Here is a 115,343-nt window from a genome sequence, read left to right as displayed (position 1 = left end):
TGCAGCATGCCGTAGATGGTGTAGCGGTTGCTGTCGTACACGCAGCCTTCGTCCAGCGGCTGCCCGATCGAGCGCAGCTCGTCGCCGGTGGAGAAGAAGGCCACGCGCAGGCGGCGCTGTACGGGCACTTCCGCCACGGCGAGCGATGCGAGCAGGCCAAGGTCCGCGGGGCGCACGATCTTGCCCTTTGCGAGCGCGGCGCTGCCGGCCTTCAGGTCTTCGCCGGCCAGGCGCCGGTTGTCGCCCACGCGTACCGTGCCCGGCGGGATGGTCACGCTGTCGTCGGTGGCAGTGGTGAACTCCTGCGGCACCACCGTATCGCAACCGGCCGGCATGACACCGCCGGTCATGATGCGTACGCATTCGCCCGGGCCCGGCGCCACGTCGGACGGGCGGCCGGCGTACGCGGTTGCGATGACGCGCAGCGTAGTCGGGACGTCGGCCGCGAGATCGCCACCGCGCAGCGCAAACCCGTCCATCGCCGAGTTGTCGTGGGCGGGCACGTTGAAGGGCGAAACGATGTCCTGCGCGAGCACGCGGCCCAGCGCCGAGCGCAGCGCGACCTGTTCGACGGCGCGCACCGGCGTGACGAACTCACGGATGATGCGCTGCGCGTCGCGCACCGGCAGGGCATTGGGATCGTAGCCGGACACGCAGCTGGCGACGTCTTGTAGGGTGGGCAGCTTTGCTGCCCACGCGTTCAAATCCGGCATGCTCTGTTCGGACGCGTGGGCAGCACAGCTGCCCACCCTACGCGCTGCCGCATCGAGCTCGTCCAGGGTATTGATGTTGCGGAACGCGTCGGCGTCGTCGAACAGCACCTCGACTGCCTTCAGGTCCTTGTACCAGCCGTCCATCTTGCGGCCGCCGGCGGCCAGGTAGCCCGACAGCACCGGCAGCAGGCTGGTTTTGACGAGGCAGAACACCGGGTGCGGCTGGCGCAGCATGCCCGGCTCCTGGGTCGCCGCGAACGCGAGGTCCGCACCTTTAGCCTGCAGCGCGGCGAACAGGCGCTCGGCCAGGTCGGGCGGCAGGAAGGGCGAGTCGCACGGCGCGGTCAGCACGTAGTCGGTGGTGGCGCGCCGCATGCCGGCCTCCAGGCCTGCCAGCGGGCCGGCAAAGCCAGGCGTGTCGTCGGGCCAGACGGGCACGCCGAAACCGGCCCAGGTGTCCAGGTTCTGGTTGGCGTTGATGGCGACCGAGGCCACCTGCGGCGCCAGGCGCTCGAGCACGTGCGCCGCCATTGGCTTGCCGCGAAACGCTTGCAGCCCCTTGTCCACGTGGCCCATGCGCGTGCCGCGTCCGCCAGCGAGGATCAGCCCACTGATCAATGCTTGTTCTTTCATTTGTTATCCGCCGATGTAGGACATTTCGACTTTTTGCGCGCCGCCGCGCAGGGTAGCAGTATGGATGGTGCGGGTCTCGGAATAGCGGTCCGCGCGCGCGCGCCACAGCTGGGCGATCGCGTTGGACATCTCGAGGTCGCTGCGGCCGTCGCGCAGGAGCGCGCGCAGGTCGTGGCCGCGGGTGGCGAACAGGCAGGTGTACAGCTGTCCTTCGGTGGACAGCCGGATGCGGGTGCAGTCGCGGCAGAAGGCCTGGGTGACGCTTGAAATGAGGCCAATCTCGCCGCTGCCGTCCAGGTAACGCCAGCGCGTGGCGGTCTCGCCGTGGTAGTTGGGTTCGACCGGTTCGAGCGGCATCTCGGCGCCGATGCGGCTGGCGATCTCGCGCGATGGCACCACGTCATCCATGTTCCAGCCGTTCGATGCGCCCACGTCCATGAACTCGATGAAGCGCAGGATGAACGGCGTGGCCTTGAAGTGGCGCGCCATCGGCAGGATCTGGGCGTCGTTCATGCCGCGCTTGACCACCATGTTGACCTTGATCGGTCCCAGCCCGGCGGCGTGCGCGGCCTCGATGCCGTCGAGGACGTCGGTCACGGCAAAGTCAACGTCGTTCATGCGGCGGAAGGTGGCGTCGTCGAGCGCGTCGAGTGACACGGTGACGCGGTCCAGGCCTGCGTCCTTGAGCGCGCGCGCCTTGCGGGCCAGCAGCGAGCCGTTGGTGGTCAGGGTCAGGTCGAGCGGGCGGCCGGATGGCGTGCGCAGGTCGCGCAGCATGCCGACCAGGCGTTCGATGTCCTTGCGCAGCAGCGGTTCGCCACCGGTCAGGCGCAGCTTTTCCACGCCGTGCTCGACGAACAGCCGCGCCACGCGCGTGATCTCTTCGAACGAGAGCAGCGATGCGTGCGGCAGGTAAGGGTAGTCCTTGTCGAACACTTCCTTGGGCATGCAGTACACGCAGCGGAAGTTGCAGCGGTCGGTGACGCTGATGCGCAGGTCGTGCAGCGGGCGCGCGAGGGCATCGTCCACGCGGCCGGTGGGCGCCTGGAGAACGGCAGGGACAGGCAGGGAACCGGTCCGCGTATCGTTCAGCATGATGATTTTTTCAGCCATGCCAATACGATAGCACGAGGCCCGCCACGGCACAGGCGGCGATCAGCGGGATGGTACCGATTTTGTAGCGGAAAAGGGCGATGCAGGCGGCCAGGCCGATGACGATGGCGGCCGGCTGGAGCTGACCGCCGGCGAAGAACACTTGCCCGCCGAAGAACACGGCCAAGCTGGCGATCACGCCGACCACCGCCGCCGAGATCGCGGTCAGCGGGGCGGTCAGGTGCAGGTTGCCACGGGTGGACTCGACCACCGGGCCGCCGGCGAGGATGAACACGAACGACGGTATGAACGTGAACAGCGTGGCCACCGCCGCGCCTGCCGCGCCAGCGGCGGGCAGGGCGGCCGGCCCGAACAGCGCATGGGTCCAGCCGCCGACGAAGCCGACGAAGGCCACAATCATGATCAACGGCCCGGGTGTGGTTTCGCCGAGCGCCAGGCCGTCGATCATCTGGGGCGCGGAGAGCCAGCCGTAATGGTCCACCGCGCCTTGCACCACGTAGGGCAGCACCGCGTAGGCACCGCCGAACGTCATGAGCGCGGCCTTGGTGAAGAACCAGCCCATCTGCGCCAGCGGACTGTGGACGCCGAACAGCCAGGCCAGCAGCAGCCACGCGGACATTGCCAGCGCGGCGCCGGCCAGCACGACGGTGGCCAGGCGGCGCCAGCTGAAGAGGGCATGTGCGGGCGTGGGCGTGTCGTCGTCGATCAGGGCAGGGCCATATGACGTGGCGTTGCCGGGATGGGCGCCACCGAGGTCGAACCGCTGTGGCGACAGGCGCGCCCCGGCAAAACCGGCCAGCGCCGCGCCCAGCACGATCAGCGGGAAGGGCATGCGCAGCACGGCGATCGAGACGAAGGCGGCCAGGGCGATCGCCGCGAGTACGGCGTTCTTGATGGTGCGGCTGCCGATGCGCCAGGCCGCGGCCAGCACGATGGCGACCACGGCCGGCTTGATGCCGTACATGACGCCGGCGACGGCAGGGACGTGGCCGAACGCCATGTAGATCCACGACAGCGCGATCAGGATCGCAAGCGAGGGCAGCACGAACAGGGCGCCGGCGATGATGCCGCCAGCCGTGCGGTGCAGCAGCCAGCCGATGTAGATGGCCAGCTGGGTGGCCTCGGGGCCCGGCAGCAGCATGCAGTAGTTGAGGGCGTGCAGGAAGCGGCGCTCGGAGATCCAGCGGCGGCGTTCCACTAGCTCGGTGTGCATCAGCGCGATCTGGCCGGCCGGGCCGCCAAAGCTGATGAAGCCGAGCTTGAGCCAGTACCAGAAGGCTTGGCGGAGCGTAACGGGCTGGGGCGCCGGCGGGTTGGGTTGCCCGCTTCTACGGATACTCGCGTGCGTGTTCATGTTCGTGCACTTTGACTCGTAGGGTGGGCACTTGTGCCCACGCGTTTCTCACACGACATCAATCAACGGTACGACGGGCCACGGCCGCGTATCGCCGCGTGGGCTCGAGAGCCCACCCTACAAAAAATTAACAGCCGCGTGGCAAGAAAAAGGGAAGCACGCGGCTTCCCTTTTTTACTTACCGCTTACTGGCGGGTGTCCACCTGGATCAGCGGCTCGTCGACCGGGGGCGGGGCCTGGCGGCGGGTGCGGCGCACCGGAGCCGGCGGTGGTACCTGGGCGGCAGCCTCCTGCGCGGCTTTCAGCTTCTCCGGATCGGTCGCGGCCAGCTGCAGGCCGGCAGCGCTCAACAGTTGATTGAGATCTGCCACAGGCGCGGGCGCAACCGCTACGGCCGGCGCGCTCACAACGACGGGCTCGGCGGGCTTGGGCTGCGCCACGGCTTGCACAACCGGTGCGGCGGGTTGCTCAACCGGTGCGCTCGGCTGCACGGCGGGTGCCTGTTCAGCCGGGGCAGCTGGTGCGACAGCAGCCGGTGCGGGGGCAGCCGGAGCCGCCGGTTTCACACCCATCAGCGCGGCGGTCGGGAAGAACCAGGTCGTCGCGCTCGGCTGCGGCACGCCAGCCGCCTTGGCCGGGGCTGCCGGGGCGGCCGCGGCAGGAGCGGCCTTGGCTGCCATCGATGCTGCCGTCGGGAATGGCCACGGTTCGCTGGCTGCGGCGCGGGCCTGTGCTGCCGGCTTTGCGCGCTTTGCCTCGGCCTGCACCTTGGCGGCTTCCTCGTCGGCAACCGGGGCGAATGCCGGCGTTGCTTCCTCCTCGGCGCCTTCGACGCCTTCGGCCTGCTCGCGCTCGCGGCGGTTGCGGTTGCGGCCACCACGACGGCGGCGGCGGCGCGGCTCGTCACCACCCGCTTCACCCTCGCCGGCCGGGCCGGCAGCGGCCACATTCACTGCATGCTCGAGCTCGTCACCATGCGGGGCGCTTGCGGTTTCAATCTCCTCGACCGGGATGGCGTTCTGGACTTCGTTCGGCTCCTCGGCCTTGGCCTCGACTGCCGGGAAGCGTTCGCCGCGTGCGCGTTGCGGGCGCTGGCCGCGCTCGCCGCGTTCGGCGCGCTCACCACGTTCCGGACGCTCGCCACGCTCGGCGCGCGGCGCTGCTGCGGCTGCCTGCAGCTCGGCGGTCTCGCGCGGTTCACGCGACTGGCGTTGCTGGCGCTGGCGGCCGCCCTTGGCTTCCGCTGCTTCAGTTGCCTTGGCCGATTCGTCCTGCGGTGCCTTGGCGACCGGTTCGCGCTCCTCGCGCTCGCGCCCACCCTTGCCGTTACGGCTGCGGCCGCGCTGGCCACGGCCGCCGCGTTCGCCACGCTCGCCGGCAGCTGCCGCGGCCGGCTTGGCCGGGGCCGCGGGCGCGGGAGCAGGTGCCACCGGTGCCGGGCCGCCAAAGAAGAAGTTGCGCAGGCGCGCAAAGAAGCCGGCTTCGGCCGGCGCGGCGGCGACCGGTGCGGGCGCGCTTGCCGGGGCGGCGGCCGGCTTGGCCGCTTCGGTGCGGTCCACCATCGGGGCCGGCTGGGCCGGGGTGATGGTCTTGACCACGGCTTCCTGGCGCGGACGCGCTTCTTCCTTCTGGCGCTTGGAGAAGCCCATGTCGGTTTCGGCGGTTTCGGCCAGGGTGTAGCTGGCTGCCGCTTCTTCCAGGCGCGGGTCATCGTGCTTGATGCGCTCGAGCTTGTAGTGCGGCGTTTCCAGGTGCTTGTTCGGGATCAGGATGACGGCGATGCGGTGGCGGTTCTCGATCTTGAGCACTTCGCCGCGTTTTTCGTTGAGCAGGAACGCGGCCACGTCGACCGGCACCTGCACGTGGATGGTCGCCGAGTTCTCCTTCATCGCCTCTTCCTGGATGATGCGCAGGACCTGCAGGGCGGACGACTCGGTGTCGCGGATGTGGCCGGTGCCGGAGCAGCGCGGGCAGGTCACGTGCGAGCCTTCGGACAGCGACGGGCGCAGGCGCTGGCGCGACAGTTCCATCAGGCCGAAGCGCGAGATTTTGCCCATCTGCACGCGTGCACGGTCGTGGTGCAGCGCGTCCTTCAGGCGCTGTTCCACTTCGCGCTGGTTCTTGGCCACTTCCATGTCGATGAAGTCGATCACGATCAGGCCGCCCAGGTCGCGCAGGCGCAGCTGGCGCGCCACTTCATCGGCCGCTTCGCAATTGGTGTTGAAGGCGGTGGTCTCGATGTCCGAGCCGCGCGTGGCGCGCGCCGAGTTGACGTCGATGGACACCAGCGCTTCGGTGTGGTCGATGACGATCGCGCCGCCCGAAGGCAGGGGCACCGTGCGCGAGTACGCGGTTTCGATCTGGTGTTCGATCTGGAAACGCGAGAACAGCGGCACGTCGTCGCTGTAACGCTTCACGCGGTGCACCATGTCGGGCATCACGTGGCTCATGAACTGGTGCGCCTGGTCGTAGATCTCGTCGGTGTCGATCAGGATCTCGCCGATGTCCGGCTGGAAGTAGTCGCGGATCGCGCGGATCACCAGCGAGCTTTCCTGGTAGATCAGGAACGCGCCCGGGGCCGACTTGCCGGCGCCTTCGATTGCGCGCCACAGCTGCATCAGGTAGTTCAGGTCCCACTGCAGCTCTTCGACATTGCGGCCGATGCCGGCGGTGCGGGCGATCACCGACATGCCCTGCGGCAGGTCGAGCTTGTCCATGGTTTCGCGCAGTTCCTGGCGCTCTTCGCCTTCCACGCGGCGCGACACGCCGCCGCCGCGCGGGTTGTTGGGCATGAGCACCAGGTAGCGGCCGGCCAGCGAGATGAACGAGGTCAGGGCCGCGCCCTTGTTGCCGCGCTCTTCTTTTTCGACCTGCACCATGATTTCCTGGCCTTCGCGCAGGGCTTCCTTGATGGTGGCGTTGCGCACGTCCACGCCTTCGCGGAAGTACGAGCGGGCCACTTCCTTGAACGGCAGGAAGCCGTGGCGCTCTTCGCCATAGCTGACGAAGCAGGCCTCGAGCGAGGGCTCGATGCGGGTGATGACACCCTTGTAGATGTTGGACTTGCGCTGTTCGCGGCCAGCCGTTTCGATATCGATGTCGATCAGCTTCTGGCCATCGACGATTGCTACGCGCAGCTCCTCCTGCTGGGTAGCATTAAACAACATGCGTTTCATTTTTATAAACTCCGCGACCCGTAGGCCGTTCCAGGCCGCCTTGCCAAAGGGCGGCAAAAGTACAAGGAAGCACGCGGGGAGGGGAGTGTCGGAGGGTGAGTATGCCCTACTCCTGCGGCGAGGCGACGCAACGCGTCGCCGCCCGCAACAGGGCGCGGATGGACATCAATCGTTATTGCCGAGCGCACTGTGCGCAACCTGCAGCTCCTGCATGCGGCCCTGTGGGCGGCACGGCCAGAAGCCGGGGCGATGTGCTAAAACCAGCCAAACCGTAGCCAGCGAACACCAAGACTTCGAAACAGGCGATAGAATCAGCCTTTATTCACGAGCCTTCTGGATGAGGCCTACATCGGGTCGGGCGAAAACGGCAAGCGTTATCGACGCCATCAACCAGCGAGCCACCGGGGGGCGGCTTGCCGGTACTTATCCTTAATTTCCAAACAATCCAATCCGGCATCCCTGGCGCGCTGCCCGGCTGCAACTGCGGTGCAACCCAAGTTCGCGCAGGAATGTGCGTACAGTTATTTCCCCATCGAGTGCATTTTTTGCGGGGCCGACGGGGACGCCCCTGTGTAAAATATCGTTTTAATTCTTACACCAGCAGAGGTTTGACCGCCGCCTGTCGATTATATATTCAAAATGAAGGACTTAAAGAGAATTTCTGGGAAGACAGAGGAAACGAAGGCGCAAAATGCTGTTGTTCCCCCTTCATCGCAGGCAGCGCAACAAGTGCGGCTGGTGACAATTACCGAGGAAGAGGCGGGGCAGCGTATTGACAACTACCTGCTGCGCGTCTGCAAAGGCGTCCCCAAGAGCCATGTTTACCGCATCCTGCGCTCCGGCGAAGTGCGCGTGAACAAAGGTCGTATCGATCAGCTGTACCGGCTGGTCGAAGGCGACGTGGTGCGCATCCCGCCGGTGCGGCTGGCCGAGCGCAGCGCGGCGGCGCCGGTACCGGGGGCCGAATTCGCGATCCTGTTCGAGGACAGCCACCTGCTCGTGATCGACAAGCCGGCCGGCGTGGCCGTGCACGGCGGCTCGGGCGTGTCGTACGGCGTCATCGAGCAGCTGCGCGCGGCGCGGCCGGAGGCGAAGTTTTTGGAGCTGGTACACCGGCTCGACCGCGAAACGTCGGGATTATTGCTGCTGGCGAAGAAGCGTTCGGCCCTGACCAATTTGCACGAGCAGATGCGCGAAGGCCTTACAGACAAGCGTTATCTTGCTGCCGTGTATGGTGACTGGCGCAACAAGCGGCAGCACGTCAAGCTTCCGCTGCACAAGTTCACGACCCCGGACGGCGAGCGCCGCGTGGTGGTGCAGGCGGGCGGGATGGAGTCGCACACCGTGTTTACGCTGCTGCGCAAGTGGGAGCGGTTCGCGTTGCTGGAGGCGGAGCTGAAGACCGGCCGGACGCACCAGATCCGTGTTCACCTGGCGTCCAGCGGCTTTCCGATCCTGGGTGACGACAAGTACGGCGATTTTGCGCTCAACCGCGCGCTGCAAAAGGCGGGGGAAGACCACGGGCCGCTGCGCAGGATGTTCCTGCACGCGCACCAGATCACGTTCACGCACCCCGATTCGGGCAAGGAAATCACCCTGAAAGCGCCCTTGCCGCCAGAGTGCGAGCGTTTCTTGGTAAGCTTGGGGCAAGCGAAGACGTAGGGTGGACATGGTCCCGTAGGGTGGGCGCTCGGCTGGGCACTGCCCAGCCTCTCCCTGCCCACGCGTCCAAACGGTGCTTGCTGTGATTGAACGCGTGGGCAGACAAGCTGCCCACCCTACAAGAGCTGCCAGGGTCCGCACCCACGCGTTTGTCGCATGGTCACAAAACCCACCTACCATTACATAATATAAAGAGGAGCTGGCTGCGATCAGCCAGGAGACATGCCAAGACAAAAATTCGACCTGATCGTTTTCGACTGGGACGGCACGCTGATGGACAGCACGGCCACCATCGTCAAGTGCATCCAGTCGGCCGCCAAGGATATCGGCGTCAGGCCACCCAGCGACCAGGCTGCGTCGCAGGTGATCGGCCTGCGGCTGGCCGAGGCGATGCAATCGGTGGTGCCGGACATCGATCCCGCCCTGTACCCGAAACTGGTGGAGCGTTATCGCTACCATTACCTGACGAAGGATCACGAACTCGTCCTGTTCGACGGCGTTCGCGACATGCTGACGGAGTTGTCGCAGGCCGGCTACTTCCTCGCGGTGGCCACCGGCAAGAGCCGGGTCGGCCTGAACCGGGCATTGAATGCGGTTGGCCTGTTGTCGATGTTCGACGCTACCCGTTGCGCGGACGAGACATTTTCGAAGCCCCATCCGGCAATGTTGCAGGAGCTCACCAGGGAATTGGGGCAGGACCTGCGCCGGACCGTTATGATCGGCGACACCACGCATGATTTGCTTATGGCAAGCAATGCCGGCGCGGTCGGCGTGGCGGTCGAGTACGGCGCCCATCCGGTGCATCAATTAGAGGCATGCAAGCCGGCGTTCTCGGCCAAGACCGTGGCCGAGCTGCACCAGTGGCTGCACGAGAACGCGTGATGGAAGAAGTGCTGATCTGCGATTCCGCGGCGGTGGAGGAGGGCGGCAAGGGCGTGCGCTTTCCGGTGGTGGCGTTTGGCGACGCGGCGACCGGCTTCGTGGTGCGCTACGGCGGCCAGCCGTACGCCTACCTGAACCGCTGCGCGCACGTGCCGATCGAGCTTGACTGGTTTCAAGGCGAGTTCTTCGAGTCGAGCGGGCTGTACCTGATGTGCTCGACGCACGGGGCAATCTACCAGCCGGACAGCGGGCGCTGCATGGGCGGGCCGTGTACCGGAGGGCGCTTGCGGCCGATCCCGGTGCGCGAAGTGGACAACAAGATTTACTGGCAGCCGGACGAGCACATCCGGCCGCCAGGACCGTAACGTAGGGTGGGCACTTGTGCCCACGCGGGGACAGGCGACTGCGGAAACCCGCGTAGGGTGGGCGGGTCCCCCTCCCACGCGTCCAACCAGCGCGTACCTGCCCCGGGGCATCGGCAGCTGAACGCCCCCTACGAGTGCAGCTGCCAGGCAAGCAGTGCCACCTGAATAGAACGAACAAGTTATGAGCGACGACATCAGCAAGGACAATCCCAACGACAGCCGGCTGGCCAAGGAGCCAAGCATTGCCAACTGGGAGCGCGACACGCTCGAAAAGCTGGTCTTCGCCACGATCAAGGAGCAGCGCGCGGCGCGCCGCTGGAGCATCTTTTTCCGCCTGAGCGTCCTGGCGCTGGCGGTGTTTGCCATCTGGACCTATTTCGACCTGGGTGGGGCAGACGTCGAGTCGCTCGGCCGCCACACCGCGCTGATCGAAATCGACGGTACCATCGACACCGACGGCAGCGGCTCGGCCGACAACGTGGTGCCCTCGCTGGACAAGGCGTTTGCCGACGCCGGCTCGGCAGCCGTTGTCCTGCGTGTCAACAGCCCCGGCGGCAGCCCGGTGCAGGCCGGCATCATCGTGGACGAGATCAATCGCCTCAAGAAGGGCTACCCGAACAAGCCGCTGTACGTGGTGGTGGACGAGATCTGTGCCTCGGGCGGGTATTACATCGCGGCGGCGGCCGACAAGATCTATGTTAACAAGGCCAGCATCGTCGGCTCGGTGGGCGTGCTGATGGACGGCTTCGGCTTCACCGGCGCCATGGAAAAGCTGGGCGTGGAGCGCCGCCTGCTGACGGCCGGGGCGAACAAGGGCTTCCTCGACCCGTTCAGCCCGCAGTCGGACAAGCAGAAAGCACACGCCCAGGAAATGCTCGACGAGATTCACCAGCAATTCATCGACGTGGTGCGCGCCGGCCGTGGCAAGCGCCTGAAGGAGACCCCCGAGATCTTCTCCGGCCTGTACTGGACCGGCGCCAAGGCCGTCGAGATGGGCCTGGCCGATGGCTTCGGCACGGTGGACACGGTGGCGCGCGACATCGTCAAGGCCGAGGACATCGTGGACTACACCTCGCGCGAAGGCCTGCCCGAGCGGGTGCTGAAGAAGTTCGGCGCGTCGGTCGGCAGCGGGGCGGTCCAGTCCATTTACCACGGCGCCGTTCCGAAAGTTCGCTGAGGTTTATCAATATCCCCTTGAAAGTTTGTGCACCCGTTCTATATTTAGAGGTGTAGGCCTTTCAAGGAGACGAAACAGAACCTCAGCCTCTTCTCATCCGTTTCGGAAACGGACTACAGGACGCACCCCGTGCGGTGCGGATCGAGAGAATTCAATTCCTCAGCAAAATTCCCTCGGGGAATAGAAAACGACGGCGCAAGCCGTCGTTTTCGTTTCAGGGGAAAGGTGGATTGCTGGGGGGGCGCCATGGTCACTCGCGCATGGCCTCGCAGGAACTTGCCTGATACCCAAGCACCGTCGTCCCCGCGAAGGCGGGGACCCATGCCGCGCTTGCAACAACGCTGCCTGACCGCCAGTCGTTTGCCCCAAAACCGTCATCCCGGCGAACGCCGGGATCCATGCTGAACCTGCACGAAGATAGAACGAAACAGCCGAGATAGCACCAGGATATACTCAAATGGCCCAGGTTTCGGCCGAATGCCCATCCGGGGAAGCCTTGGGTTCATTCGCCGCACCATCGTGCTGAACAAAGCCGCCCCCGTCCAGCCACGCCTGGAAGTCGCGCTGGGCCTGGGCCAGCCATGCCGCCCGCAGCGGTGGGTGGGCATGGTGAAGGTGGGGGAGATCCGCGCCGCTCATCCAGCGGGCCAGCGCGAGCCGGGTGGGAAACAAGGCAGACTGTTCACGAGCAATAGTCTTGCGTTCTTCGACGTTTGATTGCTGATCCTTCACAGTTTGCATCTTGGTCCTCTTATTGTTGGGGTTGACTGAAATCCTAACGATGAGTAGTCAAAGGCACACACCGTTAGTCCGATTCCTACTTGAATTTCAGTGTATCAATAGGAAGATTCTGATGCTTGAGATAAATCAAACGAGTGCAAGACACGAACTCAGCCTATTCTTGCCATTTTTATCACTTTCGGGAGTGCGGCCGTTCTGTTACAGTCTCGCCCCATGAGCAAATTATCCCTTGACCGGATCCTGCAATCGCAGGGCTTCGGCAGCAGAAAGTATTGCCGCGCGCTGATCGAAGACGGCGACGTCGCGATCAATGGCGAGGTGGAAGACAACTACAAGGCGGTGGTCGAGACCGACGGCCTGGTGCTGACCGTGTTCGACGAGGATTGGCCGTACCGCGAGCGGCTCTATATCGCCCTCAACAAACCCGCAGGCTACGAATGCTCGCGCAAGCCGAGCCACCACCCGGCCGTGCTGACCCTGCTGCCGGAGCAGTTCACCTGGCGCGAGGTCCAGCCGGTCGGGCGACTCGACCACGACACCACCGGTTTGCTGCTGATGTCCGACGACGGCGCCTTCATTCATGCCCAATCGTCGCCGAAGCGGCACGTGCCCAAGGTGTACCAGGCCACCACGGCCGAGCCGGTAACGCCGGCGCTGGTTGAACAGCTGCTGGCCGGGGTGCAGCTGCACGATGAGCCGGCGCCGCTGGCGGCCGTTACCTGCGTGCAGCGGGGCGAGCACCAGCTCGAGATCGTGCTGGAGCAGGGCAAGTATCACCAGGTCAAGCGCATGCTGGCGGCGGCCGGCAACCACTGCACGGCGCTGCACCGCTCGCAGATCGGCGGGCTGACACTGGACTCGCTCGGCATCAAGGAAGGCCAGTGGTGCTACCTGGACCAGTCGCAGCTGGACCTGCTGGTCCCTTGACTGCCGCGAATGCCGCTGGCGTAGCTGATGTAGGGTGGGCAGATTCTGCCCACGCGTTCAACCTGCAGAAGAATAGCCCGGCCTTGAGCCATCGATGTCACAACGGAAGGTGGCCAAGTTCATGTTGCGTGACCTGGTTCCTTTGACGCCGGCGCGCGATTTCCATTTCCGCTAGTGGATCCGGCAGCCGAGTTCCCACCGCTCTGGCGACGCTCGATACCACCGCGATCCCTGCAACCCACGCGCTCAAGAGGGGTGTCTTGCCGCCGCAGCAGCGCGTAACCTCAGCATCACAAGGGTTGCTAAAACCTGTGGCTGACTGCCTGCTTGCTAACTTTTGCCCGGCTCGCATGCAAATAGACGAGCGCATCCGGCATATTCTCACCAAATGTAACTCATGCGATTAAAAGATAAGAATGGCGGAAGAACAATTGACTTCCAATAAATGAACATTTGTTAGAAACTACTCGCGTCCCGTTTCTTGAAGTTTCGTTAAAAATCAGTCGCTTAGGAGATCGTGGCAACACTGGCAAGGAATAAGTTTTTTATGCAAGCCATTCATGCCAGCCTGTGGTAAATGTGCCGAAACTTACCCCATGTGAGGGGCTTTCGAAACTAAAGCTCCCCCAAAATTTCCCCTTCGCAAGCCTATCGGGTAACATAGCGGGCTGAACTATGCACGCTTGATCCTCCTCCCATTATTCAATGCCTAAGATCAAAATCAGTTTCGCGGCTTTAGCTCTGGCCGCCTGTGCCGTTGCATCGGCCCAAGAAAAGACCGACTTCAAGTCCGACCTGTTCGGCCAGGAGGCCACATCGTCGGTCGGTGAGGTGGCTCCGGGACAGGCCACGCATAAGATAACAATCACCAATGGAAGCACCGCTGACTCGGCCGCGAGCACAGCTGCGGCAGTGGCACAAACGGTTGCCAACCGCGCTCCCGAATCCGGTACCAGCGAATTCCAGAAGTTCATTGCCGAGAACACCGGGCAATCCCTTCCGATCTTCGGTGCAGAATTCTTTGCCAACGCGCCATCGACCTTCGCGCCTATTGCGAACGCACCGCTGCCTTCCGACTATCCGTTGGGGCCGGGGGACCAACTGCTGATTCGTGGCTGGGGAACGATCGATATCGATTACCGGGCGACGATTGACCGAAACGGGACCATCTCGCTGCCGACCATCGGCACCATTGTGCTCGCCGGTGTGAAAGCGGGAGATGTCGAAACCGTGGTGCGAAATGCGGTCGCCAAGCTGTACAAGGGGGTGACCGTGAACGTGACGTTTGGCCAGCTGCGTGCCATTACGGTCTACGTCGTTGGCCAGGCGCTCCGTCCGGGTACTTACACCGTGTCCAGCCTGTCGACGCTGGTGACGGCCTTGTTTGCAAGCGGCGGCCCGGGCGCGAACGGCTCGATGCGCCACGTCCAGGTCAAGCGCGCGGGCAAAGTGGCTGCCGAGCTTGACCTGTACTCGTTTATTGCAAAGGGCGACAAGTCGGCTGATATCAAGCTGCTGGACGGCGACACCATCTATATCCCGCCCGCTGGCGGATACGTGGCGTTGGTTGGGAAAGTCAATGCGCCAGCCGTGTATGAGCTCAAGACCGGCAGCGACACCATCGAGTCATTGCTGGACGTTGCGGGCGGACTGCCCGTTGTGGCGGATCCGCGCCGTGCTTTCCTCGAGCGCATCGATGCAGGAAAGAGCCATCCGCGAACGGTCGAGGAGTTCGCCCTGGATGGCCAAGGCCTCAAGCGCTCGTTGAAGAACGGCGATGTCCTCAACGTCACCTCCATCACTCCTGATTTCGCCAATGCAGTCGTCTTGCGCGGGAACGTGGACCAGCCCGTGCGCGCACCTTTCAAAATGGGTATGCGTGTGGGCGATCTCATTCCGAACCGCGAATACCTGATTACACGTTCCTCGGTCAAGCGCCAGAACAATGTGATCGCAACCGGAAACAATGAGAAGGCGACCAACGAGAGCGAGAGTTCGATCGCCGGCCGGATCGGCGGGCTGCTCGATCCGATCAACTGGGATTACGCTGTCATCGAGCGCGTCAACCGCAGCGACCTGAGTGTCACCCTGATTCCATTCAACCTCGGTAACGTGTTCAGTAATCCGAGTGGTCCGGATAACGTGCAGCTTCAGCCTGGCGACACGGTCACTATTTTCTCGCAGTACGACGTTGCGGTGCCGATGGATAAGCGCCGAGTGTTCGTGCGCGTCGAAGGCGAAGTCAAGGTTCCGGGTGTGTATCAGCTGACGGCAGGGGACACGGTGCAGACCTTGCTGGCCAAAGCCGGCGGTCCCACGTCGAACGCCTACCTGTTTGGTACGGAGTTCTATCGGGAAGCGGCGCGCCGTGAACAGCAGGCCAACCTCGAACGCGCGGCGGACAAGCTCGAGGCCCAAATGCGCAGGGAGCAGGCGTCAGGCCTGGCTAACGCGCGCGCGCTTTCAGGAGCCGACATGGCTGCGCTTCAAACGCAACGTCAGGGTGAGATGGACGTGGCCAGAGAAACGCTCTCGCGCTTCCGGCGAATGAAAGCGACCGGTCGCATTGCGTTCGGGTTGGAGCCGTCGGAGCGCTCGTTTGCCCGCCTGCCGCAATTGAAGCTTGAGAATGGCGACCGTCTGGTGGTGCCGGCAAGGCCCGCATTCGTCCACGTCTTCGGCGCGGTGAACGTCGAGGCTTCGCCCTTGTGGCGTCCGAATGCTCGCGTGAGCGATTACCTCAAAGTGGCCGGCATGACGCCCGATGCGGATACCGATAACGTCTTCGTCATGCGTGTCGACGGGACCGTCGTATCTGCCGAATCGAAAGGGTGGTTCTTCGGTGGTATCGGTGGCCTGGAGGTGATGCCGGGCGACAGCATTGTGATCCCGCAAAAGATCGACAAAGAAACCCGGTGGACCAAGTTCATGCAGGGTACCCGGGAGTGGGCGCAGATTTTTGCGAACTTCGGTTTGGGCGCGGCAGCGATCAAGACGTTGCGCAACTGACCAGGCGCGAATAAGCACGCATCATCGACAAACACACGTTGGCCAAAACAGATCCGAACAGAGCAATGAGTCAAAGCGAGAATTTGGAGCGCGAACAAGCTCCAGCACCCGGCACCGACGAGATCGGGATGATCGATCTGTTGATCGCCCTTGCAAAGCACAAGAAAGCGATTGCCGCGCTAACCGTCGCCGCAGCCGTTATTTCCCTCGGCATCAGTTTCGTCCTGCCGAATGTTTACCTTGCATCGACCCGGTTGCTGCCGCCGCAGCAGACCCAGTCCAGTGCCGCCGCATTGCTGTCGCAGTTGGGCGGCCTGGCGGGCGGCGGCGCCGCGGTGGCGGCCGGCCTGAAAAACCCCAACGACCTCTATGTCGGCATGTTGAGGAGCCGCACGATCGCCGACAGGCTGATCGCCCAGTTTGACCTGAAGAAGGTTTACGCGACCGACTCCCAGGAGATCGCGCGCAAGCGTCTGGAAACCAATACCACGATCAGCTCTGGCAAGGACGGGTTAATCCTGATCGAAGTGGAGGATGAGAACAAGAAACTCGTCGCGCCGATGGCTAACGCATATGTGGGCGAGTTGTTCCGGCTGATGAAGACGCTGGCGGTGACCGATGCGGCGCAGCGGCGCCTGTTTTACGAGCATCAGCTCGAAGCGACCAAGGACAATCTGGCGAAAGCCGAGGCCGCATTGAAGCGGACGATGGAAAGCCATGGCGTCATCAGCGTCGACAGCGAGAGCCGCGCGATTCTTGAGACGGTGGCGCGGCTGAAGGCGCAGGTCTCGGCGAAAGAGATCCAGTTGACGTCCATGCGCGCCTTTGTGACCAACACCAACCCCGATTATCGAAGGGTGGAAGAGGAACTCAATGGCTTGCGCACCGAGCTGGCGAAGCTGGAGAACGGTCGTGGTGCCGATCGCGGGGATACCGACAAGGACGGCGGGCTGGCCAACATCAAGCTTCTGCGCGACCTGAAGTACCAGCAGATGCTCTATGAAGTGCTCGCCAAGCAGTACGAGGTCGCGCGAATGGACGAAGCGAAGGACCCGTCCGTGATCCAGGTCCTCGATCCCGCAATCGAGCCGGAGCGAAAGTTCAAGCCCAAGCGTGCAGCGCTCGTGTTCGTCGCGACCGTTCTGGCCATGTGCGCCGCCATTGCGTGGGCCTTCGTGGTCGAGTTCCGCGACCTGGCCCTGAAGTATCCGGGTCGTGCGGAAAAGCTGAAGAAGCTCAAGAGCGCGTTGCGCGGCGCTTGATCGTTCCGGTGCGGCCTATTTTAAATTTAAGAGCTCTTTCGACAAGATGGATAAAGCAATTCTGATTACTGGCGCGGACGGTTTCATCGGTTCGCACCTGGTCGAGCTGATGGCGAAGGAGGGCTACAAGGTTCGTGCGCTCTCCCAATATAATTCGTTCAACAACTGGGGGTGGCTTGAGGATGTCAGCTGCCGCAACGAGATCGAGGTGGTCAGCGGCGACGTGCGCGACCCTCACTTCTGCAAGAACATTACCAAGGGCGTCGACACCGTCTTCCACCTCGCCGCCTTGATCGCCATCCCGTATTCGTACGTGGCCCCCGACAGCTACGTCGACACGAACGTGAAGGGCACGTTGAACATATGCCAGGCTGCACTCGAGAACGGCGTGCGGCGCGTCATACACACATCGACCAGCGAAGTGTACGGCACCGCGCAGTATGTGCCCATCGACGAAAAGCACCCGTTGCAGCCGCAGTCGCCCTACAGCGCCTCAAAGATCGGTGCCGACGCGATGGCGATGAGTTTCTATAACAGCTTCAAGCTGGCGGTGACGATCGCCCGCCCGTTCAACACCTATGGCCCGCGCCAGTCCGCGCGTGCCGTGATCCCGACCATCATCGGCCAGATCGCAAGCGGCAAGCGCGAAATCAAGCTGGGCGACGTGACGCCGACCCGCGACTTCAACTACGTGACCGACACCTGCCGTGGCTTCCTCGAGCTTGCCAAGTGCGACCAAGCCGTCGGGGAGACGGTGAACATCGGGTCGAACTACGAGATCTCGGTGGGTGACACGCTGAACCTGATCCGCGAGCTGATGAACTCCGATGTCCAGTTCGTCACCGATGAGCAGCGTTTGCGACCGGGCAAATCCGAAGTGTTCCGTCTCTGGTGCGACAACAGCAAGATCCGCCAGCTTACCGGCTTCGAACCGCAGTACAGCATCCGCGATGGGTTGCAGTCGACCATCGAGTGGTTCCTCAAGCCGGAGAACCTGGCCAAGTACAAAACCGATATCTACAACGTCTGAGCGCCCATGTTTGACGCACTCATCCAGTTCGTCCGCGACGAATACCAATCCGACGAGTTCATTCCACTGCACGCGCCCGTCTTTCGCGGCCGCGAGCGCGAGTATGTGCTGGAGACGATCGACTCGACGTTCGTGTCGAGCGTGGGCGCATTCGTGGACCGTTTCGAGAACCAGGTGGCGCAATACACGGGCAGCGCGCGGGCAGTGGCGACGGTGAACGGCACCGCCGCGCTGCACGTCGCCTTGCGCCTGGTGGGCGTGCAGCCCGGCGACCTGGTGATCAGCCAGCCGCTGACCTTCGTGGCCACCTGCAATGCCATTTCCTACCTGGGTGCCGAGCCGGTCTTCATCGATGTCGACCGCGCGACCCTGGGGTTGTCGCCGCGCGCACTGGACAACTGGCTCGAGGAACATGCATTCGTCGATGACGACGGGCTGTGCCGCAGCCGCGCCGACAACAAGATCGTGCGCGCGTGCGTCCCCATGCATACGTTCGGACATCCGGTCGAGATCGAGCGGCTGGTGGAGGTGTGCCGTCGCTGGGGCGTGGCACTGGTGGAGGACGCAGCCGAATCGCTCGGAAGCCTGTACCGGCAACGCCATACCGGCACCTTCGGCGCAGTCGGCACCCTGAGTTTTAACGGCAACAAGATCATCACCACGGGCGGCGGTGGCATGATTCTGGCGGACGGCGCGCTGGGCGCGCGTGCCAAGCACCTTACCACCACCGCAAAGCAGCCGCATCCATACGAATACGTTCATGATGAGGTGGGCTACAACTATCGCCTGCCTAATCTGAACGCGGCGCTGGGCTGCGCCCAGATGGAGCAGCTGGAACAATTCGTCCAGGACAAGCGCGCCCTCGCCAGCCGCTATGAAGCGATGCTCAAAGGCGGCAGCCTGCAGTTTGTGCGCGAACCGGAAGGGGCACGTTCGAATTACTGGCTCAACGCGGTGATTTGCCAGGACCGCGCCGAGCGCGACGCGCTGCTGAAGGCAACCAACGACCGCGGCGTGATGACCCGCCCGATCTGGCGCCTGATGAATCAGTTGCCCGCGTTTGCGCACTGCCGGCACGGTGACTTGAGCATCGCCCAGTGGCTTGATGATCGCGTGGTCAATCTGCCGAGTTCTCCGACCGGGATGCAAGCATGAAGATTCTGACGATCGACGACAAAGCGCAGCTGTTGCAACACAAGCTCGACATCGAGACGCTGTTCCTGGAGTGTTTCGGCGCCCGCTTGTCACTGGCGCTTTGGCACTGGGCCTACATCGACAATCCGAACGGCCAGCCGTTCGTATCGCTGTGCTACGACGGCGACAGGCTGGTGGGGCATTACGCCATGGTGCCGATGCCGCTGTCCGGGTCTGGCCGGATCCTCAATGCTTACCTGTCGATGACGACGATGGTGGCGGCCAGCCATCGCCAGCACGGCTTGTTCGTCAAGCTCGCCGGCGTGACCTATGAGGCGGCCATCGCGCAGGGCGTCGATTTCGTCATGGGCTTCCCGAACGCGATGTCGACCCCCGGCTTTCGCAAGAAGCTGGGCTGGGTCTTGCCGGAACCCGACTACGTCGCCAGGGTCACCAAGGCCGAACTGCTCGACCCGGCCGTGCTGAACCGGTTCGAGAGCCACGGGGGCTATCGCCTGGACCTGGAAGATGAGCGCACGCGGCAATGGCGAACGGCCAAGCCGGGGTGCGATTACATTTGTGAAAACGGACTGGTGTACAAGCGATTCGACGGCGGCATTGACCTGATGTATTTCGCGTCGGTCGATGCCCTGCGCCAGCTGCCGGACGATGCTGGCATCAACCTGCTACTGCCGCACGATTTCGGCCGCTTCCAGGAAAACAAGGTGTTTGACTATCAGTTTGGCGGTCTGTCGCTGGCCGGGCAGTTCGACCCCGCCGGGATCAAACGGCAGATGTGCCTATCCGATGTGTTCTGACGTATGCGGCGCATACTTGCACTAACCTCCATCCGCTCCGAGTACGACCTGATGAGCCGGGTCTACGAATTGCTTCACCGCGATTCGGAGGTCGACCTGCGCTTGCTGGTGTCCGGCGCGCACCTGTCGCCGAGCCACGGCATGACGGTTCGCCACATCCGCGCGGACGGCTTTCATGTCCTTGCCGAGGTCGAAACCCTGATCAGCGCCGACAGCCCGTCGTCGCGGCTGAAGACCGCCTCCGGCCTGTTGTCCGGCAGCGTCGACCTGGTTCGCCAGTTTGCCCCGGACGTGATCGTCTACGCCGGCGACCGTGAGGACGTGCTGATCGGCGCCATGATTGGCGGTTTCCTCGGCATTCCGACTGCCCATTTCTTCGCTGGCGACCACGCTGCCGATGGCCACATCGACAACCCCGTACGGCACGCTACGTCCAAGCTGTCGTCCGCGCATTTCGTGAGCATTCCGGAACACAAGCAAAGGCTGCTGGCACTGGGGGAGGCGGAACAGCGCGTGTTCGTGATCGGCAGCGTGGCGCTCGACAAATTCCGGCTCGAGCCCGCGCTCGACGTCACCCGGATCCTCGACAAGATCGGTGCGAAGCAGCATGCGCTCGAATCGCCGCTGGCTATCCTGATCTTCCACCCGATCGGTGCCGAGGCCGACTGTGCGGCCAGTTACCTGACCAATGCGGCGCAAGCGCTGATCGAGGCCGGCTATCACGTCTGCCTGGGCGCACCGAACACGGACCCAGGGAATTTTGCGCTGCTCACCGCGCTCGAGCAGCTCGCGCGGCAAGAGCAGGTCACCCTGTACAAGAACCTGTCGCGTGCGGAATTCGTCAACCTGTTCCGCGCCGCGAAAATTATTGTTGGCAATTCGTCAGCAGGCTTGCTCGAAGCCGCGAGCTTGAAAATCCCGGCGATTAACGTCGGCGCGCGCCAGCGTGGTCGCTTGTGCGGCGCCAACGTGCTGTTTACGGACGGCGACAAGGCCAGCGTTGCCACTGCAATTCAGACGGCCCGCAGCAGCCAGTTCCAGTCGATGCTGGCGGGCCTCGCCAATCCATACGGCGACGGCTACAGCTCTGAGGCGGCTGCGCATTTGCTCAAGACCGTGGATTTTTCAAGCCTGCTGCACAAGACAGAGGATCCGTTGCATGTCATCCAACGCCCCTAAGACCGTCCTTTGCATCGCCCCGCATCCTGACGACGAGACGCTCGGATGCGGCGCGACCTTGCTGCGCCACGTCCAGGGTGGCGATACCGTGCACTGGCTGATCATGACCGGGATTTCGCAAGCGCAGGGCTTTTCCGCCCAGCGGGTGGAAAGCCGTCGCCGCGAAATAGAACAGGTCGCCGCTGCGTATGGCTTCGCGCAAGTGCACCTGGCCGGTTTTCCGACCACCCGTCTGGACGAAGTCGCCAAGGGCGACCTGGTCGGGGCCGTGGCCAGGGTGGTTGGATCGGTGCAGCCGCATACGCTGTACATCCCGTACCGCAATGACGTGCACAGCGACCACGGCGCTGTCTTCGACGCGGCGGTCTCCTGCACGAAGAGCTTCCGTTACCCCAGCGTCAAGCAAGTCTATTGCTACGAGACGCTGTCCGAAACGGAGTTCGGCTTGCGTCCGGACGACCCCGGCTTTCGTCCGAACCTGTTCTGCGACGTTACGGCGACCCTGGACAAGAAGTTGGAGATCATGCGCATGTTTGACGGCGAAATGGGGCAGTTCCCGTTCCCGCGCAGCGCGGAGTGCATCCGGGCCCAGGCGATGCTGCGCGGCAGCCAGGCCGGTGTCATGGCCGCTGAAGCATTCATGATTTTGAAAGAAATACGATGAGCCGAGACGCTGTTTATATCATCGCCGAAGCGGGCGTCAATCATAACGGCCAGCGCGACCTCGCGTTCGCGCTGGTCGATGCGGCCGCCGATGCGGGCGCGGACGCGGTCAAGTTCCAGACCTTCGACGCCGCCAAACTGGCCTCGAAGACCGTTGGCAAGGCCGAGTACCAGAAAAAGACCACGGATGCGATCGAAAGCCAGCGCGAAATGCTCAAGAAGCTGGAACTGCCGCGCGCATGGCATTTCGAACTGCAGGCCCATTGCAGGCAGCGCGGCGTCGAGTTCATCTCGACCGCCTTCGACAGCGACAGCCTGCATTTCCTGGCCTCGGAGTTGGACATGCCGTTCTTCAAGGTGCCGTCGGGCGAACTGACCAACGCGCCGTTGCTGTGGCAGTTCGCGCGCACCGGCAAACCCCTGGTGATCTCAACCGGCATGGCCACCCTGTCCGAGGTCGAGCAGGGCTTGGCCGTGGTCGCCCATGCGCTTGCCAACGAAAGCGAGCCGCGCGACATGGACGAGGTGTGGCGCGGCTGGAGCGATCCGCGGCAGCGCCAGCGCTTGGAAGGGCATGTGACGCTGCTGCACTGCACCTCGCAATACCCGACGCCCTTGGGCGAAGTGAACCTGCGCGCGATGGACAGGCTGGCTGCGGCGTTCGGCCTGGCGGTCGGCTATTCCGACCACACCCAGGGGATCCTGATCCCGGTGGCCGCGGTGGCACGCGGCGCCAGGCTCATCGAAAAGCATTTCACGCTCGACCGCAACCTGCCGGGCCCTGACCATGCTGCGTCGCTCGAACCGGGTGAACTCAAGCAGATGGTTGCCGACGTGCGCAGCCTGGAGATCGCGTTCGGCGACGGATGCAAGGCGCCGCATGCGAGCGAGTGGAATACGCGCAAGGCGGCGCGTCAGCAGGTGGTGGCCGCGCGCGACATCGCCGCCGGCGCCGTCCTCACCCGCGATGACCTGACGACGGCGCGCAGCGGCCAAGGCCTGCCGGCGTCGGAGCTGTGGTCGCTGGTGGGATCGCGTAGTGCGCGCGCCTACTGCCGCGGCGACCTGATCGGCACATGAACGGGGTCAGGCCATTGGTCCTGCTGGGCGGCGGTGGACATGGAAAAGTCCTGCTGGCGTTGGCGCAGGCTGCCGCACTGCCGGTTGCCGGCGTGTGCGACCCGGCGTTGGCCGCGGGCGGCATCCGCGAGTGGTTCGGCGTTCCCGTGCTGGGGGCCGACGACGCCCTGGACCGGCTCGACCCTGGCGCGGTAAGCCTCGTCAACGGCGTCGGCCAGTTGCCGCGCAGCTCGCTGCGCGAGCAGGTTTTCGCCGCCGCGCGGGCCAAGGGATTCGGTTTCCCGCCGCTGGTCCACCCGATGGCATGGGTGGCGCCTGGGGTTGTGCTGGAAGAAGGCGCGCAGGTGATGGCAGGCGCGATCGTCCAGCCAGGAGCGCGGTTGGGCGCCAACACGGTGGTGAACACACGCGCCAGTGTCGATCACGACTGCGCGGTCGGCGCCCACGTGCATATCGCGCCGGGCGCCGTGCTGTGCGGCGGCGTGCATGTGGGCGACCACGCATTTGTCGGCGCTGGCGCGACGCTCATCCAGGGCGTGCGCATCGGCGTGCGCGCGGTGATCGGCGCCGGGGCACTCGTGGTGAGCGATGTTGACGAGGGCGCGCTGGTGCTGGGCGCGAAAGGGAGCGCGCGGCCCGGACGCTGATGCGGCCTCCTGCGGCGGCGCCTTTGGCGATGACGCCTGCGGACCGGCTTGTCGCGGCTCCACTTGACCGCTGTCTGTAACCGCGGCGTCGCGGAGATTTCGAAGTTGTGCGGTCCACAGCCGCCGCCCGCGAGGGCTGGCGCAACAGATCGGCTTGAGTTCGCAGCCGCGCGTGAAGGCGCGGCTGAATTTGTACGGAGTTGAATAAAAATGAAGAATTGGGAAAAAGCCCTGGTCGGGCCGGACGCCACCCTGCACGACGCGCTGCGAGTGATCGAGCAGGTCGGTTGCCAGATGGCGCTCGTCGTCGATCGGGACCGCTTCTTGCTGGGTACGCTGAGCGATGGCGACGTGCGACGTGGCCTGCTCAAGGGATTGAAGCTGGAGGACAAGGTGGTCGCGGCAATGCACGTGAACCCGACCACGGTCCGTGACAGCGAGGATCGCCTGGAAGCCTTGTCGCGGATGCGCCAACTGGGCGTGCACCAGATCCCGCTGGTTGATGCCGACGGCCGCGTGGCCGGGCTGACCACCGTCGCTGACTACCTGACCGCGCCGAAGCGCGAGAACTGGGTCGTCATCATGGCCGGCGGCCTGGGAAGCCGTCTTGCCGAGCTCACGCGAGACACGCCCAAGCCCATGCTCAAGGTCGGCTCGCGCCCGCTGCTCGAGACGATCGTGCGCCACTACGCAGACCAGGGCTTCCACAAGTTCTACTTCGCCGTCAACTTCAAGGCTGAGCAAATCATTGCTCACTTCGGCGATGGCAGCGAATTCGGGGTCGAGATCGACTACCTCCACGAAAAGCAGCGCCTCGGAACTGCGGGCGCGCTGAGCCTGCTGCCCGAGCGCCCGAGCGCGCCGATCCTCGTCACCAACGCCGACCTGCTGACAAAGGAAAATTATGGCCACATGCTCGACCGTCACGTCGAACGCGGCGCCGATGCGACCATGGCGGTGCGCAACTTCGAGATGCGCGTGCCGTTCGGGGTAGTGCGCTCGAACGACGGCCTGGTCGACGCGATCGAGGAAAAGCCCGTGCAGCACTTCCTGGTCAGCGCCGGCACCTACGTGCTGTCGCCGCGCGTGCTCGAGATGGTTCCGTCCGATCAGTTCTTCGACATGCCCACGCTGTTCGACTTGCTGATCCGGGAGCGCTTCGCGATTCATTCGCACCCGGTCAACGGCTACTGGCTCGACATCGGCCACCTGCCTGACTATGAACGCGCGAACGTCGACTTTTTCGAGGTGTTCCAATGAACGGCGCGGGATCGGCGCGCAGGCCGGGTAGCCGCTGATGCGCACACTGGTGATTGGTTACGGCTCGATCGGGACGCGGCATGCCGCTCTTCTCGAGGAGCTCGGTACGGAGGTCGCGTTGGTCAGCCGGCGTGCGGCAGCCGAACGGCCCGTGTTCGCCGACCTTGAGACGGCGTTGCGCGCGCACGCGCCCGACTACGTGGTGGTGGCCAACGAGACGTCCGGGCACGCACCAACGCTGGCACAACTGGCCGATCTGGATTACCGGGGCGTGGTGCTGGTCGAGAAGCCCTTGTTTTCAGCCGCCAGCGGCCTGCCCGCGCATTCTTTCAGCTTTGCAGGCGTCGCGTATAACCTGAGGTTTCATCCAGTGCTCAAGCGGCTCAAGAGCATGCTGGAGGGTGAACGTGTGGTGTCGGTCCATGCCCAGGTCGGCCAGTATCTGCCCGACTGGCGTCCCGGCACCGACTACCGGCACTGCTATTCGGCCAGCGCGCAGCGCGGCGGGGGGGTGCTGCGGGACCTGAGCCATGAGCTCGACTACATCACCTGGATGCTGGGCGGCTGGTGCAGCGTGACCGCCATGGGAGGGCACTTCAGCGCGCTCGAAATCGACAGCGACGACGTGTTTTCGCTGTTGATCACTACCCCGCGCTGCCGCTCGGTGTCGGTGCACCTGAATTACCTGGAAAGGGTGCCGCAGCGGGTCATCACGATCAATACGGATCGGCATACGCTGCGCGCGGACCTGGTCAATGGAACCATCGCGGTGGATGGCAAAGTGGAAGCGATCGCGGTCGAGCGCAATGAGACGTACCGCGCCATGCATGCCGCGGTGATGGGCCGGCAGCCCGACGTGGTGTGTTCCCTCGAGCAGGGCCTGGACACAGTGATATTGATCGATGCCGCCTGCGCGGCGGCTCAACACCGAAAGTGGATAGACAAGTGAACCGGATTTGTACGATTTGCGCCCGCGGGGGCTCCAAGGGCGTCCTCGGCAAGAACCTGCGCCTGATGCATGGAAAGCCGCTGATCGCCTATAGCATCGAACAGGCCAAGGCTAGCGGCTTGTTCAACGCGGTCGTGGTAAGCAGTGACTCGGCCGGCATCCTCGAGGCAGCCAGGCAGCACGGCGCCGATTTGTTGATCGATCGCCCGGCCGAACTGGCGACAGACACGGCGGCAAAGCTGCCGGCGATCCGCCACGCGGCCGAAGCCGCGGAGCGCGCGCTCGGCATGCGTTTTGATACCTACGTCGACCTTGACGCGACGTCGCCGCTGCGCAGCGCCGAGGACATTCGCAATGCGGTGGAACTGCTCGAGGCCAGTGGCGCCGGCAATGTGATTACCGCCATGCCGGCACGGCGTTCGCCCTACTTCAACCTGGTGGAGGTGGCGCAGGACGGCAGCGTGGCGCTTTCCAAGCGCCCGGCGGTCGCGTTCGCGCGCCGCCAGGATGCGCCGCCGTGCTACGACATGAATGCGTCGATCTACGTGTGGCGCCGTCCGGTGCTGTTCGGTACCGACACGATTTTCAACCCTGATACCAGGCTGTATGTGATGCCGGAGGAGCGCTCGATCGATATCGACTCGGAGCTCGATTTCGAGTTCGTCCAGTTCCTGATGAAGCGCCAGCTTGGAGAATGAAGATGAATGAGGCATTGAAAAAGAAAGTGGTGGTGGTGACCGGTGGTGCAGGGCTGCTCGGCCGCGAGTTCTGCGCGGCGATTGCACAAAGCGGCGGTATCGCCATCGTCGCGGATCGCCGGCTGGAAGACGCGCAGCGCACCGCCAGCGAGATTGCGGCGGCATACGAAGGCCGCGCCTGGGCGGTCGAGCTGGACATCACGAGCAAAACTTCGGTGCTCTCCTGCATCGCAAGCGTGTGCGACAAGTTCGGGCGGATCGATGCGGTCGTCAACAACGCTTACCCGCGCAATGCCCATTACGGGCGCAAGCTGGAGGATGTGACCTACGAGGATTTCTGCGACAACGTCGGCATGCATGTGGGCGGCTATTTCCTGGTCTCGCAGCAGTTCGCAGGCTTCTTCCGCCAGCAGGGGGGCGGGAACATCATCAATATGTCCTCGATTTACGGAGTCGTTGCGCCACGCTTCGAAGTCTACGAGGGTACGCCGATGACCATGCCGGTGGAGTACGCCGTGATCAAGTCGGGCGTGCTGCACCTTACCCGCTACCTGGCGAAATACCTGAAAGGAACCGGGATCCGGGTCAACGCGATCAGCCCGGGGGGAATCCTCGACGGGCAACCGGCCGCGTTCCTCGAGAAGTACAAGGGCCATTGCATGAGCAAGGGGATGCTCGACAAGCGCGACCTGATGGGCGTGTTGGTCTTCCTGCTGTCCGATGCTTCCGCCTACATGAACGGGCAGAACCTCACTGTGGACGACGGCTTCTCGCTCTAACACCTGACATTTTTAAGCACACCCATGAAGCATTTAGCGATTATTGGCGCCGGCCAATTAGGAAGCCGGCACTTGCAGGCCCTGGCGACGCTGCCTGTAGCGTGCGACATCACCGTGATCGACCCGGTGCAGGCTTCGCTCGAGGTTGCACGGCAGCGGTTCGAGGAACTGGAGCGCAGCCCGACGATCGCGGCTGTGCACTACGCGCAGGAGATGAATGCGCTGCCGGCGCACCTCGACTACGCGATCATCGCCACCACGGCGGACGTGCGGCTGCAGGTGTTGCGCTCGCTGCTGAACGGCCGCAGCGTCGCCGCGCTGCTGCTGGAAAAAGTGCTGTTCCAGCATGCCGGCGAATACGCCCAGGCCCGGGACTTGCTCTCAGCGTCGAACACACGCGCCTGGGTCAATTGCCCACGTCGCCTGTTCCCGGTCTATCGCGACTTAAGCGATTTCTTCGCACAAGAGCGACTGCTGTCCTTCTCCACCACCGGCGGCGGTTGGGGGCTGGGCTGCAACAGCATCCATTTTATCGACCTGTTCGCACAGTTTGCCCGCGCCGTTCCCGAACAACTGGACGGCAGGGACCTCGACCAAGGCCTGATTCCCAGCAAGCGGGCCAACTTCAAGGAGTTCACCGGTACGCTTCGGGGAATGCTCGGAAGGGCCAGGTTCGACATCACCTCGTTCGCCGACTCCAGCGCCAGGTTGCTCACCACCATCCGTGCCGAAAAGCGTGCCTGCGTGGTCGACGAAGGTGCCGGCAAGGCGTTTCTGTTCGACGGCGAGTCGTGGCATGAAAAGCTGTTCAGGACCCCGTTCCTTAGCCAGCTCGGTGGGGCAATCGCGACCGATATCCTGACCACCGGCGAATGCGGGCTCACCAGCTTCGCCGACTCGGTCGCCTACCACTTGCCGCTGCTGCAATGCCTTGGCGCGCACGCAAGCGCCGCCGATGGCACCGATCCCTCTTTTTTCCCAGTGACCTGAGTTTATTTGTTAGTCATGTCCAATTCCAATCAAGTCCTGCTGGTCGGCGCCGGTCCCATGGCGGTCGACTATGCCAAGGTGCTCACGGCCTTGGGCCGCGATATCGTCGTCGTCGGCCGCAGCGACGCATCGGCTGCGGCATTCGAGGAAAAAACCGGGATCCCGGCGATCCCCGGCGGCCTGGATGCTTATCTCGAGCGCGGCGGCACCTGCCCCGAACTGGCGATCGTCGCGGTCGGGGTCGAAGCGCTTGCCCAGACCACTTGCCGCCTGCTGGCCAGTGGCGTACGCCGGGTGTTGCTGGAAAAGCCCGGCGCCTTGACCCGGGCTGAAATCCTCGCAGTCGATGCGGCATCGAGGGAAACGGGCGCACAGGTTTTGATCGCCTATAACCGCCGTTTTTACGCGTCCACGCTGCGCGCTCTTGAATTGATAGAAGAGCAGGGCGGCGTGCAGTCGATGCATTTCGAATTCACCGAGTGGGGTCATGTGATTGCGCCGCTGGTCAAGGCACCCGGCGTGAAGCCGGCTTGGCTGCTTGGCAATTCCACCCATGTGATCGATCTCGCGTTTTACCTGGCCGGGCAGCCGCAAGTGTGGCATGGCTATACCTCCGGCTCGCTCGACTGGCACCCGGCGTCCGCAGTGTTTGCAGGCGCCGGCCGGACCGAACGCGGCGCGCTGTTCTCGTACCAAGCGAACTGGGCAGCTCCAGGGCGTTGGGGCGTGGAGGTCCTGACCGGCGAGTCACGCCTGATTTTCCGTCCGATGGAGACCCTGCAGCTCATGCGTAAAGGCTCGGTGGCGATCGAACCGGTTGCCATCGATGATCGGCTGGACAAGCAGTTCAAGCCGGGCCTGTATGTGCAGGTAAGCCGCTTCCTGGAGGGCGCGACCGAAGGATTCTGCTCGGTCCAGGAGCAGGCCGCCGTATGGGACGTGTATTGCGGTATTGCCGGCTACCAGCAGGCGTGACAGGTAACGGCGCAACGACGGCTGCGGGCACGCGATGACACCACGCTTGAAGATCCTGTTCATTACCGACTCCCTGGGTTTTCCCAGGGCGGAACCCGAGTTCGTGGGATACGACGACACTTATCTGGCGCGCCTGAAGACCCGGTTCCCGGACTGCGACTTTATCCACCAGGGCCGCGGCGGGGCGACGATCGTGGACTTGTTCAAGCACAGCGCGTATTTCCACAAAACGATCGCGCCGGATCTGGTGTTCGTCCAGGCGGGCGTGGTCGATTGCGCCCCCCGCGCCTTGTCCGTCGTCGAGCAGCAAGTCATCTCGCGCCTGCCTGTCATCGGCGGTTTGCTGGCCCGTGCTGTCAAGCGACACGCGCCCATGATGCGACGTGTACGACAGATGACCTACACGCCGTTGCCCGTGTTCGCCGACTACATGCATCGATTCGAAGAGCTGTTCTCGCCGGTGTACTGGATCGGCATCCTGCCCGTGTCGGCGGAGTACGAGTCGAAGCTGGAGGGAATGCAGCGCAGCAGCGACGCCTACAACGCAGTGCTGCGGACGGGCCGCTTTGTCGATACTGCTGGACTGGACCCGGCGACCATGATCATGACCGACCACCACCACCTGAACGCTGCCGGGCACGCGCGCATGGCAGACATCCTGGCGGACACGATTTGCGCGTACCTGTCCGCCCGAAGAGCGCCAGGCGCGTCTCCTGGCGAGCCGGCACGGCTGCGCCACAATGCCCATGCAAACTGAACAAAACAGCGCCCTGCCGAGCCAAGAGCCGAGCCCTTGCGCGCCAACGCCGGCGCGCAAGGGCATGCTGATGCTCCAGCACCTGGTCAACCACATCGGGGTAGCCGTCGCGAGCAAACTGGTTCCGGTAGCGTCGATCTTCCTGTACAGCCACATGATGTCTGTGTACGACTACGGCATCCTGAACCTGTCGGCGTCGTACCTGTGGATTCTTGGCATCGTCATGACCCTCAACCTGCACACGGGGATTGGCCGTTACGTCTACACGGCCTCCGCCGATTTCGCTGGCTTCCTGGGCACGACCTACATCGCCATCGGCGCGATCTATGCCACGCTGTGCGCGATCGTCTTGCTGAACCTCGACAGATTCGCGGCCTGGATGGCATTGCCGCGCGGCGTCGTGGCATTGATGCTGGTCGTCGTCATGGGGGCGATCGCCGAGTCGATCCTGACCCAGGTCGCCATCCATCGCCTGGACAGCAAGCGGCTCGTCCTGTGCATCGTCGCGAAGGCGGTCTCGACATTGTCCTTGAGCATGCTGCTGTTGGTGCTGATCGACACGGACAAGTACCGCGCCGTGCTGTGGGCCGATGCGCTGGTCAGCGCAGGGTTCATGCTGTTCGTCCTGTACCACCTGCGCCATGACACCCGCCTTGTCTTCCATTTTTCGCACCTGAAGTACATGGCCAATTATGCGATCCCCCTGATTCCGTACATGCTGTGCCTCACACTGCTGTCGCAATTCGACCGGGTCATGATCGATCGTTACTTTGGCAAGGAAGCAACCGGCTTGTACAGTCTGTCGTACAACGTCGGCGTCCTGACGCTCATGCTGGTAACGGCACTGCTGAACGTCTTTACGCCATCGTTTTTCTCCGCCATTGATGAGCGTAACTACCCGCGGCTGTTACGGGAATCCGACGGCATTTTTGCGCTCGGTGCGTTTGCCACGGTGTTCCTGGTGCTGTTCGGAGAAACGCTGTTCGGCTGGCTGGTTCCGGCCAAGTATGCCAGTGCGCTTGACCTCATCCCCGTTGTCGCGTTGGGCGGTCTGTGCCTGGTCGTGTTCCAGCTCTGGGCGCGGCTGATCGCGTATGCCAACAAGACATATCTCCTGTCGATCATTGCCTCAGTGGTAACGGTGACCAAGCTCGGCTTGAACCTGCTGTTGTTGCCCCGCTTTGGCTACAAGTCCGCTGCCCTGACGACGGTGCTGGCCTATCTCTTGATGAGCTTGCTTTGCGTCTGGATGGCGAATGCCAAGGTCGGGCTGTTCCGCGTGCCCATCGCAAAACACCTGGCGTATCTGGCCGGATGCACCGTCCTGTTGCTGATTTTTGCTTACGTGCCGCTGCCTGCGGCGGGCGCATTGGCCGCCAAAGCCGTGCTATTTGTTGCGGCCGCCTGGCATTTCAGGGCGCCGATCCTCGGCCTGCTGCTGGTGCGCAGCAAGCCGGTTCAGTGAAGGTGGCGCATCGATGAAACATGCACTGTATCTGCTGGCGCTGTGCGCTTTGAGCGCCCTGATGGCGGTCATGCCTTGGGGCAGCTTCTACCTGTCGCTGATCCTGGCGATGACTTACCTCTGCTACCGTCCGAACCGCGTGCTGCACCCGAACAACATGGTGTTCGCGTTCTATGGACTGTATGTCATCCTGTCGAGCTCCCTCAACCTGATACTCGAGCTCATCGATTGGGAATACGTGCTGCCCTGGGGCCAGCTTATCTTTTGGGACCGCCTTTCCAAGTACACGCTGTTCCAGGCTGAATTCACGTTCCTCGTGCTTTATTTTGCGTTCCACTTTTTTACGATGGAGCGCCAGGCCAAACCCGGCAACGACACACCGGTGCTGCACATGGAGGTGGATCAGCGGATCCTGGCAATCTTGTATGGCTGCACGGTGGCGCTGGCATTCACGTTCATCGAGGTGACCGCAGGTCTGTCCGCTTGGGTCGAGGAATACAGCTCGACCTATCTGACGATGCGCGAAGGTCATGGCCTGCTGAACGAAATCACGATCACGTTCGGCAATCTCACGGTCTTCCTTCTCGGGGTACAGACCTTCAACGCAAAGCGCAAAACCCCGTCGGTGATTGCCGCGCTGTTGTTGATGGTGCCGCTGTCGTTTATCGGCGGGGTCAAGAGCCGGTTCATCTTCCTGCTGATCATGTTTCTGTCGCCATACTTCATGCGCATGCGCTTCAACCTGAAGTACCTGGTGATCTTCACCGTTTCATTTTTCACCTTGCTCTACCTGGGAACACTCGTGCGCACTGAAGGCTTCTACGCCACCGCGCCATTTTTCCTCGAAATGATGATCGGTTATTTCAACGCGTTCCAGTTGCACGATGGCGTGGTGACGACGCGTGATCCGGCGTTGTTTACGACCTTGCTTCAAGTATTTACGAAGCCCCTGCAAATCCTCGGCTTCATCCATGACCCGGATGCCAATTTCGATATCAGCGTGATGCTGACAAAGGAGTTTTTCCCGGACCAGTGGTACCGCGAACACGCGACCCAGCAGTGGCCGCTCGATACCGAGCTTTACCTGAATTATTACGGTTTCTACCTGTCGTGGATCCCGCTCATCGCCTATGGGTACATGGTGTCGACCTTATATCGGGCCGCGGTCGTGCGTCGCAACCTGCGCCTGATGCCGATTTTCATCATGGAGTTCATCCGCATCTTCAGCACGATGCGTGGCGCGCTCATTCCGTGGGATACCTTCTTTTATGTCGCGCAATATATCGTGATCTATCTAAATTGCCGGTTGGCCCTCAAACGGGTCGATTTGTCGGCCGGCTCTTCCGGCATCCATCCATGAACACGCAACCGTCGCGACCACCGAACGTGCCGCTGTCACAGCGGCTTCTGCAGGCTCTGGAAAACGAGCGCTGCCTGGACTTGCGCTATTGCGAATTGCATCCGGAAGTGCGGGAAGAGGGCGGGCTGCCCAATTACAAGGTAATGAAGCAGGTCGCGCTCAAGCGCAAACTCGGTGGATTGTACGGCTTGGTGATCTGGGCGGCCCGCTTCGGCGTGCCCTTGAACTCGGCCCGGGAATGGATCTGCGCGCTCGTGGCGTCGCTATTCCGGTGGCGGCGCGCGAGCGCCGACGGCCACATCATATCGATGGCGCGCAATAACATCCAGCTCATCAAGAACGCATTGGCCAGCGATAAGACCAACACCGACTTCCATTTCGACGACGATTTGCTGAATCTGGGGCGGCTGGCGGCGGAGATCGGGCCGGCCGGCGTCATGCGTTGCATCGGCCAACATCTGGCGCTATTGGGAAGTATTCTCGGGCGTGACAAAGGCGAGCGTGTGGATTTGCTGCTGCATTCACGTGATGCATTCAGCCTGATCATGCTCGGCCAATACATCGACCAACATCCCGAGCATTTGTATGTCACGGAATGCCATTATCAACGCTGGTCGTACATGCTGGCCCAGAGCGCGCCGCGCTGGAAAATGGTCCAGCATGGTTTCATTGATCCGGGAATCCGCTTCAAGAATCAATGCGGTGCAGTCCCTGTCGTCTATGCCAGGGACCATTCATTTCACGGGCAATTCAGCCGCTACTATGCGGTCGGTCGCTTTCTGAACTTTACTGCGGTGGCCGGCCTCCACGAAAATCCGTTCGCCATGTCGGGACTGTTCCTCGCATCTTCCTTCCCCTCCATCGATGCGGAAATTGCGCTGATCAGGAAAATCAAGGCACGCAGCAGTGTGCCGATCATCCTCAAGATACACCCGTCCCACGCGTACGACGCCCGCAAGGATGAGCTGTTGGCGATGGCTGATTACGTCTGCAACGCGCACGAATACCCGGATTGCCGGATCTTTGTCAGTAATAACTCGTTTATGGAGTACGACTATCAATTCCTGGGCAAGAAAACCTTCGCCATTTCGCGATTCGAAAACGTGGACGCCGCGGCTGAGTCAATCATGGATAATTTGCAAACCTGATAACCAGCCTTGACAAGGAAACCTGACAGTGGCGCCGAGAAGACAACAGGGGCTGGCGGGGGCTGGAACCTGCTGAGATCGGGTATTTCCGCTATATAATGTACCGCTTGGCCTCCTGCACTCGGCCAACGGATTGAAGAAAGAATGTAGAAAACGGATCATGCAAGGACCTAACCAAAAAAGTCGCCCGTACGCGATCTGCAGCAACTGCATTATGGACACGAGCGACTCGAAGATCGTCTTTGATGAGCGCGGCTGGTGCGACTATTGCAACAACTACCACGCGAAAATCGTGCCCAACTGGCACCCTGATGAGCGTGGCGCCAAAGAGCTCGAGGCGATGGTCGCGCGCATCAAGCGAGACGGCGAGGGCCGCGCTCATGATTGCCTGATTGGCCTGAGCGGAGGCGTGGATAGCTCGTATGTCGCTTACCTGGCCAAGCAACACGGCCTGCGTCCGCTGCTGTTCCACGTCGACGCTGGCTGGAACTCGCAGCAGGCGGTCAACAACATCGAAAAGCTTGTCGACGGCCTGGGCTTCGACCTGCACACCGAGGTGATCAACTGGCGCGAAATGCAGGACCTCCAGCTGGCGTTCTTCAAGGCCGGCGTCCCGCATATCGATACGCCCCAGGACCACGCGTTTTTCGCCTCCCTGTACAACTTCGCGGCGAAGAACGGCTACAAGTACATCCTCACCGGCGCCAACTATTCCACCGAGTGCGTGCGCGAACCGCTTGAATGGCATTACCACGCGTCGGACCTGGTGCAGTTGAAGGACATTCACAGGCGCTTCGGCACACGTCCGCTCAAGACCTTTCCGCTGTGTGACATCCTGACTTTCAAGATCTACTACCGCTTCTTCAAGGGAGTGCAGGTGATGAAGCCGCTTAACTGCGTGCCCTTCATCAAGGAGAACGCGATGCAGGAGCTGGTCGACAAGTTCGGCTGGCAAAAGTACGCGCACAAGCACTATGAGTCGCGTTTCACCCGTTTCTACGAGGGCTACTGGCTCCCCACCAAATTCGGCTTCGACAAGCGTCGCGCGCACTTTTCAAGCCTGATCCTGACCGGCCAGATGACCCGCGAGGAGGCGCTCGAGAAAATCGCGAAGAAGGCCTACGACGAGGAGACCGTGGCGCAGGACTTTGAATATATCGCGACCAAGCTGGGACTCACGGTCGACGAGCTGAAGGCGCTGCTCGTCGCGCCCAATAAAAGCTACCGCGATTACAAGTCGAACATGCCGATCATCGAACTTGGCACCAAGGTATTGCGTGCGACCGGCGTGCAACTGGCATTGAACAGATGATTAAGATTGTCAATTACGGGCTGGGGAATATCAGCGCTTTCTTGAACATGTACAAGCGCATGAATATCCCGGCGGTGGCGGCCAGTACGGCCGCGGAGCTGGATGGCGCCACAAAGATCATCTTGCCCGGCGTCGGCGCGTTCGATCATGCGATGGAATTGCTGGATGCGTCGGGAATGCGGTCGACACTCGAACGGCTCGTGCGCGAGGAACAGATTCCGGTACTCGGTATTTGTGTGGGCATGCAAATCCTGGCCGACGGGAGCGACGAGGGCAACCTGGCGGGCCTCGGTTGGGTGCCGGGGCGGGTACGTGCTTTCACGGCAGAAGAAAAGTCAGCCGGACTGCCGACGCCACACATGGGCTGGAACGACGTCACGCCCCTGCGGCAAGGCGGCTTGTTCTCGGGGCTTGAGAACGACTCTCGCTTCTATTTCCTGCATTCGTATTTCTTCGAATGCAGTGCCGCCGAGTCGGTCATCGCCACAGCGCACTACGGCCTCGATTTCGCGTGCGCGGTCCAGGCCGGCAACATCTACGGCGTTCAGTGCCACCCGGAGAAGAGCCACCACGCCGGTGCCCAGCTTTTGAAAAATTTCGCGGAGTTGTAATGCTCAGACCCCGGATCATTCCCTGCCTGCTCGTTCATGACCATGGCTTGGTGAAGACGGTCTCGTTCAAGTCGCCCAAATATGTGGGCGATCCGATCAACGCGGTGAAGATCTTCAACGAGAAGGAAGCGGACGAGCTTATCGTGCTCGATATCGACGCTTCTGTCGAGAACGCGGAGCCCAATTACAAGCTGATCGCAGATCTGGCGGCGGAGTGCCGCATGCCATTGTGTTATGGCGGCGGCGTCCGGACTGTTGCACAGGCCAAACATATTATCAGTCTCGGCGTCGAAAAGGTTGCGATCAGCTCGGCTGCGGTGGAGAATCCCCAACTGGTCTCGCGAATCGCCGACGAAGTCGGCAGGCAGAGTGTTGTGGTGGTGCTCGATGTGAAAAAGCGCATGCTGAGCAAGGAGTACGACGTGTACACCCACAACGGCAAGAAAAATACCAAGTTGAACGCGGTGGAGTTCGCCAAGCTGGCGCAAGCCTCAGGGGCTGGCGAAATCGTCATCAATTCAATAGAGCAGGACGGCCAGATGAAGGGCTATGACCTGGCGCTCGCCGAGCGAATCCGGGCAGCGGTACAAATCCCGGTCACCTTCCTGGGCGGCGCGGGCTCGCTTGAGGATATCGAAAAGCTGATCGAGAAATGCGGCGTCGTCGGCGCCTCCGCCGGCAGCCTTTTCGTGTTCAAGGGCGCATACAAGGCAGTTCTCATCAATTATCCGAGCATTGGACAGCGCGATGAGCTGGTCGGCCGCGCACTACGGTGGTCCTGATACTGCCGTCTCTACCAAAAAGAAATAGGGCAATTTATGTTCGAAGGCAAAGTGCTTCTGATCACGGGCGGCACCGGTTCGTTCGGTAACGCGGTATTGCAGCGATTCCTGGATACAGGGATCGCCGAAATTCGCATCTTCAGCCGCGACGAAAAGAAGCAGGATGACATGCGCAAGCGGTACCAGAACTCGAAGCTGAAGTTCTACATTGGCGACGTGCGCGATTTTTCGAGTGTGCTCAATGCGACGCGCGGGGTCGACTACATCTTCCATGCCGCCGCGCTCAAGCAGGTTCCTTCCTGCGAGTTTCACCCGATGGAAGCGGTCAAGACCAACGTGATCGGGACCGACAACCTGCTGGAGGCGGCAATTCAGAACGGGGTTCGGCGCGTGGTGTGCCTGTCCACCGACAAGGCCGCCTACCCGATCAATGCGATGGGCATCTCGAAGGCCATGATGGAGAAGGTCATGGTGGCCAAGTCGCGGGGCCTGGACGATCGCAAGACCGTGATCTGCGGTACCCGCTACGGCAACGTCATGGCTTCGCGCGGCTCGGTGATCCCGTTGTTTGTCGAACAGGTATTGGCGGGCAAGCCTATTACCGTCACCGATCCGGCCATGACCCGCTTCATGATGACCCTGGAGGACGCCGTCGATCTGGTGCTGTACGCGTTCGAGCATGGCCGAAACGGCGACATGTTCGTGCAAAAGGCGCCCGCGGCCACCATCGAGACGTTGGTCGAGGCGCTGCTGTCGATCATGGAGAAGCCCCGGCACCTGGTCAACGTGATCGGCACCCGTCACGGGGAAAAACTCTATGAGACACTGCTCAGCCGCGAAGAAATGGCGGCGGCCGAGGACCTCGGCGGCTACTACCGTGTCCCGCCCGACCTGCGCGACCTGAACTACGGGAAGTTCGTCGAAGAAGGCGAGCAGAAGATCTCGCAGCTCGACGACTACAACTCGCACAATACCGAGCGGCTCGACAAGAACGGGATGAAGCGGCTGCTGATGAAGCTCGACTTCATTTGTGCGATCGCACGCGGCCAGGCACCGGTGCTCGACGCCTGACCGATGAAGGTGCTCGTTACCGGCGCCAACGGATTTATTGGCAAGAATTTGGTCGTGCACCTGCAGGAGCGTGCGCTTGAGGTGCTGCGCTACGTGCGCGGCGATACCGGCGCCGACCTCGTATCGCTGGTGCATCAAGCCGACTTCGTGTTCCACTTGGCCGGCGTCAACCGGCCACAGAACGAGGCGGAATTTGCTGAAGGGAACTGCGACCTGACGCGTACGCTGTGCAACGCGCTGCGCGAATCCGGCCGGGTGATCCCAGTCGTTTACGCGTCATCCATCCAGGCCGAACGGGACAATCCATATGGCGCCAGCAAGCGCGGTGCCGAGGATGCGCTGTGTGCGCTCGCCGCCAGCACGGGACAGGCCATCCACATTTACCGGCTGCCGAACGTCTTCGGCAAATGGTGCCGGCCGTATTACAACTCCGTGGTCGCAACCTTCTGCCACAACATCGTGCACGGCTTGCCGATCCAGGTCAATGAGCCCACCGCCGCGCTACGCCTGGCTTACATCGACGACGTGATTGCCGCTTTCCTGTCGCACTTGGACGAGAAGCGTCAGGGCGCCGTGTTTGAGCAGGTTGCGCCGGTCTACGAGACAACGGTTGGCCAACTGGCCGCCCAGCTCTACGCGTTCAAGCAGGGCCGCGAGGACATGATGACCGGGCCGGTCGGAACCGGTCTTGTGCGCGCGCTGTATTCGACCTACATCAGTTATTACGAGCCGGCGCAGTTTGCTTACCCGCTGGTGAAGCACGAGGACGCGCGCGGCGTGTTCGTCGAAATGCTCAAGACTGCCGATGCTGGCCAGTTTTCATATTTTACCGCCCACCCTGGCGTGACGCGCGGTGGACACTATCACCACACCAAGACCGAGAAGTTCCTGGTCATAAAAGGCAAGGCCCGTTTTCGTTTCCGGCACATCGATACCGGCGCCACCCACGAGTACTGCACGAGTGGTGCTGCGCCCGAAGTGGTCGAGACGATTCCTGGCTGGTCGCACGACATTACCAATATCGGCGACGACGAAATGGTGGTGATGTTGTGGGCGAACGAGGTGTTTGACCGCCAAAAGCCCGACACCGTGGCGTATAAGGTTTGAAGATGAAGAAACTGAAAGTGATGACCATTGTCGGCACGCGTCCGGAAATTATCCGCATGGCGCGTGTCATGGCGAAGCTGGATGAACACTGCGAGCAGGTGTTGGTCCACACTGGCCAGAACTACGACTACGAACTGAACGAGATTTTTTTCCAGGATCTCGAAGTCCGCAAGCCTGATCATTTCCTGAACGCTGCGGGAGGCAGCGCTGCCGAAACGATCGGCAAGATCATCATCGCGGTCGACGTGTTGCTCGAGCAGGTGAGGCCGGAAGCATTGCTGATCCTCGGCGACACCAACAGCTGTCTTGCCGCGATTCCGGCAAAGCGTCGCAAGATTCCGATCTTCCACATGGAAGCCGGCAACCGCTGTTTCGACCAGCGCGTGCCGGAAGAGACCAACCGCCGCATTGTCGATCACACCGCGGACATCAACCTCACATACAGCGCCATCGCGCGGGAATACCTGTTGCGCGAGGGCCTGCCTCCGGACCGGGTCATCAAGACCGGCAGCCCCATGTTCGAGGTGCTCAACTACTATCGCACCGGCATCGAGGCCTCCGATGTCCTGGCCCGCCTTGGACTTGAGGACGGTGCTTACTTTGTTGTGAGCGCGCACCGCGAAGAGAACATCGACTCGCCGGTCAATTTCGACAAGCTGGTATCCGTCTTGAACTTGGTGGCGGAGACCTACCAGCTTCCTGTGATCGTTTCCACCCACCCGCGCACGCAGAAAAAGGTCGATGCGTTGGGTGCGAAGTTCCACCCGTTGGTGCGGCTGCTCAAGCCGCTCGGCTTCAAGGATTACGTCAAGCTCCAGCTCCGTTCGCGTGCCGTGCTTTCCGACAGCGGCACGATCAATGAAGAGTCTTCCATTCTCAACTTCCCGGCGCTGAACCTGCGCGAGGCGCATGAGCGCCCCGAGGGCATGGAAGAGGCTGCTGTGATGATGGTTGGCCTCGAATCCGATCGCGTGCTCCAGGCGCTCGCGGTGCTCGAGGGCCAAGGGCGGGGGGAGGTGCGGACCTTGCGGCTTGTAGACGACTACAGCGTGCCCAATGTCGCCGACAAAGTCGTGCGCATCATCCACAGCTACACGGACTACGTGAACCGTGTCGTGTGGAAGAAATACTAGGAGGGAAGTGGCCGATGCGAATCGCCCTCATTGCGGATGCGTTCCCCCCGCTTCGCTCCTCCGGTGCCGTCCAGCTGCGCGACCTGTCGCGCGAGTTTGCGCGGCAGGGCCACGCGGTGACGGTACTGATTGCCTCACCGGAGCTGGGCCAGCCTTGGCATCTGGAGCAGTGGGACGGCATTCAGGTGTTGCGCCTGCGCACGCCGAAGACCAAGGATGTTAACTACGTGCGGCGTACGGTGGCGGAATTCTTCATGCCCTACGCCATGCTGCGCAATCTGCGCCGCAGCCCGCTCGCGCACGCAAGCTTTGACGGCGTTGTCTGGTATTCCCCGACGATCTTCCTGGGGCCGGTTGCCAGAGCCATCAAGGCCAGGAGTGCTTGCCCGAGCTACTTGATCATCCGCGATATTTTCCCCGAGTGGGCGGTGGACATGGGGCTGATGGGGCGGGGCTTGCCGTACCATTTTTTCAAGTCCGTCGCAAATCGCCAGTACCGCCTGGCCGACGTGATCGGCGTGCAGACACCTGGCAACCTGGCCTATTTCCAGGGACGCGCCGCGGCGCACGCGAACCTTGAAGTGCTGCACAACTGGCTGGCAGATACGCCGGACCGCGGCTGCAGCGTCTCGGTGCAGCGCTCGACGCTTTCGGGACGCAAAATCTTCGTTTATGCGGGCAATATGGGCATTGCGCAAGGCATGGGCATCTTGCTCGACCTGGCCGAGCGCCTGTTGCACCGCGCCGATGTGGGCTTCCTGTTCGTTGGGCGTGGCAGCGACGCCCGCCGCTTGCGCGACGATGCGGCCCGGCGCGGACTCGACAATGTGATCTTTTGCGACGAGATCGACCCCGACGAAATTCCCGGGCTGTATGCGCAGTGCCATGTTGGCCTTGTTGCGCTCGACCCGCGCCACAAAACTCACAATATCCCGGGTAAATTTTTGTCGTACATGCAGGCATCGCTGCCTGTGCTGGCCAACATCAATGCCGGTAACGACCTCGTTGGCCTGATCCAGGAAATGCGGGTAGGCCGCGTATGTACCGATAACTGCGCCGACGTGCTCGCGGCCCAGGCCGCGGAATTGCTGGCCGACCTGGAACGGGACCGTGAGGTAGCGGCGCGCTGCAAAGCGCTGGCGAAACAGATGTTTTCGCCGGCGGCCGCGGTATCCCAAATCAGTCAGGCTTTGGAATATGAACGTCAGGGTAATTTCAAACGAAATTTTGGACGAGTTGGTGCGCGCAGCGAGCCGGTCGGAGCGGACGAGGCAACACCTCAATATTCATCAGAGCTTTGAGGAACCTTGCCAGCGCCTGCTGAATGCAATTTGCCCTGACAGCTATATCCGGCCGCACAGGCATGCGCTTGACCCCAAAACGGAAACCTTATTCGCCGTGCGCGGCACGTTCGCCCTGATCCTCTTCGAGGACAGCGGCGCACCGCGCGAAGTGATCGGCTTTGGCGCCGGCGGGCGCGACGCGTCAATGAATGCGGGGGTGGAGCTTGCGCCGGGCGCCTGGCATACGGTGCTGGCGTTGACGGACGGGGCCGTGCTACTGGAGGTAAAAGCCGGCCCATTCGTCGCTACCGCCGCCAAGGAATTCGCACCCTGGGCTCCTGGAGAAAACGGCCCCGGGGTCGCCGAGTATATGAGAGTCCTGCGGAAATTGGCACTGGAGGCGCTGGATGACAGCGCAAGAATGACCTGAGTTAAGGAGCAGGGTTCCCGTCACCCCCCAGATGGGGTTATTTCGATACAGAACGAAAAATTGAGCCGCCGACATGCGTCCAGTTATCGTTCCTCACTTATAATGTACAGGTAAAACTTGCCAAATGGAAAGCCGGTAGTGTTAGCGCCCTTTTGGCTTGCCGTCTCTTGCAAGATTTCAACCGACAAGCGAGAACATTCTCTGTTGCGCGGCTGTGGCCGGGTAATTCTGATGCCAGGTTGGCGCGAGCCGATATCGGTTGACTTTATCCAGGACTAATTCATGTTTTTCGAATATTTAATCAAGCTGGGTTTTGCGGCTATGGCTGCAAGCTTCTGCATGAGCATGCTTATCGTCGTTTCGGAGCGGTGGCATGGAAAACTATCGAACGACCATGATTTAAACGGCGTGCAAAAAGTGCATACGACGGCCGTGCCGAGGGTTGGCGGTGTGGCGGTGTTGGTCGGTATGGTGGCCGGCCTGTGGATCTTCGTCCAATTGTGGCCCCAGGCGTTAAACGCCGTAAGGATTTACCGGCTCGAGGCCCTGATCGTCGTTGGCGCCCCGGCTTTTGTCGCCGGAATTGTCGAGGATATCACCAAGAAGGTTTCGGTCAAGGTCAGGCTCGCGGCGACGATCCTGAGCGCGCTGCTCGCCAGCTTCGCCCTGGGCGCTACCGTGAATGAAGTGGACATCTGGGGCATCGACCTTTTGCTGTTGGTGACCCCGATCGCGGTATGCGTGACCGCATTGCTGGTGGCCGGCGGTGCGAATGCCATCAACATCATTGACGGCTTTAACGGGCTTTCGAGCAGCACCCTGATGCTGATCGCCGCCGGGCTGAGCTATGTCGCTTGGCAAAACGGAGACGGGTTCGTGACCTTGCTCGGCGCCCTTTGCATCGGCGCGACACTCGGTTTCTTCCTCTTCAATTACCCGTTCGGCAAGCTGTTCCTTGGCGATGGCGGCGCCTATTTCCTTGGCTTTTGGGTCGCTGAAATGGCAGTGTTGCTGCTGGTGCGGCGGCCGGAAGTGAATGCATGGCAGCTGCTGGGAATCTGCGGCTATCCGGTCATCGAGGTTATGTTCAGCATCTACAGGCGGAAATTCATCAAGAAGGTCAGCCCGGGTGCCGCGGACGCCTTGCATCTTCACACCCTTATCTACCGGCGCGTGGTTTTTCCCATGGTGGCCCGGAATCCGCAGCGCCCCTGGCAGCGTAACGCCGCGGTGGTGCTGTTTGTCGTGCCGGTGGTTGCATGCAGCATTTTTGCAAGCGCGGCCTTTGGCCACAATATCCTGGTTGCAGCGGCGCTGGTCGTGGCCCAATTCTGCATTTATGTCTTGGCCTACCGCCGTCTGGTGCACGGACGCTGGACGATTCCTGGTCTGTTTGCATTTGGCAACGCGGAGGAGTCTGCCCAGCAGCACTCATGATGTGCCGGCCGGGGCGCCGCTTGCGGAGCGTCGTGGAAGCTGCGAGCGGACGAGGGTGAACCGGTTCAGTTTGCGCGCGCCGCGCGCCACCAGTCTTCAAACCAGATGGTGAAGTGGAGAAGAAGACCGGCCGCAAACAGGTAATCGGCAGTCACGTCTACATCCAAAGCGGCGCCGACGATCCCCGCAATGATCAGCACTGTCCGTAGCGTTGGGATGCTCCTGTCCAGGCTGCTTATGCAGCTCAGTCCAGCCGAAGACGGCCGACCGGGCGTTGCGAATGCTTTTCTTAGCCTTTTGAGATTCATCTGCTTTTCCTAGCGTCGGAAAGTGAAGCGAGAAGTCTTTGAACAAAGTTTAGCACAAGAGCCATTCGGTCGTGACATTTGAAGAGAATTACCTTTAAGACATCCTCCAATTTGCAATAAGATTACAACAAACTCAAGAATAGTGGCGCTTAGCGCATAATATTTTGTTCTGAATCAAAGCTCTCGCTGAGACAGCGATCCGAATCGTTTCTACCCGATCAAAAGTGGCATTCAACCTCCCCTTCACAACCAGTTGCTGCGCTTGGATACTGCTTGGTGCGGCCAGTGCCGTTAATGCATTTGCCGCTGTACCCGGAGTACGAGGACAGTCCGGATATATCAACATGCCGAACGCCGGCGTGGAACCGGACGGCACCTTCAGCGCCGGCTATAGCTTCGACAACCCGTACGGCAGTTTTTGGGCCACCGCGACGATCCTTCCCTTTCTGCAGGTGACCGGCCGGTATGTGTCGATCAACGGCATCCCGGGCTTTTCGAACGTGCCGGGCGCGTACGGCAGCCAATATGGCCGATTCAAGGATAAGGTCGTCGATGCCAAACTTCAGGTGCTGCCGGAGTCAACCTGGCTACCGGGAGTCGCGGTCGGGGCCACCGACCTGTTCGGGACGGAGTTGTTCAAAGGCCGGTACCTTGTGGCGTCGAAAGCGTTCGGAGCAGCCCGCAACATCGAGGCAAGTTTTGGTATTGGCCAGAAACGGCCGACCGGTCCGTTTGCGGCGGCCCGCTGGGCGCCGCTTTCGGTGCCCGGTCTCGCACTGGTCGCGGAATACGATGCGACCGATTACAGCAAGGACTTCCGCGCCCAATACACCGCGGCAGGGCAGCGCCGCAAGGGCCCTGCAGTGGGCCTTGAATATCGCTGGGGATGGCTCGGTGCGCAAGTGGCACGCCATCGCGAGCATTTCAGCGCCAACCTCTGGCTGAGCATTCCTTTCTCGGAACGTGAGTTCATCCCCAAGTTCCAGGAACCAGCACCGTTCCAGTCCAAGGATGCGCCAGCACGCGTGTCAGCCCAGGAGTGGCAGCAAGACCGCCGTCATGCGGCGGGGCTGGTGCAGGCATTGGTGGTGCAGGACTTCAAGAATGTACGCGTCGATTACGACGGCGCCACCATGGTGATCGCGCTGACGAACAACCGCATTTCCAGCCTGGGCCGGGCGGTTGGGCGTGCCGCCCGTACTGCCCTGGCATTCGCCCCGGAAGGCACCCGCGCGATCCGGGTCATCTACACGCGTCAGGAGCAGCCGGTCGCCACCTATGAATTCGTGGATCTGCAGCGCCTCACCGACTACTTTACCGGGCTGGTTGACCGCGACACTTTCCTGCAAACGGTCGACGTGCGTTACGCCGGACCAGGGGACGTCGTATCGGGCGACAGTGACGGGATGCTGTCAGCCATCAGGGACGACGCTCAACTGGGCGTGCAGGTGAACCACGAAGGCGATTTCGTCAAGGTGGCCTCTGAAGACAGGGAGACGAACCGCTTCAAACTGGTACCGAAGCTTTCGTTTTTCTTCAACGACCCGAGCGGCGCGCTGCGTTACGAATTGTGGGCGGCGGCGAACTATGATCGCCGGCTTGCACAGGGGCTGTACCTGAACAGTGACCTGAAGGCGACAGTGCTGGAAACCGTCTCAGGGGTGACGCAGTCGTCAAACAGCTTGCTGCCCCATGTACGCACCGACATCGCCGAGTACAAGCGCGCAGGGCGCGTCAAGCTCAATCGGCTGATGCTCAACCAGTACATGACGCCGTCGGAACGCGTCTACTTGCGCGCGTCGGCCGGCCTGTATGAAGAGATGTTCCGCGGCGTCGGCGGCCAGGCCCTGTACCTGCCGAAAGACAGCCGCTGGGCGGCCGATGTGTCGGTGGACGCGCTGCAGCAGCGCGGTTACAAAGGCTGGTTCGACAAGCGCGAATACAAGACGGTGACAGCGCTGGGCGCCATGCACTATCGCCTGCCGTACGACATCACCGTGACCGCGCGTGCCGGGCGCTTCCTGGCCAAGGATGAAGGCGTGCGCCTCGAATTCAAGCGCCGCCTTGCTTCTGGAGTTGAGATCGGCGCGTGGTACACCCGGACAAACGGCAACGACATCACCAGCCCCGGCACCCCGGCCAGCCCTTACCACGATAAGGGGCTTTTCATGTCGGTGCCCCTGAACATCATGCTCACCAAGGACTCGCAAGCCACTGCAGGGATGGCACTCGCGCCGTGGACGCGCGACGTTGGCCAGATGGTAATGAGCCCGGGTGACCTCTACGAGATGGTCGAGCAGCCCCGCCGCGACATGACGACTTATGATGGCCTGGGTAACTTCGCCGAGCGCGCAGACGAACAGCGCCTGCCGGCGGTGAACCCGCCAGTACGTGGCCTGCCGAATCCCTGGCAAGCATTCCGTTGGCGCGTTGAGCAATCGGTCTCCACCACACCCAGTTTGCCGGAGTGGGCCGATGGCGCAGTCGTCGCCGGCGCGGCGCTCGCGGCCGGAGCGCTGCTGGACAAGCCGGTCGACCGGTTCCTGCAGCGCCATGGCAGTTCGAGCGCCTTGCGCGCTTGGGGTAACGTTGGCAAGGCGATGCCGGTGGTGATGACTGGCGCAGCGGGGGCCGCTGTGTTGTTTGGCGACGCACGCGCACAGAACATCGGCCTGATCTCGCTGCAGTCCGTAGCCGGCGCCGCTGCGCTCTCAATCGCCGCCAAAAACATGGTTGGCCGCACCCGGCCGTATGAAGCAGACTCCTGCCTCTGTTCGGCGAAGCGCTCCGATTCCTCCTTCCCGTCGAACCACAGTGCAGTTGCGTTCGCCGCAGTGACGCCCTTCGCCAAAGAGTATGACGCTCCTTGGCTTTATGGCCTGGCCAGCGTCAGCGCGATGGGACGTGTCGCTTCGCGCCAGCACTGGGTGTCTGACGTAGTGGGTGGCAGCGTGATTGGTTACGCGGTCGGCAACTGGCTCTGGCGAGCGCAGCGAGACGACACTAAGTCGCAACTTGTGATTGCACCCGGAGCGCGCGAGCTGAGCGTTGCGTGGAGCGGGAGTTACTAGGTGACGCTGGTGAGTTATTCTCTGGAGCGATGCTGCTAGCTCAGCATGGGTTCCGGCATTCGCCGGAACGACGGTTCATGTTTTCTTTTTCTTGAACCGGAAATGCGCTGCTACGAAGAATTAACGCAAAGCCAAAAAAAATCGGCCGCAAGTGCGGCCGATTTTCTTTTTGCGACGGTGCAAGTGCACCGTTGGCAAGATTAGTGGTGAGTCGTGGTGCTGTTGCCGTTGTTGCTTGCAGCAACAGCAGCCGCAGCGACGCCAGCACCGATCGCAGCGACGGTGCCAACCGACAGGCCGGCGATGGCGGTCGTGGCAGCGAAGCCGGTACCAGCGGCAGCGACACCAGCGGCGGCACCAGCGGCACCAGCGGCACCAGCGGCGGCGCCAGCTGCACCGACAGCACCAGCGGTACCAGCAGCACCAGCGGTGCCAGCAGCGGCGCCGGCGGCACCGCCACCAGCGGTACCGACTGCGGCACCAGTCTGGCCGGCGGCAGCACCAGACAGGCCGGCGGGAGCGCCAGCCTGGCCGGCGGCAACACCAGCCTGAGCTTGTGCCAGAGCTTGCACCGAGACCATGCTCAGCAGAGCGGTCATGACGATCAGTTTTTTCATCGGGGATCCCTTTAATTCATTCTGAATGAGTTACCTGGTTAATACTGCAGGGCAATTCGATTATAGCAACGAACAGTTGCACAAATTCATAAAATTCAACAACAAGCAGTAAAAAGGTAGCGACTCGGACACAATCACCCCCGCCTGAGGGGGAAAAGCGCGGCCTTTGTCGGGCTATTTCAGGAATAGACAGGGGGAAACCTCGGGGATAATGCCATCTTCGAGCAGTGTCTGGACGCGTGGCGCACCAGGCACCGCGAACAGGAGCACCGAATGGCAGAAGACAGCGACGCGGAACGGACAGAACCCGCGTCAGCCAGGCGATTGGAGCAGGCGCGCGAAGAAGGCGACGTGCCCCGATCGCGGGAACTGGCAACCTTTGGAGTCTTGATGACGGCCGGCGCCGGTCTTTGGCTGACCGGCGGCAGCCTTGCGCGCCAGCTCGCCGCGGTGCTGCAGTCCGGCCTGTCGCTCGACCGCGAGCAGGTGTACAACCCCGACGTGCTGCTGCACCGCGTGTTCACCGACATCGGCACCGTGATGCTGGCCTGCCTGCCGCTGGCGGTGGCGATCATGGTGGTGGCGCTGGCTTCGCCGCTCTTGATCGGCGGCTGGCTGTTCACCGCCAAGGCTTTCATGCCGAACTTCGGCAAGCTCAACCCCATGCGCGGGTTGGGCAACATGTTTTCGACCAATGCGCTGGTCGAGCTGCTCAAGGCACTTGCCAAGACCGTGGTGGTGGCCTGCGTGGCGTGGGTGGTGGTGATGAGCCAGAAGGAGGCCGTGATGGGCCTTGCCCTGGAGCCCCTGCACTCGGGCAGCACGCACCTGGTGCACCTGGTCGGCGTGGCTTTCCTGTTCATGGTGGGCGCGCTCGGCCTGATCGCGGCGCTCGACGGGCCGTACCAGGTCTGGCACTACGCCAACAAGCTCAAGATGACGCGCCAGGAAGTGATCCAGGAATCGAAGGAATCCGAAGGTAACCCGCAGATCAAGGGCAAGATCCGCCAGCTGCAGCGCGAGATGGCCAAGCGCCGCATGATGTCGAACGTGCCGACGGCCGACGTGGTGGTCACCAACCCGACCCATTACGCGGTCGCCCTGAAGTACGCCGAAGGCCAGCGTGGCGCGCCGCGCGTGGTGGCCAAGGGCGTGGACGAGGTGGCGGCCAAAATCCGCGAGATCGCGCAGGAAAACAAGGTGGCGCTGCTGGAAGCGCCGCCGCTGGCGCGTGCGCTGTACAAGCACGTCGAGCTGGAAGAGGAGATTCCCGAGGCGCTGTACTCGGCGGTGGCCGAGGTGCTGGCCTACGTGTTCCAGCTGCGCACCTACAGCGCGCATGGCGGCCGCCATCCGGACCGCCCGACCAAACTGGCGGTGCCGCCCGAAATGGACCCGCTCGACCCGGCGGCGCAGCAGCCCGGCGCACCAAACGGAGCTGACCAATGAAACTGCCACCCTGGCTGAAGGGCCTGGCCAACCGCGGCAACAGCGCGCTGGCCGCGCCGATCCTCATCATCCTGCTGCTGGCGATGATGATTTTGCCGCTGCCGGCCTTCATGCTCGATGTGTTCTTCAGCTTTAACATCGCGCTGTCGGTGATCGTGCTGCTCACCAGCCTGTACACCGTCAAGCCGCTCGACTTCATGGCGTTCCCGGCGATCCTGCTGGTGTCCACCATGCTGCGCCTGTCGCTGAACGTCGCGTCCACGCGCGTGGTGCTCACCCAGGGCCACACCGGCGGCGCGGCTGCCGGCAAGGTGATCGAGGCGTTCGGCCACTTCCTCATCGGCGGCAACTACACCGTCGGTATCGTGGTGTTCGTGATCCTCACCATCATCAACTTCACCGTCGTGACCAAGGGCGCGGGCCGTATCGCCGAGGTGGGGGCGCGCTTCGCCCTGGATGCGATGCCGGGCAAGCAGATGGCGATCGACGCCGACCTGAACGCGGGCCTGATCGGCGAACAGGAAGCGCGCCGGCGCCGCTCGGAAGTGGCGCAGGAAGCCGAGTTCTACGGCGCGATGGACGGTGCATCGAAATACGTGCGCGGCGACGCCGTGGCCGGCATCATGGTCACCCTGATCAACGTGATCGGCGGCCTGATCGTCGGCATGGTCCAGCACGACATGGCGTTCGGCGACGCGATCAAGAACTACACCCTGCTGGCGATCGGCGACGGCCTGGTCGCGCAGATCCCGTCCCTGATCATCTCGGTCGCGGCCGGTATGGTGGTGTCGCGCGTGGCCAGCGACGAGGATATCGGCAAGCAGCTGGTCACGCAGCTGTTCGCCAAGCCCGAGGTGCTGTACATCACCGGCGGCATCCTGGGCGGCATGGGCCTGATCCCGGGCATGCCGAACCTGGTGTTCCTGTTGCTGGGCAGCCTGCTGGGCGGCGCCGCTTACCTGTTGGAGAAGCGGGGGCCCAAGCTGAAGGCCGAACAGGAGGCGGCGGCTGCCGCGGCAGCGGCCACCCAGGCCGCCGCCGCAGCGCCGGCCGAAAACGAGGAGGCGAGCTGGCAGGACGTGCTGCAGGTGGACACGCTCGGCCTGGAGGTGGGCTACCGCCTGATCCCGCTGGTGGACCGCACCCAAAGCGGCGAGCTGCTCAAGCGCATCAAGGGCATCCGCAAGAAGTTCGCGCAGGAAGTGGGCTTCCTCGCCCCGCCGGTGCACATCCGCGACAACCTGGAGCTGAAGCCGGTGGCCTACCGCATCACGCTCAAGGGCGTGGAGGTGGGCAGCGGCGAGGCGATCAACGGCCAGCTGCTGGCGATCAACCCCGGCATGGCCAGCGGCGTGCTGCCCGGCACCCCGACCACCGACCCCGCCTTCGGCCTGCCGGCCACCTGGATCGACGCCGGCCTGCGCGACCAGGCGCAGGGCATGGGCTACACGGTGGTGGACGCCGGCACCGTGATCGCGACCCACCTGAACCACATCATCAATTCCCACGCTTCCGAGCTGCTGGGGCGCATGGAAGTGCAGGCGCTCATTGACCACATGGCCAAGGACGTACCCAAGCTGGTGGAAGACCTGGTGCCGAAGGTGGTGGCGCTGTCCACGCTGCAGAAGGTGCTGCAGAACCTGCTGGCCGAAGGGGTGCACATCCGCGACATGCGCACCATCATCGAGACGGTTTCCGAGCACGCGCCGGTCACGCAGGATCCGACCGAGCTGACCTCGCTGGTGCGCGTGGCGCTGGGCCGCGCCATCGTGCAGCAGCTGTTCCCGGGGACGAACGAGCTGTCCGTCATGACCCTGGACAACCGCCTGGAGCGGCTGCTGATGCAGGCGCTGGGCACCGGCAACGACGGCGTCGGCATCGAGCCGGGCCTGGCCGACACCATCGCCCAGCAGGCCGCCAACGCCGCCGCGCAGCAGGAGGCGATGGGACTCACGCCGGTGCTGCTGGTGCCGGGGCCGCTGCGCACGCTGCTGTCGCGCTTCCTGCGGCGCGCGCTGCCGCAGCTGAAGGTGCTGTCGCATTCCGAAATCCCGGAGAGCAAGACCATTCGCGTGACCAGCCTGGTTGGCGCGCCGATGTAAGCATGTGGCGGCCGAACGCGTGGGCAGGAGACCTGCCCACCCTACGGGCGCCGCAGCGTTTCGTGTAGGGTGGCCACTTGTGCCCACGCGTTTTTCACGCGGCGAGTGCAGCGGCGTGGGCGCGAGAGCCCACCGTACGGGCGATGACACCCGGCCCGAAACTTCGCCACATGTGGGAAAATGCACGCTTCACAAGGCAGCCTCGACCCGGCTGCCGCACCACTACCCGAGGCACGCATGTACATCGTCGTAACCGGAGCCGCCGGCCTGATCGGCTCGAACATCGTCAAGGCGCTCAACGAGCGCGGCATCACCAACATCATCGCCGTGGACAACCTCACGCGCGGCGACAAGTTCCGCAACCTGGTCGATTGCGAGATCAGCGACTACGTGGACAAGCACGAATTCCTGGCGCGCATCCGCGCCCACGCCTACGACCGCCGCATCAAGGCCATCTTCCACGAAGGCGCGTGCTCGGACACGATGGAGCACAACGGCAAGTACATGATGGAGAACAATTATCAGTACTCGCTCGACCTGCTCGCATTCGCCAAGGAGCAGGGCGCCCAGTTCCTGTATGCCTCCAGCGCCGCCGTGTATGGCGGCGGCACTGTGTTCAAGGAAGAGCGCGCGCACGAGGATCCGCTGAACGTGTACGGCTACTCCAAGTTCCTGTTCGACCAGGTGGTGCGCCAAAGGGCAGGGGACCAGACCGTGCAGGTGGTGGGCTTTCGCTACTTCAACGTGTACGGCCCGCGCGAGGGGCACAAGGGCCGCATGGCGTCGGTGGCCTTCCACCACTTCAACCAGTACCGCGAAAGCGGCAAGGTCAGGCTGTTCGAGGGCCGCGACGGCTACCCGGACGGCGGCCAGATGCGCGACTTCGTGTCGGTCAAGGACGTGGCGAAGGTGAACCTGTGGTTCTTCGACCATCCTGACATCTCGGGCATCTTCAACCTGGGCACGGGCAGGGCGCAACCGTTCAACGATGTCGCCACCGCAGTGGTGAACACGATGCGCGAGCTGGAAGGCAAGGAACCGATGCCGACCGGGGAGCTGGTCAAGGCCGGCATCATCGAGTACGTCACCTTTCCCGAAGCGCTGATCGGCAAGTACCAGTCGTTCACCCAGGCCGACATGGGCAAGATGCGCGCGGCCGGCTACGAGGCGCCGTTCCTGTCCGTGGCCGACGGCGTGCGTGATTACGTTCTGAACTGGCTACATTCGCGTTGATTCGTAGGGTGGGCACATTGTGCCCACGCGTTCAAGCGGCGCTAGAACAGGCATACCGCTTGGCCGACGGCCCGCTCCGGCCGCGTACCGCAGCGTGGGTACAATGTGCCCACCCTACGAACCGATGTCGTCTGATCGGCCAAAATACAGCCCAGTTGGCGCAAAATCCGGTTTTTGCGGCTCGCGCTTATCAGCTTCACATGTTTCCGTAAGAAAACGCTGCAAATGTTTGATTTCCGGAAATAAACACCTATTTCCCATCCTTTTCCCACGATGGTTTCCGGGCGCCGTCGTCAATAATCCTGAACTAGAAGGGGCGCGTGCGCCCTTGCCGTAGCCAGAATTGACGAATGAAAGCAGCAGTCCCCAGGGACGGAGATCATTGATGAACGTGAAGAAATTTGTAGCGCCCACCTCCCGCGATGCCTTGCGCAAGGTCCGCGAAGCGCTCGGTCCCGACGCGGTCATCCTGTCCAACCGTGCGGTCAACGGCGAAGTCGAGATCCTGGCGCTGGCCAGCGACGACGTCGCCTCGATCGCCTCGCCCGTCGCCGAATCCGAAATGGCCGCGCCGGCCCCGCAGCTGCAGCTGTCCGAGCCGCAGCCGTTCATGCCGCGCCGCGTGCGCGCCGAACCGCAGCCGGAGCCCAAGCCGGCCATCGACATGGCCGCCGTGACCTCGATGGTCTCGTCCGCGATCGAAAAGGTCACCGAGGCCGCCACCGCCGAGATGTCCGGCATGATGAACGAGATGCGCGCGATGCGCGGCCTGATGGAGTCGCAGTTGGCCGAGCTGACCTGGGGCGCCAGCCAGCAGCGCGCGCCGCACAAGGCCACCGTGCTGCGCGAGATGCTGGCCGCCGGCTTTTCGGCCACGCTGTCGCGCTACCTGATCGACAAGCTGCCGCAGCACAAGGACGCGGCCGAATCGATGCGCTGGGTGAAGAACGTCATCGGCCGCAACCTGTCGGTCATGTCGAACGAAGACGCCATCCTCGGCCAGGGCGGCGTGTTCGCGCTGGTCGGCCCGACCGGCGTGGGCAAGACCACCACCACCGCCAAGCTGGCCGCGCGCTGCGTGATGCGCCACGGCCCCGAGAAGCTGGCCCTGATCACCACCGACGCCTATCGTATCGGCGCGCACGAGCAGCTGCGCATCTACGGCAAGATCCTCGGCGTGATGGTCCATGCGGTCAAGGACGAAGCCGACCTGCGCATCGCCCTGAAGGAACTGAAAAACAAGCATACGGTATTGATCGATACCATCGGCATGTCGCAGCGCGACCAGATGGTGGCCGCGCAGGTGGCCATGCTGACCGACGCCGGCGCCGAAGTGAAGCGCCTGCTGTGCCTGAATTCGACCTCGACCCACGAGACCCTGGGCGAGGTGGTGCGCGCCTACCAGGGCAGCGGCCTGCACGGCGTGATCATGACCAAGCTCGACGAAGCGGCATCGATCGGCAGCCTGCTCGACGTGCTGGTGCGCCAGAAGCTGAACCTGTGCTACATCTCCAACGGCCAGCGCGTGCCGGAAGACCTGCACCTGGCCGACCGCGCGCTGCTAGTGGATCGCGCATTCCGCGGCAAGCGCGAGCAATTGCAGGAGGCCGACCTGCCGGCGGTGATGTCGCAGACCGGCAGCGTGCATAGCGACCGCACCCTGCGCGAGGTGTCGCTTGGCTAGTTTCGACTTCGACCAGGCCGAAGGCCTGCGCCGGATGCTGGCGGGCCCGCGCCCGCGCGTCGTCACCTTCCTTTCCGCCACGCCTGAAGACGACAAGGGCGCGATGCTGGTCAACCTGGGCGCGTCGCTGGCGCAGGCCGGCAACGACGTGCTGCTGGTCGATGCCAGCCAGAGCGAGTACGGCGTGGCGCAGCGCCTGGGCGTGGTCGGCCCGACGCTGTTGCAGGTGGCGCGCCAGCAGTGCGCGCTCAACGAGATCATCCAGCAGGTGCCGCAAGGCTTTGCGCTGGCCAGCCTGGCGCGCGAGCCCAAGGGCCGCGGCCGCAGCCCGGCCTGGGTGCCCGCAGCCCCGGGCCGCGACGAGGACGAGGCGCGGCGCCTGGCCAAGGCATTCGACGTGCTGGCGCAGCAGTCCGGCGTGATCCTGGTGGACGGCCAGTTCGGCGACGCCGGCTTTGCGCTGCCGGCACTGGCCAGTTCCGAGATCGTGGTGCAGGTGTCCACCAGCGCCGCCTCGATCACCAATGCCTATGGCCTGATCAAGCGCCTGGTGCAGGCGCTGGGCCGGTGCCCGATCGGCATCCTGGTCACCGGCGCCAGCGAGGCCGAGGCGAAAATCGTTTACGCTAATATGGCATCCGCGGCCACCCGCTACCTGGCGGTCACCCTGACCTCGATGGGATCGGTGCCGGCGGACGAATACCTGCAGCGCGCGGCGCGGCTGGGGCGCGCGGTGGTCGATGCGTTCCCGCTGGCCGGCGCGTCGGTGGCGTTCCGCCAGCTGGCCGGGCGCTTTGCGCTGGCCGCGATGGCGCAGGAACAGTGGCAGGGAGGCGGCGCACATTTTGGCTCCTGAGAACATAAAAGCATAAGAACGCATGTACACGGTCAAAGGGAAAGCCGACAGGGATCACCTGCTGGAGCAGCACATGCAGCTGGTGAAGCGCCTGGCCCACCATATGAAGGCCAAGCTGCCCCCTTCCGTGGAAGTGGACGACCTGGTCCAGGCCGGCATGATGGGGCTGCTCGACGCGATCAACCGCTACGAGGAGACTCACGGCGCCCAGTTCGAGACCTACGCGGTGCTGCGCATCCGCGGCGCCATGCTCGACGAGCTGCGCAACAGCGACTGGATGCCGCGCTCGACGCGCCAGAACATGCGCAAGGTCGAGACGGCGATGAACACACTGCAGCAAAAGCTGGGCCGCGCGCCGTCCGAGTCCGAGGTGGCCAAGTCGCTCAAGATGTCGCTGGCCGAATACCAGGACCTGCTGTCGGACGGCAGCGGCCACCAGCTGATCTACTACGAAGACTTCCACGACGAGGACGGCAACGACAGCTTCCTCGACCGCTATGCGGTGGACGACAGCGACCCGCTGCGCGCGCTACTGGAAACCGACTTCCGCCAGGCCGTGATCGACGCGATCGAGGCGCTGCCGCCGCGCGAGAAGATTTTGATGGGCCTGTACTACGAGGAAGAACTGAACTTGAAGGAGATCGGCGCGGTGATGGGTGTGTCTGAATCGCGCGTGTCGCAGCTGCACACCCAGGCGGTGGCACGGTTGCGCGCGGCGCTGCGGGAGCAATTGTGGACTGGTCCAGCGTAGCCGGCCTGTTGCTGGCGCTGGCCGGCATCTTCGTCGGCCATGCCCTCGACGGCGGCAAGTTTGCCTCGCTGGTGCAGCCGGCCGCGTTCGCGATCGTGGTGGTCGGCACCGCCGGCGCCGTGCTGCTGCAGACCGAGGCGCGCACCTTCTGGCGCGGCCTGTCGATGCTGGGCTGGGTGTTCCGCACGCCGCCCAGCCAGCGCGAACACCTCGCGCGCGAGATCGAGCAGTGGAGCCAGGTGGCGCGCCGCGACGGCCTGCTGGCGCTCGAGCGCTTCATGGAGGGCACGCGCGACAAGTTCATCGAGAAGGGCCTGCGGCTGGTGGTGGACGGCATCGCCCCGGACAAGCTGCGCAGCCTGCTCGAGACCGAGCTGTCGGCGTTCGAGACGCGCCAACGCCAGGCCGCGCGCATCTGGGAGTCGGCTGCCGGCTATGCGCCCACCATCGGCATCATCGGCGCGGTGCTGGGCCTGATCCACGTGATGGAAAACCTGACCGACCCGTCGCGCCTTGGCGCCGGCATCGCGGTGGCCTTCGTCTCGACCGTGTACGGGGTGGGGCTGGCCAACCTGTTCTGCCACCCGGTGGGCAACAAGCTCAAGGCGATCGTGGCGGCGCGCGTGGCGCAGTACGAGATCCTGATCGACGTGTTCCACGACCTGGCCAGCGGCGACCACACGCGCGTGATCGACGAGCGCATCGCCAGCCTGCTGGCGCGCAGCTAGGAAGCCGGCCATGGCGCGCAAAAAGTACGAGGAGCCGGAGGAGCACCAGGACCGCTGGCTGGTCTCGTACGCCGACTTCATCACGCTGCTGTTCGCGTTTTTCGTGGTGATGTACGCGGTCTCGGTGGTCAACGACGGCAAGTACCGGGTGCTGTCGGCCTCGCTGGGCGACGCGTTCGGCGGGCGCGATGCGCAAGCGGCCAAGGCCGAGCGCACCGAGGTCGAGCCGCCGCTGCCGCTGGCCTCGATGGTGGCGCGCCGCCGTGCCGAGGCGACGCGGCGCGAGAAGGAGCGCCTGGCCGCGCTGGCGCGCCAGCTGTCGAACACGCTGGCGCCGCTGGTCAAGACCGGCAAGGTGCGCGTGACCCAAAGCGGGCGCGGCGTGTCGGTCGAGATCAACGCGAGCGTCCTGTTCGACAGCGGCGACGCCAGGCTCAATGGCGATTCGGTCGAGGCCCTGCGCGCGGTGGCTGGGCTGCTCAAGGACGACACCCACGCGATCCAGGTCGAGGGGCACACCGACAACATCCCGATCGCCAATGCGCAGTTCCCGTCCAACTGGGAGCTGTCGGCCATGCGCGCCAGCAGCGTGGTGCGGCTGTTCATCGACAGCGGCGTGGCGCCGGAGCGCCTGACCGCGGTGGGGCATGCCGCGACCGAGCCGGTGGCCGCGAACGAGGACCCGCTCGGACGCGCGCGCAACCGCCGCGTGGCGGTGACCATCATCTCGGCGCTGCCCGAGCCGCCGACCGAAGTGCCGACACGTTAGCCGCCGTGCAGGGCGGCACCCCTAGCTTGCAGTGTCCATCGATGCAGGAACTTGCTAAAATGAAATCTGACATGTCAAATTTTCATTTCCGTCGTGACACCTGATCGCCCCCCGGCTGGCCTGGCTTCCCATCCCGTTGCCCACTGGCGCCGGCTGTGCGGCGCCGTCGCGCTGGCGCTGGGCGCGCTGGTGCTGGCGCTGGCCGCGTTCGCCGCCGATTGGGCTGCCGCCAACGCGCGCGCGTTCGCCGACGTCGGCATCGGCACCGCCGCCGGCTTTGCGCTGTGCGGCGCGGCGCTGCTGCTCGATGGGCGCAGCCGAAGCCGGCGCGCGGCGGTGCGCATCGCAGGCGGGCTCACGCTGGCGCTGGCACTGGTGACGCTACTGCAGCCGCTGCACGGCCTCTACGCCGACAGCCTGCCGGCCCAGTTGCTGGCCAATGCCGACCCGCGCGACTTGTCCCCCGGCCTGTGGCCCGGGCGCATGCGTTCGGGCGCGGCCTTCGCGCTCGGCCTGGCGGGGACGGCACTGCTGCTGTTGCCGAACCTGCGCGGCCAGGCCGTGCTGCTGGCGCAGCTGTGCGGCGCGGTGGTGGCAGCGACCGCGCTGCCGTCGCTGCTGTCCAACCTGCTCGGGAACGTGCTGCTGGCCGGCGGCCGCGGGGGCTTGCAGGTGCCTGTGCCTACCGCGCTGGGCATGGCGGCGGTCGGCTGCGGCCTGTGCCTGGCCGCGCCCCGGCCTGGCTGGCTGGCCGCGCTCAAGGGGCGCGAGGACCGGCGCATCTTCTTCACCAGTTTCGCGTTGTTCGCGCTACTGTCGGTGGTGGCCAGCATGGTCGGCGTGGGCATCGTCGGGCGCTCGGCGATGAACAACTTCCAGGAAGCGTGGCTGACATCGTTCCGTTCGAACGCGTCGCTGTTCCAGTTCTCGCTCGAGGCGGCCGCGACCCAGGGCAGCGGCGCGCTCCAGTCCCTGCGCCTGCCCGTGGCCAACCAGGCCTTGGCCGGCGCACTGGAACAGGAGCTGCGCCGCCTGGGCGGGCGCGCCGGCCTGGCGCTGATCGCGCGCGACGGCTCGCCGCTGGCGCGGGCCGGCAGCAGCCATTACCGTGACCAGTTCAGCGTCACGCTGCCGCTGCCGCAAGCGCCGCGCCTGTACTGGAGCGACGGCTGGCGCCTGCTGTTCGAGGTGCCGCAGGGGCAGGACCGCCTGCTGCGGCTCGACCTGGAGCTGGCCGCCTTCAATGCACGCTTTGCCGGCATGAACGGGAGTGCCACCAGCGGCGAGATGCGGGTGTGCGCCATGCGCGACGGGCGGATCGCCTGCTTTCCGTCGCGCCTGCAGCCGGACACGGTGACGCTGCCGCTGGTGCGCGGCGACGCGCGCCTGCCGATCCAGCTTGCGCTCGAGGGCCAGACCGGCGTCGGCATCCGGCATGACTACCGCGGCGCCGAGGTACTGGCCGCTTACGGCACCATCCCGTTGGGGCTGGGGCTGGTGCAAAAGGTCGATACCGAGGAATTCTTCCGCCCGCTGCGGCGCCAGTTGTTGGCGGCGCTGGCCGGCATGGCCTTCTTGATACTGGGCGGCGCGTCGCTGCTGCAGTGGCGCACCCAGCCGCTGGTGCGCGGCCTGGTGCGCACCCGCGCGCGGCTCGATGCGATCCTCGATAACGTGCCGGCCGGCGTGCTCACCTTCGATGCGGCCGGGCGCGTGTTGTCGGCCAACCGCGCCGCCTGCCGCATGTTCGGCTACGCGGCCGACGAACTGGCCGGCGTGTCGATCGGCCGGCTGCTGGGCGCCAGGGCGCTCCCCGCAGCCCGGAGCGAGGGCCGGGTACAGCAGCTTACCGGCTACCGGCGCGATGGCGGCGAGCTGGCGCTCGAAGTGCTGTCCAACGAATTCAGGCTGGGCGAAAGGCGGCGCCACATCGCCATCGTGCAGGACGTGGGCGAGCGCGTGCGCATGGAGCAGGCGCTGCGCCAGCGCGAAGCGAGCCTGGCCCACGCGCAGCAGATGGCGCGCATCGGCAGCTGGGAGCGTGACCTGGTCACTGGCCGTTCGTGGTGGTCGGACGAGACCTTCCGCATCTTCGGCCTGGCTCCCGGCGGCGAGCCGCCGGACCGCGAGGCCACGCTGGCGCTGCTGCACCCGGACGACCGCAGCGCCAAGGTGCAGGCCGAGCGCGACGCCATCGCGCGCCTGCGCAGCTACGACGTGACGTTCCGGGCGATGCCGGCCAGCGGCCAGGTGCGCGTGATCCATTCGCGCGCCGAGGTCGAATTCGACGCGGCCGGCAAGGCGCTGCGCCTGCGCGGCACGATCCAGGACATCACCGAAAAAACCTGGGCCGACGAGCAGCTCAGGAAGCGCGAGGAAGAATACCGCGCGCTGGTCGAGAACTCGCCGGACGTGGTGATCCGCTTCGACCGCGAGCTGCGCTGCGTGTACGTCAATCCGGCGCTGGCCGCCGCCCCGGGCCTGCATCCGGTGATCGGCCTCGGGCGGGTGCTGGGCGACGGCGACAAGCGTGCCTCGGTGCCGTGGGTGGCGGCGGCGCGCCGGGTGCTCGGTGGCGGCCGGCCCGATACGTTCGAGGTGGCGGTCGACGGCGGCGGCGCGCTGTGCCACTACCAGGTGCAGGTGGTGCCCGAATTCCGCCAGGGCGGGGTGGTGGCGGCGGTGCTGGCCACCGCGCGCGACATTTCCGCGATCCGCAGCGGCGAGGCGGTGCTGCGCGAGAGCGAGCAGCGCCTGGCCGGCATCGCGGCCAACACGCCCGGCGCGGTGTTCCAGTGCGTCTGGAGCGGGGGCGAGCTGACCTTCACCTACGTCAGCGAGGGCGTGGCCCAGCTGTTCGGCGAGACGCCGGGCGCGGTGCTGGCCGACCCGCGCCGCCTCACCGGCCACTTTACCGATGCCGAGCGGCCCGGCTTCTACGCCAGCCTTGCGCGCTCGGCGCGCAGCCTGAACATGCTCAACTGGGAGGGGCGCGCCCACACCGGCGACGGTCGGAGAATCTGGGTCAACTGCCGCGCCACCCCGCGCATGGCGGGCGCGGCCACGGTGTGGGAGGGGCTGATGCTCAACATCACCGACAGCAAGCGCAACGAGCAGCAGCTGACCGAATCGCGCCAGCTGCTGCGCGAGCTGTCCGCGCACCGCGAGCTGGTGCGCGAGGAGGAGCGCAAGAAGGTCGCGCGCGAGGTCCATGACGAACTGGGGCAGGCGCTGACCGCGCTGCGCATGGACGTGGCGCTGCTGCGCATGGCCGACGGCCCACACAGCGAGGCGCTGCTGGCGCGCTTTGCGGCGATGAAGGAGGCGGTGGACCGCACCATCGGCATCGTGCGCAACGTCACCTCGGCGCTGCGCCCGGCCGCGCTCGACCTGGGCCTGAACGCGGCGCTCGAATGGCAGGTGGACGAGTTCGCGCGCCGCTCCGGGATCGAATGCGTGCTGCACGCCGACGAGGCGGACGTCGAGCTCGACGACGGCCAGGCGACGGCCTTGTTCCGGATCGTGCAGGAGTCGCTCACCAACGTGCTCAAGCACGCTGGCGCGAGCTACGTGGAAGTGCACCTGGAAGCGAGCGACGACAGCATTGCGCTGGCGGTGCGCGACAATGGACAGGGCTTCGCCGCCGAAGCGGCGCCGCAGCGCGGCAAGTTCGGCCTGATGGGCATGCGCGAGCGCGTCCTGATGCTGGGCGGGACCGTGGAGATCAACAGCGCGCAGGGCGTGGGCACCAGCATCGAGGTCCGCCTGCCGCGTAACAACCTGGGCGCGCCGGCGCTCTTAAACGAAGAGAGATGCGATGGGTGAAACGATCCGAATCATTCTCGCCGATGATCACAGCATCGTGCGGCACGGACTGAAGCAGCTGATGGGCATGACCACCGACCTGCAGGTCGTGGGCGAGGCCTCGAACGGCCAGCAGGTGCTGGGCTTGCTGCCCGGCGGCTGCGACCTGCTGCTGCTCGACCTGTCGATGCCCAACCTGTCCGGCGTGGAGCTGATCCGCCGCATCGCCGCGCGCGAGGACGCGCCGCGCGTGCTGGTGCTGTCGATGCACAACGAGGCGCAGCTGGTCTCGCGCGCGATCAAGGCCGGCGCGGCCGGCTACCTGACCAAGGACAGCGACCCCGAGACCCTGATCGCCGCGATCCGCAAGGTCGCGCGCGGCGGCCGCTACATCGACCCGGCGCTGGTGGACACGATGGTGTTCGACCACGGGCTGGGCGAGGACAAGCCGCCGCACGAGCGCCTGTCCGACCGCGAGTTCCAGATCTTCCAGCTGCTGGTGTCGGGCGACTCGGTCAACAACATCGCCGCCCGGCTGTCGCTGTCGGCCAAGACCATCAGCACGCACAAGCTGCGCCTGCTGCAAAAGATGCAGATGTCGAGCATCGCCGAGCTGACCCGCTACGCGCTCGAGCACCAGCTGATCCCGCACTAAAAAGAAAAGGGTAGGGTGGGCGGGTCTCCCGCCCACGCGTTCAGGCCAGGTTGGCAGTCCTTGAACGCGTGGGCAGGAAACCTGCCCACCCTACCGGAGGTGCTGTAGGGAAATCCCTACGCCTGCCTGCGGTTATCCTTACACCGCTTTCCAATTTCCCCGATTGTTCGAGCCCTGCAAATCACTCACCATCGGACGCTGGTGAAACTGTAAGCAGGGCAAACGAATGCGAAAACAAGGGCGGCATGCAGGCGGCCGCGCGCCGGAGCGCGCATGAAGGACCTGCGCGAAGCGGTACTGCAGGTGGCGCGCGAGATCGGCCTGACTGACGAGGAAATCGCCAGGCGCAAGGACTTTCTCGAGCTGACCGCGCACGACTGCGAGCTCCTGCGCGACGTGCAGGAGAGGATCGCGCACGACCGCGAAAGCTTTGCCGACACCTTCTACGAGCACGTGCTGTCGTTCTCCTCGATGCGCGCGCTGGTGCCCACCCAGGACGCGCAGCTGCGCCTGCAGCATGCGATGGGCGCCTATTTCGCCAGCTTGTGCAGTGGCGACTACGGCCCGGACTACGTGGCCGAGCGCCTGCGCGTGGGGCTGACGCACCAGCGCATCGGCCTCGAGCCCAAGTGGTACATCGGCGCCTATCGCAAGTACCTGGGCGAGCTGGTGCAGATCCTGGGCCGCCAGCTCGGCGACGACCCGCAATACCTGCTGGCCGCCTGCAACGCGGTGCTCAAGGTCGTGTGCTTCGACATGGGGCTGGCGCTGGACACCTACTTCCATGCCTCCCAGCGCAGCATCCTGGAAAAGCGCGCCTACCTCGAGCAGGTTATCGACGGCATGCCGGCCGGGCTGGTGGTGCTGGGACGAGACCTGCGCGTGCTCTCGATCAACCGCACGATGGCCGACATGCTCGGGGTGCCGGACGACGCCCTCGAGGGGCAGCCGCCGCTCGCCAGCCTGCTCGGATGCTCCGACCTGGAGCAGCGCGCGCTCGCGGTGCTCGAACACGGCACGCCGCTCGACCACGTGCTGTGCACCATCGACGGCGGCGCCGACGGCGTGCGCTACCTGGAATTCAATATCCGCCGCACCGAGGAGGGCGGCGCCGCGCTGCTGCTCCTGATCGGGCAGGACATCACGTTCCGCCGGCGCGCCCGCCTGCGCCTGCAGGAAAGCGAGGAATACTTCCGCCTCACGTTCACGCAGGCCGCGGTGGGCATGGCGCACATCGCGCGCGACGGCCGCCTGATGCGGGTGAACCGCAAACTGCGCGACATCCTCGGCTACGGCGAAGCCGAACTGCTGCAGCAGAACTGGATCGCGATCACCCATCCCGAGGACGCCGGCGAGGACGCGGCACTGATGACGCGCCTGGCCGAGGGCCGGATCGGCGAATACACGCGCGAAAAGCGCTTCGTGCGGCGCGACGGACGCGCGCTGTGGGTGGCCTCGAGCATGTCGGTCATGCGCGACGCGGCCGGCACCCAGCGCTTCATCGCGGTGGTCGAGGACATCTCGCGCCGCAAGCAGGCCGAGGAGGCGCTGCTGCGCATGGCCAACCACGATGCGCTCACCGGCCTGCCCAACCGGGTCTTGCTGCAGGACCGGCTGGCGCAGGCGATCGCGCACGCGCAGCGCTCGCAGCGCCAGGTGGGCGTGGTGTTCGTCGACCTGGACCGCTTCAAGCTGATCAACGACAGCCTGGGGCATGACGCCGGCGACCAGCTGATCGTGGAGATCGCACAGCGCCTGTCGGGCAGCCTGCGCGAGAGCGACACCGTGGCGCGCCAGGGCGGCGACGAGTTCGTCGTGGTGCTGGCCGACCTGGGCGGCGAGGACGACGCGGCCAAGGTCGCCACCAAGCTCCTGGCCAGCCTGTTCCAGCCGCTGACCCTGGCCGGGCAGGAGGTGTTCCCGACCGGGAGCATGGGCATCGCGATGTACCCGCGCGACGGCCAGGACAGCCAGGCCCTGCTCAAGAGCGCCGACAGTGCGATGTACCGCGCCAAGGCGCTCGGCGGTAACCACTTCCGCTTCTACAATCCCTCGCTCGACGCGCAGTCGCTGGAGGCGCTGCGCATGGAAGGCGCGCTGCAGCGGGCCTTGCAGCGCAATGAATTCGAAGTGCTGTACCAGCCGCTGGTGGCGGTCGATGGCGGCGCGATCGCCGGCGTGGAGGCGCTGCTGCGCTGGAAGCGCGACACCGGCACGCTGCTGCCGCACGACTTCCTGGCGCTGGCCGAAGAGACCGGCCTGATCGTGCCGATCGGCGAATGGGTGCTGTCCACCGTACTGGCCCAGCAGGCCGCCTGGCGCGCCGCCGGGCTGCCGCGCCTGCGGGTGTCGGTGAACCTGTCGGCGCGCCAGTTCCACGACCAGGATCTCGCGGCGCAGGTGGCGCGGCTGGCGCGCGAGGCTGGCTGCGAGCTGCCCTGCCTGGGCCTGGAGGTGGCCGAGAGCGTGCTGGCGCAGGACGCCCCGGGCACGCTGGACACCATGCGCAAGCTGGCCGCCATGGGGGTGCTGCTGTCGATCGACGACTTCGGCAGCGGCTATTCCAGCCTGGCCAACCTGCGGCGCTTCCCGATCCACAGCCTGAAGGTGGACCGCTCGTTCGTCAGCGACATCACGTCCGACCGCGACGACGCGCAGATCGTCAAGGCCGTGATCGCGCTCGCCCATTCGCTCAAGCTGCTGGTGGTGGCCGAGGGCGTCGAAAACGAGGCCCAGGTGGCGGTGCTGCGCGAGCAGGGCTGCGACCTGATGCAGGGCTATTACCACAGCGCGCCGATGACGGCGAGCCAGTTCGAGGCGCTGCTGCGCCGGGGGGCGCATGAAGCCGCGGCGGCCTGAGTGGCTCGGGGGGCGCCGCGCGTTGACGGAGGGTGAATGAACACGTCGCACCAGGATGACATGGACAGCATCGCGCCACCGGGAACCGGCGCGCGCGTGGCGTTGCTGATTGCGTTGATGGCGCTGGTGCCGGTGCTGGTCGAGCTGGGCGTGGCCCCCCCGGCGCCATGGCTGCGTCAATGGTACCTGCCGCTGCACACGGTCATGGAGTGCTTTGCCGTGCTGGTGGCGTGGCTGGTGTTTGCGGTCGGCTGGAACGGCATCGACATCCACCGGCGCGGCATGGTGCTGGTGGCGCCGGCCTTCCTTGCCGTCGGGCTGCTCGACCTGGGCCACCTGTTGTCGGTCAAGGGCATGCCCGGCCTGGGCGCGCCGGGCAGCGTGGGGCAGGGGATCCTGTTCTGGCTGGCGGCGCGCAACCTGGGCGGCTGCGCACTGCTGGCGCTGGCGCTGGTGGCGGCCCCGGCCCCGGCCAGCCGCGCGGCGCGCCGCGCCAGCCTGGCCGGCGCGCTGGCCATCACCGCGCTGGCCGGGTGGATCGCCGTGCTGCACCCGGACCTGCTGCCCGCCACCTGGACCGAAGGCGGCGGACTGACCACGTTCAAGGTCGGCGCCGAGAACATGGCCACGCTGATCGCGGCAGCCGCCGCCTTGCTGCTGCTGCGGCGCGCGCGCCGCACCAATTCGGCCGGCTGGTGGTACGCCACCGCCGCCGCGGCCGCCAGCGCCGTGCAGGGCGTGTGCTTTGCGCTCTACCGCGAACCGGACGACATGATGATCTTCGTGGGCCACGTGTACAAGGTGGTGGCCTACCTGTGCCTGTACCGCGCCGTGTTCGTCACCACCGTGATGCGCCCGTACCAGCGGCTGGCGCGCTCGGAGCGTTCGCTGTTCGAGAGCGAGAACAAGTTCCGCAGCCTGATGGAGGCGGCGCCGGACGCGATCGTGCTGTCCGATGCGCGCGGGCGCATCGTGATGGTCAACACCTGCGCCGAGCAGCTGTTCGGGCTGCCGCGCCACATCGCGCCCGGCATCCCGGTGCAGGCCTTCGTGCCGCCCGGCGGCCAGGACGAGCTGGAGGAGGTCACCTGCCGCCGCGTGCAGGGCGAGCCGTTCCCGGCCGAGGTGCGGCGCGCCAGCCTGGCCAGCGGCGACGCGCGCCACGACATCGCGATCGTGCGCGACGTGACCGAGCGGCGCCGGCTGGAGAAGGAACTGCTGCGCCAGCTGTCGCACGACGCGCTGACCGGCCTGCCCAACCGCGCGCGCATCATCGAGATGCTGGACGAGGCGATCGGCGCGGCGCGCGCGGCCGGGCGCATGCTGGCGGTGCTGGTGCTGGACCTGGACCGCTTCAAGAAGGTCAACGACGACTACGGCTACTCGCACGGCGACGCCGTACTGCGCGAGTGCGTGCAGCGCATCGGCGGCTGCCTGCGCGAGGGCGACACGCTGGCGCGCCAGGGCGGCAACGAATTCATCGTGGTGCAGCAGGGCGTGTCCGGCCGCCACGAGGCGGGCGCGCTGGCCGAGGCGCTGCTGGCGCGCATGCGCGAACCGTTCACGCCGCGCGGCCACCAGGTGTTCCTGTCGGCCAGCGTGGGCATCGCGCTGATGCCCGAGGACGAGGCGGGCGCGGCGGCGCTGCTGCACAAGGCGCAGGTGGCGATGGGCGCCGCGCGCCAGGACGGGCCGGGCCGCTACCGCTTCCACACCTGGGAGATGGAACGTGCGATCCGCGAGCGGGTGAGCATGGAGACCTTCCTGCGCCACGCGCTCGAACGTCGTGAGCTGGCGCTGCAGTACCAGCCGCGCGTGTCGATGGCCAGCAACGAGATCGTCGGGGTCGAGGCGCTGGTGCGCTGGCGCCACCCGGCGCTGGGCCTGGTCGCGCCCGGGCGCTTCATCCCGATCGCCGAGGAGACCGGCTTGATCGAGGAGATCGACATGTGGGTGCTGAACGAAGCCTGCGCCTGCGCGGCGCGCTGGCAGGCCGAGGGCCTGCCCCCGGTGCGGGTGTCGGTGAACCTGTCGGCGCGCCTGTTCCAGCAGGACGGGCTGGCGCGGCGGGTGCGCGCGGTGCTCGACGAGGCCGGGCTGCCGCCATACCGGCTCGAACTCGAGATCACCGAAAGCACGGTGATGCACGACATCCGCGCGGCGCAGATGGTGCTGCACTCGCTCAAGCAGCTGGGGGTGGCGGTGTCGATCGACGACTTCGGCACCGGCTACTCGTCGCTCAGTTACCTGAAGCGCTTCCCGATCGACGTGCTCAAGATCGACCGTTCGTTCGTCACCGACGTGATGGCCGACCCCAACGACGCGGCCATCGTGCGCGCCCTGATCGCGCTGGCGCACGGGCTGGACCTGGAAGCGGTGGCGGAAGGGGTGGAAACGATCGACCAGCTCACCTTCCTGAAGGCCAATGGCTGCGACGAGATCCAGGGCTACTACTACAGCCCGCCGCTGTGGCCTGAGCAGCTGGCGCTGATGCTGACCAGGAAAGAGCATTCAAGCCTGCATTGAGTGCCCCGTTGCTGCCGAACGTAGGGTGGGCTCTCGAGCCCACGCGAATGCACGCGCAACGTATCACCGCGTGGGCTCGAGAGCCCACCCTACGCCGGACAACAAAAAAGGCCGCACACGGCGGCCTCGGACGATGCGGAGGTGGTTCTCAGCCCAGCACGAAGCGCTTGGACGGCCCGCCGCCGAACGTCAGCCCGCCCGGGCCGTACACGGTGCTGTCGGCGTGTGCGCCCTGGGGGCGCAGTTCGGCCAGCACCTGCTGGTTGTGCGCCATGTGTTTGTTGATGAGCATGCCGTTGACGCGGTTCAGTTCCTTGGCCTCGCGCGCCGCTTCCAGCAGCTGTTCCCACTCGGCACGCGCGCTGGCCGTGCCATGCGCCGCCAGCCATGGTTCCATGCCGGCTTCGGCCGCTTCGAACCCCGCCTGCGACAGCAGCCGGTGGCGTTCGACCGCCTGCGCGGCCAGTTGCTGCACCAGCTGGTTCTTGCGCGGCGTGACCTGCGACAGGGCGTCGGCATCGGCCGCCACCAGCAGGCGTTGTTCCTCGCGCAGCAGCTCGGTGAGCGACGCCAGCAGCTGCCGCTCGGCGGCCAAGGTCGAATCAGGGGTCATGCGTCTTTCTTAGCGTTTGCGCGAATGCAGGAGGTCGCGGACGGTTTCAAGCAGGCTGTCGGCCACTTTTTCGGAGTTGACCTTGAACTGGCCGTCGGCGATGGCCGACTTGATCCGCTCCACCTTCTTGGTATCGAACGCACCCGCGCCGCCGACCGCGCCGGCCAGCGCCTGGCCCTGCGACGACAGGCTCACGGTGTCGGTCGGCGCCTGGGTCGGGGGAGCGACTGCCTTGTCCGCGCCCCTGGTGCCCGCCGCCGGCGTACCGGCCGAGGGCAAGCCCTGGTTGCCTTTGAGGGTATCGTTGATTTTCACAGCATCATCCTTGGTCTGACCGAAGCAACAAGCCCCGGCATCTGCAACCGGTAACGGCAGGCCTGGACGAAACTTTAGCACAGCATGGGATTTTTTCGCGCTGTCAGAACGATACGTCAACCACCCCGCCGGCGCGGGCGGTGCCCGAGACCACGGTGCCGTTATTGGTGCGCACCTGCACCACCTGGCCCTCGGCGGCATTGCCGAGCGCCTTGGCTTCGCTCGAGACCGAGAAGTTGCGGCCATTGGACACCAGCCGCACCGCTTGCCCCTGCTGCACCACCGGCCGCGCCTTGAGGATGTCGGTGCGCAGCGGCACGCCCGAGGCCAGCGAGACCAGCGGGGTGCGGCCAACCGCCTGCGCCATCTCGGTCAGGATTCCGTTCGGCATGGCGGCGATGTCGCCCTTTAACAACACCAGCTGCCCGGCCTCGATCGGCTGGCCCTGGGCCAGCGGGACGGCAGTGGCCACGTAGTCGGCCAGCACGCTCACCTGGGCCTGCAGGAAGATGGTCCAGGCCGGCGCGGCGCAGCGCACCCCGACCGTGGTCTTGCCCCAGGCGCGTGCGCCCGGCTGAAGGAAAGCCTCGGGCGCCGGGCAGGCCGGCAGCGCCAGGCGCGCATCGGGCGGGGTGATGCTGACCTTGACCTGGCCGGGCAGGCCGGCGGTCTGGGTGGCCAGGAACTGGTGGGCCACGGCGGGCAGGGCGGCCAGGTTCTGGCGCGGCGGCTGGGCCAGCGCAAGCGGGACGGCCAGCAGCAGGGCGAGGAAGACGGGCAATTTCATGGCAAGCGGGCCGATAGCCTTGGGCGATGCTGCCATCTTAGGGGGCCGGTCCGGGCGGCCAAACCATAAATAGGCCGGGTTTGGCGCGCCTTCTCTATCGATTGGGCACAGGCGTGCGCCCGTATGATCGAACCTGTCATAACAGGAAAAGCCCGGAAAGGCATCCCATGCTCGGCAAACTCGACGACTACCTGCGCTTCCAGGAAACCGCGCTGGCCCTGCGTGCCCAGCGCCAGGAGATCCTTGCCTCGAACATCGCCAACGCGGACACGCCCAACTACAAGGCGCGCGACTTCGATTTCCAGGGCGCCCTGCAGGATGCGCTGACCAAGCAGAGCTCGCCGGCGGGCGTGCTGGCCACCACCAATGCGCGCCATATCCCGCGCGGCACCCCGGATGGCAACACCCTGCCGGACGGCACCCAGCTCCAGTACCGCGTGCCGACCCAGAACACGGTGGACGGCAACACGGTGGACATGGACGTCGAGCGCGCCCAGTTCGCCGACAACGCGCTGCGCTACGAAGCCGGCGTCACCGTGCTCAACCAGCAGATCCGCGCCATGCTCGCGGCAGTGCAAGGAGGCCAGTAATCATGCGTTCGCTCTTTAATATATTCAACGTCGCCGGTTCGGGCATGAGCGCCCAGTCGCAGCGCCTGAACGCGGTCGCGTCCAACCTGGCCAACGCCGACAGCGCCACCAGCAGCACCGGCGAAGCCTACCGCGCCAAGCAGGTGGTGTTCGAATCGGTGCCGATGGAAAGCGGCGGCGCCGGCGTGCGCGTCAAGGAAGTGAAGGACGACCAGTCGCCTTTCAAGAAAGTGTACGACCCCAAGCACCCGCTGGCCGACAAGGACGGCTACGTCAACATGCCGAACGTGAACGTGGTTGACGAGATGGTCAACATGCTGTCGGCGTCGCGCGCGTACCAGAACAACGTCGACACCATGAACGCGGCCAAAGCGATGCTGCTCAAGACTCTCACCCTCGGCTCCTGATCAAGAGGCTCCCCATGTCCGTTACCACTTCCGCCACCGCCAGCACCAGCATGAACGAGCTGATGGCGACCATGAATGGCAAGTCCGCCACCGCCGCCGCCGCCGGCAGCGTGGAAGCCGAAACCAACAAGTTCATGACCATGCTGGTCACCCAGCTCAAGAACCAGGACCCGCTCAACCCGATGGACAACGCCCAGCTCACCAGCCAGCTGGCGCAGCTGAACACGGTTTCGGGCATCAACAAGCTCAACGCCACGCTCGAGACGCTGGCCGGCAGCTACCAGACCACCCAGTCGCTGGCTGCGACCAACCTGATCGGCAAGGGCGTGCTGGTGGACGGCAGCTATGCGGCGCTCTCCAGCGGCCAGAGCGTGTTCGGGGTGGAACTGGGCAGCGCGGCCGACAACGTCAAGGTGATCATCACCGACCCCAAGACCGGCAAGGACGTGCAGACCATCGACCTGGGCGCGAAGGACGCGGGCGTGCTGCCGCTGGCGTGGAACGGCGTGCCCGACCCGAGCAACCTGGATGCCGACGGCAAGCCGGTGGTGCTGCCCGACGGCGCCTACACCATCCGCGTGGTGGCCACCCGCGGCACCGACACGCTGACCGACGCCAAGACACTGTCGCTGGACACCGTGGCCAGCGTGACCACCAACGCCAAGGACGGCGTGAAGCTGAACCTGCCGACCAAGGGCATGGTGACGCTGGCGGACATCAAGCAGGTTTTGTAACAGGCGAACGAATTCAACCGGAGAACAAGTCATGTCTTTTCAACAGGGTCTCAGCGGCCTGAATGGCGCCGCCAAATCGCTCGACGTCATCGGCAACAACATCGCCAACGCCAGCACGGTCGGCTTCAAGGGCTCGCAGGCGCAGTTCGCGGACGTGTACGCCAACTCGCTGAACGGCGCGGGCGGCAACACCGCCGGCATCGGTTCGAAACTGGCCGCCATCGCCCAGCAGTTCACCCAGGGTAACGTCGAGGCGTCGAACAACCCGTTGGACATCGCCATCAACGGTGGTGGCTTTTTCCGCATGACGATGGGCGGCGTGGTGCAGTACACCCGCAACGGCCAGTTCTCGCTGGACAAGGAAGGCTACATGGTCAACGCCCAGGGCGCCAAGCTGACCGGCTACCTGACCGGCAGCAATGGCCAGATCCTGGCCGGCGCCCCGGTGCCGATCAAGATCGACGCCTCCGACCTCAAGCCGGTGGCCACTTCCCGCGTGGACACCCAGATGAACCTGGATTCGCGCGCCAAGGTGCCGGTCGCGATGCCGTTCGACGCCAACGACCCGAACTCGTACAACAAGCAGGTGCCGGTGGACGTGTACGACACCCTCGGCAACGCGCACGTGATGTCGCTGTTCTACGTCAAGTCGGCGACCCCCGGCCAGTGGGACGTGTACGTGGCCAGCGACGGCGTCGAGTGGCAGGCCCAGCAGGTTGCCGCCAAGGCCCAGGGCGACACCACCGCGCAGACCCTGCGCGACAAGTGGGTGGCCGACTCCAAGGCGATTCCGCCGGTGCAGGCCACCATCAGTGCCGACCTGGCGGCCTACGCGGCCCAGGCCGGCAACGTGGTGGCGGCGGCGGCCGGTGCTGCCGGTGCCGACGCCACCGTGCAGGCGGCGATCAACGCGGCCGCGCTGGCCGCCGGCGGCGTGGTCGGCTCCACCCCGGAAGACGTGGACAGGGCGATCGCCGCGGCGGTCAAGGTGCCGCCGGTGTCGGTGGGCCACCTGAACTTCGACGGCAACGGCCAGCTGGTCGCGTCGGCCTCGTCGGCCTTGCCGCTCAAGTTCCAGATGCCGGTGTTCCCGCCCAGCGGCGCCAACGCCACGCTGCCGGTGGACATCCACTTTGCCGGCTCCACCCAGTACGGCGCGGCCACCGCCGAGAAGAACCCGACCACCCAGGACGGCTACACCTCGGGCCACCTGCAGCGCTTTACCGCCGGTCCGGATGGCATCATCCTGGGCCAGTACAGCAACGGCCGCTCGCAGGCGCTGGGCCAGATCGTGCTGGCCAACTTCGAGAATCCCAACGGCCTGACCTCGCTGGGCAACAACGCCTGGGCCGAGACCTCGGCCTCGGGCACGCCGTCGGTGGGGGTGCCGGAGACCGGCAGCCTGGGCGTGCTGCAGTCGTCGGCGGTGGAAAACTCGAACGTGGACCTGACCGCCGAGCTGGTCAACATGATCACCGCCCAGCGCGTGTACCAGGCCAATGCGCAGACCATCAAGACGCAGGACTCGGTGCTGCAGACGCTGGTGAACCTGCGTTGATGAATGATCGCTAACGCACGAAACGTCGTCCCCGCGCAGGCGGGGACCCATGCTGAGTTTGCCGTTGCCGGACACGGTGCGAACCTGCACACTGTCCATGGGTCCCCGCCTGCGCGGGGACGACGTGCGAGCGCTACGGAATTGCGGAGATAACCATGGATCGGCTGATTTACACCGTCGCCAGCGGCACCAAGCACATCCTCGACCAGCAGGCGGTGGTCTCGAACAACCTGGCCAACGTCAGCACCACCGGTTTCCGGGCGCAGATCGATTCGTTCCGCGCGGTGCCGGTGCTGGGCCAGGGCCTGGACACGCGGGTGATGGTGGCCAACGACAACTCGGGCTCCGACATGTCGTCCGGCGCGCTGCAGGTGACCGGGCGCGACCTCGACGTGGCGATCAAGGGCAAGGGTTGGATCGCCCTGCAGATGCCCGACGGCTCCGAGGCCTACACCCGCAACGGCGCGCTGCAGACCAGCCCCAACGGCCTGCTGCAATCGGCCGGCGGCCTGGCCGTGGCGGGCGAGGGCGGCCCGATCACGATCCCGCCCGACGCGTCCGTGATGATCGGTGCCGACGGCACGGTCGCGACCATGCCCGCCGGCACCCCGCCGGCGATTTCGACGGTGCTGGGCAAGATCAAGCTGGTCAACCCGCCGGACAAGGACCTGGTGCGCGGCGACGACGGGCTGTTTCGCCTCAATACCGGCGCCCCCAGCGCCCCGTCCGACCCGCAGGTGACCGTTGCCGGCGGCGCGCTCGAGGGCAGCAACGTCAATCCGGTCGACTCGATGGTCGAGATGATCAACCTGGCGCGCTCCTTCGAAACCCAGATGAGCCTGTTGAAGAACGCCGAGAATAACGCCGCGAAAGCCAGCCAGATCCTCGCTTTGAGTTGAGTTGCTCTCCGCCATAATTTATCGTGCGTGGCGGGTCCCCGTCTGCCGCCGATAGGAGAACAACATGATCCGCTCGCTGTTTATCGCCAAGACCGGCCTCGAGGCCCAGCAGACCAACCTCGACGTCATCACCAACAACCTCGCCAACGTCAGCACCAACGGCTTCAAGCGTTCGCGCGCGGTGTTCGAGGACCTGCTGTACCAGAACATCCGCCAGCCGGGTGCGCAGTCGTCGCAGCAGACCACGCTGCCGTCGGGCCTGCAGATCGGCACCGGCGTGCGCAACGTCGCCACCGAGCGCATCTTCACCCAGGGCAACCCGCAAGCGACCGGTAACAGCAAGGACGTGATGATCAACGGCAGCGGCTTCTTCCAGGTGCTGCTGCCCGACGGCAGCACCGCCTACACCCGCGACGGCTCGTTCCAGATGGATGCCAACGGCCAGCTGGTCACCTCCAGCGGCTACACGATCCAGCCGACCATCACGATTCCCGCCAACGCGCAGGAAATGACGGTCGGGCGCGACGGCGTGGTCTCGGTCAAGCTGCCGGGCAGCGCGGCCCCGATCCAGGTCGGCACGCTGATGGTGACTTCCTTCGTCAACCCGGCCGGCCTGGAAGCGAAGGGCGAGAACCTGTACGTCGAGACCGGCGCTTCCGGCTCGCCCAACACCAACACCCCCGGCACCAATGGCGCCGGCGTGCTGATGCAGGGCTATGTCGAGACCTCGAACGTGAACGTGGTCGAGGAGATGGTCAACATGATCCAGACCCAGCGCGCCTACGAGATCAACAGCAAGGCGATCAACACCTCCGACCAGATGCTGCAACGCCTGTCCCAGTTATGAAACGCCTGACCGCTATCGCGCTCGTGCTGCTGGCCGGCTGCACCAGCGTGCCGACCTCGATCGTGCAGCGCCCGACCAGCTCGCGCCCGATGATGGCCGACGCCGGCGCGGCGGCGGACGGCGCCATCTACAACGCCGGCACCTACCGCCCGATGTTCGAGGACCGGCGCGCGCGCCATATCGGCGACCTGCTCACCATCAACATCGTCGAGAAGACCTCGGCGGTGAAGGCCAACCAGAGCTCGGCCAGCAAGACCGGCAGCGCCTCGTTCGGCGTGCCCGGCCTGGCGCAGGGCCGCTTGGGCGCGACGGTGGGCACCAACTCGGCCAACAAGTCCGAGGACGCCGGCAACCAGAGCAATTCGAACACCTTCAGCGGCACCATCGCGGTCACCGTCAGCGAGGTGCTCCCCAACGGCAACCTGATCGTGACCGGCGAAAAACAGGTGGCGCTGGACCGCAGCATCGAGTACATCCGCTTCTCGGGCATGGTCAGCCCCGATTCCATCCAGCCGGGCAACGTGGTGTCCTCGACCCTGGTGGCCGACGCCCGCGTCGAGTACCGCACCGCCAGCCGTATCGACCGCGCTGAGATGAACTCGATGCTGTCGCGCTTTTTCCAGTCGTTGCTGCCGTTCTGAGGACTTGACCGCATGCGCTCCCCCGTTTTCCTGATCCTGCTCGCCGCCCTGTTCGCGCTGGGCGCGCCGGCGCAGGCCGAGCGCCTGAAGGACATGGCCAGCATTGCCGGCGTGCGCGAGAACCAGTTGTCCGGCTACGGCATCGTGGTCGGCCTGGACGGCACCGGCGACCAGACCACCCAGACCCCGTTCACGGTGCAGGCCATCATGTCGATGCTGCAGCAGAAGGGCGTGACGATGCCGCCCGGCACCCAGCTGCAGCTCAAGAACGTGGCGGCGGTGATGGTGACCACCTCGCTGCCGCCGTTTGCGCAGCCGGGCCAGACCATCGACGTGACCGTCTCGTCGATGGGCAACGCCAAGAGCCTGCGCGGCGGCACGCTGTTGATGACGCCGCTGCAGGGCGCGGACGGCCAGGTGTACGCGATGGCCCAGGGCAACCTGGTGGTCGGCGGCGCCGGCGCCTCCAGCGGCGGCAGCTCGGTGCAGGTCAACACTCTGTCGGTGGGCAAGATCTCCAATGGCGCCACGGTCGAGCGCGCGGTGCCCTCGACCCTGGGCCAGGACAACCAGATCCGCCTGGAGCTCAAGGAAACCGGCTTTGCCACCGCCGCGCGCGTGGTCGAGGCCATCAACGACCAGTTCGGCCCGGGCGTGGCCACCGCGCTGGACGGGCGCGTGATCCGCGTGCGCACCCCGTCCTCGAGCGACCAGCGGGTGGCGTTCCTGGGCCTGCTCGAAGGCATCGACGTGCGCCCGGCCGCGGCTGCCGCCAAGGTCATCATGAACGCACGCACCGGCTCGGTGGTGATGAACCAGAACGTCACCCTGGATGCCTGCGCGATCTCGCACGGCAACCTGTCGGTCACGATCACCTCCGAAAACCAGGTCAGCCAGCCGGCCCCGCTGTCGCTTGGCACCACGGTCGCATCGCAGCAAGCCAAGGTGGAGCTGAAGAAGGACCCGGGCAAGGTGCTGCACGTGCAGGGCGGCGCTTCGCTGGCCGAAGTGGTCAAGGCCATGAACGCGATCGGCGCGACCCCGCAGGACCTGCTGGCGATCCTGCAGGCGCTCAAGGCTGCCGGCGCGCTGCACGCCGAGCTCGAGATCATCTAAGGTAGCCGGATGAGCATCAACAAGACCTCCGACCTGTCCTCGCGGTTTGCACTCGACGCCCAGGCGCTGGGCGACCTGAAGCAGGGGGCCAAGGACGGCTCGCCGGACGCGCTGCGCGGCGCGGCCCAGCAGTTCGAGGCCATGTTCATCAACATGATGATGAAGAGCATGCGCGACGCCACGCCGAAGGACGGGCCGATGGACAGCGAGCAGACCCGCATGTTCACCGGCATGCTCGACCAGCAGATGAGCCAGAACCTGGCCAAGCGCGGCGTCGGCCTGGCCGACGTGCTGGTGCGCCAGCTGACCGCCAACAAAGTCAATGCCCAGGCGCTGGCGCTGTCGGGCGAGGCCGGCGCCGGCGGCACCATGCCGGCCGGCCTGTCCGCCGACATGCTGATGAAGACGCCGGGCGCGCTGCCCGCGGCGGCGGAGGCCGATGCAGCCCCGGCGGCGGCATCGCGGTCGAAGGCGCCGCACGTGCGCTCGTTCCAGGACAAGCTGGCCGCGCACGCGGACGAAGCCGAGAAGGCGACCGGCATCCCGGCCAAGTTCATGCTCGGCCAGGCCGCGTTGGAGTCGGGCTGGGGCAAGCGCGAGATCCGCAACGCCGACGGCAGCCCGAGCCACAACCTGTTCGGCATCAAGGCCGGCCCCGGCTGGAAGGGCAAGGTCGTCACCGCCGTCACCACCGAATACGTCAATGGCAAGGCCCAGGCCAAGGTCGAAAAGTTCCGCGCTTACGACTCGTACGCGGAAGGTTTCAAGGATTATGCCAACATGCTCGCCAGCAACCCGCGCTACCAGCGCGTGCTGGCGCACGGCGGCGACGCGGCGACCTTTGCGCGCGGCCTGCAGCGCGCCGGCTACGCGACCGACCCGCAATATGCCGCCAAGCTGTCCCAGATTATCAAGCATTCGCTGGCGTAATTGTTAGTTGAACAAGTCAAGTTTCCGGTAGCCGTGCCGAAAACGCCTTAGGAAGGAAAGAAAAGACGACCATGGCTGGAGATATCCTCAGTATCGGCAAGAGCGCACTGTTCGCGGCACAGGCCGGCCTGTCCACGACCGGGCACAACATCGCCAACGCCAACGTGGCCGGCTACAGCCGCCAGGTGGTGGTGCAGTCCACCACCGTGCCGGTGGACATGGGTGTGGGCTTTTTCGGCACTGGCACCCAGGTGGCCCAGATCAAGCGCTTTTCGGATTCCTTCCTCGACACCCAGGTGCGCAGCTCGCAGACGGCCAAGAGCGCCTTTGATGCCTTCAACGCCCAGATCAGCCAGCTGGACAACCTGCTGGCCGACAGCAGCGCCGGCCTGTCGCCCGCGCTGCAGGCCTTCTTCAAGCGCGTGCAGGACGTGGCCGGCAACCAGGCCTCGGTGCAGTCGCGCCAGTCGATGCTGTCCGGGGCCCAGACCCTGGCCGGGCGCTTCCAGGCGATGGACGGCCGGCTGCAGGAGATCCGCGAAGGCATCAACAGCCAGATCGCGGCCAACGTCACCGTCATCAACTCCTACGCCCAGCAGATCGCCGACCTGAACGACCAGATCACCGGCGTGTCCGGCGACGGCCAGCACTTGCCGAACGACCTGCTGGACAAGCGCGACCAGCTGGTGCGCGAACTGAACCAGCATGTGAAGGCCGAGGTGTCGCAAGGCGACGGCTTCAGCCTGACGGTTTCGATCGGCAACGGCATGCCGCTGGTGGTAGGCAAGCAGTCCTACAAGCTGGCGGTGACCACCTCGCCGACCGACCAGGCGCGTACCGAGGTGGGCCTGCAAACGGCCAACGGCAAGGTTACCGTGCTGGGCGACAGCACGCTGCAGGGCGGCGAGCTGGGCGGCCTGCTCGATTTCCGCACGAACGTGCTGGACAAGACCCAGAACGAGCTGGGCAAGGTGGCGGCCGGCCTGGCCTTCACCTTCAATGCGCAGCACAAGCTGGGCGTGGATGAGAACGGCCTGCCGGGCGGCGATTTCTTCACGCTGGCCAAGCCGGTTACCACCAGCAACATCTACAACAACCAGCTCAGCAGCGCCAAGGTCGATGCCACCATCAGCAACCCGGCCGCGCTGACGGGCAGCGACTACCGGGTCGATTACGACGGCGCCAATTTCATGGTCACGCGCCTGTCGGACAACAAGAAGACCACCATCGCGCCATTTCCGCAATCCAAGCCGCAGACCATCGACGGCGTGGATTTCGCAGTGTCCGGCTCGGCTTCCGCCGGCGACAACTTCCTGGTGCGGCCGACCATCAACGGCGCTTCGGGCTTCGCGGTGGCGTTGACCGACACCTCGCAGATCGCGGCGGCCGCGCCGATCTCCGCCAAGGCGCCGGTGACCAACACCGGCACCGCCACCATCAGCCCGGGCTCGATCGACGCCAGCTTCCTGTCCGCCGCGCCGACACTGCCGATGACGCTGACCTACGACGCGGCCAGCGGCAACCTGACCGGCTTCGACCCGGCGAAGCCGGTGACGGTGACGGTGAACGGTACGAGCACCACCTACCCGGCATCGCCGCCGCCGGCCGCGCCGACCGCAATTCCCTACGCCACCGCCGGCGCGACCTATTCGCAGAACGGCATGACGTTCACGATCAGCGCCGGCGCCAAGGACAAGGATACCTTCGTCGTCAGCACCAACACCGCCACCGGCGACGTGCGCAACGCCAACCTGCTGGGCAGCCTGCAGAGCACCAATATCTTCGACAACAAGAACGCCACCTACCAGTCGAGCTATGCCAAGCTGGTCAGCTTTGTGGGTAACAAGGCGCGCGAGTCGCAGGTCAACGGCCAGGCGGCCGACGCCATGCTGTCGCAGGCGACCGCCGCGGCGCAAAGCGTGTCGGGCGTGAACCTGGACGAGGAGGCGACCAACCTGCTGCGCTACCAGCAGGCCTACCAGGCAGCGGGCAAGGTGATGCAGATCGCGTCGAGCGTATTCGACGCACTGCTGTCGATCGGACACTAATCAGCGGAGCTCCAGTCCATGCGTATCAGTACCGCCGGCATCTTCGACGCCAGCATCAACCAGATGAACAGCCTGCAGGGCCAGCTCGCCAAGACCCAGATGCAGCTGTCCACCCAGAAGCGCCTGCTCACGCCTTCGGACGACCCGGTGGCCTCGGCGCGCGCGCTGGAGGTGACCCAGTCGCAGGCGATGAACGAGCAGTTCGCGACCAACCGCACCAACGCGCGCAATTCGCTGGCGCAGGAGGATGGTGCCCTGTCGAACGTGGCCAACCTGCTGACCAACGTGAAGACGCTGGTGGTCCGGGCCGGCAACCCGGCGCTGTCGCCAACCGACCGCAACTCGCTGGCCACCGAACTGGAGGGGCGCCTGAAGGACTTGATCGGCCTGGCCAACACCACCGACGGCTCGGGCACCTACCTGTTCTCGGGCTACGAGGTCAAGACGGCGCCGTTCACCCAGACCGCCACCGGCGCCACCTACAACGGCGACCAAGGCCAGCGCGATTTGCAGATCGGCCCGTCGCGCACGGTGTCGATCAGCGATTCGGGCAGCGCGATCTTCGAGAACAACGTGGCGGCCATCGGCACCTTCAAGGCCGGCGCGGCGGCCGGCAACACGGGCGCCGCCACGCTGGACAGCAGCATGATCCTCGACCGCAGCAAGCTGACCGGGCATGACTACGCGCTGAAGTTCACGGTGACCGGCACCGGCACCACCTACGACGTGATCGACAACAGCCAGGTTCCCGCCGCCACCGTGAAGAGCGCCCAACCCTATGTGGACGGCGACCCGATCGTGTTCGACGGCCTGCAGCTGACCGTCAAGGGCGCGCCGGCCGACGGCGACCAGTTCGACGTGAACGCGATCAAGAAGCAGTCCGTCTTCACGACCCTGCAGGACCTGGTGCAGACCCTGCGCTCGCCGGTCTCCGGCACCAACGGACAGACCGGTTTGGCCAATGCGCTGGCGGTCGCCAACGACAACGTGACCACTGCCATGGACACGGCGCTGACGGTGCAGTCGTCGGTGGGTGTGCGGCTGCAGGAACTGGACACGCTGGATACGGCCGGCGACCAGCTCGACCTGCAGTATGCGAGCACGCTGTCGGACCTGCAGGACCTGGACGTGGTCAAGGCGATCTCGATGTTCTCGCAGCAGCAGAGCGCGCTGGAAGCGGCGCAGAAGTCGTTCAAGGTGATGTCCGGGCTGTCGCTGTTCAACTACATCGGCTGACGCCGGCGCTCGCCGCTCTTGGCTCAAAGGCTCCCCCGCGCGGGAGCCTTTTTGTTTTACGGCGCCACTGGCGCCTTCGCCCCGGACAGGGCGGGGATCGCTGCCTGTGCCGGCGCCTTGGTCTGGCTCGCGCGCGGGATCGCACGGCTTTCCTCGATGCCCTGGTTGAACAGGTTGACGATCGGCGTGCCCAGGTAGGGCAGCACCAGGCTGATCACCAGCAGGCCCACCCCCAGCGTGACCGGAAAGCCGATGCCGAACAGGTTCAGCTGCGGCGCGGCGCGGGTCAGGATGCCCAGCGCCACGTTGGTGATCAGGAGCGCCGCCACGATCGGCAGCGACAGCTGGAAGCCGGCGGAAAACACGCGCGCGCCCCAGCGCGCCAGCTCGAGCGGGCCATTGGCGCCGAACGGCGGCCCGCCCACCGGCAGCGTGAAGAAGCTTTCGACCAGCGCCGACAGCAGCGCCAGGTGCGCGTTCACCGCCAGGAAGGCCATCATCGACACCAGCGCCAGGAATTGGCTGATCGCCGACGAGCGGCCCGACGAGGACGGATCGAAGAAGGTGGCAAAGCCCAGGCCCATGGTCAGGCTGGCCACTTCGCCGGCCAGCTCGATGGCGGCGAACACCAGGCGCATCGCAAAGCCCATCGCCAGCCCGACCACCAGCTGCTGCAGCAGGATCAACAGGCCCGCCCACGAGCCGGGATCGATCGCCGGCATCGGCGGCAGGGTGGGCGCGACCACCAGCGTGATGAGCGCCCCCAACGAGACCTTGACCGTGACCGGGATGGCGGTGTTGCCGAACACCGGCGCGGCCGCCACCAGGCCGAGGATGCGCGTCAGCGGCCACAGGAAGGCCGCCATCCAGGCGTTCAGTTGGACCGAAGTGAAGCTGATCATGCGCGAGGCGGCGAGCCTAGCCGATCATGCCGGGGATGCCGGAAAAGACCTGGCGCATGTAGTCGAGCATGACCGACAGCATCCACGGCCCGGCGATCACCAGTGCGACGAAAATGCCGACCAGCTTGGGGATGAAGGACAGGGTGGCCTCGTTGATCTGCGTCGCGGCCTGGAAGATCGAGACGATCAGGCCGATGATGAGCGCGACCAGCAGCAGCGGCGCGGCGACCATCAGCGTCACCTCCATCGCGGTGCGGCCCATGGTCATGACGGTTTCGGGAGTCATGGCCGTTCCTAGTAAAAGCTCTGCGAGAGCGAGCCGAGCAGCAGCTGCCAGCCGTCCACCAGCACGAACAGCATCAGCTTGAACGGCAGCGAGATCACTGCCGGCGACATCATCATCATACCCATCGACATGAGCACCGAGGCGACCACCATGTCGATGATCAGGAACGGGATGAAGATCGCAAAGCCGATCTGGAACGCGGTCTTCAGTTCGCTGGTGACGAAGGCCGGGATCAGTACGCGCAGCGGCACGTCCTCCGGCCCCTGCAGGGCGGGACTATGCGAGATCTTCACGAACAGGGCCAGGTCCGACTGGCGGGTCTGCTTGATCATGAAGGCCTTCAGCGGCGCGGCGCCGCGCTGCATGGCCTCGTCCATCTGGATCTTGTTCTCCTGCAGCGGCTGGTAGGCCTCGGTATAGACCTTGTCGAAGGTCGGCCCCATCACGAACAGCGTCAGGAACAGCGACAGGCCGACGATCACCTGGTTGGGCGGCGCGGTCTGGGTGCCCAGCGCCTGGCGCAGCAGCGACAGCACGATCACGATGCGCGTAAAGCTGGTCATCATCAGGAGCGCGGCCGGGATGAACGACAGCGCCGTCATCAGGAGCAGCGTCTGGACCGGCAGCGAGTAGTTGGTGCCGCCACCGGCGGCGGGGGTGCTGGTGAAGGCGGGGATGCCGGGCGCGGCGGCGGCCGCCAGCGGCAGGAGCAGCATGCCCGCCGCCAGCAGGAGATTCTTATTTCGCATTACGTTTTTCAAGGGTCTGTTTGAGCCAGTCGCCAAAGCCGGCCGGCACGCTCGCGGCCATGCCCGGGGGCGCGGGCGGGAGCTCCTGCCTGGGCATGGTCGACAGCACGTTGACGCGGCCAGGGGAGGCGCCGACCACGATCCACTGGTCGGCCACTTCGACCACCAGGATGCGTTCGCGCCCGCCCAGCGACAGGGCGCCGACGATGCGCAGGTTGGCCGTGCCGCCCATGGCGCGCGGGCCGAAGCGCTTGGCCAGCCAGGCCAGGCCCGCCAGCAGGGCCAGCACGAAGCACAGCGCGAGCAGCGTTTGCAGCAGGCCGCCGGCGGCAGGCGCGGCGGGTGGCTGGTAGGTGGCCTGCGGCGCCGGCTGGGCCGGCGCGGGGGCGGGCGTGCTTGCCTGCGGCGCCGTCGCCACGCTGGCGCTGGTTTGTGCCTGGTCGCTTACGGCGCCCGGTTGTTGGACCTGTGCGTACGACGGCAGGCAAAGCCCGGCCGCCAAGGCAAGCGCCGCCGCCGCCCGTAGGGTGGGCACTCGTGCCCACGCGCTACGTGCGCGCGTCGCGTGTGCCCGCGTGGGCACGAGTGCCCACCCTACGAAACGGCGAATCGCTGAAATCATTTATTCAGTTTCCGCACGCGCTCCGACGGCGAGATGATGTCGGTCAGGCGGATGCCGAACTTGTCGTTCACGACCACCACCTCGCCCTGCGCGATCAGGCAGCCGTTGACCAGCACGTCCATCGGCTCGCCGGCCAGGCCGTCCAGCTCCACCACCGAGCCCTGCGCCAGCTGCAGCAGGTTCTTGATCGCGATCTTGGTGCGGCCCAGCTCCACGGTGAGCTGCACCGGGATGTCGAGGATGAAGTCGATGTCGTTGGGCGTCTCGTTGCGCGCGCCCTTGTTGGAGAAGTCCTTGAACACGGCGGCCTGCGCCGCCTGCTGCTTCTCGAGGGCGGCCGCTTCGGCAGCGGCCTGCTCGGCAATCGCCGCGCCCCAATCGTCGTCGAGGTTCTGGTCGTCCTGGGTATCAGACATTGCTTATTCTCCTGTGTTGCCACCTTGTTGGTGCTCGGCGGTCGAGAGCAGCTTCTCCACCTTGAGCGCGTACTGGCCGTTGAACACGCCGTACGAACATTCCATCACCGGCACGCCGTCCACCGTGGCCTGGATCGTCTCGGGCACGGTGATCGGCACGACGTCGCCGATCTTCATGTTGAGCAGCTCGTCGAACGTGGTGCGGCCGTGGCCCAGCGTGGCCACCAGCTCGACCTCGGCGACCTGGATCTGCTGCGTCATCAGCCGGATCCAGCGCTTGTCCACCTCGAGCGCCTCGCCCTGCAGGCTGGAGGTGAGCGCGTCGCGGATCGGCTCGATCATCGAGTACGGCATGCAGAAGTGGATCTGGCCGGACACCGAGCCCAGTTCGACCGTGAAGGTCGAGGACACCACCACCTCGTTGGGGGTGGCGATGTTGGCGAACTGGGTGTTCATCTCGGAGCGGATGTATTCGAACTGCACCGGGTACACCGGCTCCCACGACTTGCCGTACGACTCGAACACGATGTCGAGGATGCGCAGGATGATGCGCTGCTCGGTTTGGGTAAAGTCGCGTCCTTCGACGCGGGTGTGGAAGCGCCCGTCGCCGCCGAACAGGTTATCGACCAGCAGGAACACCAGGCCCGGGTCGAACACCATCAGCGCGGTGCCGCGCAGCGGCTTCATGTGGATCAGGTTCAGGTTGGTGGGCACCACCAGGTTGCGAATGAATTCGCTGTACTTGGCGACCCGCACCGAGCCGACCGAGACCTCGGCGCTCCTGCGCAAAAAGTTGAACAGGCCGACCCGCAGGTACCTGGCGAAGCGCTCGTTGATGATCTCGAGCGTCGGCATGCGGCCGCGGACGATCCGCTCCTGCGTTGCCAGGTTGTAGGTGCGAACTCCCGAAGTGTCTTCGACCGCGACGACATCGTCCTGGTCGCCGTTGACGCCCTTGAGAAGGGCATCGACTTCTTCCTGGGAGAGGAAATTATCGGCCATGGTACTGCTGCTACTGGATGATGAAGGAGGTGAACAGCACGTCGTTCACGGGCTGCTGCGGACCCTTGGCGGCGAACGGCTGCTTGACCGAGGCGACGATTTCGCTGGCCAGCTGGCGTTTGCCCTCTACGGTGTTGATCTCGGACGCGTGCTTGCCCGACAGGAGCAGCAGCACGCGGTTGCGCACGATCGGCATGTTGGCCTTGATCTGCTCCGCCGCTTCGGCATTGGCCACCTGCAGGGTGAACTGCAGTTGCAGGTACTGGTCGCCGTTCTCCGGCTGCAGGTTGACGGTGAACGGGTCGAGCTGGATGTACTCGGGCGGTTCGGCCTTGGCGGCCGCGTGTTCCTTCGGCTGGCTGGCCGACTGCACCCAGTACCAGCCCGCGCCGCCACCGAGCGCGAGCACCAGCACGGCGCCGGCGATGATGCCGATCAGCTTCTTCTTGACGTTCGGGGACCCTGCATCGTCTTTCGGGTCAGCCTTGGTTTTGGAATTCGCTTTCAAGATACCTCTGGGCTTTCAAGTGGATCGTGCCGACATTATGTCATTATCGGGAGTAACTGAGCAGCGAAAAGCCCCGAAAAGAGGGGCGAAGGGCGATCAGATCGCCGTTTTTGCGCTCTTCGTTGCCAGTCCGCTCATGCTGGTTCCACCGTGGCGCGAGCTTGGTTTGGGCGCTTGGCGTTTGGTAGGGTGGGCAGGTTCTCCTGCCCACGCGTCCAACTCACGCAAACGTATCGACCATGCCGCGCTCGCCCAGGACCGTCGTGCGCGTCGCCGTGCGCGGGGCAGCCACGTCGGAGGCCGGCGCGCTGCCGCCATCGGCCATGCGCGCGCCCGATCCGCCCTGGCCGCTCCACTCGCCCTGCGCCTGGCGCCCATCCGGCATGCCGGTGCTGACGGTTGCGCTGCCCAGCGAAATACCGCTCTCGCCCATCATCTCGCGCAGGCGCGGCAGCGCGTTTTCCAGGGCGTGCCGCACTTCCTGCTGGTTGGACGAGAAGGCGACGCTGGCCTGGTCGCCGGTCACCGACAGGACCACCTGCATCGGTCCCAGGTCGGGCGGGTTGAGGGTGAGCGAGGCGCTCTGTTCGCCGCCGGCCACCATCCATACGATCTTCTGGCCGACCTGGTTGTCCCAGGCCGGGGTGCCCACGCGCGCGCCCAGGTGTTCGCTGGCCGCGACGGCCTGCGCCACCACGGGCGCGGCCGCCGGCGCCTGGGTGGCGGCAAGCAGCTGGGCGCTTGCCTGTGCCTGTGCGTTGTCGCGGCGCTCGGCGGCGGCGGCCAGCTGCTCCAGGCGCATCTGTTCCGGTGCGGCCGCCGCGGCGTTGGCCGCCGCCGCATCCGGCGCCATGCCGGGGGCGGCGCTGGGGGCGTGCGACGGCGCCTGTCCCGCCTGCGCCGCCAGGTCCTGGCCGCTGGCGCTGGCGTTGGTGGCCTTCGCCTTGCCGGTTTCGTCGGCTGCGGCGCGGGCGGCCGCCGCCGTCGCGGTGGTGCTTGCCGATTCGGTGGCGGGGCGCTGCGCGCCGCGCATCAGGGCGGCGAAGCGGGCCGCCGCGTCGGGCGTGGCGCCTGGCTGGGCCGGCGCGGTTTCCCCCTGCGCCGCAGTGGCCAGTGCGGCAAGCTGCGGCAGCGCCTTGTCGGTCGCCGTTGCGGTGGCCTTGGCGTGTGCCGCCGGCGCAGCGCCAGGCGCGGCGGCGCCTTGTTTGAGCAACTGGTTGAAGTTGGCGACCATGGCCAGCATGTCGGCCATCGGCACCGCGCCGCTGGCGTCGGCCGCGGCGGCGCTGTCCTGGGCGGCTTCGTCCGCGCCGTCCTTGGTGCTGGCCTCGGCCGTGCCCTGGGGCTTGCTGTCGGCGTCGGCCGGCGCCGCCTGCTGTGGCTTGGCCGGCTGTGGCGGCTGGGCCGCGGCCGGCTTGTCGGCCTGGCTGGCGTGCGGCTGCTGGGAGGCCGCCTGGCTGCGTCCGCCCATCTCGCGCGACAGGGCGGCGCTGAACTGGCCATCGCCGTTGCCGGCGTCGGCGCTGGCGCGCTGCGGCGCGCCGTTGACGTTCGCGCCAGGGTTCAGGTTCAGTAATGGGTTGGTCTGCATGTCGAATCCGCCGTCAACGTTTGTAGTACACCGTGCGCGCCGCGTGGTCGTCCATCAGCTTCTGGTCGCGCTTGTTCTCCACCCTGAGCGCCTCGCGCGCCGCCCGCTCGCTCAAGGTGCGGTAGGACAGCCGCTTGCGCTCGCACTGCTGCCATGCCTTCTGCTCCAGCGCGATACGCGCCTCGGCGTGCCGCAGCACTTCCTGCTGGCCGGCGATGGCGTGGTCCAGCTTGCCCACGAAGGCCACGAAGTTGTGGTACGCGTGCGGCGTGATGCCCGCCATCTGGGCCGCGTCCAGGCGCTGCGCATATTCGTCGCGGTAGCCGAGCAGCATCTGCAGCTTTTGCTGTGCTTCTTCCACCGCGCGCCGCGCCGCGCCGACCCGCTTGGCCGCTTCGTCGGACTCGCGCTGGGCCAGTTCAGTCAGGGTATCGAGGGCTGAAGGGTTGGCCATGATGGGTCAAAGTATAGGACCCGGCCGCGCGCTTCGATCAGTGGAATAGAGAGGTAAGTTGCCCCAAGCTCTCGGGCATGGCCGAGCGCTCGTGGATTTCCTGGCACAGGAAAGCCTCGATCTTGTCGTGCAGCGCGATGGCCTGGTCGAGCACCGGATCGCTGCCGGCAGCGTAGGCGCCCACCGAGATCAGGTCGCGCGAGCGCTGGAACCGTGAGTACAGCTGTTTCAGGCGCCGCGCCGCCTGCTGGTGCTCGGTCGAGGTGATCGAGTGCATGGCGCGGCTGATCGACTGCTCGATGTCGATGGCAGGGTAGTGGCCGGCCTCGGCCAGGTGCCGGTCGAGCACGATGTGGCCGTCCAGGATACCGCGCGCGGCGTCGGCGATCGGGTCCTGCTGGTCGTCGCCCTCCGAGAGCACGGTGTAGAACGCGGTGATCGAGCCGCCGCCTTCCACGCCGTTGCCGGCGCGTTCGACCAGCACCGGCAGCTTGGCGAACACCGACGGCGGGTAGCCCTTGGTCGCGGGCGGCTCGCCGATCGCCAGCGCAATCTCGCGCTGGGCCATCGCGTAGCGGGTCAGCGAATCCATGATGAGCAACACGTTCTTGCCCTGGTCGCGGAAGTGTTCGGCGATCGCGGTGGCGTAGGCCGCGCCCTGCAGGCGCATCAGCGGCGGGCTGTCGGCCGGGGCGGCCACCACGGCCGAGCGGGCCAGCCCCTCGGGCCCGAGGATCTGTTCGATGAATTCCTTGACCTCGCGGCCGCGTTCGCCGATCAGGCCGACCACGATCACGTCGGCGCTGGTGTAGCGCGCGATCATCCCCAACAGCACCGATTTGCCCACGCCGGTGCCGGCGAACAGGCCCAGGCGCTGGCCGCGGCCCACGGTCAGCATCGAATTAATGGCGCGCACCCCGACGTCCAGGGTGGTGCTGATCGGCGCGCGGTCGAGCGGGTTGATCGGGCGCGCGTTGATGGGCGCCACTTCGTCGGTGCCAAGCGGGCCGCGGCCGTCGAGCGGGCGGCCGGCGCCGTCCACCACCCGGCCCAGCAGCTTGCTGCCCACCGGCAGGTGGCGCGCGCGGTCGCTCGGCCGGCGGCGCGGGTGCGGCACGCTGCCGGGGCGCGGCACGGCCGCCTCCACCGGGAACACGCGCGCGCCGGGCAGCACGCCTTCGACATCGCTTTGCGGCATGAGGAACAGGCGCTCGCCCTCGAAGCCGACCACCTCGGCCTCGATGCGCGCGCCGCTGGCCACGGGAATGGTGCAGGCGCTGCCCACGGCAAGGCGCAGGCCCACGCACTCCATCACCAGGCCGGCCACGCGGGTGACGCGCCCCGAGACCTGCATCGGCTCGACGAAATCGAGCACGGCCCCGCAGTCGCGCAGGAAGCTCTTCCAGCGCGCGGTGTGGACGTCAGGGGCGGCGGTTTCGCTCACGGCTCGAGCCAGTCCACGTTCTTGCCCAGCGCGTGCGACAGGCGCTGCCAGCGGGTGGCGGCCTGGGCGTCGATCTGGTTGCTGGCGGTGTCGATCTTGCAGCCGCCGCGCCCGACCTGCGCGTCCTCGACCACGCGCCAGCCGCCCTTTTCAAGCTCTTCGCCGATCCCGGCGCGCACCACCGGCGCGTCCAGCGGGTTGAGCATCAACAGGGCAGGCTGCTGCAGCACCGGCAGGTATTCGATCGCCTCGCGCACCACCGGGATGATCAGGTCGGGCCGCACTTCGAACGCGGTTTTCACCATCCCGCGCGCCAGGTGCAGCGCCAGGTCGAGCACGTCGCTGGCGATGGTCTCGTCGGCGCGCGCCACGGCCTGGCCGAAGGTGTCGGCGATGGTGCGCAGGCGCTGCAGTTCGGCGGTGGCTTCGGCGCGGCCCTGGGCCAGCCCTTCGGCGTGGCCGGCGGCGCGGCCCAGCGCCAGGCCCTCGGCGCGCGCGTTTTCCAGGATCGCGGCGATTTCCGCTTCGGTCGGCAGCTTGGGCGCGGCGACCACGGCTTCCTGCTCGGCGGCGCGGCGCGCCACGGCGGCCGGGCGTTCGTCGCCGAACGAGGCCAGTTCCCAGCGCTGGTAGGCGGTTTGGAGTTCTTTTTGCATGTGCTTTCAGCTCAGACGAACGAGTCCTCGCCCTTGCCGCCCAGGACGATCTGGCCTTCGTCGGCGAGGCGCCGCACGATCTGCAGGATCTGCTTTTGCTGCGACTCGACCTCGGACAGGCGCACCGGCCCTTTCGATTCGAGGTCCTCGCGCATCATCTCGGCGGCGCGCTGGCTCATGTTCTTGAAGATCTTGTCGCGCAGGTCCTGGCTGGCGCCCTTGAGCGCGATGATCAGCATCTCGGACTGCACCTCGCGCAGCAGCAGCTGGATGCCGCGGTCGTCGATGTCGATGATGTTATCGAACACGAACATCTCGTCCATGATCTTCTGCGCCATGTCGTTGTCGTAGTTCTTGATGTTGTCCATCACCGACGATTCCTGCTCGCCGCTCATGAAGTTGAGGATCTCGGCGGCCGCACGGATGCCGCCCAGCGAGGACTTCTTGATGTTCTCGTTGCCCGACAAGAGCTTGGTCAGCACGTCGTTCAGCTCGCGCAGCGCGGCCGGCTGCACGCCGTCCAGGGTGGCGATGCGCAGCACCACGTCGTTGCGCAGGCGGTCGGAAAAGTGGCCCAGGATCTCGCAAGCCTGGTCGCGCTCCAGGTGCACCAGGATGGTGGCGATGATCTGCGGGTGCTCGTTGCGGATCAGCTCCGCCACCGACGAGGCGTCCATCCACTTCAGGCTCTCGATGCCGGAGGCGTCCTTGCCGCCCAGGATGCGCGACAGCAGCACGGAGGCCTTGTCGTCGCCCAGCGCGCGCGTGAGCACCTGGCGGATGTACTCGTCCGAATCCAGGCCCACGGTCGAATTCAGGTCGGTCTGCTCGCGGAACGACTCGAGCACCTTGACCACCTGTTCGTGCTGCACCTGGCGCATGGTTGCCATCGCGGCGCCCAGCTTGAGCACTTCCTTCGGGCCGAGGAACTTCATCACCTCGGCCGCCTCGGCCTCGCCCAGCGCGAGCATCAGGATCGCTGCCTTCTGGATCCCTTCGTCATTCATTTGCACCCACCCATGTCTTCACTACGTTGGCCACCACGCGCGGATCGTCGCGCGCCAGGTCCTTTGCCATCTGCAGGTTGGAGCGGTAGCCCTTGGCCTGCTGGTGCGCCTCCGCCTCTTCCATCTCGGCTTCAAGCAGGGCGCGCTGCTCTTGCGCGGCCAGGTTCGGGTCCGGCTCGGGCGGCGGCTCCGCGATTTCGTCGTAGCGGCGCAGCAGCGGCCGCCCGAAGCGCATGTACAGGAAGCCGACGATGATGATCGACATCAGGTACTTGCCGACCGTGGACGCCAGCGACACCGTCTCCGGATCGCGGTACCAGGCCAGCGCCGGCGGCACCTCGGGCAGCTTGTCCACGCCTTCGAACGGCGCGTTGGTCACGTTCAGGGTGTCGCCGCGCGCGGCGTTGTAGCCCATCGCCTGCTTGACCAGTTCATTGATCTGCGCCACCACCGCCGGCGGCAGCGGCGTGGCCGATACCTTGCCGGTCTTCGGATCGATCACGCGCCGGTAGTTGACCACCACGCCCACGGTCAGGCGCTTGATGCCGCCCATCGGCTTTTGCTCGTAGCGCACGGTCTTGTCCACCTCGAAGTTGGTGGTGGCTTCGCGGTGCGTGTTGTTGGCCGGCTGCGGGTTGGCCGGCGCTTGCTGGCCGGCGGCGGTGGTGCTGCCGTTCTGCTGCGGGTTGTTGGGCTGGTTGTTCGGGTTGTTCGGCGGGTTGTTCGACAGCGCGCCCGGCACGCCCGACGCCGGCGCCGGGGCGGGCGAGGTCTCGCCGGTCTGCTGGCTGCGGATCGCCTGCGGTTCCGGCGGCGAGTTCGGCTTGTACATCTCGGCCGCGGTATCGACCTGCGCGAAGTCCACTTCCGCGGTCGCCTCGGCGCGCACGTTGCCCTGGCCGACCAGCGGCGTGATGATCGACTCGACCTGCTTGGCGATGTTGGCCTGCAGCTGCTCGACATACTTGAGCTGGTTGGGGTCGAGCTGGTGCGCGCCCGCGCCGTTGTTCGGGTCGGACAGCAGGTTGCCGTTCTGGTCCACCACGGTCACGTTCCCGGTGGTCAGCTCGGGCACGCTGGAGGCGACCAGGTGCACGATGGCCGAGACCTGGCCGCGGTCGAGCGCGCGCCCGGGCTGCAGGGTCAGCAGCACCGAGGCGGTCGGCTTTTGCTGTTCGCGCACGAACACCGACGGCTTGGGCATGGCCAGGTGCACGCGCGCGCTGGCCACCGCGCCCAGCGACTGGATCGAGCGCGCCAGCTCGCCTTCGAGCGAGCGCTGGTAGTTGACCTGTTCGAGGAACTGGGACACGCCCAGCTTCTGGTTTTCCATCAGCTCGAAGCCGACGTTGCCGCCCTTGGGCAGGCCCTGGGCGGCCAGCTTCAGGCGCACGTCGTGCACCTGGTCGGCGGTCACCAGGATCGCCGAGCCGCCCTCGGAGAACTTGTACTTGACCCCCATCTGGTCGAGCGAGGCCGTGATGGCGCCGCCGTCGCGGTCGCTGTAGTTCGAGAACAACACCCGGTATTCCGGCTGCTGGCTCCACATCCACAGCGCCACTGCCACCGCCAGCGCGACGGCCGCCACCACGCCCAGCACGATATTGCGGCCAAAGGCGGTCTGGAGAAAGGGTTGCGGCTGGTTGTCGGCGTCTTCCGCTGCTGCCATGGTGGTCTCGGGATAGGGGGATTTAAGCCGGCATTATCAGGCCGGCGGCGTGGGTTCAAAGGCCGAAAAAGAGGCGCATTTACGCCCCTGCTCGGGACTGTGGCTTGCCATCATGCTGCTATTCTGACAGCCTGAGTTCGCTTGTCCGCCGCGCGGGCAAGGCGTGCCACGACACAGGAGGATCAGATGAACATGGGTGGAATCGACAGCAGCCGGATCGAGGCGATGATGGCGCAGCTCAAGGCTGCCGCCACCCGTCCGGCCGCGTCCCCGGTGGCCGCGCCGGGCCCGGCCGCCGCGCCCAAGGCCGACTTCGCGCAGGCGCTCAAGACGTCGCTGCAGCAGGTCAGCGCGGCCCAGGAGGGCGCCGACCAGATGGGCCAGCGGGTGGCGATGGGCGACGATACGGTGAGCTTGCCGGAGATGATGATTGCGATGCAAAAGGCCAACATCAGCTTCCAGACCACGGTGCAGGTGCGTAACCGGCTCGTTTCGGCTTACCATGAAATCATGAACATGCAGGTCTGACCGGCGCTCCGGCGCCGCGGCGCCGGCTCAGCCGAGGCCGGCCAGGCGCGCGTTGCGTTCGCGCTCCAGCCGGGTGATGTAGCGCTGGACGTTGGAGAGGTTGCCGCGCGAGATGTTGACAAACATGCAGCCGAAACGGCGGCTGGTCTTGTTGTTCAGCAGCGTCACGTCGAACATGTTGCGGATCTCCAGGCCGGTGACCACCGGGCCGATGTCGGGCAGGTCGATGCGGCAGCCCTCGAAGGTGCGGCCCATGGCTTCGCCCAGCTGGTGCTTGCTGTCGAGGAAGGCGATGCCGCCGCAGCTGATGTCCGACAGCGGGAACGAGGCGGTGCCGCCGCCGAGCTCCTCGGGCAGGGGAATGATCGCGCGCACCGGGTTGGTCACCGGCGTTGCCATGCGATAGAACTCGCGCCGCTGCAGGCGCACCATGGTTTCCGGAATGTCCGCTTCGAGCGCGTTGCTGCCCTCGTATTCGGTCTCGCGCACGTTCTCGAGCTTGAACATGATGCGGATCTTGTCCAGGCTGGTCTCGCACGAGACCTTGCCGGCGGACAGGATGCGGCGGTTCTGGTCGCGGTCGATCGAGCGGTCCAGCACCAGCGTGTCGTTGTCCGGATCAACTTCCAGGATCGAGGTGACGCACACGTCGGCCTCGCCGTGCACCAGCATGCGCACGAGCTGGTTCTTCTCTGCGATCTGGCGCAGCAGGGCCACGATTTCCCTGCGCGACACCACACGGTAGTCGTGCCAGTTGTCCAGTTCCGAATTAGCCATTTGCTTCGGTCCGCCTTGTCTCTCAGTCCTGCGTTGTTATATTCGCGCCCGGCGGAAGCGCGAGCTGTTGATGATGCTGGTTGGACTCAATATGATAAAGCCACGCCAGCAGTTCCGCAATTGCTCGATAGAGCGACGGCGGAATCTCCCGGTCCAGGTCAACTTCCATCAACAGGCCCACCAGTTCGCGCGACTGGTGGACGAACACGCCGGCTTCGCGCGCGCGTTCGATGATCTGCTCGGCGACCAGGCCCTGGCCCTTGGCCACCACTTTCGGGGCGCCGTCACCGTCGTAGGCCAGCGCCACCGCATTCGGGCGCGGCCCCTTGTGCTCCTCATTCATGGCCGGCCTCGCGCGGGATCACCGCGAAGGCGGCGAGCGCAATGCCGCTCGCTTCCAGCGCGTCGGACAGCGCGCGGGCCTGGGCGCGCAGCACGCCGGCCACCTGTTCCTGCTCCGGCTCCACGCGCACGGCCACCTGGCCGGCGGCCAGCACCAGCGTCGCCTGCAGCTCGCCCAGGCCCGGGAAGGACAGGCGCAGGCGGCTTTTCCAGACCGGCGCGTCGGCCGCTTCACTTCCTGCCTCGCGCCCCGGCTCGCGCTGCGGCGCGTCGCGCCGGATCTCCCATTGCATCGGCTGGCCGGGCCAGAGCTGTCCTTGCCACGCAAGCTGGCCGGTTTCGTGGGCCGCCAGCTGCAGGTTGATCAGTTCGGCCGCCTGCGGCTCGGTCGGCGCGCCCGGGCGGCTGGCCATCTGCGGCTCGGCGGCCAGGTCCGCGATGTCGCGCTGGCCGCGCGCCCACTCGGCCACGTGCGATTCGTAGAACAGGCCGCTTTTGCCCAGCGCCTGCCTGAGCGCCGGGGCGATCGCGGCCGCGTCCGGCGTGGGGGCGGCCAGTGCCGGCGTGCTGGCGGTCACTGCCGCCGCCGGATGCTCGAGCCGCATCACCGCCGCCATCACCTCGCCGATCACCTTGCCGGCCGGGCTCAGGGTGGTGGACGGGTCGCCGGGCTGGGCCGGGTGCTGGAGTTCGGCCCCGCGCGCCGCTGCTGCCGCCTGGCTGGCGGCGGCGGCGCCGGCGGCGCTTGCCGGCGCCTTGCCGTCCGGGCGGTACAGCAGGGGGCCGGTTTCGCCGTGCGGGATGAAGGTCGCAGCCCCTTCCGCGTCCGGCTGGGCGGGCGCGGCGGCAGGCGCCTGGCCGGCGGGCGGGGCGGGCGTGGCCTCGATCAGGGCGGCGGTGCCGCCGCTGCTGTATTCAAAGGTGGGGCGCGGGTTGATGGCAACCAGCTTGAGCGGAATGTCGGAGCCGACCTGGGCCCCGGCGGGCAGCATCATGCGCGCCTGGGTGTCGGCCACCCGCACCACCGCGCTGCCGTCGGCAAGGCGGGCCAGCACGTGTGCCTGCATCGGCTTGCCGAGCTGGCCGGCGAGGGCGCGCTGGAACGCCTGCTGGCGCGGGTCGCCGAGCGCCTCGGCGGCGGTGGCCGGCCCCGGGCGGAGCACCGGTGAGATGGCGGGATCGCGGGGCAGCATGGGCGACTCCAGCGGCGCTCGGCGTTACCGGCGCCGTGCGCGGACGTTCAGAGGCCGTTTCCGGCGCCGTAGGCGGCGGCCAGCTTGCGTTCGTTGCCGGTGCTCGACAGCATGCGCGACAGCTCGGTCATCCACGGCGAGGCGAGGTCGCGGATCGCGCGGTCGTTGGCCATGATCTCATGGATGATCCTGACCTTGCGCTCGCGCGAGGCGCCGCTCAGTGGCGCCAGCACTTCGCCGGCGCGCAGCGCCTGCACCTGGTCGGCACAGCGCGATTCCAGCTCCACCATGTGGTCCCAGTCGCCGACCTTGGCGCAGGCCAGCATCTGGCCGGTCAGCTCCGACAGACCCTGGTACATCGAGATCACTTCTTCTCCGTTCATCATCACGCGCTCACAAACGAGGTGTTGCGCGGTGCGAGCGCATCGTTGCCGGGGGCGGCGGCGCTGGCCACGGCCGGTTCGTTGGCCGCGACCGGGGCGATCGCTTTCCAGGCATCGTGCAGTTCGCCCAACAGGCGCAGCACTTCGGTGATGCGTTCCGGGTCGTTGTGCAGGTTGGCCTGCAGCAGGCGCTCGATCATGTAGGCGTACAGCGCGTCCAGGTTGGCCGCGATCTCGCCGCCGGCATTCTTGTCCAGGCTGGCGCGCAGGCCGTTCTGGATGATGTCGATGCCTTTCGAGATCGCGCGTCCCTTGCCCGGCACGTCGCCGGCCTGCATCAGCTGCACGGCCATGCGCAGCGTGGTCTGCGCGCCTTCGAACAGCATCACGATCAGCTTGTGCGGGCTGGCCGACATCACGCCAGTTTCGATGCCCACGCTTGCATAGGCGCTGGCGCCTTTTTTCATTGAACCGAACATAAATATTCCTCTTGATGTCGAGCTGCTTAAGAAGACTTGGACAGATTCGAGATCTGCGTAAGTTGTTGCGTCAGGTAGGTCTGGGTCTGGCCCATGCTCGCCAGCGCCTGGTCGAGCGCGTTGTACTGGGCGCGCAGCCGCTTTTCGGTCATGGTCAGGCGGTCCTGCAGCGCGGCCTGCTGCTTGTCCAGCAGCTTGATCGATACGTTGATGCCGTCGGTCTGCGACTTGAGCATGCCCTTGGTGCCGACGTAGTTGTCGACCATGGCGCCGATCTGCTGGGCGAAGCCCTGGGTGAAGGTGACGCTGCCGCGGTTGCCGGTGGTGCCGCCCTTGATCGTGATCTTCATGCCGGCCGCGGTGCTACCGGCGGCGCCGCTGAGCACCTGGCCGGAGCCGGTGGCGTCGACACCGTCGATCGTGCCCTTCACGTCCTGGCCGTCGGTGGCGCTCGGGGTGGCGCCAAAGATGTTGGGGGCGCCGCTGCCGCCGATGGCGACCTTGGAGGCCGAACCGTAGCGGTCCGACTGCACGGTCAAGGTGCCGTCGGCCGCTGCCGACACGCTCACCGACACGCCTTGCGACGCGAAGTCCTTGCTGCTGTTGATCGCCGCCTGCAGCGCGGTGCCGAACGCGGCGCTGGAGGCGTAAGTCTTGGCGGCCACCTTGATGGTCGAGCTGACGCCATCGATCGAGACCGCGAATTCATCATTGCTGCCGGCGATGATCTGCAGGCTGGAGGGCGCGCCCGCGCCGACCAGCTTGCCTTGGGTGGCCAGCTGGCTGATGTAGAGCGAGCGGGTGCCCGGCTTGGTCGCGCTGCTCGACTCGGTGAACTCGACCAGGCTGTCGCTGGCCGTGCCGACCGACGAGAACAGGCCGGCGATGTCGTCGAAGTTGTTGGCGATCGCCTTGTTCAGCTTGCTGTCATCGACCGCCAGCGTACCGTCCTTCTGGAACGTGATGCCCAGCTGGGTGAGGTTGGTCAGGTTGCCGCCGGTGAGGCTGTCCGACAACATGCCGCGCAGCTGGCTCTCGATCGCGCGCACCGCCGGATCGCCCAGCAGCAGGCCGGCCTGCTTGGTGTCGGCGTTGTACGACGAGACGCTCTTGATCGTCTTGTTCAGGTCGTTGAAGGACTTGATGAAGCCGTTGACGGCGGCCTTCACTGAATCGGTGTCGCGTGCGACCGACAGCGTGCTGCTGCCGATCTTGCGGACGTCCAGCGTGACGCCCTGGATCGCGTCGTCCACCGTGGTCTTGGCGCTGCTCACGGCAATGCCGTTGACGGACAGCTTGGTGTCGGCCGCCGCGGCGGTCTGGGTCATGTTCTGGGTGCCGGTCGGATCATAGGCGAGCAGCCCGGCGATGGCAGCGTCGGGCGCGCCGTTGTCGCCGGCCACGCTGATCCGCATGCTCGAGGCCGCACCCGAGTCGTTCGAGGTGAGCACCAGGTGGTAAGGATTGGCACTGCCGTCCGAGACGATGGTCGCGGTGACCCCCAGCCCGGCCTTGTTGATGGCGTCGCGGATGCCTTGCAGGCTGTTGTTGCTGCTGTCGATGACGAGCGTGCCGGCCGCCTTCTTGTCGTTCACGGTGAAGGTCGGGTCCGGCGGGGTGGCGGTAGCGTCCTGGACATAGCGGCCGTCCGCCAGCTTGCCGCCGGTGATGGTGCCGAAATCGAAGGTCAGGATGGTCTTGGTGCCGGCGCCGACCGGCGCGTTCATGGTCAGCTGCCCGGCGCTGGTGATGGTCTGCGCCTTGGCCAGTTGGGTGACGTTGACGTCGTAGTTGCCGGCCACGGCCTTGGTGGTGGCGGTGCCGGTGAAGATGGTCGCGTCGCCCGAGCTGGCGGTCACGCCGCGGAAGCGCTCGGGGTCGCTGAGCGACTTGAGCGTGCCCTGGAACGAGGTGAGCGCGCCGCTGACGGAGTTGAACGCCGCGATCTTCGCCTGGTACCCCGCTTCCTTCTGCGCCAGCGCGGTCAGCGGCCGCGACTCGACCGCCATCAACTGGCTGACGATGCTGTTTACGTCTAGACCGGACGAACCGACACCGGATGTAGTGGCCACAATGCCTCCTGGCGGAAAAACTTAACTATATCCAGTTATCGGCAGCTCCCAAGCGGACTTGAGAGGGCAGTTTCCGTCGTTATTTGTCGTTTGCGCTACTTACGCTTCTTGCCGGATCAGCAAGCCCTGCAGGCGGTCGAGCGCCTTGGCGATCTCCAGGGTTTCCGCCGACGGCATCTGGCGGATCACTTCCTTGGTGCGCTGGTCGACCACCTTGACGACGGTGCGGTCGGTGTCCGGATCGATCGAGAACTCGATCTCCTGAGACAGCGCCTGCATGGATTTGTTGATGCTCTTGAGCGCCTCGTCCAGCTTGGCCTGGGGCGGTGCGGCGTCCGGCTGCTGGACGGCCTGGGCGGTGCTGGTGGCGGCGGGGGCGAGTTCGGCGCTGGCGGCCGGTTGCGCAGCCGCAGCGGGAAGCGGCTTGTCGGCCATGCGGTTAATGGTGGACAGGGTCGGACCGTTGGTACGCAGTTCCATGTCAGTCTCCTTACGAAAAAACCCCGGCGGGCGAAACGCCTGCCGGGGATCACGTCAAAGCACTGCTTGTCGGGGATTAGCCGCGCAGCAGGCTCAGGACGCCGTTGGGCAGCGAGTTCGCTTGCGCCAGCATCGCGGTACCGGCTTGCTGCAGGATCTGGCCGCGGGTCAGGTTGGCCGTTTCTGCTGCAAAGTCGGTGTCCTGGATACGGCTGCGTGCAGAGGAGATGTTCTCCGACGAGGTCTGCAGGTTGCTGATCGTCGAGGAGAAGCGGTTCTGCACTGCACCCAGGTTAGCGCGCATCGAGTTCACCTGGCTCAGGGCGCCGTCGACCAGGGCGATCGCCTTGTTGGCGCCGTCCAGGGTCGAGATATCGACCGTCGACATGGTGCTCAGGGTAGCCGAGCCGTTCGACAGGCCTGCGTCCGTGGCGCTCTGGACCGTGAAGCCGGTGCCCGAGCTCAGGGTCAGGGTGCCGCGGGTGGTTACGCCGCTGCCGTCGGCCGCGTCGGTGCCGGTGGCGCTGTTGGTGAACGAGGTCACGCCGGTAGCCGATGTGAACGAGGTAGCAGCCTGGGTACCGAACTTGTCGTCGGTGAAGGTCAGGCTGGTGCCCGAACCGCTGACCACCACGCTGGTGTTGCCCGCAGCGTACTGCGCCTGCACGGCAGCTTTCAGCGCGTCGCCGGCTGCGGCAGCGGTACCGCCGGTAGCGGCGCCGATGTCGACCTTGACGTTGCCCGAGGTCACCGAACCGCCGGTGAGGGCGAATTCATAGGTCTGGCCGCCCACGGTCACCTTGTCGCCGACTGCCAGGCCGGTACCGGAACCGGTCGCGCCGGCAGCCAGGGTCAGCACGTCGGTGCGGTGGCCGCTGGCGTTGGCGCCGGCCGACACGTCCAGGCCGATGGCGTTCTGGATCTTGTTGGCGGTCGCTGCGGTGCCGTCGCCGGTTTTCAGGTCGATGTTGCGGCCGTCTGCGGCGGTCAGGGTCAGCTGGCCGGTGGACAGGTCAGCCTTGGCGGTAACGCCGGTCAGCGAGGTCTGGGCGTTGATCGCGGTTTCCGCGTTCTTGCCTTGGGTCACAACGCTGGTGCTCGAGGCGATTGCACCGATCTTCACGCCGTTGATCACCAGGTCGCCCGATGCCAGGCCCGAACGGGCAACCAGCGCGCCGCCGGCGACCGAGTTGGTGGCGGTGGCGCTCACGCCGGTCTCGGACGACTTGGCGTTGATGGCGGCGGCTTTCGCTGCAGCCGAGTCGGCCGTGACCAGGTTGTTGCCGGTTGCGCCGGTTTGCACCGACACACCGATCTTGACCGCGTTGGCGCTGCCGCTGGAGGTGATGCTGAAGCTGTTGCCGTCGAACGCGCTGGACGACACGGCGGTACCAGTCTGCTGGTAAGCGCCGATCAGGTTGGTCGAGGCGCCGGCGACGCTGACGCTGATGGTCTGGTTGGCGTTGGCGCCGACCTGGAACTGCGAGTTCTGGAACGAGCCGTCCAGCAGGTTGATGCCGTTGAACTGGGTGGTGCCGGCGACGCGGCCGATTTCAGACAGCGCCGATTGGACTTCCGCGTTCAGCGAGGAACGGTCCGAAGCCGAGTTGGTCGAGTTGGCCGACTGCAGGGCCAGGGTGCGGATGCGCTGCAGGCTGTCGCCGATCGAAGACAAGGCGCCTTCGGCCGTTTGTGCCAGCGAAATGCCGTCGTTGGCGTTGCGGCCGGCCTGGTTCAGGCCGTTGATCTGGCTGGTCATGCGGTCAGCAATGGCCATGCCTGCTGCATCGTCTTTTGCGCTGTTGATGCGAAGGCCCGAGGACAGGCGCTGCAGCGAGGTGTTCAGCGACGACTGCGAAGTGGTCAGGTTACGCTGTGCATTCAACGACGCGATGTTGGTATTAATGACGGATGCCATGGTGTTTGTTCTCCAAACTTATTTCGGGGCGGGCGGCGTGCCCTGTTCACTTTGGTCTGCCACGCTGTTCCGTGACAATCAGACCGCTGCTGAGGTGGGTAACGTGCTTGCACCGGAAAACTTGAGTGGAAAAAATTTGCGGCTTCCCCCTCAAGTCCCGGGGATCGCGGCGTGTAATCGGCGGGTTTTGGGGAATCTTTAGGGCAAAAAAAATTTTATTTTTTTGCCGTTAAGGCCCGGCTGGCGGGGGAGATTTTTGATTAAATTGCAACAAGGCGCGTAGGGTGGGCTCGAGAGCCCACCGTACGGGCAAGCTAGCTTGCCACCACCACCCGGTTCTTGCCGGTGTGCTTGGCCTCATACATGGCCTTGTCGGCGCGCGCCATCAGGGCGGCCTGGTCCTCGTCTGGTTTCAGGATCGCCACGCCGGCCGAAAAGGTGATCAGGAGCTTGTCGTGCTCGTGCAGGAAGAAATGTGCGGTCAGCGCGCGCTGCACCCGGACCATGGTCTGGGCGGCCGCCTCCAGCGTGGTGTCCGGCATCAGGATCACGAATTCCTCGCCGCCGAAGCGGGCCACGGTGTCCACCGAGCGCAATGTCTCCTTGACCACGCGCACCAGGTGGCGCAGCGCGCCGTCGCCGGCGGCGTGGCCGTAGGTGTCGTTGAGCTTCTTGAAGTTGTCCAGGTCCAGGAGGGCCACGCACAGCGGCGTGTGGCGGCGCTCGGCGCGGGCGCGCTCGCGCTCGAACGCCTCGTCCAGCCCGCGGCGGTTCAGGCTGCCGGTCAGGTGGTCTTCGTGGACCCGTTCGCTCATCTGCTGCAGCTCGGTTTCCAGCGTGCGGATGCGCTGCTCCGCTTCCTGCACCTCGCTCTGCGCGGCCAGCATGTGCTGCTGGGAGACGAGCGCTTCGGCCTCGACCTTCTGCGCCGCGCGCACCACTTCGCCCAGCACGTCGTTCAGCTCGGCGATGTTGCCGGCCTGGCTGATGCGCTCGGCAAAGCCGCTCATCGTGGCCTGGAAGTCGCCGGTGCTGGCCGCCACCGACCCGAGCCGGTCGACGAAGGTCATCATCATGTTGCGCACGGTGAGCTTGACCTCGGCCAGGCTGTGCTTGAGCTTGCCCTGGCGGTAGATCACGTCCTTCAGGCTGCGGGTGGCATCGTCCAGCGCGCGGTGGTTGATCGGGCCGGCGATCAGTTCCTGCACCACGGCGATCTGGCCGCGCATCCAGTTGTCGTGGTCGAGCAGCTCGGCCACGTTGTCCAGCAGCAGGCGGAACAGGCGCAGCAGCAGCTCCTGCTGTTCGCCCATGTCGCCGCTGTACAGCTCGATCTGGTAGCACAGCTGCTTCAGGCGCGGCCCCAGCGCCTGCAGGGCGCTCTCGGTCACTGCGCCGCGCACCGCTTCGCCCAGCGACTCGGCCTCGGCGGTCAGCTCCGGCACCGCCGCCAGCAGGCCGGGCAGGGCAAAGCCCAGCGTGCGGCTGAGCATATCGCGCAGCAGGCGCGCTTCCGGCGCCTCGGTGCCGATCCGGTCGAGCGCGCCACCCTTGCGCAGATGGGTTTCCATCACACGCAGCAGCACCTTGGTGGCGGCGTCCCAGTCGCGCTCCTTGACCGCGCGGCGCAGCAGCACGCCGCTTTCGGACAGCTCGCCCGGCATGTCGGCCAGCCGCACCGCGAGCCCGGACAGCACCTGCACCGCGCCGGCGTCCGATGGCGGCGGCATGATGCCGGCGACCTCGTTGTACACGTCGCGGTAGGCATCCGGCGTGGGCGCGACCCGGCGCGAGGCCAGGCGGCGAAACGCTTCGCGTGCGATGTCGGCCGGATTGGCCGGCGCGGTTGGCGGGGTGGTGGGGAGGTTGGGCGGTAGCTTGTGCATCGAGGGCCAAACGTGGCGTTAACTGCTCGTTGCCGCAATGATATCACTGGTAGTTGCACCTAACCAATGAACCCGAGCAATAAATGCGGACGGGGTCGTAGGGTGGGCACTTGTGCCCACGCGTTTTCACGCGGCGCGTATCACCGCGTGGGCACGAGTGCCCACCCTACCAAGGCGCGAGGCTATTCGATCAGGTGGTTGCGGATCGCGTAGTGGGTCAGTTCGGCGCTGTTCTTGAGCTTCATCTTCACCAGCAGGCGCGCGCGGTATTCGCTCACGGTCTTGACCGACAGCGAGAGCTCGCGTGCGATGTCGCTGACCGTTTTGCCGGACGCGATCATGATCAGGGTCTGGTATTCGCGGTCGGACAGGCTGTCGTGCATCGGCGCCTCGTGGTCGGCGCCGACCTGCGCGGCCAGGGTCTGGGCCAGCGCGGCGCTGACGTATTTCTGGCCGGCGGCGACCTGGCGGATCGCCACCACCAGCTCGCGCGGCGCGCTCTGCTTGGTCAGGTAGCCGGCCGCGCCGGCTTTCAGCGAGCGGATCGCGTACTGGTCCTCGCGGTGCATCGAGAGCATCAGCACGGCCAGTTCGGGCTTGTCCTTCTTGACCTGCTTGAGCACCTCGATGCCGTTCCGGTCGGGCATGGAGATATCGAGCAGCATCACATGGCAGCGCGAGCGTGGGTACAGGCGGATCGCGTCGACCCCGTTTTCGGCTTCGCCCGCAACGACGATGTCGCGCTGCTCGGCGAGGATTTGTTTCAGACCTTCGCGGACGATCGCGTGGTCATCGGCGATAAAGACACGTATTGTTGCTTTGTCACTCATTATGGCGTGCGTCGGTTCTGCTGGCCAGGCGCGGCGGGATTGGCGCGACCAGCCTGATCTTTATTGCCACCATCGTGCCACCTCCGGGCGCTCCCGACAAGGCCAATGTGCCGCCGAGGGCATGCGCACGCTCGCTCATGCTGCGCAAACCGAACGATTGCGGCTTGAGCCGGTCGGCCGGGGCGATGCCGCGGCCGTTGTCGCGGATCGTCAGCAGCAGGTGGCGCCGCTCGCGGCGCAGGGTCACCGTCACCCGGGTGGCGCCGGCGTGCTTGGCGATGTTGGTGAGCGCTTCCTGGAAGATGCGAAACAGGGCGCTGGCGTGGTCGGGGTCGAGCGCGATGTCCTTGTTGGGCGAGCGGAACACGCAGGCGATGCCGGCCTGCTTTTCGAATTCGCGCGCCTGCCATTCGAGCGCGGCGACGATCCCCAGGTCCAGGGTCGGCGGGCGCAGGTCGAGCGCGATGCGGTGCACGGCGTCGATGGTGCGGTCCACCAGGCCGTCGAGGTAGGCGGCCTTGTCGGCCAGGGCGGCATCGGATGGCAGGCGCGCGGCCAGCATCGCCAGCGCCATCTTGATCGCCGTAAGGTTGCCGCCCAGGTCGTCGTGGATCTCGCGCGCGATGCGGGTGCGCTCCTGCTCCTTGGCCTGTTCGAGGTGCGCGGTCAGCTCGGCCAGGCGCGCGCGCGAGGCCATCAGCTCGGCGTGCTCGTTCTTGCTGTCCGTGATGTTGGTCATGATGCCGTCCCACTGCACCGCGCCGTCCGGCAGCAGCTGCGGCGTGGCGCGCAGGTTGATCCACTTGACGTCATGCCAGGCGTCGATCCAGATGCGGCCCTCCCAGTTCCAGTTGGCCAGGCTGGCCTTTGATTCCTGCATCGATTCGAGGTAGCCCTTGCGGTCCTCGGGCAGCACCAGGTCGAGGAACAGGCCGGGTTCGGCCTGCAGGCGCATGGCCGGCAGCCCGAGCAGCGCGGCGCTGGCCTCGGACAGGTAGGGAAAGCCGATCGCGCCGTCGGCGTGCAGCACGAACTGGTACACCAGGCCCGGCGTGTGGCTGACCACCGCGTTGTAGCGCGCCTGGTACTGTTCCAGGGCGGCGGCGGCGGCGTGCTCGAGCGACAGGTCGTCGCCGATCCCCAGCAGCAGCGAGCGGCCGTCGCGCACGATGCGCAGGAAGCACAGCTTGACCGGATACGAACTGCCGTCGGCACGCCGGTGGCGGGTGCGCAGCGCGACCTGGGCCCCGACCTCGTCGCCGAGCGAGGCGAGCAGCCGTTCGAGGTCCGCGCGCGCAAGGCCGGGCGCCAGGTCGAGCGGCGTCATGGCCGCCAGCTGGTCCTGGTCGTACTGGAGGTTGTGGCGCGCGGCCTGGTTGGCGTCAACCAGGTGGAGCGTGTCGGCATCGATCAGGTAGATCTCGGACGTGGCGGCCTGCATGCTGGCGGCGAGGGTGGGCGACGGGGGACTCATGGCTGTTCTGATTCGGTGGATTTGCGGCGGCGCGCGCGCCACTGGGCGATGAAGCGGCGCAGGAAGCGCGCGGTGCTGCGGCGCTGGCCCGGGCCGAACGGATGGCGGCGGTGCAGGCGCTTGCGCACGCGACGCAGCAGGCGCCGGAGGGCCTGCGCCAGGCGGCGCGCGCGGCGCCAGGTGTCGCTGGCGCGCAGGAAGGCGATCGAGCGGTCCTTGAGCCGGACGAACCAGGCATGGCAGCGTGCGAACCAGGCCAGCGCCAGCAGCGAGGGCAGGGTCAGCACGTACAGCCGGGCGACCACGGCGGCGCCGCCCAGCTTGGCCACGACCAGGGCCAGGATGCCGGAAGCCGGGTGGCCGCGCGCGATCGCGACCAGCGCCAGCACCTTGACCGGGAACAGCAGCAGCCCCGGCAGCACGAAGGCGACCAGCGCCACGTAGGGCGGCAGCCGGCGCACGCGCTCCTCCAGCGCGCGCAGCGGCGGCCAGGCGCCGATCGCGGCGGCGATGCGCGCGCCAAAGTCCCAGCACCACTCTTCGAACAGCAGCAACAGCGCCACCAGGTAGACCAGGGGCGCGAGCAGCCGGGAGCGGGTTGGGATGCTTCGTGTCATGACGGCATGATACGGCAAACATGGCGCGCTCCGGCCGGTGTGCCGCTACAATAAGGATTATGAATAAGGCATTTGTAAAAGAGTCCGACGCGGACGATGACGACGCCGAGGGCGCGGCGCTGGCCGCGGCCATTCCCGCAGGCGCCAAGAACTACATCACCCCGGCCGGCTACAAGGCGATCAAGGACGAGCTGCTGCACCTGATCGACGTCGAGCGGCCCGAGGTGGTCAAGGTCGTGCACTGGGCGGCCTCCAATGGCGACCGCTCGGAAAACGGCGACTACATCTACGGCAAGCGGCGCCTGCGCGAGATCGACCGCCGCATCCGCTTCCTCACCAAGCGCATGGATTCGGCGTTCGTGGTCGATCCGTCGGTCCACCACGGCAACGACCAGGTCTTCTTCGGCGCCACCGTCACCTACCTCAACAAGGCGGGGGAAGAGCACACGGTGACCATCGTCGGCGTGGACGAGCTCGACCCGCTCAAGGGCAAGATCAGCTGGGTCTCGCCGGTGGCGCGGGCCCTGACCAAGGCGCGCGAGGGCGACCTGATCACCCTGCACACGCCGCTGGGCGTGGACGAGCTGGAGATCCTCAGCGTCGAGTATCCCGAGCCGCAAGATCGTTAAATTTGCAAACTAGCTGGTAAAATGGCGGTTTCGCCCCCCACCAGCACACCATGAATTCCACCAATCGCGGCGCGGGCGACGCCGACGTGCTTGCCGCGCTGCGGCAGGCCACGGCCAGCCGCCACGCGGCGCTCGACGCGGGCCTGCCGCTGTCGGCCGAAGCGGCAAGCCTGGCCGACTATGTGTCCCACCTGATTCTCTTGCGCGACTGGCTGGCGCCCTTGCAGGCCTGGCTGGCCGGGGGCGATGCCGGCTTGCCCGGCGCCGACCGGCTGGCGCTGATCGCGGCCGACTTGTCCCATCCGAGCCTGCATGGGCTGGTGCCGCCGGGCGCGCAGCCGGGCGGGCGGCAGTGGCCGGCGCTCGCCAGCGCGGCCTACCGCTGGGGCGTGTGCTATGTGATCGAAGGCTCGCAGCTTGGCGGAACGGTGCTGTACCAGCGCCTGCGCGAACGATTGGCGCCGCACCCGCTCAGCTACCTGCGTGGCGCGCCCGAGGGGCCGGGGCCGCGCTGGCGCGCATTTCTGCAAGCGCTGCGCGAGAACGTGCGCAGCGGGGCCGAGATTGGGGAGGCTTGTGCCGGGGCCTGTGATGCGTTTGATGCGATGCTTGCACTCGCCTTTGCTGAGGCCAGCGCTGATTCCGTAGTTTGATGCTTTTCAACGCCTGCGAAAGCGTGCGCAGGGCCCGGACGTCTATAATCATACGGCGAGACGGCTAAAATTGGATGGCACATCATGGTGTTCAAGTCAGCAACGAAGCACGACGTCGCGAGCCGGGCGAGTGCAGGAGTGGCAAGCCAGGGGCCGGTGGCGTTTGCCGGTGACACGGGCGACATGATCCGGCAAATGCGGGCGGGCACGCCTGCCCGCGCTATCCCCGCCGTCGCGGCCAACCTTGGCGTCAGCCAGGAACGCTTGTTCGAATTGCTCCGCTTGCCCAAAAGTACGGTGAAGGGGCGCATCAGCAAGAACGAGCTGCTGTCCGCAACCGAGCAAGACCGTGTCTACCGCGCAGAACGCGTGCTGAACCGAGCTATTTCGGTACTGGAAGACGCCGCCGCCGCGCGCACGTGGCTGAACCGCGAAAATCGCGCGCTGGGCGGTGAAGTGCCGCTGGCGATGCTCGATACCGAAGTTGGCTACGAACTTGTGCTCGACACGCTAGGAAGAATCGAATTCGGGGTAATTTCGTGACGCCTGAAGGCGACCGGACCATCTGGCGGTTTGCAAAGCACACGGAGCAGTACCCCGCAACCGACCTGACCGGTGGGGGAGCGCGCCTGACGGGCGGACGCTGGAATGCGAAGGGCAAGGCCGTCGTTTACGCATCGACGTCCATCGCCCTGTCCACGCTGGAGACGCTCGCCCATCTCGGCGACAACATCGCCCTTCGAAACGCTTTCCTGGTGCGGGTCACGGTTCCTGCTGTGGTGTGGTCGGGCCGCGAGATCGTGCAGGCACACCAGCTCGATCCGACTTGGCTGGCTGAACCGCCGGGGTCCACCAGCATTCGCTTGGGGAACGAATGGCTGGCCAGCGCTCGCTCGGCCTTGCTGCTGCTCCCTTCGGTGATCGTTCCAGAAGAGTTCAATGTCCTGGTCAATCCGGCCCACCCCGAGGCCGTCCTGCTCTCGGCTGAGGTATCGCGCCAGTTCCTCTACGACCCGCGGCTGTGAGCCGGGTTGGCACGCTCACTCGCGGTTTTGGCGCGCCTATTTCCGGATTGATCGAGCAGTACCGCAGACCTCAAAACCGTCGTCCCCGCGCAGGCGGGGACCCATGCTGCGTTACCGAAGGCGCGGACGGTTGAGCCTCATCATCCGCGACCTGCTCCCAAACCCTAACGATACGCCACATGGGCCAGCCATCGTTCGTGTACATGCTCGCCAGCGGTCGTTACGGGACGCTGTATATCGGCGTCACGTCCGACCTCATTCGCCGCGTGTGGGAACATCGCGAAGAGTTCGCCGATGGGTTCACCAAAACATATGGAGTCAAACAGCTCGTCTGGTACGAGGTCCATACCGATATTGTCGAAGCAATCCGCCGCGAAAAGCAGATCAAGCATTGGAATCGCGAGTGGAAGCTCAGGCTGGTGCACGCACTTAATCCGCAGTGGAGGGATCTTTACTTTGATTTGATATGAACGCGCGCAACAAGTGTGCTGGCGGTCTATGGGTCCCCGCCTGCGCGGGGACGACGTGCGGAGAGAGCGGGCGAAAGTGAACGCTCGCGGGGCGACAGTTACGCCCGCTCGCGCTCCACGCGATTCACGCCGGCCACGCGCCGCAGGTTGCGGATCAGGTGCGCCAGGTGCACGCGGTCCTTCACCTGGATCGTGAAGCGCAGCTGGGTCATCATGTGTTCGTCGTCCTCGTCCATGCCCACATAGGTGATGTTGGCGTCGGACTCGCCGATTTCGGCCGCCACGCGCGCGAGGATGCCTTTTTCGTTGTTGATCAACAGGCGTATGCGGCAGTCGAACCGGCGATTGAGCTCCGTGCCCCACTGTACCGCGATCCAGCGGTCCGGCTCCTTCAGGCGCAACCGCTTGCCCTGCGAGCAGTCTGCCGTGTGCACCACCAGCCCCTGGTCGCGCCGCAGCTGGCCGATGATCGAGTCGCCCGGGATCGGCAGGCAGCACGGGGCCAACTGCACCGACACGCCCTCGCTGCCGTAGATCGTGACCGGGTCCAGCTCGCCGCCGGCAGCCGGCTGCGCCGCCGGCAGGGCGCCGGTCTCGTCCATCAGGCCGAAGATGTGGCGCGCCACCAGCGCCGGCATGCGCTTGCCGATGCCGATGTCCGCATACACCTCTTCCAGTGACTTGGCCGACGATTCGCCCAGCAGCTTTTCGACCGTGGCCGGCGGCAGGTCGGGCTTGATGCCCAGCACGCCCAGCGCCTGCGCCAGCAGCTCCTGGCCCAGCTCCACCGATTCGTTCAGGTTCACCGTGCGCAGGTGGTGGCGGATCGCCGAGCGCGCCTTGCCGGTGCGGACAAAGCTGAGCCAGGTGGGGCTCGGCCGCGAGTCGGGATCGGTGACGATTTCGACGATGTCGCCGTTGTGCAGCTCGGTGCGCAGTGGCTGCGGCTCGTGGTTGATCTTGACCGACACCGTGTGGTCGCCAATGCCGGTGTGGATCGAGTAGGCAAAGTCGAGCGCGGTGGCGCCGCGCGGCAAGGCGATGATCTTGGACTTGGGCGTGAATACGTACACCGAATCGGGGAACAGGTCGACCTTGACGTGCTCCAGGAACTCGGCCGAGTCACCGGTCTGCTGCTGGATGTCGAGCAGCGACTGCAGCCACGCGTGGGTGCGCTGCTGCAGGTCGCTCATGTTGGCGTCGCCGTTCTTGTACAGCCAGTGCGCCGCCACGCCAGATTCGGCGGTGCGGTGCATCTCCTGGGTGCGGATCTGGAATTCCACCGGCGTGCCGTACGGGCCGATCAGCGTGGTGTGCAGCGACTGGTAGCCGTTGATCTTGCGGATCGCGATGTAGTCCTTGAACTTGCCCGGCATCGGCTTGTACAGCCCGTGCAGCGCGCCCAGTGCCACGTAGCAGTTGGGGACCGTGTCCACCACCACGCGAAAGCCGTACACGTCCAGCACCTGCGAGAACGACAGGTGCTTGTTGCGCATCTTCTTGTAGATGCCGTACAGCGTCTTTTCGCGCCCGTACACCTCGGCCGGGAGCCCGGCCATCGCGAGCGTGTTCTTGACCGCCTCGAGGATCTTCTTGACCACCTCGCGCCGGTTGCCGCGCGCCGCCTTGACCGCCTTGGCCAGGGTGCGGTAGCGCATCGGGTACAGGTGCGAGAACGCCAGGTCCTGCAGCTCGCGGTAGATGTTGTTCAGGCCGAGCCGGTGCGCGATCGGCACATACACTTCCATCGTCTCGGACGCGATGCGGCGCTTTTTGGCCGGCGTCATGAAGCCGAGCGTGCGCATGTTGTGCAGCCGGTCGGCCAGCTTGATGAGGATGACGCGCACGTCGCTGGCCATGGCCAGCAGCATCTTGCGGAAGTTTTCGGCCTGCGCCTCGACCAGGCTCTGGAACTCGATTTTTTCGAGCTTGGACAGGCCGTCCACCAGGTTGGCCACCTGCGGGCCGAAGCGTTCGATCAGTTCGTCCTTCTTGACGTCCTGGTCTTCCATCACGTCGTGCAGCAGCGCGGCCATGATGGCCTGGGCGTCGAGCTTCCAGTCGGCGCAGATTTCGGCGACGGCGATCGGATGGGAAATGTAGGGCTCGCCGGACTTGCGCAATTGCCCAAGGTGCATCTCGTCAGAGAAGCGGTAGGCTTCCTTGACCTTTTTCAGTTCGGCGGGGGTGAGGTATTGCTGGAGCTTGTTGACGAGCTGCGTGACCGAAGCCACGCCTTGCGACGCGTCGGCGGAATCCTGCTGCGCAGGCTCCGGGCGCCTGGCCCGGGTCTTGGCGTTGCCTGCTTGAGTCGAATCCGGGGTGGTCAGGTTCATACGCAATGTCGTTCAGCCCTTGTTTGAACAGAATAACAGAATTACGGACTGACTCCCCCGGATGACCGGAGAAACTTACATCGGCACCTTTTTCAGCATTTCCAGCCCGACTTTACCGGCGGCGATTTCGCGCAGGGCCAGCACGGTCGGCTTGTCCTTGGCTTCGACCTTGGGGGTGTGGCCTTGCAGGAGCTGGCGCGCGCGGTAGGTGGCTGCCAGGGTCAGCTGGAAGCGGTTGGGGATGTTCTTGAGGCAATCTTCAATGGTGATGCGGGCCATGTTGTTCACTCCTGAATAACGATGTGATACGCGCGCTTAGGCAAGCGAGCGGGTCACGATTCTTGTTGCGCGTGGATACCCAGCTGGGCAAACAGCGAGGCGTTGCGGGCGGCCTGCTGGGCGAACCGGCAACGTGTCGCTTTGACAATCGCCTGCAGTTCGGACAGGGCGACGTTGAACTCTTCGTTGATGATAGCATATTCGAACTCGGGAGCGTGAGCGATCTCCCCGCCGGCCGCCAGCAGGCGCCGGGTGATGATGTGCGGCTCGTCGGTGCCGCGCTTGTACAGGCGCTCTTCCAGCGCGGCGATCGACGGCGGCAGGATAAAGATGCCGGCCGCATGCGGGAACTGCTTTTTCACCTGGCGCGCGCCCTGCCAGTCGATTTCCAGCAGGATGTCGGTGCCGTTCTTCATCTCCTGTTCCACGGTCAGGCGGCTGGTGCCGTAGTAGTTGCCGTGCACCTCGGCCCATTCCAGGAATTCGCCGCGCTCGGCGCGCGCGACGAAATCGTCGGCGGTGGTGAAGTAGTATTCGCGGCCGTCCTGTTCGCCCGGGCGCGGCGCGCGCGTGGTGGTCGAGATCGACAGCTTGATGCCCGGCTCCAGCGCGAGCAGGGCATTCACCAGGGTCGACTTGCCGGCGCCGGACGGGGCGGCGACGATGAACAGGCTGCCGGAATAGGCGGGGGCGGGGACGACGGACATGGTGTGGTTCCTCAAAACTTAAAACGGGTTCTGCAGGCTGTGTGGCTGCACTTGCGCTGGTTGAACGCGTGGGCAGAGATCTGCCCACCCTACGTGTCAGCGCCGGCGGCGCCGGTAGGGTGGGCGGGTCTCCCGCCCACGCGTTCAACTACCGGTAGCGATGCCGGGCGCGATTTATTCCAGATTCTGCACCTGCTCGCGCATCTGCTCAATCAGCAGCTTGAGCTCCATCGACGCATCGGCCAGCTCCTTGACCGAGGCCTTGGCGCCGAGCGTGTTGGCCTCGCGGTTCAGTTCCTGCATCATGAAGTCCAGGCGCTTGCCGACCTGGCCGCCTTTCTTGAGGATGTGGCGCGTCTCGGCCAGGTGCGCGGACAGGCGCGACAGCTCTTCGGACACGTCGATGCGGATGCCGTACAGGGTGACTTCCTGGCGGATGCGCTCGAACACTTCCTGGCGCGACAGCGCCTGCGGGTTGCCGTGCCCGGCCAGGCCCAATGCGTCCTGCATGCGCTCGACCGCCTTTTGCTGGAACTGCGAAATCACCTGCGGGATGAGCGGGGTGATGCGCTTGACGATGTCTTCCATCGCGTCGATGCGCGACACCAGCATCGCTTCGAGCGCGGCGCCTTCGCGCTTGCGGCTTTCGACGAAGGCGGCGATGGTCCTGGCGGTGAGGGCCGCCACATCGGCCTGCAGCGATTCCTGGCCGACGTGCGATTCCTCGATGACGCCCGGCCAGCGCAGCAGCTCGGCCACCGTCATCAGCGGGGCGGAGACGAAATGGCGGGTCACTTCGGCCTGCAGGCGCGCCAGGTCGGCCAGCAGGTCCTGGTTCAGCACTTGCGAGCCGCTGGCCACCTTGCGGCCGAACGACACCCGCACCTCGACCTTGCCGCGGCTGATGGCGCCCATGATCGCGGTGCGCAGGTCGGGTTCGAGGGCGCGCAGGTCGTCGTTGATGCGAAACTGCAGGTCAAGAAAGCGCGAGTTGACGCTCTTGATTTCGATTGTGAGGGTGCCGGCCGCCCCTTCGCTGGTGGCGACCGCGTAACCTGTCATGCTTGAAATGCTCAATGGATTCCCCGGTTTTTATTCTTTACAAAGAACAGATTTATCCACACAATCGCCGTGTTACGCAAGGAACCCATGGATGGCCGCACAAAATAATGCTCCCTTGCCCGATGGGCTCGAAATTGCCGGATATCGCATTGTAAAGAAAATTGCGTCCGGCGGGTTCAGTATTGTATATCTCGCCTATGACGGCGAGGGCAATGCGGTCGCCATCAAGGAGTATCTTCCCAGCGCGCTTGCGCTGCGTCAGCCCGGCGAGCTGGTGCCGACCATCGACAAGCCCAACCTGCCCATTTTCCGCATCGGCCTGAAGTGCTTTTTCGAAGAGGGGCGGGCGCTGGCGCGCATCGTGCACCCGAACGTGGTCCGGGTGGTCAACTTCTTCAAGGCGCACGACACCGTATACATGGTGATGGCCTACGAATCGGGCCACACGCTGCAGGAGCGGATCGCGCGCGTGGCGTCCAAGGGCAGCCGGCTGTCGGAAGCGGCGATCTGCCAGCTGTTCATCGGCGTGTGCTCGGGCCTGCGCGAGGTCCATGCCAACAAGCTGCTGCACCTGGATATCAAGCCGGCCAACATCTACCTGCGTACCGACGGCACGCCGCTGCTGCTGGACTTTGGCGCGGCGCGCCAGACCATCGAGACCGACTCGCCGCTGCTGCGGCCAATGTACACGCCCGGCTTCGCGCCGCCCGAGCTGTACACCAAGGGCACCCCGCTGGGGCCGTGGTCGGACATCTACAGCATCGGCGCGTCCATGTTCGCCTGCATGAGCGGCGCACCGCCGCAGCCGGCCAACCAGCGCAAGAACGAGGACACGATGCAGGCCCAGTTTGACGCGCTGGCAGGCACCTATTCGGACGAGCTGGTGGCCATGGTGCGCGCCTGCCTGGCGCTGGACCCGCTGGCGCGGCCGCAAAGCGTGTTCGCGCTGCAGAAGGTGCTGCAGGCGGCGCTGCCGAAGGCCGCCGAGCGCAAGCGGGCGGCCGGGCCGGAAAAGGGCGGATGGCGCGGCCTCGTGGGCAAGCTGGGCCTGCGCGCGCGCGGCAAGGCTGGCGGCCAGCAGACCTGAACGGAGCTTGACCATGCAGTTTTCGGTGTACCAGAAGAGCGACATCGGCGCGCGCCGCGTCAACCAGGACCGGATGGGCTACAGCTACACGCGCGAAGCGCTGCTGCTGGCGCTGGCCGACGGCATGGGCGGGCACAAGGGCGGCGAGATCGCGGCCACGATCGCGATGCAGGCGCTGTCGTCGCTGTTCCAGTCGCACGCCGCGCCCTACGTCAAACGGCCCGAGCGCTTTTTCGAAGAGGCGTTCCTGAAGGCGCACCATGACATCCTGCGCTACGCTGCCGTGCACCAGCTGTCCGATACGCCGCGCACCACGGTGGTGGCCTGCCTCATCCAGCACAACACGGCGATCTGGGCGCATTGCGGCGACTCGCGCCTGTACTGGGTGCGGCGCGGCCAGCTGCTCGGGCGCACGCGCGACCACTCGCACATCGAGTACCTGATCGCCAAGGGCCGCGCCAGCGAATTCGAGCGCAGCACCCACCCGGACCGCAACAAGCTGTACAACTGCCTGGGCGCCTCCCAGCCGCCGAATGTGGAAGTGTCGCGCCAGGCCAGCCTGCAGGCGGGCGACGTGATGATGCTGTGTTCGGACGGGCTGTGGTCGATGCTGCCGGACCATGACATCGTGCAGCGCCTGTCCACCAGGACCGTGGTACAGGCCGTGCCCGACATGATCGAGACCGCGCTGGAAGTGGCCGGCCCGAAGGCCGACAACACGACCGCGCTGGCGATCATGTGGCAGGGCGCGGGCGACGAGGCGACGGCCGCAGGCAACGACCTGATCTCGACCCAGATGCTGCCCGAGCACGAGGTCAACAGCACCATTGCCGACGAACCCGCGCCGCAGGCCGCGGACGCGGCCGATGCGTTCAACGAGGACGAGATCGAAAAGGCGATCGCCGAGATCCGCGAGGCGATCGAGAAGTCATCCCAATTACTAGACAAAGGCACACCATGACGTTCGAACAACGCCCGAGCGCTCGCGCGGTCGACCAGCTGCGCGACATCCGCCTGACGCGCCAATACACCAAGCATGCGGAAGGCTCGGTGCTGATCGAGTGCGGCGACACCAAGGTCATCTGCACCGCCAGCATCGAGGACAAGGTGCCGGGCTTCCTGAAGGGGAAAGGGCAGGGCTGGATGACGGCCGAATACGGCATGCTGCCGCGCTCGACCCACACGCGCATGGACCGCGAGGCCGCGCGCGGCAAGCAGTCCGGGCGCACGCAGGAGATCCAGCGCCTGATCGGCCGCTCGCTGCGCGCCGCGTTCGACCTGGAGGCGTTCGGCGAGCGCACGCTGCAGATCGACTGCGACGTGATCCAGGCCGACGGCGGCACCCGCACCGCGTCGATCACCGGCGCGATGGTGGCTGCGTATGACGCGTTTGCGCGGCTGGTGGCGCAAGGCGTGATCCCGGCGGTGCCGGTCAAGCATTTCGTGGCCGCGATTTCGGTGGGCGTATTCCGTGGGATGCCGGTGCTGGACCTCGATTATGTCGAGGATTCGGACTGCGACACCGACATGAACGTGGTGATGACCGATGCCGGCCACTTTGTCGAAGTGCAGGGCACGGCGGAAGGCGCGGCCTTCGACCGCGCCGCGATGAACCGCCTGCTGGACCTGGCCGAAAGCGGCATCGCGCAGCTGATTCGCCTGCAAAAGCAGGCGCTGGCCATCAACTCATAAACGTCGTCCCCGCGCAGGCGGGGACCCATGCTGAGCTCGAACTGCTCGCGGCGATCTTGCGGCCTGCCCAGCTGTCCATGGGTTCCCGCCTGCGCGGGAACGACGTCTCAGGAGGCGTGGGCCAAAGGCCGGCGCAGCAGGCTCGCCACCATCACATACAGCCCCAGCCCATACTCCACCACCTTGACCGCGTGCTGGACCATCGTATTCACGGCCGGCCCGGCCAGGTGCTCGACATTCGAGTACATGCTCGCCAGGTTCACGATCATGTGCAGCAGCACGAGCAGCCACAGACTGTTGGCGCGGTAGCGCGCCGCGGTGAACATCAGGCCGGCGCCGGTCGACATGAATGCCCACACGAATGCGTTCGCCCAGTTCCCGTCCATGAAGCCGTGAATCAGGTGCATGGACCCGAACAGCACGCCGTTGATGAGGATCGCCTGCCATTGCGGAAGGCTGAGCAGGATCACGAAGATCACGCCGCGAAACAGCAGCTCCTCGCCGAACGCGTTAAAGAGCTGCATCACCAGGTCGTCGCCGACGCTGCTCCCTTCGCGGGCGTGCACACCCATCGAGGCGAACATGAGCACCGGCACCAGGCACGCCAGGTAGAACGGGCTGGGCTTGAGGTTGCTGAATCCAAGGCGCACCTCGCGCCGCATCCCGAACAGGTGGGTCAGCAGGAGCGGCAGCAGGATGGTCGATGCGAAGGCGACCATCTTGACCTTGCCGAAGCTGGCCGGCGCCAGCGCCATGCCGGTCTTCAAAATCGCGACCGTGAGGGCAAACTGGAAGCCGGCGCACAGCACGGCGGTGAGCACAGGGCGCTTGTTGGCGAATTCGCGGAGGGACATGTCGTTTTCCGATCTGGTTGTTGTTGAACTGGCGCCACTGTAACGACGCCGCGCAGCGCCGGCCAAGGGAGTGCGACGAACTGCACGATTTCAGGGATAAGCGGTCAATACCCGGCGCGCGAGGCGAGCGCCGCGCGGCGGCGGTACAATACCGGTTTGCCCGATTTCGCTCCTGCCGCCATGACCCAACGCCTCGTCCTCGCCTCCAACAACGCCGGTAAACTCAAGGAATTCGCCCAGCTGCTCGCGCCGATCGGCTTCGAGCTGCACCCGCAGGGCGAGTTCAACGTGCCCGAGGCGGAAGAGCCGTACGCGACCTTCGTCGAGAACGCGCTGGCCAAGGCGCGTCATGCCGCGCGCCTGACCGGGCTGCCCGCGCTGGCCGACGATTCGGGCGTGTGCGTGAACGCGCTCGGCGGCGCGCCCGGCGTGTATTCCGCGCGCTACGCCGGCGAGCCGAAATCGGATGCCCGCAACAACGAAAAGCTGGTGGCGGAACTGGCGGCGCATGCCGACAAAACGGCGTATTACTACTGCGTGCTGGTCTACGTGCGCCATGCCGACGACCCGCAGCCGGTGATCGCCGATGGCATGTGGCGCGGCGAGATGGTCGATACGCCGCGTGGCGACGGCGGCTTTGGCTACGACCCGTATTTCCTGGTGCCGTCGCTGGGCAAGACCGTTGCCGAGCTGGCGCCGGAAACGAAGAACGCCATGTCGCACCGCGGCCAGGCGCTGCGCGCGCTGGTCGAGAAGCTGAAATGATCCCGATTAAACCGGTCGATGCGCGCAGCGAGCCACGCTCGCCGGCCACCGCCGCCCTCCAGTACCTGAAGCCCGGCGCGCTCAACCTGCAGGCGCTGCCGCCGCTGTCGCTGTACATCCACTTCCCGTGGTGCGTGCGCAAGTGCCCGTACTGCGACTTCAACTCGCACGAGGCCAAAGGCGCGCTGCCGGAACAGGACTACCTGGACGCGCTGCGGCTGGACCTGGAGCAGTCCCTGCCGATGATCTGGGGC

Annotated in this window: 108 protein-coding genes (2 of these 108 running past the window's edge); 68 read left to right on the top strand and 40 right to left on the bottom strand. The window is 65.4% G+C overall.

Annotated features, from left to right (window positions below):
• The 4 genes from moeA to NX774_RS05920 all read right to left on the bottom strand — a co-directional run.
• Positions 1–1,346, bottom strand: the 5' portion of a protein-coding gene (gene moeA / locus NX774_RS05935) for a molybdopterin molybdotransferase MoeA (RefSeq protein WP_258821230.1). Its footprint begins 592 nt before the window's first position; the window shows 1,346 of its 1,938 coding nt (coding positions 1–1,346); it begins with the start codon at positions 1,344–1,346; the stop codon falls past the left edge of the window.
• Between the two features lie 3 nt (positions 1,347–1,349).
• On the bottom strand, positions 1,350–2,459 hold the full coding sequence (gene moaA, locus NX774_RS05930; protein WP_258821229.1) for a GTP 3',8-cyclase MoaA: 1,110 nt from the start codon (positions 2,457–2,459) through the stop codon (positions 1,350–1,352).
• Positions 2,452–3,813 (bottom strand): chromate efflux transporter, encoded by a 1,362-nt coding sequence (chrA, locus tag NX774_RS05925; protein WP_258821228.1) that lies wholly within the window; start codon positions 3,811–3,813, stop codon positions 2,452–2,454. Before chrA ends, moaA begins: the two co-directional genes overlap by 8 nt.
• Before the next feature lie 185 nt (positions 3,814–3,998).
• Positions 3,999–6,989: an Rne/Rng family ribonuclease gene (locus tag NX774_RS05920; protein WP_258821227.1), complete on the bottom strand. Its 2,991-nt coding sequence runs from the start codon at positions 6,987–6,989 to the stop codon at positions 3,999–4,001.
• A gap of 639 nt (positions 6,990–7,628) precedes the next feature.
• On the opposite strand from NX774_RS05920, the gene NX774_RS05915 reads away from it, so the two are divergent.
• From NX774_RS05915 to NX774_RS05900, 4 genes are all read left to right on the top strand, one after another.
• Positions 7,629–8,651 (top strand): RluA family pseudouridine synthase, encoded by a 1,023-nt coding sequence (locus NX774_RS05915; protein ID WP_258821226.1) that lies wholly within the window; start codon positions 7,629–7,631, stop codon positions 8,649–8,651.
• Between the two features lie 222 nt (positions 8,652–8,873).
• On the top strand, positions 8,874–9,533 hold the full coding sequence (locus NX774_RS05910) for an HAD-IIIA family hydrolase (RefSeq protein WP_258821225.1): 660 nt from the start codon (positions 8,874–8,876) through the stop codon (positions 9,531–9,533).
• Positions 9,533–9,898, top strand: coding sequence for a Rieske (2Fe-2S) protein (locus NX774_RS05905; protein ID WP_258821224.1), 366 nt, complete (start codon positions 9,533–9,535; stop codon positions 9,896–9,898). Before NX774_RS05910 ends, NX774_RS05905 begins: the two co-directional genes overlap by 1 nt.
• Positions 9,899–10,079: 181 nt before the next feature.
• Positions 10,080–11,075, top strand: a complete 996-nt coding sequence (locus NX774_RS05900; RefSeq protein ID WP_258821223.1) for a S49 family peptidase — start codon at positions 10,080–10,082, stop codon at positions 11,073–11,075.
• Positions 11,076–11,528: 453 nt separating this feature from the next.
• On the opposite strand, the gene NX774_RS05895 is transcribed toward NX774_RS05900, so the two are convergent.
• A complete protein-coding gene (locus NX774_RS05895; RefSeq protein WP_258821222.1) occupies positions 11,529–11,816 on the bottom strand; it encodes a hypothetical protein in 288 nt (95 codons plus the stop codon).
• Between the two features lie 213 nt (positions 11,817–12,029).
• Here NX774_RS05895 and NX774_RS05890 point away from each other — a divergent pair, with 213 nt between their 5' ends.
• The 29 genes from NX774_RS05890 (at position 12,030) to NX774_RS05750 (ending at position 43,112) form a co-directional block, all read left to right on the top strand.
• A complete protein-coding gene (locus NX774_RS05890; protein WP_258821221.1) occupies positions 12,030–12,743 on the top strand; it encodes a pseudouridine synthase in 714 nt (237 codons plus the stop codon).
• Positions 12,744–13,448: 705 nt separating this feature from the next.
• Positions 13,449–15,752 (top strand): SLBB domain-containing protein, encoded by a 2,304-nt coding sequence (locus NX774_RS05885; protein WP_258821220.1) that lies wholly within the window; start codon positions 13,449–13,451, stop codon positions 15,750–15,752.
• Between the two features lie 65 nt (positions 15,753–15,817).
• A complete protein-coding gene (locus tag NX774_RS05880) occupies positions 15,818–17,014 on the top strand; it encodes a Wzz/FepE/Etk N-terminal domain-containing protein (RefSeq protein ID WP_258821219.1) in 1,197 nt (398 codons plus the stop codon).
• A gap of 46 nt (positions 17,015–17,060) precedes the next feature.
• Positions 17,061–18,044: an NAD-dependent 4,6-dehydratase LegB gene (locus tag NX774_RS05875; RefSeq protein WP_258821218.1), complete on the top strand. Its 984-nt coding sequence runs from the start codon at positions 17,061–17,063 to the stop codon at positions 18,042–18,044.
• Between the two features lie 6 nt (positions 18,045–18,050).
• The gene (locus NX774_RS05870) at positions 18,051–19,199 is read left to right on the top strand and encodes a LegC family aminotransferase (protein ID WP_258821217.1); all 1,149 of its coding nucleotides are present in this window, start codon (positions 18,051–18,053) and stop codon (positions 19,197–19,199) included.
• Complete coding sequence (locus NX774_RS05865; protein ID WP_258821216.1) at positions 19,196–19,996, top strand: GNAT family N-acetyltransferase; 801 nt, start codon at positions 19,196–19,198, stop codon at positions 19,994–19,996. Before NX774_RS05870 ends, NX774_RS05865 begins: the two co-directional genes overlap by 4 nt.
• 3 nt (positions 19,997–19,999) lie before the next feature.
• Positions 20,000–21,175: a UDP-N-acetylglucosamine 2-epimerase gene (gene neuC / locus NX774_RS05860; protein ID WP_258821215.1), complete on the top strand. Its 1,176-nt coding sequence runs from the start codon at positions 20,000–20,002 to the stop codon at positions 21,173–21,175.
• A complete protein-coding gene (locus NX774_RS05855; RefSeq protein WP_258821214.1) occupies positions 21,156–21,839 on the top strand; it encodes a PIG-L deacetylase family protein in 684 nt (227 codons plus the stop codon). Before neuC ends, NX774_RS05855 begins: the two co-directional genes overlap by 20 nt.
• Entirely contained in the window at positions 21,836–22,918 is a 1,083-nt protein-coding gene (neuB, locus tag NX774_RS05850; RefSeq protein ID WP_258821213.1) for an N-acetylneuraminate synthase, read from the top strand. The genes NX774_RS05855 and neuB overlap by 4 nt, the downstream gene beginning before the upstream one ends.
• On the top strand, positions 22,915–23,565 hold the full coding sequence (locus tag NX774_RS05845) for an acetyltransferase (RefSeq protein ID WP_258821212.1): 651 nt from the start codon (positions 22,915–22,917) through the stop codon (positions 23,563–23,565). The genes neuB and NX774_RS05845 overlap by 4 nt, the downstream gene beginning before the upstream one ends.
• Before the next feature lie 210 nt (positions 23,566–23,775).
• Positions 23,776–24,825, top strand: coding sequence for a nucleotidyltransferase family protein (locus NX774_RS05840; RefSeq protein WP_258821211.1), 1,050 nt, complete (start codon positions 23,776–23,778; stop codon positions 24,823–24,825).
• Between the two features lie 37 nt (positions 24,826–24,862).
• Positions 24,863–25,774: a Gfo/Idh/MocA family protein gene (locus tag NX774_RS05835; protein ID WP_258821210.1), complete on the top strand. Its 912-nt coding sequence runs from the start codon at positions 24,863–24,865 to the stop codon at positions 25,772–25,774.
• Complete coding sequence (locus NX774_RS05830; protein WP_258821209.1) at positions 25,771–26,472, top strand: acylneuraminate cytidylyltransferase family protein; 702 nt, start codon at positions 25,771–25,773, stop codon at positions 26,470–26,472. The genes NX774_RS05835 and NX774_RS05830 overlap by 4 nt, the downstream gene beginning before the upstream one ends.
• 2 nt (positions 26,473–26,474) lie before the next feature.
• Entirely contained in the window at positions 26,475–27,251 is a 777-nt protein-coding gene (locus tag NX774_RS05825) for an oxidoreductase (protein WP_258821208.1), read from the top strand.
• A gap of 24 nt (positions 27,252–27,275) precedes the next feature.
• Positions 27,276–28,241, top strand: coding sequence for a Gfo/Idh/MocA family oxidoreductase (locus NX774_RS05820; protein ID WP_258821207.1), 966 nt, complete (start codon positions 27,276–27,278; stop codon positions 28,239–28,241).
• Positions 28,242–28,256: 15 nt separating this feature from the next.
• The gene (locus NX774_RS05815) at positions 28,257–29,216 is read left to right on the top strand and encodes a Gfo/Idh/MocA family protein (RefSeq protein ID WP_258821206.1); all 960 of its coding nucleotides are present in this window, start codon (positions 28,257–28,259) and stop codon (positions 29,214–29,216) included.
• Between the two features lie 46 nt (positions 29,217–29,262).
• The gene (locus NX774_RS05810; RefSeq protein WP_258821205.1) at positions 29,263–29,973 is read left to right on the top strand and encodes an SGNH/GDSL hydrolase family protein; all 711 of its coding nucleotides are present in this window, start codon (positions 29,263–29,265) and stop codon (positions 29,971–29,973) included.
• Positions 29,963–31,438 (top strand): lipopolysaccharide biosynthesis protein, encoded by a 1,476-nt coding sequence (locus tag NX774_RS05805; RefSeq protein ID WP_258821204.1) that lies wholly within the window; start codon positions 29,963–29,965, stop codon positions 31,436–31,438. The genes NX774_RS05810 and NX774_RS05805 overlap by 11 nt, the downstream gene beginning before the upstream one ends.
• 13 nt (positions 31,439–31,451) lie before the next feature.
• The gene (locus NX774_RS05800; protein WP_258821203.1) at positions 31,452–32,798 is read left to right on the top strand and encodes a hypothetical protein; all 1,347 of its coding nucleotides are present in this window, start codon (positions 31,452–31,454) and stop codon (positions 32,796–32,798) included.
• A complete protein-coding gene (locus NX774_RS05795) occupies positions 32,795–33,946 on the top strand; it encodes a hypothetical protein (protein WP_258821202.1) in 1,152 nt (383 codons plus the stop codon). The genes NX774_RS05800 and NX774_RS05795 overlap by 4 nt, the downstream gene beginning before the upstream one ends.
• 160 nt (positions 33,947–34,106) lie before the next feature.
• Positions 34,107–35,258, top strand: coding sequence for an N-acetyl sugar amidotransferase (locus NX774_RS05790; protein ID WP_258821450.1), 1,152 nt, complete (start codon positions 34,107–34,109; stop codon positions 35,256–35,258).
• A complete protein-coding gene (gene hisH / locus NX774_RS05785; RefSeq protein WP_258821201.1) occupies positions 35,255–35,869 on the top strand; it encodes an imidazole glycerol phosphate synthase subunit HisH in 615 nt (204 codons plus the stop codon). The genes NX774_RS05790 and hisH overlap by 4 nt, the downstream gene beginning before the upstream one ends.
• The gene (locus tag NX774_RS05780) at positions 35,869–36,651 is read left to right on the top strand and encodes an AglZ/HisF2 family acetamidino modification protein (RefSeq protein ID WP_258821200.1); all 783 of its coding nucleotides are present in this window, start codon (positions 35,869–35,871) and stop codon (positions 36,649–36,651) included. Before hisH ends, NX774_RS05780 begins: the two co-directional genes overlap by 1 nt.
• A 36-nt stretch (positions 36,652–36,687) precedes the next feature.
• Complete coding sequence (locus NX774_RS05775; RefSeq protein WP_258821199.1) at positions 36,688–37,722, top strand: polysaccharide biosynthesis protein; 1,035 nt, start codon at positions 36,688–36,690, stop codon at positions 37,720–37,722.
• A gap of 3 nt (positions 37,723–37,725) precedes the next feature.
• Positions 37,726–38,829: a UDP-2-acetamido-2,6-beta-L-arabino-hexul-4-ose reductase gene (wbjC, locus tag NX774_RS05770; protein WP_258821198.1), complete on the top strand. Its 1,104-nt coding sequence runs from the start codon at positions 37,726–37,728 to the stop codon at positions 38,827–38,829.
• 2 nt (positions 38,830–38,831) lie between these two features.
• Entirely contained in the window at positions 38,832–39,962 is a 1,131-nt protein-coding gene (wecB, locus tag NX774_RS05765; protein WP_258821197.1) for a non-hydrolyzing UDP-N-acetylglucosamine 2-epimerase, read from the top strand.
• A 14-nt stretch (positions 39,963–39,976) separates the two neighbouring features.
• Positions 39,977–41,263: a glycosyltransferase family 4 protein gene (locus NX774_RS05760; protein WP_258821196.1), complete on the top strand. Its 1,287-nt coding sequence runs from the start codon at positions 39,977–39,979 to the stop codon at positions 41,261–41,263.
• Positions 41,202–41,675: a WbuC family cupin fold metalloprotein gene (locus NX774_RS05755; RefSeq protein WP_258821195.1), complete on the top strand. Its 474-nt coding sequence runs from the start codon at positions 41,202–41,204 to the stop codon at positions 41,673–41,675. Before NX774_RS05760 ends, NX774_RS05755 begins: the two co-directional genes overlap by 62 nt.
• A 282-nt stretch (positions 41,676–41,957) precedes the next feature.
• A complete protein-coding gene (locus NX774_RS05750) occupies positions 41,958–43,112 on the top strand; it encodes an MraY family glycosyltransferase (RefSeq protein ID WP_258821194.1) in 1,155 nt (384 codons plus the stop codon).
• Between the two features lie 65 nt (positions 43,113–43,177).
• Here NX774_RS05750 and NX774_RS05745 read toward each other — a convergent pair whose 3' ends face one another.
• Positions 43,178–43,312 carry a hypothetical protein gene (locus tag NX774_RS05745; RefSeq protein ID WP_258821193.1) on the bottom strand — a complete coding sequence of 45 codons (135 nt, stop codon included), beginning with the start codon at positions 43,310–43,312 and terminating at the stop codon, positions 43,178–43,180.
• 332 nt (positions 43,313–43,644) lie between these two features.
• Between NX774_RS05745 and NX774_RS05740 the strand changes: the two genes are divergently transcribed.
• The gene (locus NX774_RS05740) at positions 43,645–46,491 is read left to right on the top strand and encodes a YjbH domain-containing protein (protein ID WP_258821192.1); all 2,847 of its coding nucleotides are present in this window, start codon (positions 43,645–43,647) and stop codon (positions 46,489–46,491) included.
• 40 nt (positions 46,492–46,531) lie between these two features.
• Here the strand turns inward: NX774_RS05740 and NX774_RS05735 are convergent, their stop codons facing one another.
• Positions 46,532–47,035 carry a hypothetical protein gene (locus NX774_RS05735; RefSeq protein ID WP_258821191.1) on the bottom strand — a complete coding sequence of 168 codons (504 nt, stop codon included), beginning with the start codon at positions 47,033–47,035 and terminating at the stop codon, positions 46,532–46,534.
• Between the two features lie 346 nt (positions 47,036–47,381).
• On the opposite strand from NX774_RS05735, the gene flhB reads away from it, so the two are divergent.
• The 12 genes from flhB (at position 47,382) to NX774_RS05675 (ending at position 66,524) form a co-directional block, all read left to right on the top strand.
• Positions 47,382–48,557 carry a flagellar biosynthesis protein FlhB gene (gene flhB / locus NX774_RS05730; RefSeq protein ID WP_258821190.1) on the top strand — a complete coding sequence of 392 codons (1,176 nt, stop codon included), beginning with the start codon at positions 47,382–47,384 and terminating at the stop codon, positions 48,555–48,557.
• Entirely contained in the window at positions 48,554–50,659 is a 2,106-nt protein-coding gene (gene flhA / locus NX774_RS05725; RefSeq protein ID WP_258821189.1) for a flagellar biosynthesis protein FlhA, read from the top strand. The genes flhB and flhA overlap by 4 nt, the downstream gene beginning before the upstream one ends.
• Before the next feature lie 237 nt (positions 50,660–50,896).
• Positions 50,897–51,892, top strand: a complete 996-nt coding sequence (gene rfaD, locus NX774_RS05720; protein WP_258821188.1) for an ADP-glyceromanno-heptose 6-epimerase — start codon at positions 50,897–50,899, stop codon at positions 51,890–51,892.
• A 385-nt stretch (positions 51,893–52,277) separates the two neighbouring features.
• Positions 52,278–53,576 (top strand): flagellar biosynthesis GTPase FlhF, encoded by a 1,299-nt coding sequence (gene flhF / locus NX774_RS05715; RefSeq protein ID WP_258821187.1) that lies wholly within the window; start codon positions 52,278–52,280, stop codon positions 53,574–53,576.
• Positions 53,569–54,432, top strand: a complete 864-nt coding sequence (locus NX774_RS05710) for a MinD/ParA family ATP-binding protein (protein ID WP_258821186.1) — start codon at positions 53,569–53,571, stop codon at positions 54,430–54,432. The genes flhF and NX774_RS05710 overlap by 8 nt, the downstream gene beginning before the upstream one ends.
• A 22-nt stretch (positions 54,433–54,454) precedes the next feature.
• A complete protein-coding gene (locus tag NX774_RS05705) occupies positions 54,455–55,183 on the top strand; it encodes an RNA polymerase sigma factor FliA (protein WP_258821185.1) in 729 nt (242 codons plus the stop codon).
• A complete protein-coding gene (locus NX774_RS05700; RefSeq protein WP_258821184.1) occupies positions 55,165–55,911 on the top strand; it encodes a flagellar motor protein in 747 nt (248 codons plus the stop codon). Before NX774_RS05705 ends, NX774_RS05700 begins: the two co-directional genes overlap by 19 nt.
• 10 nt (positions 55,912–55,921) lie before the next feature.
• Positions 55,922–56,680 carry a flagellar motor protein MotD gene (gene motD, locus NX774_RS05695; protein ID WP_258821183.1) on the top strand — a complete coding sequence of 253 codons (759 nt, stop codon included), beginning with the start codon at positions 55,922–55,924 and terminating at the stop codon, positions 56,678–56,680.
• 93 nt (positions 56,681–56,773) lie between these two features.
• The gene (locus NX774_RS05690) at positions 56,774–60,505 is read left to right on the top strand and encodes a PAS domain-containing sensor histidine kinase (RefSeq protein WP_258821182.1); all 3,732 of its coding nucleotides are present in this window, start codon (positions 56,774–56,776) and stop codon (positions 60,503–60,505) included.
• Complete coding sequence (locus tag NX774_RS05685; protein ID WP_258821181.1) at positions 60,498–61,139, top strand: response regulator; 642 nt, start codon at positions 60,498–60,500, stop codon at positions 61,137–61,139. Before NX774_RS05690 ends, NX774_RS05685 begins: the two co-directional genes overlap by 8 nt.
• Positions 61,140–61,412: 273 nt before the next feature.
• Positions 61,413–63,998, top strand: coding sequence for an EAL domain-containing protein (locus NX774_RS05680; protein ID WP_258821180.1), 2,586 nt, complete (start codon positions 61,413–61,415; stop codon positions 63,996–63,998).
• Positions 63,999–64,034: 36 nt separating this feature from the next.
• Complete coding sequence (locus NX774_RS05675; RefSeq protein ID WP_258821179.1) at positions 64,035–66,524, top strand: bifunctional diguanylate cyclase/phosphodiesterase; 2,490 nt, start codon at positions 64,035–64,037, stop codon at positions 66,522–66,524.
• 148 nt (positions 66,525–66,672) lie between these two features.
• Here NX774_RS05675 and NX774_RS05670 read toward each other — a convergent pair whose 3' ends face one another.
• From NX774_RS05670 to flgA, 3 genes are all read right to left on the bottom strand, one after another.
• The gene (locus NX774_RS05670) at positions 66,673–67,137 is read right to left on the bottom strand and encodes a flagella synthesis protein FlgN (RefSeq protein ID WP_258821178.1); all 465 of its coding nucleotides are present in this window, start codon (positions 67,135–67,137) and stop codon (positions 66,673–66,675) included.
• A gap of 9 nt (positions 67,138–67,146) precedes the next feature.
• Positions 67,147–67,452, bottom strand: a complete 306-nt coding sequence (flgM, locus tag NX774_RS05665) for a flagellar biosynthesis anti-sigma factor FlgM (RefSeq protein ID WP_258821177.1) — start codon at positions 67,450–67,452, stop codon at positions 67,147–67,149.
• 103 nt (positions 67,453–67,555) lie between these two features.
• Positions 67,556–68,239: a flagellar basal body P-ring formation chaperone FlgA gene (gene flgA / locus NX774_RS05660; protein WP_258821176.1), complete on the bottom strand. Its 684-nt coding sequence runs from the start codon at positions 68,237–68,239 to the stop codon at positions 67,556–67,558.
• A gap of 167 nt (positions 68,240–68,406) precedes the next feature.
• Here flgA and flgB point away from each other — a divergent pair, with 167 nt between their 5' ends.
• From flgB to flgL, 11 genes are all read left to right on the top strand, one after another.
• Complete coding sequence (gene flgB, locus NX774_RS05655; protein WP_258821175.1) at positions 68,407–68,829, top strand: flagellar basal body rod protein FlgB; 423 nt, start codon at positions 68,407–68,409, stop codon at positions 68,827–68,829.
• Between the two features lie 2 nt (positions 68,830–68,831).
• The gene (gene flgC / locus NX774_RS05650; protein WP_258821174.1) at positions 68,832–69,236 is read left to right on the top strand and encodes a flagellar basal body rod protein FlgC; all 405 of its coding nucleotides are present in this window, start codon (positions 68,832–68,834) and stop codon (positions 69,234–69,236) included.
• Positions 69,237–69,250: 14 nt separating this feature from the next.
• Positions 69,251–69,970: a flagellar hook assembly protein FlgD gene (locus NX774_RS05645; protein WP_258821173.1), complete on the top strand. Its 720-nt coding sequence runs from the start codon at positions 69,251–69,253 to the stop codon at positions 69,968–69,970.
• Between the two features lie 31 nt (positions 69,971–70,001).
• Positions 70,002–71,528 (top strand): flagellar hook protein FlgE, encoded by a 1,527-nt coding sequence (locus NX774_RS05640; RefSeq protein WP_258821172.1) that lies wholly within the window; start codon positions 70,002–70,004, stop codon positions 71,526–71,528.
• Between the two features lie 155 nt (positions 71,529–71,683).
• Positions 71,684–72,427, top strand: coding sequence for a flagellar basal-body rod protein FlgF (gene flgF, locus NX774_RS05635; RefSeq protein WP_258821171.1), 744 nt, complete (start codon positions 71,684–71,686; stop codon positions 72,425–72,427).
• A gap of 64 nt (positions 72,428–72,491) precedes the next feature.
• Positions 72,492–73,274: a flagellar basal-body rod protein FlgG gene (gene flgG, locus NX774_RS05630; protein ID WP_258821170.1), complete on the top strand. Its 783-nt coding sequence runs from the start codon at positions 72,492–72,494 to the stop codon at positions 73,272–73,274.
• Positions 73,271–73,915: a flagellar basal body L-ring protein FlgH gene (locus NX774_RS05625; RefSeq protein WP_258821169.1), complete on the top strand. Its 645-nt coding sequence runs from the start codon at positions 73,271–73,273 to the stop codon at positions 73,913–73,915. The genes flgG and NX774_RS05625 overlap by 4 nt, the downstream gene beginning before the upstream one ends.
• A 12-nt stretch (positions 73,916–73,927) precedes the next feature.
• Entirely contained in the window at positions 73,928–75,031 is a 1,104-nt protein-coding gene (locus NX774_RS05620; RefSeq protein WP_258821168.1) for a flagellar basal body P-ring protein FlgI, read from the top strand.
• Between the two features lie 9 nt (positions 75,032–75,040).
• Entirely contained in the window at positions 75,041–75,961 is a 921-nt protein-coding gene (gene flgJ / locus NX774_RS05615) for a flagellar assembly peptidoglycan hydrolase FlgJ (protein ID WP_258821167.1), read from the top strand.
• Positions 75,962–76,032: 71 nt separating this feature from the next.
• The gene (flgK, locus tag NX774_RS05610) at positions 76,033–78,009 is read left to right on the top strand and encodes a flagellar hook-associated protein FlgK (protein WP_258821166.1); all 1,977 of its coding nucleotides are present in this window, start codon (positions 76,033–76,035) and stop codon (positions 78,007–78,009) included.
• Between the two features lie 18 nt (positions 78,010–78,027).
• Positions 78,028–79,245, top strand: a complete 1,218-nt coding sequence (gene flgL, locus NX774_RS05605; protein ID WP_258821165.1) for a flagellar hook-associated protein FlgL — start codon at positions 78,028–78,030, stop codon at positions 79,243–79,245.
• Positions 79,246–79,301: 56 nt separating this feature from the next.
• Here the strand turns inward: flgL and fliR are convergent, their stop codons facing one another.
• The 13 genes from fliR to fliF all read right to left on the bottom strand — a co-directional run bounded on the left by fliR (position 79,302) and on the right by fliF (position 90,551).
• Entirely contained in the window at positions 79,302–80,147 is an 846-nt protein-coding gene (gene fliR / locus NX774_RS05600; protein ID WP_258821164.1) for a flagellar biosynthetic protein FliR, read from the bottom strand.
• A gap of 16 nt (positions 80,148–80,163) precedes the next feature.
• Complete coding sequence (gene fliQ, locus NX774_RS05595) at positions 80,164–80,433, bottom strand: flagellar biosynthesis protein FliQ (RefSeq protein WP_258821163.1); 270 nt, start codon at positions 80,431–80,433, stop codon at positions 80,164–80,166.
• An 8-nt stretch (positions 80,434–80,441) separates the two neighbouring features.
• Positions 80,442–81,182: a flagellar type III secretion system pore protein FliP gene (gene fliP, locus NX774_RS05590; protein ID WP_258821162.1), complete on the bottom strand. Its 741-nt coding sequence runs from the start codon at positions 81,180–81,182 to the stop codon at positions 80,442–80,444.
• Positions 81,172–81,684, bottom strand: a complete 513-nt coding sequence (gene fliO, locus NX774_RS05585; protein ID WP_258821161.1) for a flagellar biosynthetic protein FliO — start codon at positions 81,682–81,684, stop codon at positions 81,172–81,174. The genes fliP and fliO overlap by 11 nt, the downstream gene beginning before the upstream one ends.
• 116 nt (positions 81,685–81,800) lie before the next feature.
• Positions 81,801–82,220, bottom strand: a complete 420-nt coding sequence (fliN, locus tag NX774_RS05580; protein ID WP_258821160.1) for a flagellar motor switch protein FliN — start codon at positions 82,218–82,220, stop codon at positions 81,801–81,803.
• A 3-nt stretch (positions 82,221–82,223) separates the two neighbouring features.
• Positions 82,224–83,222, bottom strand: a complete 999-nt coding sequence (fliM, locus tag NX774_RS05575; RefSeq protein WP_258821159.1) for a flagellar motor switch protein FliM — start codon at positions 83,220–83,222, stop codon at positions 82,224–82,226.
• A 10-nt stretch (positions 83,223–83,232) separates the two neighbouring features.
• Positions 83,233–83,730, bottom strand: coding sequence for a flagellar basal body-associated protein FliL (fliL, locus tag NX774_RS05570; protein ID WP_258821158.1), 498 nt, complete (start codon positions 83,728–83,730; stop codon positions 83,233–83,235).
• A 220-nt stretch (positions 83,731–83,950) separates the two neighbouring features.
• Complete coding sequence (locus NX774_RS05565) at positions 83,951–85,321, bottom strand: flagellar hook-length control protein FliK (RefSeq protein WP_258821157.1); 1,371 nt, start codon at positions 85,319–85,321, stop codon at positions 83,951–83,953.
• 13 nt (positions 85,322–85,334) lie between these two features.
• Complete coding sequence (fliJ, locus tag NX774_RS05560) at positions 85,335–85,775, bottom strand: flagellar export protein FliJ (protein ID WP_258821156.1); 441 nt, start codon at positions 85,773–85,775, stop codon at positions 85,335–85,337.
• Between the two features lie 37 nt (positions 85,776–85,812).
• Positions 85,813–87,231: a flagellar protein export ATPase FliI gene (gene fliI, locus NX774_RS05555; RefSeq protein ID WP_370660405.1), complete on the bottom strand. Its 1,419-nt coding sequence runs from the start codon at positions 87,229–87,231 to the stop codon at positions 85,813–85,815.
• On the bottom strand, positions 87,216–87,875 hold the full coding sequence (locus NX774_RS05550; protein ID WP_258821155.1) for a flagellar assembly protein FliH: 660 nt from the start codon (positions 87,873–87,875) through the stop codon (positions 87,216–87,218). Before NX774_RS05550 ends, fliI begins: the two co-directional genes overlap by 16 nt.
• 11 nt (positions 87,876–87,886) lie before the next feature.
• Positions 87,887–88,882: a flagellar motor switch protein FliG gene (gene fliG, locus NX774_RS05545; RefSeq protein ID WP_258821154.1), complete on the bottom strand. Its 996-nt coding sequence runs from the start codon at positions 88,880–88,882 to the stop codon at positions 87,887–87,889.
• Positions 88,875–90,551, bottom strand: coding sequence for a flagellar basal-body MS-ring/collar protein FliF (gene fliF, locus NX774_RS05540; protein ID WP_258821153.1), 1,677 nt, complete (start codon positions 90,549–90,551; stop codon positions 88,875–88,877). Before fliF ends, fliG begins: the two co-directional genes overlap by 8 nt.
• Before the next feature lie 186 nt (positions 90,552–90,737).
• Here fliF and fliE point away from each other — a divergent pair, with 186 nt between their 5' ends.
• Positions 90,738–91,079, top strand: a complete 342-nt coding sequence (fliE, locus tag NX774_RS05535) for a flagellar hook-basal body complex protein FliE (protein ID WP_258821152.1) — start codon at positions 90,738–90,740, stop codon at positions 91,077–91,079.
• Positions 91,080–91,106: 27 nt separating this feature from the next.
• Here fliE and NX774_RS05530 read toward each other — a convergent pair whose 3' ends face one another.
• From NX774_RS05530 to NX774_RS05470, 12 genes are all read right to left on the bottom strand, one after another.
• A complete protein-coding gene (locus NX774_RS05530) occupies positions 91,107–91,856 on the bottom strand; it encodes a flagellar brake protein (protein WP_258821151.1) in 750 nt (249 codons plus the stop codon).
• A gap of 22 nt (positions 91,857–91,878) precedes the next feature.
• On the bottom strand, positions 91,879–92,199 hold the full coding sequence (locus NX774_RS05525) for an EscU/YscU/HrcU family type III secretion system export apparatus switch protein (protein WP_258821150.1): 321 nt from the start codon (positions 92,197–92,199) through the stop codon (positions 91,879–91,881).
• Positions 92,192–93,391 (bottom strand): flagellar hook-length control protein FliK, encoded by a 1,200-nt coding sequence (fliK, locus tag NX774_RS23365; RefSeq protein WP_307731103.1) that lies wholly within the window; start codon positions 93,389–93,391, stop codon positions 92,192–92,194. The genes NX774_RS05525 and fliK overlap by 8 nt, the downstream gene beginning before the upstream one ends.
• A gap of 47 nt (positions 93,392–93,438) precedes the next feature.
• A complete protein-coding gene (locus NX774_RS05510; RefSeq protein WP_258821149.1) occupies positions 93,439–93,777 on the bottom strand; it encodes a flagellar protein FliT in 339 nt (112 codons plus the stop codon).
• Complete coding sequence (gene fliS, locus NX774_RS05505) at positions 93,777–94,253, bottom strand: flagellar export chaperone FliS (protein ID WP_258821148.1); 477 nt, start codon at positions 94,251–94,253, stop codon at positions 93,777–93,779. Before fliS ends, NX774_RS05510 begins: the two co-directional genes overlap by 1 nt.
• 26 nt (positions 94,254–94,279) lie before the next feature.
• A complete protein-coding gene (gene fliD / locus NX774_RS05500) occupies positions 94,280–96,325 on the bottom strand; it encodes a flagellar filament capping protein FliD (protein WP_258821147.1) in 2,046 nt (681 codons plus the stop codon).
• A gap of 99 nt (positions 96,326–96,424) precedes the next feature.
• On the bottom strand, positions 96,425–96,805 hold the full coding sequence (locus tag NX774_RS05495; protein WP_258821146.1) for a flagellar protein FlaG: 381 nt from the start codon (positions 96,803–96,805) through the stop codon (positions 96,425–96,427).
• A gap of 76 nt (positions 96,806–96,881) precedes the next feature.
• Complete coding sequence (locus tag NX774_RS05490) at positions 96,882–98,723, bottom strand: flagellin N-terminal helical domain-containing protein (protein WP_258821145.1); 1,842 nt, start codon at positions 98,721–98,723, stop codon at positions 96,882–96,884.
• A 314-nt stretch (positions 98,724–99,037) separates the two neighbouring features.
• On the bottom strand, positions 99,038–100,609 hold the full coding sequence (locus tag NX774_RS05485) for a GGDEF domain-containing protein (RefSeq protein WP_258821144.1): 1,572 nt from the start codon (positions 100,607–100,609) through the stop codon (positions 99,038–99,040).
• A gap of 182 nt (positions 100,610–100,791) precedes the next feature.
• A complete protein-coding gene (locus tag NX774_RS05480; RefSeq protein WP_258821143.1) occupies positions 100,792–101,439 on the bottom strand; it encodes a response regulator in 648 nt (215 codons plus the stop codon).
• Positions 101,432–102,913: a PAS domain-containing sensor histidine kinase gene (locus tag NX774_RS05475; protein WP_258821142.1), complete on the bottom strand. Its 1,482-nt coding sequence runs from the start codon at positions 102,911–102,913 to the stop codon at positions 101,432–101,434. The genes NX774_RS05480 and NX774_RS05475 overlap by 8 nt, the downstream gene beginning before the upstream one ends.
• Positions 102,910–103,530 (bottom strand): hypothetical protein, encoded by a 621-nt coding sequence (locus tag NX774_RS05470; RefSeq protein ID WP_258821141.1) that lies wholly within the window; start codon positions 103,528–103,530, stop codon positions 102,910–102,912. Before NX774_RS05470 ends, NX774_RS05475 begins: the two co-directional genes overlap by 4 nt.
• A gap of 59 nt (positions 103,531–103,589) precedes the next feature.
• On the opposite strand from NX774_RS05470, the gene greB reads away from it, so the two are divergent.
• The 5 genes from greB (at position 103,590) to NX774_RS05445 (ending at position 106,307) form a co-directional block, all read left to right on the top strand.
• The gene (greB, locus tag NX774_RS05465; protein ID WP_258821140.1) at positions 103,590–104,159 is read left to right on the top strand and encodes a transcription elongation factor GreB; all 570 of its coding nucleotides are present in this window, start codon (positions 103,590–103,592) and stop codon (positions 104,157–104,159) included.
• 50 nt (positions 104,160–104,209) lie between these two features.
• Positions 104,210–104,812, top strand: a complete 603-nt coding sequence (locus tag NX774_RS05460) for a biliverdin-producing heme oxygenase (protein ID WP_258821139.1) — start codon at positions 104,210–104,212, stop codon at positions 104,810–104,812.
• An 84-nt stretch (positions 104,813–104,896) separates the two neighbouring features.
• Positions 104,897–105,355 (top strand): Xre family toxin-antitoxin system antitoxin, encoded by a 459-nt coding sequence (locus NX774_RS05455; RefSeq protein ID WP_258821138.1) that lies wholly within the window; start codon positions 104,897–104,899, stop codon positions 105,353–105,355.
• On the top strand, positions 105,352–105,837 hold the full coding sequence (locus NX774_RS05450) for an RES family NAD+ phosphorylase (protein WP_258821137.1): 486 nt from the start codon (positions 105,352–105,354) through the stop codon (positions 105,835–105,837). The genes NX774_RS05455 and NX774_RS05450 overlap by 4 nt, the downstream gene beginning before the upstream one ends.
• 179 nt (positions 105,838–106,016) lie before the next feature.
• Positions 106,017–106,307 carry a GIY-YIG nuclease family protein gene (locus NX774_RS05445; protein WP_258821136.1) on the top strand — a complete coding sequence of 97 codons (291 nt, stop codon included), beginning with the start codon at positions 106,017–106,019 and terminating at the stop codon, positions 106,305–106,307.
• Between the two features lie 98 nt (positions 106,308–106,405).
• Here the strand turns inward: NX774_RS05445 and NX774_RS05440 are convergent, their stop codons facing one another.
• The 4 genes from NX774_RS05440 to NX774_RS05425 all read right to left on the bottom strand — a co-directional run bounded on the left by NX774_RS05440 (position 106,406) and on the right by NX774_RS05425 (position 110,691).
• Entirely contained in the window at positions 106,406–108,643 is a 2,238-nt protein-coding gene (locus NX774_RS05440; RefSeq protein WP_258821135.1) for a RelA/SpoT family protein, read from the bottom strand.
• A gap of 75 nt (positions 108,644–108,718) precedes the next feature.
• Positions 108,719–108,922: a DNA-directed RNA polymerase subunit omega gene (gene rpoZ / locus NX774_RS05435; protein WP_258821134.1), complete on the bottom strand. Its 204-nt coding sequence runs from the start codon at positions 108,920–108,922 to the stop codon at positions 108,719–108,721.
• 53 nt (positions 108,923–108,975) lie between these two features.
• Positions 108,976–109,629 (bottom strand): guanylate kinase, encoded by a 654-nt coding sequence (gene gmk, locus NX774_RS05430; protein WP_258821133.1) that lies wholly within the window; start codon positions 109,627–109,629, stop codon positions 108,976–108,978.
• Positions 109,630–109,803: 174 nt separating this feature from the next.
• Entirely contained in the window at positions 109,804–110,691 is an 888-nt protein-coding gene (locus tag NX774_RS05425) for a YicC/YloC family endoribonuclease (RefSeq protein ID WP_258821132.1), read from the bottom strand.
• Between the two features lie 91 nt (positions 110,692–110,782).
• Between NX774_RS05425 and NX774_RS05420 the strand changes: the two genes are divergently transcribed.
• From NX774_RS05420 to rph, 3 genes are read left to right on the top strand one after another with little or no spacing between them, the layout of a single operon-like run.
• A complete protein-coding gene (locus NX774_RS05420; RefSeq protein WP_258821131.1) occupies positions 110,783–111,778 on the top strand; it encodes a serine/threonine protein kinase in 996 nt (331 codons plus the stop codon).
• A 13-nt stretch (positions 111,779–111,791) separates the two neighbouring features.
• Positions 111,792–112,739, top strand: coding sequence for a PP2C family protein-serine/threonine phosphatase (locus tag NX774_RS05415; protein WP_258821130.1), 948 nt, complete (start codon positions 111,792–111,794; stop codon positions 112,737–112,739).
• The gene (gene rph / locus NX774_RS05410) at positions 112,736–113,470 is read left to right on the top strand and encodes a ribonuclease PH (protein WP_258821129.1); all 735 of its coding nucleotides are present in this window, start codon (positions 112,736–112,738) and stop codon (positions 113,468–113,470) included. The genes NX774_RS05415 and rph overlap by 4 nt, the downstream gene beginning before the upstream one ends.
• 107 nt (positions 113,471–113,577) lie before the next feature.
• Here the strand turns inward: rph and NX774_RS05405 are convergent, their stop codons facing one another.
• Entirely contained in the window at positions 113,578–114,324 is a 747-nt protein-coding gene (locus tag NX774_RS05405) for a CPBP family intramembrane glutamic endopeptidase (protein ID WP_258821128.1), read from the bottom strand.
• Positions 114,325–114,504: 180 nt separating this feature from the next.
• Here NX774_RS05405 and rdgB point away from each other — a divergent pair, with 180 nt between their 5' ends.
• Positions 114,505–115,089: an RdgB/HAM1 family non-canonical purine NTP pyrophosphatase gene (rdgB, locus tag NX774_RS05400; RefSeq protein WP_258821127.1), complete on the top strand. Its 585-nt coding sequence runs from the start codon at positions 114,505–114,507 to the stop codon at positions 115,087–115,089.
• Positions 115,086–115,343, top strand: the start of a protein-coding gene (hemW, locus tag NX774_RS05395) for a radical SAM family heme chaperone HemW (RefSeq protein WP_258821126.1). It continues 975 nt past the right edge of the window; the window shows 258 of its 1,233 coding nt (coding positions 1–258); it begins with the start codon at positions 115,086–115,088; its stop codon lies beyond the right edge, outside the window. The genes rdgB and hemW overlap by 4 nt, the downstream gene beginning before the upstream one ends.

It is taken from the genome of Massilia agilis, from assembly GCF_024756255.1.
Classification (GTDB): Bacteria; Pseudomonadota; Gammaproteobacteria; order Burkholderiales; family Burkholderiaceae_D; genus Telluria; species Telluria agilis.
This window is presented reverse-complemented; position numbering and strand designations above follow the sequence as displayed.

Coding starts and splice junctions, on each gene's coding strand:
- moaA (WP_258821229.1), bottom strand. CDS start 2,459: ATGGCTGAAAAAATCATCATGCTGAACGATACGCGGACCGGTTCCCTG.
- chrA (WP_258821228.1), bottom strand. CDS start 3,813: ATGAACACGCACGCGAGTATCCGTAGAAGCGGGCAACCCAACCCGCCG.
- NX774_RS05920 (WP_258821227.1), bottom strand. CDS start 6,989: ATGAAACGCATGTTGTTTAATGCTACCCAGCAGGAGGAGCTGCGCGTA.
- NX774_RS05915 (WP_258821226.1), top strand. CDS start 7,629: ATGAAGGACTTAAAGAGAATTTCTGGGAAGACAGAGGAAACGAAGGCG.
- NX774_RS05910 (WP_258821225.1), top strand. CDS start 8,874: ATGCCAAGACAAAAATTCGACCTGATCGTTTTCGACTGGGACGGCACG.
- NX774_RS05905 (WP_258821224.1), top strand. CDS start 9,533: ATGGAAGAAGTGCTGATCTGCGATTCCGCGGCGGTGGAGGAGGGCGGC.
- NX774_RS05900 (WP_258821223.1), top strand. CDS start 10,080: ATGAGCGACGACATCAGCAAGGACAATCCCAACGACAGCCGGCTGGCC.
- NX774_RS05895 (WP_258821222.1), bottom strand. CDS start 11,816: ATGCAAACTGTGAAGGATCAGCAATCAAACGTCGAAGAACGCAAGACT.
- NX774_RS05890 (WP_258821221.1), top strand. CDS start 12,030: ATGAGCAAATTATCCCTTGACCGGATCCTGCAATCGCAGGGCTTCGGC.
- NX774_RS05885 (WP_258821220.1), top strand. CDS start 13,449: ATGCCTAAGATCAAAATCAGTTTCGCGGCTTTAGCTCTGGCCGCCTGT.
- NX774_RS05880 (WP_258821219.1), top strand. CDS start 15,818: ATGAGTCAAAGCGAGAATTTGGAGCGCGAACAAGCTCCAGCACCCGGC.
- NX774_RS05875 (WP_258821218.1), top strand. CDS start 17,061: ATGGATAAAGCAATTCTGATTACTGGCGCGGACGGTTTCATCGGTTCG.
- NX774_RS05870 (WP_258821217.1), top strand. CDS start 18,051: ATGTTTGACGCACTCATCCAGTTCGTCCGCGACGAATACCAATCCGAC.
- NX774_RS05865 (WP_258821216.1), top strand. CDS start 19,196: ATGAAGATTCTGACGATCGACGACAAAGCGCAGCTGTTGCAACACAAG.
- neuC (WP_258821215.1), top strand. CDS start 20,000: ATGCGGCGCATACTTGCACTAACCTCCATCCGCTCCGAGTACGACCTG.
- NX774_RS05855 (WP_258821214.1), top strand. CDS start 21,156: ATGTCATCCAACGCCCCTAAGACCGTCCTTTGCATCGCCCCGCATCCT.
- neuB (WP_258821213.1), top strand. CDS start 21,836: ATGAGCCGAGACGCTGTTTATATCATCGCCGAAGCGGGCGTCAATCAT.
- NX774_RS05845 (WP_258821212.1), top strand. CDS start 22,915: ATGAACGGGGTCAGGCCATTGGTCCTGCTGGGCGGCGGTGGACATGGA.
- NX774_RS05840 (WP_258821211.1), top strand. CDS start 23,776: ATGAAGAATTGGGAAAAAGCCCTGGTCGGGCCGGACGCCACCCTGCAC.
- NX774_RS05835 (WP_258821210.1), top strand. CDS start 24,863: ATGCGCACACTGGTGATTGGTTACGGCTCGATCGGGACGCGGCATGCC.
- NX774_RS05825 (WP_258821208.1), top strand. CDS start 26,475: ATGAATGAGGCATTGAAAAAGAAAGTGGTGGTGGTGACCGGTGGTGCA.
- NX774_RS05820 (WP_258821207.1), top strand. CDS start 27,276: ATGAAGCATTTAGCGATTATTGGCGCCGGCCAATTAGGAAGCCGGCAC.
- NX774_RS05815 (WP_258821206.1), top strand. CDS start 28,257: ATGTCCAATTCCAATCAAGTCCTGCTGGTCGGCGCCGGTCCCATGGCG.
- NX774_RS05805 (WP_258821204.1), top strand. CDS start 29,963: ATGCAAACTGAACAAAACAGCGCCCTGCCGAGCCAAGAGCCGAGCCCT.
- NX774_RS05800 (WP_258821203.1), top strand. CDS start 31,452: ATGAAACATGCACTGTATCTGCTGGCGCTGTGCGCTTTGAGCGCCCTG.
- NX774_RS05795 (WP_258821202.1), top strand. CDS start 32,795: ATGAACACGCAACCGTCGCGACCACCGAACGTGCCGCTGTCACAGCGG.
- NX774_RS05790 (WP_258821450.1), top strand. CDS start 34,107: ATGCAAGGACCTAACCAAAAAAGTCGCCCGTACGCGATCTGCAGCAAC.
- hisH (WP_258821201.1), top strand. CDS start 35,255: ATGATTAAGATTGTCAATTACGGGCTGGGGAATATCAGCGCTTTCTTG.
- NX774_RS05780 (WP_258821200.1), top strand. CDS start 35,869: ATGCTCAGACCCCGGATCATTCCCTGCCTGCTCGTTCATGACCATGGC.
- NX774_RS05775 (WP_258821199.1), top strand. CDS start 36,688: ATGTTCGAAGGCAAAGTGCTTCTGATCACGGGCGGCACCGGTTCGTTC.
- wbjC (WP_258821198.1), top strand. CDS start 37,726: ATGAAGGTGCTCGTTACCGGCGCCAACGGATTTATTGGCAAGAATTTG.
- wecB (WP_258821197.1), top strand. CDS start 38,832: ATGAAGAAACTGAAAGTGATGACCATTGTCGGCACGCGTCCGGAAATT.
- NX774_RS05760 (WP_258821196.1), top strand. CDS start 39,977: ATGCGAATCGCCCTCATTGCGGATGCGTTCCCCCCGCTTCGCTCCTCC.
- NX774_RS05750 (WP_258821194.1), top strand. CDS start 41,958: ATGTTTTTCGAATATTTAATCAAGCTGGGTTTTGCGGCTATGGCTGCA.
- flhB (WP_258821190.1), top strand. CDS start 47,382: ATGGCAGAAGACAGCGACGCGGAACGGACAGAACCCGCGTCAGCCAGG.
- flhA (WP_258821189.1), top strand. CDS start 48,554: ATGAAACTGCCACCCTGGCTGAAGGGCCTGGCCAACCGCGGCAACAGC.
- rfaD (WP_258821188.1), top strand. CDS start 50,897: ATGTACATCGTCGTAACCGGAGCCGCCGGCCTGATCGGCTCGAACATC.
- flhF (WP_258821187.1), top strand. CDS start 52,278: ATGAACGTGAAGAAATTTGTAGCGCCCACCTCCCGCGATGCCTTGCGC.
- NX774_RS05705 (WP_258821185.1), top strand. CDS start 54,455: ATGTACACGGTCAAAGGGAAAGCCGACAGGGATCACCTGCTGGAGCAG.
- motD (WP_258821183.1), top strand. CDS start 55,922: ATGGCGCGCAAAAAGTACGAGGAGCCGGAGGAGCACCAGGACCGCTGG.
- NX774_RS05685 (WP_258821181.1), top strand. CDS start 60,498: ATGGGTGAAACGATCCGAATCATTCTCGCCGATGATCACAGCATCGTG.
- NX774_RS05680 (WP_258821180.1), top strand. CDS start 61,413: ATGAAGGACCTGCGCGAAGCGGTACTGCAGGTGGCGCGCGAGATCGGC.
- NX774_RS05675 (WP_258821179.1), top strand. CDS start 64,035: ATGAACACGTCGCACCAGGATGACATGGACAGCATCGCGCCACCGGGA.
- NX774_RS05670 (WP_258821178.1), bottom strand. CDS start 67,137: ATGACCCCTGATTCGACCTTGGCCGCCGAGCGGCAGCTGCTGGCGTCG.
- flgA (WP_258821176.1), bottom strand. CDS start 68,239: ATGAAATTGCCCGTCTTCCTCGCCCTGCTGCTGGCCGTCCCGCTTGCG.
- flgB (WP_258821175.1), top strand. CDS start 68,407: ATGCTCGGCAAACTCGACGACTACCTGCGCTTCCAGGAAACCGCGCTG.
- flgC (WP_258821174.1), top strand. CDS start 68,832: ATGCGTTCGCTCTTTAATATATTCAACGTCGCCGGTTCGGGCATGAGC.
- NX774_RS05645 (WP_258821173.1), top strand. CDS start 69,251: ATGTCCGTTACCACTTCCGCCACCGCCAGCACCAGCATGAACGAGCTG.
- NX774_RS05640 (WP_258821172.1), top strand. CDS start 70,002: ATGTCTTTTCAACAGGGTCTCAGCGGCCTGAATGGCGCCGCCAAATCG.
- flgF (WP_258821171.1), top strand. CDS start 71,684: ATGGATCGGCTGATTTACACCGTCGCCAGCGGCACCAAGCACATCCTC.
- flgG (WP_258821170.1), top strand. CDS start 72,492: ATGATCCGCTCGCTGTTTATCGCCAAGACCGGCCTCGAGGCCCAGCAG.
- NX774_RS05625 (WP_258821169.1), top strand. CDS start 73,271: ATGAAACGCCTGACCGCTATCGCGCTCGTGCTGCTGGCCGGCTGCACC.
- NX774_RS05620 (WP_258821168.1), top strand. CDS start 73,928: ATGCGCTCCCCCGTTTTCCTGATCCTGCTCGCCGCCCTGTTCGCGCTG.
- flgJ (WP_258821167.1), top strand. CDS start 75,041: ATGAGCATCAACAAGACCTCCGACCTGTCCTCGCGGTTTGCACTCGAC.
- flgK (WP_258821166.1), top strand. CDS start 76,033: ATGGCTGGAGATATCCTCAGTATCGGCAAGAGCGCACTGTTCGCGGCA.
- flgL (WP_258821165.1), top strand. CDS start 78,028: ATGCGTATCAGTACCGCCGGCATCTTCGACGCCAGCATCAACCAGATG.
- fliR (WP_258821164.1), bottom strand. CDS start 80,147: ATGATCAGCTTCACTTCGGTCCAACTGAACGCCTGGATGGCGGCCTTC.
- fliQ (WP_258821163.1), bottom strand. CDS start 80,433: ATGACTCCCGAAACCGTCATGACCATGGGCCGCACCGCGATGGAGGTG.
- fliP (WP_258821162.1), bottom strand. CDS start 81,182: ATGCGAAATAAGAATCTCCTGCTGGCGGCGGGCATGCTGCTCCTGCCG.
- fliN (WP_258821160.1), bottom strand. CDS start 82,220: ATGTCTGATACCCAGGACGACCAGAACCTCGACGACGATTGGGGCGCG.
- fliM (WP_258821159.1), bottom strand. CDS start 83,222: ATGGCCGATAATTTCCTCTCCCAGGAAGAAGTCGATGCCCTTCTCAAG.
- NX774_RS05565 (WP_258821157.1), bottom strand. CDS start 85,321: ATGCAGACCAACCCATTACTGAACCTGAACCCTGGCGCGAACGTCAAC.
- fliJ (WP_258821156.1), bottom strand. CDS start 85,775: ATGGCCAACCCTTCAGCCCTCGATACCCTGACTGAACTGGCCCAGCGC.
- NX774_RS05550 (WP_258821155.1), bottom strand. CDS start 87,875: ATGCAAAAAGAACTCCAAACCGCCTACCAGCGCTGGGAACTGGCCTCG.
- fliG (WP_258821154.1), bottom strand. CDS start 88,882: ATGAATGACGAAGGGATCCAGAAGGCAGCGATCCTGATGCTCGCGCTG.
- fliF (WP_258821153.1), bottom strand. CDS start 90,551: ATGGCAGCAGCGGAAGACGCCGACAACCAGCCGCAACCCTTTCTCCAG.
- fliE (WP_258821152.1), top strand. CDS start 90,738: ATGAACATGGGTGGAATCGACAGCAGCCGGATCGAGGCGATGATGGCG.
- NX774_RS05530 (WP_258821151.1), bottom strand. CDS start 91,856: ATGGCTAATTCGGAACTGGACAACTGGCACGACTACCGTGTGGTGTCG.
- NX774_RS05525 (WP_258821150.1), bottom strand. CDS start 92,199: ATGAATGAGGAGCACAAGGGGCCGCGCCCGAATGCGGTGGCGCTGGCC.
- fliK (WP_307731103.1), bottom strand. CDS start 93,391: ATGCTGCCCCGCGATCCCGCCATCTCACCGGTGCTCCGCCCGGGGCCG.
- NX774_RS05510 (WP_258821149.1), bottom strand. CDS start 93,777: ATGATGAACGGAGAAGAAGTGATCTCGATGTACCAGGGTCTGTCGGAG.
- fliS (WP_258821148.1), bottom strand. CDS start 94,253: ATGTTCGGTTCAATGAAAAAAGGCGCCAGCGCCTATGCAAGCGTGGGC.
- NX774_RS05495 (WP_258821146.1), bottom strand. CDS start 96,805: ATGGAACTGCGTACCAACGGTCCGACCCTGTCCACCATTAACCGCATG.
- NX774_RS05490 (WP_258821145.1), bottom strand. CDS start 98,723: ATGGCATCCGTCATTAATACCAACATCGCGTCGTTGAATGCACAGCGT.
- NX774_RS05485 (WP_258821144.1), bottom strand. CDS start 100,609: ATGCACAAGCTACCGCCCAACCTCCCCACCACCCCGCCAACCGCGCCG.
- NX774_RS05480 (WP_258821143.1), bottom strand. CDS start 101,439: ATGAGTGACAAAGCAACAATACGTGTCTTTATCGCCGATGACCACGCG.
- NX774_RS05475 (WP_258821142.1), bottom strand. CDS start 102,913: ATGAGTCCCCCGTCGCCCACCCTCGCCGCCAGCATGCAGGCCGCCACG.
- NX774_RS05470 (WP_258821141.1), bottom strand. CDS start 103,530: ATGACACGAAGCATCCCAACCCGCTCCCGGCTGCTCGCGCCCCTGGTC.
- greB (WP_258821140.1), top strand. CDS start 103,590: ATGAATAAGGCATTTGTAAAAGAGTCCGACGCGGACGATGACGACGCC.
- NX774_RS05460 (WP_258821139.1), top strand. CDS start 104,210: ATGAATTCCACCAATCGCGGCGCGGGCGACGCCGACGTGCTTGCCGCG.
- NX774_RS05455 (WP_258821138.1), top strand. CDS start 104,897: ATGGTGTTCAAGTCAGCAACGAAGCACGACGTCGCGAGCCGGGCGAGT.
- NX774_RS05445 (WP_258821136.1), top strand. CDS start 106,017: ATGGGCCAGCCATCGTTCGTGTACATGCTCGCCAGCGGTCGTTACGGG.
- NX774_RS05440 (WP_258821135.1), bottom strand. CDS start 108,643: ATGAACCTGACCACCCCGGATTCGACTCAAGCAGGCAACGCCAAGACC.
- rpoZ (WP_258821134.1), bottom strand. CDS start 108,922: ATGGCCCGCATCACCATTGAAGATTGCCTCAAGAACATCCCCAACCGC.
- gmk (WP_258821133.1), bottom strand. CDS start 109,629: ATGTCCGTCGTCCCCGCCCCCGCCTATTCCGGCAGCCTGTTCATCGTC.
- NX774_RS05425 (WP_258821132.1), bottom strand. CDS start 110,691: ATGACAGGTTACGCGGTCGCCACCAGCGAAGGGGCGGCCGGCACCCTC.
- NX774_RS05420 (WP_258821131.1), top strand. CDS start 110,783: ATGGCCGCACAAAATAATGCTCCCTTGCCCGATGGGCTCGAAATTGCC.
- NX774_RS05415 (WP_258821130.1), top strand. CDS start 111,792: ATGCAGTTTTCGGTGTACCAGAAGAGCGACATCGGCGCGCGCCGCGTC.
- rph (WP_258821129.1), top strand. CDS start 112,736: ATGACGTTCGAACAACGCCCGAGCGCTCGCGCGGTCGACCAGCTGCGC.
- NX774_RS05405 (WP_258821128.1), bottom strand. CDS start 114,324: ATGTCCCTCCGCGAATTCGCCAACAAGCGCCCTGTGCTCACCGCCGTG.
- rdgB (WP_258821127.1), top strand. CDS start 114,505: ATGACCCAACGCCTCGTCCTCGCCTCCAACAACGCCGGTAAACTCAAG.